At 44.0% G+C, this 115,343-nt stretch carries 92 protein-coding genes and 1 tRNA gene (2 of these 93 cut by a window edge); 46 read left to right on the top strand and 47 right to left on the bottom strand.

Translation table 11 applies throughout. The features are described 5' to 3' along the window. Window positions 1–1,430 carry the 3' portion of a membrane protein insertase YidC gene (gene yidC, locus FAZ19_RS07890; protein ID WP_136820171.1) on the top strand. The gene continues 367 nt to the left of window position 1, outside the view, so only the last 1,430 of its 1,797 coding nucleotides appear in the window; its start codon lies off the left edge, out of view; it ends in the stop codon at window positions 1,428–1,430. Window positions 1,431–1,488: 58 nt separating this feature from the next. Here the strand turns inward: yidC and FAZ19_RS07885 are convergent, their stop codons facing one another. From FAZ19_RS07885 to FAZ19_RS07875, 3 genes are all read right to left on the bottom strand, one after another. Then, window positions 1,489–2,433: a pectinesterase family protein gene (locus tag FAZ19_RS07885; protein ID WP_229707388.1), complete on the bottom strand. Its 945-nt coding sequence runs from the start codon at window positions 2,431–2,433 to the stop codon at window positions 1,489–1,491. A gap of 101 nt (window positions 2,434–2,534) precedes the next feature. Next, window positions 2,535–4,157, bottom strand: coding sequence for a glycoside hydrolase family 43 protein (locus FAZ19_RS07880; protein ID WP_136820170.1), 1,623 nt, complete (start codon window positions 4,155–4,157; stop codon window positions 2,535–2,537). Between the two features lie 272 nt (window positions 4,158–4,429). Further along, the gene (locus tag FAZ19_RS07875; RefSeq protein ID WP_136820169.1) at window positions 4,430–5,782 is read right to left on the bottom strand and encodes an acyl-CoA dehydrogenase family protein; all 1,353 of its coding nucleotides are present in this window, start codon (window positions 5,780–5,782) and stop codon (window positions 4,430–4,432) included. Window positions 5,783–6,015: 233 nt separating this feature from the next. On the opposite strand from FAZ19_RS07875, the gene FAZ19_RS07870 reads away from it, so the two are divergent. From FAZ19_RS07870 to FAZ19_RS07855, 4 genes are all read left to right on the top strand, one after another. Continuing rightward, complete coding sequence (locus FAZ19_RS07870; RefSeq protein ID WP_136820168.1) at window positions 6,016–6,228, top strand: hypothetical protein; 213 nt, start codon at window positions 6,016–6,018, stop codon at window positions 6,226–6,228. Window positions 6,229–6,356: 128 nt separating this feature from the next. After that, window positions 6,357–7,706, top strand: coding sequence for an adenylosuccinate lyase (gene purB / locus FAZ19_RS07865; RefSeq protein ID WP_136820167.1), 1,350 nt, complete (start codon window positions 6,357–6,359; stop codon window positions 7,704–7,706). Window positions 7,707–7,772: 66 nt separating this feature from the next. Continuing rightward, entirely contained in the window at window positions 7,773–8,327 is a 555-nt protein-coding gene (locus FAZ19_RS07860) for a NifU family protein (RefSeq protein WP_136820166.1), read from the top strand. 138 nt (window positions 8,328–8,465) lie between these two features. After that, the gene (locus tag FAZ19_RS07855) at window positions 8,466–10,109 is read left to right on the top strand and encodes an amidohydrolase (protein ID WP_136820165.1); all 1,644 of its coding nucleotides are present in this window, start codon (window positions 8,466–8,468) and stop codon (window positions 10,107–10,109) included. Window positions 10,110–10,186: 77 nt separating this feature from the next. Here FAZ19_RS07855 and lipA read toward each other — a convergent pair whose 3' ends face one another. Together lipA and FAZ19_RS07845 are read right to left on the bottom strand one after the other, a co-directional pair. Then, window positions 10,187–11,068: a lipoyl synthase gene (lipA, locus tag FAZ19_RS07850; protein ID WP_136820164.1), complete on the bottom strand. Its 882-nt coding sequence runs from the start codon at window positions 11,066–11,068 to the stop codon at window positions 10,187–10,189. A gap of 128 nt (window positions 11,069–11,196) precedes the next feature. Beyond that, a complete protein-coding gene (locus FAZ19_RS07845) occupies window positions 11,197–11,823 on the bottom strand; it encodes a porin family protein (RefSeq protein WP_136820163.1) in 627 nt (208 codons plus the stop codon). A gap of 289 nt (window positions 11,824–12,112) precedes the next feature. On the opposite strand from FAZ19_RS07845, the gene FAZ19_RS07840 reads away from it, so the two are divergent. Both FAZ19_RS07840 and FAZ19_RS07835 read left to right on the top strand, forming a co-directional pair. Further along, window positions 12,113–12,183: transfer RNA gene (locus FAZ19_RS07840), tRNA-Cys, on the top strand. 35 nt (window positions 12,184–12,218) lie between these two features. After that, on the top strand, window positions 12,219–12,398 hold the full coding sequence (locus tag FAZ19_RS07835) for a spore protein (protein ID WP_136820162.1): 180 nt from the start codon (window positions 12,219–12,221) through the stop codon (window positions 12,396–12,398). Between the two features lie 129 nt (window positions 12,399–12,527). On the opposite strand, the gene FAZ19_RS07830 is transcribed toward FAZ19_RS07835, so the two are convergent. After that, entirely contained in the window at window positions 12,528–13,718 is a 1,191-nt protein-coding gene (locus FAZ19_RS07830) for a phosphoglycerate kinase (RefSeq protein WP_136820161.1), read from the bottom strand. Between the two features lie 106 nt (window positions 13,719–13,824). Further along, window positions 13,825–15,588 (bottom strand): signal peptide peptidase SppA, encoded by a 1,764-nt coding sequence (sppA, locus tag FAZ19_RS07825; protein ID WP_136820160.1) that lies wholly within the window; start codon window positions 15,586–15,588, stop codon window positions 13,825–13,827. Window positions 15,589–15,672: 84 nt separating this feature from the next. On the opposite strand from sppA, the gene folK reads away from it, so the two are divergent. After that, a complete protein-coding gene (folK, locus tag FAZ19_RS07820; RefSeq protein WP_136820159.1) occupies window positions 15,673–16,155 on the top strand; it encodes a 2-amino-4-hydroxy-6-hydroxymethyldihydropteridine diphosphokinase in 483 nt (160 codons plus the stop codon). Continuing rightward, window positions 16,152–16,505, top strand: coding sequence for an Hpt domain-containing protein (locus tag FAZ19_RS07815; protein WP_136820158.1), 354 nt, complete (start codon window positions 16,152–16,154; stop codon window positions 16,503–16,505). The genes folK and FAZ19_RS07815 overlap by 4 nt, the downstream gene beginning before the upstream one ends. Before the next feature lie 61 nt (window positions 16,506–16,566). On the opposite strand, the gene FAZ19_RS07810 is transcribed toward FAZ19_RS07815, so the two are convergent. The 3 genes from FAZ19_RS07810 to FAZ19_RS07800 all read right to left on the bottom strand — a co-directional run bounded on the left by FAZ19_RS07810 (window position 16,567) and on the right by FAZ19_RS07800 (window position 19,058). Continuing rightward, window positions 16,567–16,803, bottom strand: a complete 237-nt coding sequence (locus tag FAZ19_RS07810; RefSeq protein ID WP_136820157.1) for a hypothetical protein — start codon at window positions 16,801–16,803, stop codon at window positions 16,567–16,569. 140 nt (window positions 16,804–16,943) lie between these two features. Continuing rightward, on the bottom strand, window positions 16,944–17,639 hold the full coding sequence (locus FAZ19_RS07805; protein WP_136820156.1) for a response regulator transcription factor: 696 nt from the start codon (window positions 17,637–17,639) through the stop codon (window positions 16,944–16,946). A 9-nt stretch (window positions 17,640–17,648) separates the two neighbouring features. Further along, complete coding sequence (locus tag FAZ19_RS07800; protein ID WP_136820155.1) at window positions 17,649–19,058, bottom strand: sensor histidine kinase; 1,410 nt, start codon at window positions 19,056–19,058, stop codon at window positions 17,649–17,651. A gap of 117 nt (window positions 19,059–19,175) precedes the next feature. On the opposite strand from FAZ19_RS07800, the gene FAZ19_RS07795 reads away from it, so the two are divergent. From FAZ19_RS07795 to FAZ19_RS07750, 10 genes are all read left to right on the top strand, one after another. After that, a complete protein-coding gene (locus FAZ19_RS07795) occupies window positions 19,176–20,585 on the top strand; it encodes an alpha-L-fucosidase (protein WP_211245460.1) in 1,410 nt (469 codons plus the stop codon). A gap of 301 nt (window positions 20,586–20,886) precedes the next feature. Continuing rightward, window positions 20,887–21,468 (top strand): RNA polymerase sigma factor, encoded by a 582-nt coding sequence (locus FAZ19_RS07790; protein ID WP_136820154.1) that lies wholly within the window; start codon window positions 20,887–20,889, stop codon window positions 21,466–21,468. A 50-nt stretch (window positions 21,469–21,518) separates the two neighbouring features. Further along, the gene (locus FAZ19_RS07785; RefSeq protein ID WP_136820153.1) at window positions 21,519–22,664 is read left to right on the top strand and encodes a FecR family protein; all 1,146 of its coding nucleotides are present in this window, start codon (window positions 21,519–21,521) and stop codon (window positions 22,662–22,664) included. A 94-nt stretch (window positions 22,665–22,758) separates the two neighbouring features. Next, window positions 22,759–26,028: a SusC/RagA family TonB-linked outer membrane protein gene (locus tag FAZ19_RS07780; protein WP_136820152.1), complete on the top strand. Its 3,270-nt coding sequence runs from the start codon at window positions 22,759–22,761 to the stop codon at window positions 26,026–26,028. A gap of 10 nt (window positions 26,029–26,038) precedes the next feature. Continuing rightward, window positions 26,039–27,625: a RagB/SusD family nutrient uptake outer membrane protein gene (locus FAZ19_RS07775; RefSeq protein WP_136820151.1), complete on the top strand. Its 1,587-nt coding sequence runs from the start codon at window positions 26,039–26,041 to the stop codon at window positions 27,623–27,625. 18 nt (window positions 27,626–27,643) lie between these two features. Beyond that, entirely contained in the window at window positions 27,644–29,284 is a 1,641-nt protein-coding gene (locus FAZ19_RS07770) for an FAD-dependent oxidoreductase (RefSeq protein ID WP_136820150.1), read from the top strand. A 2-nt stretch (window positions 29,285–29,286) separates the two neighbouring features. Then, window positions 29,287–30,636: a glycoside hydrolase family 2 TIM barrel-domain containing protein gene (locus FAZ19_RS07765; RefSeq protein WP_136820149.1), complete on the top strand. Its 1,350-nt coding sequence runs from the start codon at window positions 29,287–29,289 to the stop codon at window positions 30,634–30,636. A gap of 10 nt (window positions 30,637–30,646) precedes the next feature. Further along, the gene (locus tag FAZ19_RS07760; protein ID WP_136820148.1) at window positions 30,647–31,867 is read left to right on the top strand and encodes a hypothetical protein; all 1,221 of its coding nucleotides are present in this window, start codon (window positions 30,647–30,649) and stop codon (window positions 31,865–31,867) included. 93 nt (window positions 31,868–31,960) lie between these two features. Further along, window positions 31,961–34,285: a glycoside hydrolase family 3 N-terminal domain-containing protein gene (locus tag FAZ19_RS07755; RefSeq protein WP_169305604.1), complete on the top strand. Its 2,325-nt coding sequence runs from the start codon at window positions 31,961–31,963 to the stop codon at window positions 34,283–34,285. 92 nt (window positions 34,286–34,377) lie between these two features. Beyond that, complete coding sequence (locus tag FAZ19_RS07750) at window positions 34,378–36,222, top strand: carbon starvation CstA family protein (protein WP_229707391.1); 1,845 nt, start codon at window positions 34,378–34,380, stop codon at window positions 36,220–36,222. A gap of 173 nt (window positions 36,223–36,395) precedes the next feature. Here FAZ19_RS07750 and FAZ19_RS07745 read toward each other — a convergent pair whose 3' ends face one another. Continuing rightward, complete coding sequence (locus FAZ19_RS07745; RefSeq protein ID WP_136820147.1) at window positions 36,396–37,403, bottom strand: SDR family oxidoreductase; 1,008 nt, start codon at window positions 37,401–37,403, stop codon at window positions 36,396–36,398. A 348-nt stretch (window positions 37,404–37,751) separates the two neighbouring features. Here FAZ19_RS07745 and FAZ19_RS07740 point away from each other — a divergent pair, with 348 nt between their 5' ends. From FAZ19_RS07740 to FAZ19_RS07700, 9 genes are all read left to right on the top strand, one after another. Further along, a complete protein-coding gene (locus tag FAZ19_RS07740) occupies window positions 37,752–38,342 on the top strand; it encodes an RNA polymerase sigma factor (RefSeq protein ID WP_136820146.1) in 591 nt (196 codons plus the stop codon). 113 nt (window positions 38,343–38,455) lie between these two features. Next, the gene (locus FAZ19_RS07735; protein ID WP_136820145.1) at window positions 38,456–39,685 is read left to right on the top strand and encodes a FecR family protein; all 1,230 of its coding nucleotides are present in this window, start codon (window positions 38,456–38,458) and stop codon (window positions 39,683–39,685) included. A gap of 286 nt (window positions 39,686–39,971) precedes the next feature. Beyond that, a complete protein-coding gene (locus FAZ19_RS07730) occupies window positions 39,972–43,481 on the top strand; it encodes a SusC/RagA family TonB-linked outer membrane protein (RefSeq protein WP_169305603.1) in 3,510 nt (1,169 codons plus the stop codon). Window positions 43,482–43,493: 12 nt separating this feature from the next. Further along, window positions 43,494–44,870: a RagB/SusD family nutrient uptake outer membrane protein gene (locus FAZ19_RS07725; RefSeq protein ID WP_136820143.1), complete on the top strand. Its 1,377-nt coding sequence runs from the start codon at window positions 43,494–43,496 to the stop codon at window positions 44,868–44,870. 127 nt (window positions 44,871–44,997) lie between these two features. Continuing rightward, window positions 44,998–45,942 (top strand): ABC transporter ATP-binding protein, encoded by a 945-nt coding sequence (locus tag FAZ19_RS07720; protein ID WP_136820142.1) that lies wholly within the window; start codon window positions 44,998–45,000, stop codon window positions 45,940–45,942. 16 nt (window positions 45,943–45,958) lie between these two features. After that, entirely contained in the window at window positions 45,959–48,256 is a 2,298-nt protein-coding gene (locus FAZ19_RS07715) for a Gldg family protein (RefSeq protein WP_136820141.1), read from the top strand. A gap of 2 nt (window positions 48,257–48,258) precedes the next feature. Then, window positions 48,259–49,599, top strand: a complete 1,341-nt coding sequence (locus FAZ19_RS07710; protein ID WP_136820140.1) for a MutS-related protein — start codon at window positions 48,259–48,261, stop codon at window positions 49,597–49,599. Then, a complete protein-coding gene (locus tag FAZ19_RS07705; protein ID WP_136820139.1) occupies window positions 49,596–50,942 on the top strand; it encodes a MutS-related protein in 1,347 nt (448 codons plus the stop codon). Before FAZ19_RS07710 ends, FAZ19_RS07705 begins: the two co-directional genes overlap by 4 nt. 3 nt (window positions 50,943–50,945) lie before the next feature. Continuing rightward, window positions 50,946–53,777, top strand: coding sequence for a M16 family metallopeptidase (locus tag FAZ19_RS07700; RefSeq protein ID WP_136820138.1), 2,832 nt, complete (start codon window positions 50,946–50,948; stop codon window positions 53,775–53,777). A 57-nt stretch (window positions 53,778–53,834) separates the two neighbouring features. Here FAZ19_RS07700 and FAZ19_RS07695 read toward each other — a convergent pair whose 3' ends face one another. The 3 genes from FAZ19_RS07695 to FAZ19_RS07685 are packed head-to-tail and all read right to left on the bottom strand — an operon-like array spanning window position 53,835 to window position 56,674. Continuing rightward, on the bottom strand, window positions 53,835–54,839 hold the full coding sequence (locus tag FAZ19_RS07695; protein WP_136820137.1) for an ABC transporter permease: 1,005 nt from the start codon (window positions 54,837–54,839) through the stop codon (window positions 53,835–53,837). An 18-nt stretch (window positions 54,840–54,857) separates the two neighbouring features. Next, window positions 54,858–55,805: an ABC transporter ATP-binding protein gene (locus FAZ19_RS07690; RefSeq protein ID WP_136820500.1), complete on the bottom strand. Its 948-nt coding sequence runs from the start codon at window positions 55,803–55,805 to the stop codon at window positions 54,858–54,860. 11 nt (window positions 55,806–55,816) lie between these two features. Continuing rightward, the gene (locus FAZ19_RS07685) at window positions 55,817–56,674 is read right to left on the bottom strand and encodes a COG1470 family protein (RefSeq protein ID WP_136820136.1); all 858 of its coding nucleotides are present in this window, start codon (window positions 56,672–56,674) and stop codon (window positions 55,817–55,819) included. A 249-nt stretch (window positions 56,675–56,923) separates the two neighbouring features. On the opposite strand from FAZ19_RS07685, the gene FAZ19_RS07680 reads away from it, so the two are divergent. Both FAZ19_RS07680 and FAZ19_RS07675 read left to right on the top strand, forming a co-directional pair. Next, entirely contained in the window at window positions 56,924–58,153 is a 1,230-nt protein-coding gene (locus FAZ19_RS07680) for an ATP-binding protein (protein ID WP_229707395.1), read from the top strand. A gap of 96 nt (window positions 58,154–58,249) precedes the next feature. Then, complete coding sequence (locus tag FAZ19_RS07675; RefSeq protein WP_136820135.1) at window positions 58,250–58,717, top strand: DUF1572 family protein; 468 nt, start codon at window positions 58,250–58,252, stop codon at window positions 58,715–58,717. A 93-nt stretch (window positions 58,718–58,810) separates the two neighbouring features. On the opposite strand, the gene FAZ19_RS07670 is transcribed toward FAZ19_RS07675, so the two are convergent. Next, window positions 58,811–59,761, bottom strand: coding sequence for an alpha/beta fold hydrolase (locus tag FAZ19_RS07670; RefSeq protein WP_136820134.1), 951 nt, complete (start codon window positions 59,759–59,761; stop codon window positions 58,811–58,813). Window positions 59,762–59,807: 46 nt separating this feature from the next. Next, window positions 59,808–60,713, bottom strand: coding sequence for an alpha/beta hydrolase family protein (locus FAZ19_RS07665; RefSeq protein ID WP_136820133.1), 906 nt, complete (start codon window positions 60,711–60,713; stop codon window positions 59,808–59,810). 296 nt (window positions 60,714–61,009) lie between these two features. Between FAZ19_RS07665 and FAZ19_RS07660 the strand changes: the two genes are divergently transcribed. Further along, window positions 61,010–61,777: a hypothetical protein gene (locus FAZ19_RS07660; RefSeq protein ID WP_136820132.1), complete on the top strand. Its 768-nt coding sequence runs from the start codon at window positions 61,010–61,012 to the stop codon at window positions 61,775–61,777. 73 nt (window positions 61,778–61,850) lie between these two features. After that, window positions 61,851–62,606 (top strand): MBL fold metallo-hydrolase, encoded by a 756-nt coding sequence (locus tag FAZ19_RS07655; RefSeq protein ID WP_136820131.1) that lies wholly within the window; start codon window positions 61,851–61,853, stop codon window positions 62,604–62,606. Between the two features lie 2 nt (window positions 62,607–62,608). On the opposite strand, the gene FAZ19_RS07650 is transcribed toward FAZ19_RS07655, so the two are convergent. After that, window positions 62,609–63,010 carry a winged helix-turn-helix transcriptional regulator gene (locus FAZ19_RS07650; RefSeq protein ID WP_136820130.1) on the bottom strand — a complete coding sequence of 134 codons (402 nt, stop codon included), beginning with the start codon at window positions 63,008–63,010 and terminating at the stop codon, window positions 62,609–62,611. Between the two features lie 108 nt (window positions 63,011–63,118). Here FAZ19_RS07650 and FAZ19_RS07645 point away from each other — a divergent pair, with 108 nt between their 5' ends. Continuing rightward, window positions 63,119–63,748: an NAD(P)H-dependent oxidoreductase gene (locus FAZ19_RS07645; RefSeq protein ID WP_136820129.1), complete on the top strand. Its 630-nt coding sequence runs from the start codon at window positions 63,119–63,121 to the stop codon at window positions 63,746–63,748. Window positions 63,749–63,813: 65 nt separating this feature from the next. Here FAZ19_RS07645 and FAZ19_RS07640 read toward each other — a convergent pair whose 3' ends face one another. Continuing rightward, the gene (locus FAZ19_RS07640; protein WP_136820128.1) at window positions 63,814–64,395 is read right to left on the bottom strand and encodes a helix-turn-helix domain-containing protein; all 582 of its coding nucleotides are present in this window, start codon (window positions 64,393–64,395) and stop codon (window positions 63,814–63,816) included. 259 nt (window positions 64,396–64,654) lie between these two features. Here FAZ19_RS07640 and FAZ19_RS07635 point away from each other — a divergent pair, with 259 nt between their 5' ends. Further along, window positions 64,655–65,353 (top strand): phosphonatase-like hydrolase, encoded by a 699-nt coding sequence (locus FAZ19_RS07635; protein ID WP_211245459.1) that lies wholly within the window; start codon window positions 64,655–64,657, stop codon window positions 65,351–65,353. Window positions 65,354–65,387: 34 nt separating this feature from the next. Further along, complete coding sequence (locus FAZ19_RS07630; protein ID WP_136820127.1) at window positions 65,388–66,548, top strand: TIGR03364 family FAD-dependent oxidoreductase; 1,161 nt, start codon at window positions 65,388–65,390, stop codon at window positions 66,546–66,548. Window positions 66,549–66,637: 89 nt separating this feature from the next. Here FAZ19_RS07630 and FAZ19_RS07625 read toward each other — a convergent pair whose 3' ends face one another. The 22 genes from FAZ19_RS07625 to FAZ19_RS07520 form a co-directional block, all read right to left on the bottom strand. Further along, window positions 66,638–67,948, bottom strand: a complete 1,311-nt coding sequence (locus FAZ19_RS07625) for a DUF5690 family protein (protein WP_136820126.1) — start codon at window positions 67,946–67,948, stop codon at window positions 66,638–66,640. Window positions 67,949–67,950: 2 nt separating this feature from the next. Beyond that, window positions 67,951–69,324 (bottom strand): (R)-1-hydroxy-2-aminoethylphosphonate ammonia-lyase, encoded by a 1,374-nt coding sequence (gene pbfA / locus FAZ19_RS07620; protein ID WP_136820125.1) that lies wholly within the window; start codon window positions 69,322–69,324, stop codon window positions 67,951–67,953. A gap of 158 nt (window positions 69,325–69,482) precedes the next feature. Further along, window positions 69,483–70,652 (bottom strand): purple acid phosphatase family protein, encoded by a 1,170-nt coding sequence (locus FAZ19_RS07615; protein ID WP_136820124.1) that lies wholly within the window; start codon window positions 70,650–70,652, stop codon window positions 69,483–69,485. 19 nt (window positions 70,653–70,671) lie between these two features. After that, entirely contained in the window at window positions 70,672–71,142 is a 471-nt protein-coding gene (locus FAZ19_RS07610) for a hypothetical protein (protein WP_136820123.1), read from the bottom strand. 28 nt (window positions 71,143–71,170) lie between these two features. Next, complete coding sequence (locus tag FAZ19_RS07605; RefSeq protein WP_136820122.1) at window positions 71,171–72,799, bottom strand: LamG-like jellyroll fold domain-containing protein; 1,629 nt, start codon at window positions 72,797–72,799, stop codon at window positions 71,171–71,173. Window positions 72,800–72,804: 5 nt separating this feature from the next. After that, entirely contained in the window at window positions 72,805–73,656 is an 852-nt protein-coding gene (locus FAZ19_RS07600; RefSeq protein ID WP_136820121.1) for a DUF5007 domain-containing protein, read from the bottom strand. 69 nt (window positions 73,657–73,725) lie between these two features. Beyond that, on the bottom strand, window positions 73,726–74,358 hold the full coding sequence (locus FAZ19_RS07595) for a fasciclin domain-containing protein (RefSeq protein ID WP_136820120.1): 633 nt from the start codon (window positions 74,356–74,358) through the stop codon (window positions 73,726–73,728). Between the two features lie 17 nt (window positions 74,359–74,375). Beyond that, window positions 74,376–75,905 carry a RagB/SusD family nutrient uptake outer membrane protein gene (locus tag FAZ19_RS07590; protein WP_169305602.1) on the bottom strand — a complete coding sequence of 510 codons (1,530 nt, stop codon included), beginning with the start codon at window positions 75,903–75,905 and terminating at the stop codon, window positions 74,376–74,378. 38 nt (window positions 75,906–75,943) lie between these two features. After that, complete coding sequence (locus FAZ19_RS07585; RefSeq protein ID WP_169305601.1) at window positions 75,944–79,057, bottom strand: SusC/RagA family TonB-linked outer membrane protein; 3,114 nt, start codon at window positions 79,055–79,057, stop codon at window positions 75,944–75,946. A gap of 43 nt (window positions 79,058–79,100) precedes the next feature. Further along, window positions 79,101–80,480 (bottom strand): RagB/SusD family nutrient uptake outer membrane protein, encoded by a 1,380-nt coding sequence (locus FAZ19_RS07580; protein WP_136820117.1) that lies wholly within the window; start codon window positions 80,478–80,480, stop codon window positions 79,101–79,103. Between the two features lie 8 nt (window positions 80,481–80,488). Beyond that, on the bottom strand, window positions 80,489–82,897 hold the full coding sequence (locus tag FAZ19_RS07575; RefSeq protein WP_136820116.1) for a TonB-dependent receptor plug domain-containing protein: 2,409 nt from the start codon (window positions 82,895–82,897) through the stop codon (window positions 80,489–80,491). 334 nt (window positions 82,898–83,231) lie between these two features. After that, the gene (locus FAZ19_RS07570) at window positions 83,232–84,128 is read right to left on the bottom strand and encodes a F0F1 ATP synthase subunit gamma (protein WP_136820115.1); all 897 of its coding nucleotides are present in this window, start codon (window positions 84,126–84,128) and stop codon (window positions 83,232–83,234) included. Further along, a complete protein-coding gene (locus FAZ19_RS07565; protein ID WP_136820114.1) occupies window positions 84,128–85,678 on the bottom strand; it encodes an alternate F1F0 ATPase, F1 subunit alpha in 1,551 nt (516 codons plus the stop codon). The genes FAZ19_RS07570 and FAZ19_RS07565 overlap by 1 nt, the downstream gene beginning before the upstream one ends. Window positions 85,679–85,682: 4 nt before the next feature. After that, window positions 85,683–86,492 (bottom strand): F0F1 ATP synthase subunit B family protein, encoded by an 810-nt coding sequence (locus FAZ19_RS07560; protein ID WP_136820113.1) that lies wholly within the window; start codon window positions 86,490–86,492, stop codon window positions 85,683–85,685. Window positions 86,493–86,498: 6 nt separating this feature from the next. Next, entirely contained in the window at window positions 86,499–86,768 is a 270-nt protein-coding gene (locus FAZ19_RS07555) for a F0F1 ATP synthase subunit C (RefSeq protein WP_136820112.1), read from the bottom strand. A gap of 30 nt (window positions 86,769–86,798) precedes the next feature. Next, window positions 86,799–87,479 carry a F0F1 ATP synthase subunit A gene (locus FAZ19_RS07550; protein WP_136820111.1) on the bottom strand — a complete coding sequence of 227 codons (681 nt, stop codon included), beginning with the start codon at window positions 87,477–87,479 and terminating at the stop codon, window positions 86,799–86,801. Further along, window positions 87,469–87,780 (bottom strand): ATP synthase subunit I, encoded by a 312-nt coding sequence (locus tag FAZ19_RS07545; RefSeq protein WP_136820110.1) that lies wholly within the window; start codon window positions 87,778–87,780, stop codon window positions 87,469–87,471. Before FAZ19_RS07545 ends, FAZ19_RS07550 begins: the two co-directional genes overlap by 11 nt. Then, complete coding sequence (locus FAZ19_RS07540) at window positions 87,770–88,093, bottom strand: AtpZ/AtpI family protein (protein WP_229707397.1); 324 nt, start codon at window positions 88,091–88,093, stop codon at window positions 87,770–87,772. Before FAZ19_RS07540 ends, FAZ19_RS07545 begins: the two co-directional genes overlap by 11 nt. A 13-nt stretch (window positions 88,094–88,106) precedes the next feature. Further along, entirely contained in the window at window positions 88,107–88,508 is a 402-nt protein-coding gene (locus FAZ19_RS07535; RefSeq protein WP_244927453.1) for a F0F1 ATP synthase subunit epsilon, read from the bottom strand. A gap of 78 nt (window positions 88,509–88,586) precedes the next feature. Continuing rightward, entirely contained in the window at window positions 88,587–89,987 is a 1,401-nt protein-coding gene (gene atpD, locus FAZ19_RS07530) for a F0F1 ATP synthase subunit beta (RefSeq protein WP_136820108.1), read from the bottom strand. 201 nt (window positions 89,988–90,188) lie between these two features. Then, window positions 90,189–90,749, bottom strand: coding sequence for an AraC family transcriptional regulator (locus tag FAZ19_RS07525; RefSeq protein ID WP_136820107.1), 561 nt, complete (start codon window positions 90,747–90,749; stop codon window positions 90,189–90,191). Between the two features lie 81 nt (window positions 90,750–90,830). Beyond that, the gene (locus tag FAZ19_RS07520) at window positions 90,831–91,895 is read right to left on the bottom strand and encodes a response regulator (RefSeq protein WP_211245458.1); all 1,065 of its coding nucleotides are present in this window, start codon (window positions 91,893–91,895) and stop codon (window positions 90,831–90,833) included. Window positions 91,896–92,131: 236 nt separating this feature from the next. Here FAZ19_RS07520 and FAZ19_RS07515 point away from each other — a divergent pair, with 236 nt between their 5' ends. The 6 genes from FAZ19_RS07515 to FAZ19_RS07490 all read left to right on the top strand — a co-directional run bounded on the left by FAZ19_RS07515 (window position 92,132) and on the right by FAZ19_RS07490 (window position 101,800). Then, on the top strand, window positions 92,132–95,689 hold the full coding sequence (locus FAZ19_RS07515; protein WP_136820106.1) for a chemotaxis protein CheB: 3,558 nt from the start codon (window positions 92,132–92,134) through the stop codon (window positions 95,687–95,689). Window positions 95,690–95,841: 152 nt separating this feature from the next. Then, window positions 95,842–96,993: a porin gene (locus tag FAZ19_RS07510; protein ID WP_169305600.1), complete on the top strand. Its 1,152-nt coding sequence runs from the start codon at window positions 95,842–95,844 to the stop codon at window positions 96,991–96,993. Between the two features lie 9 nt (window positions 96,994–97,002). Beyond that, on the top strand, window positions 97,003–98,433 hold the full coding sequence (locus FAZ19_RS07505) for an anion permease (protein ID WP_136820104.1): 1,431 nt from the start codon (window positions 97,003–97,005) through the stop codon (window positions 98,431–98,433). A gap of 7 nt (window positions 98,434–98,440) precedes the next feature. Next, window positions 98,441–99,106 (top strand): succinate dehydrogenase cytochrome b subunit, encoded by a 666-nt coding sequence (locus tag FAZ19_RS07500; RefSeq protein WP_136820103.1) that lies wholly within the window; start codon window positions 98,441–98,443, stop codon window positions 99,104–99,106. Beyond that, the gene (locus tag FAZ19_RS07495; protein ID WP_136820102.1) at window positions 99,103–101,016 is read left to right on the top strand and encodes a fumarate reductase/succinate dehydrogenase flavoprotein subunit; all 1,914 of its coding nucleotides are present in this window, start codon (window positions 99,103–99,105) and stop codon (window positions 101,014–101,016) included. The genes FAZ19_RS07500 and FAZ19_RS07495 overlap by 4 nt, the downstream gene beginning before the upstream one ends. A 22-nt stretch (window positions 101,017–101,038) precedes the next feature. Further along, window positions 101,039–101,800 carry a succinate dehydrogenase/fumarate reductase iron-sulfur subunit gene (locus tag FAZ19_RS07490; protein WP_136820101.1) on the top strand — a complete coding sequence of 254 codons (762 nt, stop codon included), beginning with the start codon at window positions 101,039–101,041 and terminating at the stop codon, window positions 101,798–101,800. Here the strand turns inward: FAZ19_RS07490 and FAZ19_RS24445 are convergent. Genes FAZ19_RS24445 through FAZ19_RS07455 form a run of 7 tightly spaced genes read right to left on the bottom strand, consistent with a single transcriptional unit; the run spans window position 101,774 to window position 110,129 of the window. After that, window positions 101,774–102,001 (bottom strand): glycoside hydrolase family 130 protein, encoded by a 228-nt coding sequence (locus FAZ19_RS24445; RefSeq protein WP_136820100.1) that lies wholly within the window; start codon window positions 101,999–102,001, stop codon window positions 101,774–101,776. The genes FAZ19_RS07490 and FAZ19_RS24445 overlap by 27 nt on opposite strands. Window positions 102,002–102,013: 12 nt before the next feature. After that, window positions 102,014–103,150: a cytochrome-c peroxidase gene (locus FAZ19_RS07480; RefSeq protein ID WP_136820099.1), complete on the bottom strand. Its 1,137-nt coding sequence runs from the start codon at window positions 103,148–103,150 to the stop codon at window positions 102,014–102,016. Window positions 103,151–103,161: 11 nt separating this feature from the next. Then, the gene (locus tag FAZ19_RS07475) at window positions 103,162–103,809 is read right to left on the bottom strand and encodes a hypothetical protein (protein WP_136820098.1); all 648 of its coding nucleotides are present in this window, start codon (window positions 103,807–103,809) and stop codon (window positions 103,162–103,164) included. A 48-nt stretch (window positions 103,810–103,857) separates the two neighbouring features. Next, window positions 103,858–105,237 carry a RagB/SusD family nutrient uptake outer membrane protein gene (locus FAZ19_RS07470; protein ID WP_136820097.1) on the bottom strand — a complete coding sequence of 460 codons (1,380 nt, stop codon included), beginning with the start codon at window positions 105,235–105,237 and terminating at the stop codon, window positions 103,858–103,860. Between the two features lie 18 nt (window positions 105,238–105,255). Next, entirely contained in the window at window positions 105,256–108,516 is a 3,261-nt protein-coding gene (locus tag FAZ19_RS07465; protein WP_136820096.1) for a SusC/RagA family TonB-linked outer membrane protein, read from the bottom strand. Between the two features lies 1 nt (window position 108,517). Further along, window positions 108,518–109,534 carry a FecR family protein gene (locus tag FAZ19_RS07460; protein WP_136820095.1) on the bottom strand — a complete coding sequence of 339 codons (1,017 nt, stop codon included), beginning with the start codon at window positions 109,532–109,534 and terminating at the stop codon, window positions 108,518–108,520. A 40-nt stretch (window positions 109,535–109,574) separates the two neighbouring features. Further along, entirely contained in the window at window positions 109,575–110,129 is a 555-nt protein-coding gene (locus tag FAZ19_RS07455; RefSeq protein WP_136820094.1) for an RNA polymerase sigma factor, read from the bottom strand. Between the two features lie 197 nt (window positions 110,130–110,326). Here FAZ19_RS07455 and FAZ19_RS07450 point away from each other — a divergent pair, with 197 nt between their 5' ends. From FAZ19_RS07450 to FAZ19_RS07430, 5 genes are all read left to right on the top strand, one after another. Next, window positions 110,327–111,298: a PD40 domain-containing protein gene (locus FAZ19_RS07450; RefSeq protein WP_169305599.1), complete on the top strand. Its 972-nt coding sequence runs from the start codon at window positions 110,327–110,329 to the stop codon at window positions 111,296–111,298. A 102-nt stretch (window positions 111,299–111,400) separates the two neighbouring features. Beyond that, window positions 111,401–112,051, top strand: coding sequence for a hypothetical protein (locus FAZ19_RS07445; protein WP_136820092.1), 651 nt, complete (start codon window positions 111,401–111,403; stop codon window positions 112,049–112,051). 27 nt (window positions 112,052–112,078) lie between these two features. After that, window positions 112,079–113,050: a TolB family protein gene (locus tag FAZ19_RS07440; protein ID WP_136820091.1), complete on the top strand. Its 972-nt coding sequence runs from the start codon at window positions 112,079–112,081 to the stop codon at window positions 113,048–113,050. Between the two features lie 21 nt (window positions 113,051–113,071). Beyond that, window positions 113,072–113,683: a hypothetical protein gene (locus tag FAZ19_RS07435; protein WP_136820090.1), complete on the top strand. Its 612-nt coding sequence runs from the start codon at window positions 113,072–113,074 to the stop codon at window positions 113,681–113,683. Window positions 113,684–113,729: 46 nt separating this feature from the next. Then, on the top strand, window positions 113,730–115,343 hold the 5' portion of the coding sequence (locus FAZ19_RS07430; protein WP_136820089.1) for a tetratricopeptide repeat-containing sensor histidine kinase. It continues 378 nt past the right edge of the window; the window shows 1,614 of its 1,992 coding nt (coding positions 1–1,614); the start codon lies at window positions 113,730–113,732; its stop codon lies off the right edge, out of view.

Raw genomic sequence — 115,343 nt, 5'->3', positions numbered from 1 at the left:
ATAAGTTTGGATTTATCTTTAAAGCTGATGGAGAGAACATCAATACAAATGATTTATACTTTACGATAAGCAATCCATCCTCGAATGCCGTAACTCTTCGTTTGAATTACAACGAGAATCAATATATTGACTACACTTACACCTTACAACCAGATGCATACAATGTAGGACTTCAGATTAATGCTGTAGGGATTCAAAATTTAGTTGATATCAAGCAAAAATCGATTACATTAAACTGGGAAGCTTCCCTTCTACAAAAGGAACTGAATGTAAAATCGGAGAGAGAAAAATCAACAATCTTCTATAAGGATTCCGAAGGTTCAGTAGACCATCTTTCCGAATCTGGAGACGATGAGGAAAAAATAGAAGAAAAAGTAGAATGGGTAGCATTCAAACAACATTTCTTCTCTGCTATTCTCTCATCAGCGCAATCCTTTGAAAATACGGAATTGAATGTAACGTTTAACACTGCTGATACCGTGGTAAAAACATACAGAACTTCGGTTGATTTACCGTTCAACACACAGGGAAATAACCAATATGATTTAAATTTCTTCTTTGGTCCCAACCAGTATAAAACGTTAAAAGCCGAAGGAAACGATTACCAGCATATTATCAATATGGGATGGGGACCTATGTCATGGATCAATAGGTTTCTGACAGTCCCTCTTTTTGACTTTCTAGACGGATTTAAGATGAGTTATGGTATTGTCATCTTAATTCTAACATTGCTACTAAAAGGTTTGATGTTTCCGCTTACGTATAAATCTTATCTTTCGATGGCCAAAATGCGTGTTCTTAAACCGCAACTTGATGAAATTAAAGAAAAAGTAGGCGATGATAATCCCATGCTTTTACAGCAAGAGCAAATGAAACTCTACAAGCAAGCCGGTGTGAATCCGCTTGGAGGTTGTCTGCCAATGCTTCTTCAGATGCCATTTACATTAGCATTCTTCTTTTTCTTTCCTAATCTCTTTGAATTGAGAGGTGAAAGCTTCTTATGGATGAAAGATTTGTCAACCTACGATGCGCCAATTACATTTTCGCCGATTTTTGGAGTCAATCACATCTCCCTAATGTGTATATTGATGACATTGACAACATTATTAACTACTTGGTACAACAATGCCACTTCAGGAGCAGCTGCCAATGCCCAAATGAAATATATTGGTTATATCATGCCGTTGCTATTCTTCTTCATGTTAAACAGTTTTCCATCTGGATTGAACTACTACTACTTCTTAGGAGCGGTGTTTACTTTCCTGACACAAGTTATCATTCGGTCTTTCATTGATGATGATAAAATCTTGGCGAAATTAGAAACTAATAAGAAGAATCCGAAAGTTCAAAAGAAATCATCATTTCAACAGCGGATGGAAGATATGATGAGGCAGCAACAAGCTAATCAACAAAAAAAGGTAAATAAGTAAAATTATCATAAAAAGAAAGAGGCTTTTGAGCCTCTTTCTTTTTATGATATATCCTCAATTACTTTTGAGGTAACCAGTCACCGAAAACCTTAGGGATAGCATAATGATCTTGTTCTGACTGTGGCAATTGATACGACCAAGTAACCCTTTTCGACAAATCATTTCCTCCAGGCCCTACAGATCCAAGTTCTGCATAGTAGACCGTCGGTACTTTATCCGGGAACATCTTATCTCCTGTCCACGGATCCCAACCTGCGGGAACAATATGTTCACCCATAAAACAATCTATAAATACTGTTTTTGCATGGGGTCTCCAAGGTCTTCCAAGATAGACTTTATTCACGTCTACCCCTACAGCCGTTAATCGACATTTATAAAATATAAAACCGTAAGCACTTTCTTTCGTAGTTGATGCTGCAGTAATATACGAGTTGCGCAGACTTTCGATTTCACACTCCTCAAAAAAAGCAGTACTGGAGCCAAAAATAAAATCTGTTGTACCCGCTATTTTACATCGATAGAAATAATTCCGGTGTCGATCTTTTCCAAGGTACAATGTATCCTGATTTCCCAAAATCGTACAATTGATAACCGAAACACGATCCGCCTCGACATGAAGTGCAACAGCCTGCCCTACCGGCCCAGAAGAATTGACGATCGTCATATTTTTGATCGTTACATCATTGGCCAACACAAGAAAACTGTATGAATTAAATGTTCCAAATTTCGTTAATCCACATTCATCCGGAGCAGATCTGACCTTACCAGAATAATCATCAAACGTGATTATAGTATTCGTCCGGCTCTCCCCTTCCAGAATAATATGGCGTAGATGCGACGGGATCACAATCTTTTCTTTATAGGTCCCCTCTTTAATCCATATTTTAATTGGTTCTTCACGAAAAGAGCGGACAGCATTAATGGCTTCCTGCACTGTTTTAAAATCTCCATTACCTGTTTGATCGACCACTATCTGATCTGTTGATGCAAATGCTAAACTCACATAACTTATCAGAAAAAAAACTGACAAACTTCGTATTTTAATCATAATCATGTATTCCAATATTTATATTTCATATCAAGGAAACCCTCAATAATGCTACGCTACAATTTTTCTATCCGAAACCAATCCACTTCGGCAAAGCCCGAATCATTTATAGTTTGCTCGCGCGTCGCATACAATCCCAATGTAGCACCGATCCATTTACCGGGTTTTGCCGAGAACGTTTCCCCTACTTTCTTAAACTCTTCATTATCTAAGCTATAGTACCAATTGCAATTTGTACCATCTGTTACCCTTACCTGTAGGTAGATGAAATCCGAATCTATAGCAGCAACTTGACTCACCTCTTCCGTCTTTCCGCTCAAACCTCTCTTACATATACCTTGAAAAAGAGCGTATTGGTCAGCAGTCCCTGCAATATATAATTGGCTATAATCCTCTCCTACCACTATAAATCCCGCCTTTTCCTTTAAATCCTTCTCATTGGCCACTAATCTAATCTTAGTAGTAGCCTTAAAGTTCTCGGCAGGCATTTTCTGTGTTAATATATTGGGTACATCCAGCATATTTTTAAAATCAGCAGGAATCTCCTGTGTATAAAGCCTTAGATGCCCATTGTGGCTAGGAATCAACCATGTACCATCAGGATTCGCTTGCCATTGCCATTGTAATCCCAACAGGGAAGTTTCAAATTCATCTGACTCCATTGGGTTAACGATTGGATAGCTCTTCCCTACATTCGGCTTTTTGTATTCCAAAACAGGATTTCCTGTGCCGTCACCATCTTTATCCTCTCCTATTACCGGCCAGTCGTTGATCCATTTCATGGGCTGTAGATGCACGACTCTACCCATAGCCTCTTTATCTTGAAAATGGAAAAACCAGTCTTCCCCTGAGGGAGTATCCACCCATGCACCTTGATGTGGCCCATTGATGGCAGTATTTCCTTGCTCCATAACGACTTTTCGCTCATAAGGCCCGTATACATGCTTAGATCGTAATACCAGTTGCCATCCTGTAGCAACACCACCAGACGGCGCAAATAAATAATAGTATCCATTTCTCTTATGTATTTTAGGACCTTCAATCGTCGGATCGATCACATGTCCATCGTACACAATCACCCCCCTGTCCAATACCTTATCACCCATCTCGTTTAACTTCGCTATAGCTAGTACACTTTTAAGACCTGCTCGGCTTCCAGCATACGCAAAAGCAAGGTAATTTTTACCGTCGTCATCCCAAAAAGGACAGGGATCAATCAGGCCTTTCCCTTCAAACACCAGAATCGGATCCGACCAGGCTCCAGCCGGATCTTTAGTCCTCGTCATATATATACCATAGTCCGGATCTGGATAATAAATATAAAATTCGCCTTTATGAAAACGTATCGCCGGAGCCCATACCCCATTACCATGCTGTACCTTATTGAATACACCTTCCGGCACTTGTCTTTGCAAAGCATGGCCAATAATCTTCCAATTGATCATATCCTTGGAATGCAGTACCGGTAAACCGGGAGTATGATTAAAACTAGAAGAAATCATGTAATAATCATCGCCGACTCGAGTCACATCGGGATCCGAATAGTCAGCATCTATGATTGGATTTTTATACTTGCCGTTGCCCAAATCAGGGGACCATACCGATGAAACATAGTTTTGCGAAAACACAGTACCGGTTACAAGTAGGAAAATGGAACTTAATAATAAATTTATCTTCATGACAAAATTGGTTTACAATTCAACGCTATCGGTTGCATAACAAACCTAATGTATTCCGTTTTATTTTACAACAGTATTTTACGCAATCGTTACCATTTTAAACATAAAAAAGCCACACCCTTCCGTATGGCTTCAAAAAAAATCGTAACACATTTTTCTGATTTCGGCATTCATCCCAAACCACTATACCGTCCCATTTCTACAACTTTCTATTTCTTTTATGTATTGGCCATGCACAAACAGTCCTTCAGCATGGGCCTTGTAGCAGCACGTTAAACAAAAGCGCTAAAACCAGTAATACTACGACCTACAATCAATGAATTTATTTCTTTAGTTCCTTCGTACGAATAAATAGCTTCCGCATCAGCCAGAAAACGGGCAACATTATATTCTAATAATATACCATTCCCTCCCATTACCTCTCTTGCTCTGGAAACAATATCACGTGTCCGCAAAGTACAAAAGACTTTAGCCAGCGAAGCATGCTCATCACGGAGCTTGTCCTCATCCTGTAGCTCGGACAATCTAAATACTAATGTCTGCATTGACGTTAAATTGGATAACATCTCTACCAGGTGATTCTGGATCAGTTGGAATGAAGCAATAGGTTTACCAAACTGTTTTCTTTTCAGCGTATACTCGAGTGCGTTTTCATAGGCCCCGCGCGCGCAGCCCACTGCCATCCATGCGACGCCGGCTCGTGTCATCTGCAACACTTTAGCCGTATCTTTGAAAGAATTTGCATGCGGCAAACGATCATGTTCAGGTACAACGCAGTCCGTCAATGTGATTAATCCATTTTGTACGATTCGCAAGGCCATTTTACCTTTGATCTTTTCCACATGGAATCCGGGATTTTCTTTCCTCACGATAAATCCTTTAACTTCTCCATCTGCTAAATCCCTAGCCCATATTATAGTAATATCAGAAAAGGTCGCATTTCCAATCCATTTTTTTTGCCCATTTAGTACCCATCCTTCAGCCGTTTGCCGACAGGTAGTCGTCAACCCTCCCGCCGCACCCGATCCCACCTCAGGCTCCGTAAGTCCGAAAGCACCAATCTTTTTAAACTGTTGCATTTGCGGCAGCCATTCATCCTTTTGTTCTTCAGAGCCACAGGTATAAATGGATCCCATGGCCAGACCGCTTTGCACGCCTAAAAAAGTAGCAATAGAAGGATCTATCCGTCCAAACTCCGCCGCTATTATTCCGTCCATCAGAGATTTGCCACCGGCACAACCATATCCTTCATAAGTGTAACCACATATATTCAGCGCAGCCAATTTTGGAATAATTTCAAAGGGAAACTCGTCGTGCAACCAATAATTATTTACCAAAGGTTTTATTTCAGTTTCGAGAAACGTGCGGATTCTCAGCAGTAAAGCCTGATCTTCTGCAGATAGCTTATATTCCATACCGTAGAAATCCGCGTTAATCGGGGGAAGCTCCTTTTTCCTGTTACTTCCACCAGTAAGCATTTTCATTGCCATCTGCAGTTGCTTTTCATCCATTTTGGACACAGCGTTTAACACCGTTCCCAGGTCTACTTTTTGTGAAATCTTACTAAGCTGCTCAAAATCAATCGATTTCATGAGTTTTACAATATTTCTAATCTTACCTATCATAACTATGACTTATAAAGTGAAAACATTTTTTTATCAATTTAGTTTTTTATTGTTTCAAATCAATAAAACTATCTTATATTTGCGGCAGAATAATCTTATATTTTTTTAAACAACTGTTATTCAGTGTTTTAAAAATAAATAAAAAAAGAGTTATTTTTCGGGTTACCTTTTTGGAATTCCGGTATTAAAGGATATAAAACAACATTTGTTTCAATTAAATAGAAAATTAAAAGATGAAAAATTTATTCGCATTCGGATTTTTAGCATTAGCTTTAACAGTAGTATCATGTGGTGGTGCAGAAACTAAAACTGACGCTACTACTGATTCATTAGCAAACGAAGTAGAAAACACTACTGAAAACGTTGCTGATTCATTAGAAAACGTTGCTGATTCAGTACGTTCAACTGGTGATTCAATCGCTGATTCATTGAATAACGTTCAATAATCCGAACAAGAGTTTAAAATACTCCATAAAAAGCCTGTGTTCATGAACACAGGCTTTTTTGTTTTTTAATATCTGCTTTTTTGCTTATCGCAGTAGGTTTTCTTATTTTTGGACAAATTACGTACGACATGACATTATCTTCATTAACAGCCGTTACTCCAGTAGACGGACGATACCATAATAGCACAAAAGAATTATCCGCTTATTTTTCAGAATTTGCCCTAATAAAATACCGTGTACTTGTAGAAGTAGAATATTTTATTGCCCTTACAGCCTCAGGCATTCCACAACTTGCTCATTTTGACGGATCATTAAATGAGAAATTAAGGAATATTTATCAGAATTTTTCATTAACAGATGCGGAGTGGATTAAAGACACAGAAAAAGTAACCAATCATGATGTCAAAGCGGTGGAGTATTTCTTAAAAGACCAATTCGAAAAGTTAGGATTACATGATTCACTCGAATTTATACATTTTGGATTAACATCGCAGGATATTAATAACACGGCCATCCCGTATTCATGGAAAGAAGCGATACAAAATAGTTATACACCTGCTATCAATGAACTGCTACTACAACTTAAAGGCTTTGCTGCCGAATGGAAAGAGATTCCGATGTTGGCCCGCACCCATGGACAACCAGCGTCTCCTACGCGATTAGGAAAAGAAATCCAGGTATTCGTAGAACGTATCGAGAAGCAATTAGAATTATTGGCCCAGATACCGCATTCTGCAAAATTTGGCGGTGCTACAGGTAACTTTAATGCGCATCAAGTCGCTTATCCTGCAAACGATTGGGTAGATTTTGGAAATAGATTTGTCAATGATTTACTTGGCTTGAGTCGTTCACAGACAACTACCCAAATTGAACATTACGATAATTTTGCTGCAAGTTGCGATGCCTTGAAGCGTATTAACAACATTATCATTGATCTCTGTCGGGATATATGGACGTATATTTCGATGGAATATTTCAAGCAAAAAATAACTGCAGGACAGGTCGGCTCTTCGGCTATGCCACACAAGGTAAATCCAATCGACTTCGAAAATGCCGAAGGAAACTTGGGATTGGCAAATGCAATATTTGAGCATTTATCAGCAAAGCTGCCGATTTCACGTTTACAACGCGACCTTACAGATTCGACCGTATTGCGTAATATTGGTGTTCCATTTGCCCATACATTGATTGCTATAAAATCAACATTAAGAGGTCTTCGTAAATTAATTCTAAATGAATCTGCTCTAGCAAAGGATCTAGAAAATAACTGGGCAGTGGTAGCAGAAGCAATCCAGACCATTTTGCGTAGAGAGGGATACCCTAAACCATATGAGACATTAAAAGACCTAACCCGTACAAATTCACACATCACCAAGGAAACCATAGCCATATTTGTAGATGGACTCAATGTTTCAGAGGATATAAAAAAAGAAATCAAAGCAATATCTCCGGCCAATTATACAGGCGTTTCTTTCTAAGCTTTGACGAAAGAATGACGTGTGTGAGTGGCATATCTGCTATCTTTGAACATTAAATTTAAGAAAATGGCTACAATTAACGTATATACAGAATCAACACCCAATCCTTCTACCATGAAATTCTTGGTAAATAAGCTTCTTATCAATGGTAGCGCGGATTATCCAGATAGAGAGAAAGCACTCTCGTCTCCTTTTGCCAAAGAGTTGTTCAAATTCAATTTTGTTAATGGGGTATTTTTTGCAAGCAATTTTGTAACAATCACTAAGAGTGACGAAGCGGAATGGGAAGATATTGAAGCTCTTTTAAAAGACTTTGTAAAAGGAGCCGTAGAGTCCGAACTGAAAGTTCAGGAAGTCGTTTCTGATGAGAACGTATCGTTTGAAGGCACGGAAACGGAGGTGAAAATACAGCAAGTACTGCACGACTATGTTCGCCCTGCGGTAGAACAGGATGGAGGGGCGATAGCCTATAAATCATTTGAAAACGGCACCGTAACAGTAGAGTTGAGAGGTTCTTGCAGCGGATGTCCTTCTTCTACCATTACCCTTAAAGCTGGCATTGAAGGCCTGTTGAAAAGAATGGTACCGGAAGTGGAAGAAGTTGTAGCTGAGGCATTATAGCATATAGGTATATTAGAAACACAAGCGGGTCGAAAATTTTCGACCCGCTTGTGTTTCTAATATACCTATTTTAATGCGACTCCGTATGTGTGTAGATCAGAAAAATATTTCTTAACTTGAACAAATTATGATTTTATAATGGCTTTTATCAATCGCATTTTTCCAATTCTGCTCTTTATAGCTTTTCTTTCAAGCTGTACTACGAATACACAAGTTGATCTTATTGTTTTTAACGCCAAAATTTATACTGTTGATTCGACTTTTACCACTGCAGAAGCATTTGCCGTAAAAAATGGGATTTTTATAGATATAGGCACTTCGGAATCGATACTTCAACGATATAAAGCAAAGGAAACAATCGACGCAAAAGGAAATCCAATTTACCCGGGCTTTTATGATGCGCACGCCCATTTTTTTATGTTTTCAGAACTGCTTGATCAGGCTGACCTAACCGGCGCTACTTCCGTCGCGGAAGTTATTAAGAGATTAAAGACCTACCGCCTTTCAAACCCAGAAAAAAAATGGATTGTGGGTGCAGGTTGGGATCAAAACCTGTGGCCTGAAAAAACATTTCCTACTAAGGATAGCCTCGATAAGTATTTTCCGGATATTCCCATCTATCTCTCCCGAATCGATTACCATGCCGCTTGGGTAAATTCCAAAGCATTAGAGATAGCGAGATTAGATAGTACAGCGATGGTAGAGGGCGGATTGGTTATCGCAGATAGTATAGGTCAGCCAGCAGGCATACTAATCGACAATGCCACTTCACTCGTGTCCATATATATTCCAGAAGCGGCGGAAATCGACTTATTAAAGAGCTTACGTCGCGCACAAGACTCTTTATTTTCTGTGGGCCTCACCACTATTGTCGATGCGGGCCTTGATCCGGATCAACTAGAAATACTAACAAAATTCTATTCGCAGGATTCTTTAAAAATTCGAGATTATGCGATGATATTGGCCAAACCTAATGATATCGAAAATTATATCCGAAAGGGCATATATGATTCTGAGCGTCTGAGCATTAAATCAGTAAAACTAATGGCGGACGGCGCTTTAGGCTCGCGCGGCGCCTGCCTCCTAGAACATTATCATGATCATCCTTCAAACGGCTTCTTACTTCGCAGTCCTGCCGAATTTGACCAAACAATTCAGCTATTGGCCAACAGTCCCTTTCAGGTAAATACGCATGCGATTGGCGATTCTGCTAACCGGCTGATTCTCGATGCATATGGCAGGCATTTGAAGGATGGAAAAAGCCGGAGGTGGCGGATTGAGCATGCCCAAGTAATTGCTCCTGAAGATTTCAAAAAGTTCAGCGAATTTTATATCATCCCCTCTATCCAACCAACTCATGCTACATCGGATATGTATTGGGCAGAAGAACGTTTGGGAACTGAACGCATCAAAGGAGCGTATGCCTACAAACAATTACTACAGCAATACGGTCTTGTTGCATTAGGAAGTGACTTCCCCGTAGAACACTTTAATCCTTTATACGGCTTTCATGCAGCTGTTGCGCGGGTGGATAAAACCGGCTTTCCCCATGGAGGTTTTCAAATGGAAAACTCCCTTACACGCGAAGAAGCCTTGCGCGGTATGACAATCTGGGCGGCATTTTCATGTTTTCAGGAACAAAAAAGAGGATCCATTGAAAAAGGTAAAGATGCAGATTTCGTGATTTTGGAAGATGATATTATGACATTACCAGATAATCGACTAAGAGATGTCAAAACGAAAAGAACAGTGATTGCCGGAGAGACAGTATTTTTAAGGTAAAATAAAAGCCTCTGCATATCAGAGGCTTTCATATATTTTTAAGGCGGAGCAGACCTATTTCCATCATTGCCTTCCAACTACTGCATGTCGAACAAATGTTTTTCAGCATGGTAAGACGAGCGTACGAGAGGTCCTGATTCAACATATTTGAATCCCATGTCGAGACCGATCTGCTTGTATTTATCAAATTGAGCTGGCGAGATCCAGTCCAACACCGGATGATGTGCCTTTGTTGGCTGCAGATATTGTCCCAACGTAAGGATATGTACACCTACATCATACAAATCTTGCATTGCTTCGATCACATCCTCTTCCGTTTCACCTAGTCCCAGCATGATTCCCGATTTGGTGCGCAGACCCGCCTCAGAGATCCGACGCAAACATTCTAATGAACGATCGTATTTAGCCTGAATACGCACTTCACGGGTCAATCGACGTACAGTTTCTAGATTATGTGACACCACTTCCGGACGTACCGCTAATACACGGTCCAAATTATCCCATTGTCCTTTAAAATCAGGAATTAGTGTTTCAAGAGTCGTTTCCGGACTTTCGCGACGAATCGTGTTAATTGTTTCAGCCCATATCGTAGATCCACCATCTTTTAAGTCATCGCGATCTACAGAAGTAATTACACAATGTTTTACCTGCATCAATTTAACAGATTGGGCAACGCGATTTGGCTCATCCATATCTACAGCCAGTGGCCTACCCGTTGCTACAGCACAGAAAGAACAAGAGCGTGTACATATATTACCGAGTATCATAAAAGTAGCTGTACCTGCACCCCAACACTCTCCCATATTAGGACAATTACCACTTTCACATATCGTATGCAATTTATGCTCGTCTACCAAACTACGAACATGGCGGTACTCTTTACCGACCGGTAATTTAACACGTAACCAATCTGGTTTTCGCTGCGTTTCAGTAACAGGTATTACAGGTAGTTCTATCATGCTACAAAGTTAACGATAATTCGTATATACTCTACTAGAATTATTGTTAATCCATTATCATAATTCCATAAAATGCATAAAGCCCCTTGCATAAGCAAGAGGCTTCATATAACATCTAAATTCTCAAACTAGAATTGGAAACCGACTCCGAATGACCAAACCCTGTTGGACACTGTTTCATCAGCGTTAGGAGCAAGTTGAGTAAGACCAAGATTATAACCAGCGTTCAGTAAAAAACCATTTGCTAATTTATAACCGGCCATAAAATTTGCACCAGCATCAATCACATTCATATCTTTATCATCTCCTGAAAATTCTAAATCCCAGTCTGTCTCGCCGGCATAGTCTCCTAAATTCCCTTTTAACTTATCTTTTCCACTGACGTTAAACCCAATATAAGGTCCAGCTCCGAGGAAAACACTGCCAGATCCCGCAGGAATCCAATACACCGCATTAACAGGGATTTCCACAGACATCACGTTACGAGCAAACTCCGCTTCTGCCATACCTTCATAATTCTCATAATATTTAGTACCTTTTCCCTGCAACGATACACCTGGTTGAATAGAAAAATTCGTTGCTACTGGAAGATCAGCAAAACCCGTAACGTGAAACGACGTATTATTCTTTTGATCATCTCCTAAATTACTGTATTTACCTAAGTTCACACCAGCTTTTAAACCGTAACTTACTTGAGCTTGTGCCCCTGCAGCTAACAATACTACTGCACCAAAAGAAAGTAATAATTTTTTCATAATAATTCTTTTTAAATTTTAAAACTGTTTTCTACTTACACTACGTAAGACAAGTACTTTATATCAAGTATTAGACCAAAAACTTCAAAAAGCCCAATCATCGAAATAAAAAACTGATAATAAGCAAATTAAAAGAAGAAATGAAAAACTAACGGCGGCGGTAATTCACATTCCTCAAGTTAAACAAAAGTCCCCAATCTTTAGATATATCAAAAACCCAAATAATTTCCAATTAATACTTGTCATTTAAAAAATTAAGCGTTACTTTTGCATGCCCACGAAGGGAAAAGGTCGGATGGCCGAGTGGCTAGGCAGAGGTCTGCAAAACCTCGTACAGCGGTTCGAATCCGCTTCCGACCTCGTTTAGATTTTGTACAAAAAAAATATTAAATAAAATGGGAGTTACACGTTTAAAGAGAAAAGATAGAAGAAACAAAACAGTTTCACGTGTTGAAGTTCAGTTTCTAAGTCTAGGTCGTAATATCGAATTGGGAAGTCGTTCGAAAATGCCTAAGCACAGTCAAATTGTTAAAAACAACGCTGTATTAGATAAATTAGCTTCTGAAGCGAAATAAGCTAATAAAACAATATAAAAAAGAGATCTATTTAAATAGGTCTCTTTTTTTTGTCTATTAACATCAGTTAAAATTAATAGGTAGCCGACAAGCTACCTATTAATTTTAACCGATTAGAGTTAGAGTGGTTTAGCCTTTAATAGCTTTCACACCCGGCAAGGCCTTACCTTCCATGTATTCCAACAATGCTCCGCCACCGGTACTCACGTAACTCACATGTTCTGTCATTCCAAATTTAGAGACCGCAGCTGCAGAATCTCCTCCCCCTATTAACGAAAAAGCACCCCGTTCCGTCGCTGCTACGATCGCATCCGCCACGGCACGTGTTCCTTTCGCGAAAGTATCAAATTCAAACACCCCCATTGGCCCGTTCCATAATATGGTATTAGATGCGCTGATTACCTCTGCAAAATGAGCACCTGATTCAGTTCCAATATCCAAGCCCTGTCTATCCGCAGGAATCTGATCATTAGGCCCGTCGTATACTTCAGCATCATTCGCAAAGCGATCTGCGATCTGCGCATCGGTAGGGAGCACCAAATTAACACCTTTTTGTTCTGCCTTTTTTACCAACTCATTTGCAAGATCTAATTTATCCAGCTCCACCAATGACTTTCCGATCTCCCCACCTTTCGCTTTTATAAAGGTGTAAGCCATGCCGCCACCTATAATCAAGTTATCTACTTTATCTAGCAAAGCTTCAATTAATTCTAATTTATCAGACACTTTTGCTCCGCCCATAATAGCTGTAAACGGACGCTGAGGATCATTAAGCACTTTCTCTGCATTATTAATTTCCGCAGCCATCAAATAGCCAAAATACTTCGCCTCAGGAAAAAATTGAGCAATTACCGCAGTAGATGCATGTGCTCTATGCGCAGTTCCAAATGCATCATTTACATATACATCACCCAATTGAGCTAATTTCTCCGCAAAATCTTTATCTCCTTTTTCTTCCTCTTTATAAAAACGAAGATTTTCCAATAGCAAAACCTCACCTGACCTCAAGTTTCCGGCCTTGTCAGTCGCTTCCTGTCCAATACAATCATCAGCAAATTTCACATCCACGCCGATCACCTCAGAGAGGTAGGACACGATGTGCTTTAAAGAATATTTATCCGTAGGCCCATCTTTCGGACGTCCCAGGTGCGACATCAAAATGACTGACCCACCATCATTCAACACTTTCTTTATCGTCGGTAACGCACCTTGAATACGGTTATCATCCGTGATATTAAAATTATCATCCAAAGGAACATTAAAGTCCACACGAATTAAGGCCTTTTTTCCAGAGAAGTTCAAACTATCTATTGTTTTCATATACATATAATTGTTTCATGAGCTTACAGCTCTATTGTCTTTAATGTGATCCTTCTTTATTATCTCTTGTTTCAAATTAATTGAAACCCTAAATATATAAAAAAGATTAATATATTTCTATTGTATAGGGTATCCTTGCCTGCATACCAGTATGCTGCAACGCATTTCGAATATCATATATATATTTTTGATAATCGCCAAGTTCTTCGGCAAACAACCATGTTTTTATTTTTTCCTTCGAGGTTGAAAGGATACTGCTAAATGGATCCTCTTTTTCTGGAAGTTCAACAATGGCGTAATCCGCCAATTTAGCTTTGTACGCAGCAGCCTGCACCGCCCGCTGCACATTGCCGATCTTATCTACCAGTCCCAATTCCAACGCCTGATTTCCCGTCCACACCCTTCCTTGACCAATGCTGTCTACGCGCTGTACCGAAATCTTCCGTCCGTCGGCTACCCGTTTCATAAAAGTATTATATATACGATCCACCTCCAACTGTACGATTGATCTTTCTTCAGCTGTCATCGGTCTGTCCATATCAGACATTAAGTTTGAAAATTTACCAGTCGACACTTCATCTATATGTATACCTAGCTTATCATTTAGTAAACCTTTAAAATTTGGGATCATACCAAATACGCCTATAGAGCCTGTGAGTGTCCCCTTCTCGGCAAAAATAGAATCCGCCGCGGCTGCTATATAATACCCCCCTGAGGCAGCATAATCTCCCATAGAAACCATCACAGGTTTTACTTTCCGGGTTAGTTCCACCTCTCTCCAAATAATATCTGAAGCCAATGCCGACCCTCCAGGTGAATTTACCCGCAATACTACGGCCTTAATATCATCGTCCTTTCTTAATTTACGCAATTGTCTAGACAATTTATCGCCCCCTATATCCCCAGTAGTACCTTCCCCGTCCACGATATTTCCATACGCATATAATACCGCTATTTTGTTTTTGGAACTATTTTCTTTTTCCTTTGGCGAATAAGTCAACAGGGACACCGCCGAAATATCCTTATCTTTTTCAACCTTCAAACGGTCTTTAATTTCATCTAGTAATTCATCTTTATATAGTTTTGCATCAACAAACTTATACTTCACGGCATCTTCTGCATTACGCACTAAAAACGCATCAGCGATACGATCCAAAGAATCTGTCGAAATCTTTCTTCCCTCAGCTATGTCTGTCAAAAAAGAAGCATAAATACTGTTTAGGTATGAAGTTACCTGTTCACGATTAGCTGAACTCATTTCGTTCAGCAAAAACGGTTCTACCGCAGATTTATACGTACCTACTTTTACAACCTGCATCTCCACCCCCAATTTATCCAGCGCGTCTTTCATAAATACGACAGATGAACTCAACCCTCTGAAATCTATTGCCCCTTCCGGGTTGACATAAATTTTATCCGCTACCGAAGCCAGGTAATACGCCTTTTGTGAATACATCTCGCTATAAGCTACGATAAATTTCTTTGACGTCTTAAAATCAACCAACGCATCGCGTATTTCTTTCAGGCTTGCAAACCCTACATTGATCGTAGAAGGATTAAGATATATCCCTTTAATATTATCATCTTCCTTTGCCGCCTGAATCCGTTTCAGTATATCGTTGAGCCCAATAGATTTAGACGCTCCATAGCCTGGGATATTCAGATCACCGAATGGGTTAGATTCGGTTTTTTCCACTATTTCATGATCCAAGCTCATGTACAACACCGAATTATCCGGCACTATCGCAGCCGATTGGGAAGTCGACTGTTGTACCAACGCCCCAATAAATACCAGAAAAACAACGAAAATAATTACAAAGGTCACGAGCACACCAATTATGGTGGCAAATATGTGTTTTACAAAATCCATTTAAAAAAATATTTTAATCCTATAAATTAAAGAAATATATTTGAATTTTGCAGCATTTAGCGATATATAATCAAACAATATTCTATGAACGTCGTATTCCTTCTATTAGGGGCCAATCTAGGATCTCCTTTAAAACAACTCGAATTAGCACAAAAACTATTGGTAGAAAACGTAGGGGTCCTACAATCCGAATCCGCAGTATATGAATCAGAAGCATGGGGTGTAGAAGAACAACCAAAATTTCTCAATAAGGTTATCAGTTTACTTACCCGCTTCGATCCACATGAAACACTCGCTATCTGCCAAAATGTGGAAGATACATTAGGTCGTGTCAGAAAAGAAAAATGGGGTGCACGTATTATTGATATTGATATACTTTATTATAATTCAGAAGTTCTCAACGAGCCCTTTTTAAAAATTCCTCATCCTTATTTGCATTTACGTAAGTTCACGATGGTGCCTTTGGTAGAGATTGCGCCCCAGGAAGTACACCCCCTATTAAAACACACGAATGAAGAATTGTTGCGTCTTTGCATCGATCCGTTACAGGTTATCAAAATAAAATGATATATCAAATCATAAAACCAGAGATTATACAATCCGCTATGATGAACAATGTGGAAATGATTAAGCAATTTTTGGAACTCTATCTTCTTCATACCCCCCTTGATTTTGAAAAACTGACGCAAGCCGTGTCGAAAAAAAACAAGGTAGACATCGCACACTACGCACACCATATAAAACCCACTATGGAATACATCGGCGCTTCCGAGATGCGAATCAATTTTCAAGAGCTAGAAACATTGGCAAAGTCCGATGTTCTCGTAGAAGAACTAGAAGATACGTTTACCACAATTGGCAAGCAGTTTGATCTTTTAATGACTGAGCTACAATCCTATTTAGAGAGTTTGCCATAATTACGAAACGCAATCTAAAATACCGAAGGTCCATTATAAAGGATGAAGAGCTTCCGTCAAATTATACAAAATGGCCGAAGCTCTTTTGTACTAAAATAGCGAGTTCGCCGACCGGAATTTGCGATTGCGGTCCATTTTCTGTACGCCATTCACGGGTATTCATATCAAATTTAAGAAGATATCCTTCCTGTAGTCCCGATTCAAGTACCGTAAAAAAGTGAGTCTTCGGATCGTAGGTCACATCGAATGTAATTGTTCTTCCATCTACATTGTGCTGAAATTTTCTATTGAAATCCATATTTCTTCATTAGCTTAGTTATCTACTAGCTAATTAACAAAAATAAAACGGAATCGTTCAAGAAAATACATCCTTGCGGCAAGCATCTCCTTCTATCCATGGGGCATCCTTTCCAAATCCATTTCCGAACAGCCGAACAGTTAGCTAGTTCCTACATTCAAGATATAGCCTGCACCATAAATACTTTCAATTCCGATCGTCGGATCCGCACTAAGCAGCTTTCTTATTCTCGAGATAAACACCTCTAGACTTTTTCCATTAAAATAATCGGTATTACCCCAAAACTGTAGCAAGAGATCCTTCTTTGGGACCAGCTCATTTTTACGCTCCAATAAATATAGGATAATTTGTGTCTCGCGCAGGGTCATACTCTTTTTCTCCCCATTAGGATACGTTAGCAACAATCGCTTCCCATCCATCAAAATCGTCCCTATGTATATATTATGCTTCGTTTGTGTTGTCGTGCCCGTTACCGTCGAAAAACGGATAACATTCACAATCTTAAGCATCAGCTCATCCATCTCAAACGGTTTTTCGATATAGTCAAATGCCCCCATTTCCAATCCCTTCTTTCTATTCTCCTTGCCACCTACCGCCGTTAAAAAGAACATGGGTTGAAGTGGAACATCTGCTTTTATCCGCTGCGCTAAGGAAAAACCATCCCCATCCGGAAGCTGAATATCAATAATTACCAAACGGTATGAGGCCGCAGCAAATTCCTGAAGGGCACTTTCTACTGTTTGCTTCCACGAAACCTGAAAACCCTTATTCTGCAGATATCGTGTCAAGAGTGTTCCCAAATCAGGTTCGTCCTCTATTAATAATATATCTATCATACGTTTAGATTACTTTTTTAGCGGGATATCTATTTCAAAACAGGCGCCTATTCTTGTCGTATTGTCTAAACGAACAATCCAACCCATTTTCTCCGCGCTGATCTTTACATAATAAAGTCCCAATCCCAGTCCTGCCACAGTCTGTTTGGTAGCCGATCGATAAAATTTATCAAATATCCTCGATCTATCCACTTCACGGATACCCATTCCGTTATCCCAGATGTATAAGCGTATCCAATCTCCATCTAGCTTTTCCCACCTCAAGTTAATATTTTTATCCTCGGAAAAGTTAAACTTATTCGCATTCTCCACCAGATTATTCAATATCGGAAAATAAAGCATCGGATCGACATCCACATAAATAGGTTGCTTGTACGGATCATAGTTTATCGCTATCTGGCTGGTCATACTCAGGGCAATATCGCTCAGATAGGTTATTGTCAACTGATTAATATCCAGCAATTCGAAATCCGGATTCTGATCCTCCAGCATCACCGAGTCAATACTTTGTTTCACATAGGTTTTGAGTCGCTTCGCATGCCGCTCAATAATATGCCCCATCTCCCTAACATCTTTTATAGCCAACTTCTCGCCTTCCTTTAGATTACTTGCAGAAACTAAAATTGTTGTAATGGGTGTATTAAATTCATGCCGAATATGTTGCAAAAAATCGGTTTTAAGTTTTCCTTCTTTCCGTTCATTTATCCAGTTACGAAAGGTAGCATAACTGATCACAATAATGATCAGTACGCAGATCAAGGATGCGAAAAAAACAGGTGCCATTGCGGATAGCACTTTCCAAACCCGATTAGGAGAATCCACATATAGGCTATAGGTGAACCGATAATCTTCTCCCTGATGATCATTGATGGAAAGCTCCAGTATTCTGTTATTGGTGTTTACCTGGAGAAGATTACCAGAAATGACTGCCGTCGCACCATTATCTTTCGAATCAAAAATCGTGTTCCATTCGTTTCCAGATCCCTTAGCCACCTCGAACCGATCCAGAGAAAGCCGGTACAGTAAATTACGCTCAAGACCGTTATCGACAACAATCTGATAGAATAGGCTGTCCATCGGACTACTTTCACGCAGCCGCCCCAGCAAACGCCGCACTAGCGCATCCCCATTCCGATAAAACGCAGTGCTGTCACCGATAGCAATCAAATCCGGTAAACTATATTCAAAGACTTCCCGAAATATAACATCGCCACCGGGAAACAATTTATCATTTTTCACATAGTTTCCATAAGCAGCAACAATTTTTTGTTTGTGCACAAATAGCAGGTTATCATCCTTCAACTTATAGGTATTGTAAACCAGCACCGTTAATAAGGCAATTAGCGCCAGCATACTACCTATTAAAACTCCTTTATAAAAAATCGGATTCGCTTTGATTTGCATGGTTAAAGCTACCATTAATTTCGTTTCATTTCCTTCCCATTAGGCATTTGTTAAGCTTTATTTAGGTTTCTGTTAGGCTTCAGATCCACGCTTTCGAAGTATCTTTATACCTTTATCTTATCTAAACAAATTATGAATAAAACGTATTTTCTATTTTGTCTCGCTTTTCTGTATACGGCCTTCTCCATGGATAGTGTTTATGGTCAACAACAGACACGGGAAGTCGCACTTCGGAAAAATCAGCTCGACTTTGTCAACCTCGGTTTTGGTATGTTTATCCACTATGGCATGCCTACTTTCATGGATCAGGATTGGTCCGATCCCGATGCACCCTTATCCTTGTTCAATTCACCTAAGCTCGATCCCAACCAGTGGGCAGTAGCTGCAAAATCAGCGCATATGACCTATGGTTGTCTCACCACGAAACACCATAGCGGGTTTCCGATCTGGGCTACCAAGACAACGGATCACAATGTCATGAATACACCACTGGGGCGTGATGTAGTAAAAGAATTTACAGAAGCCTTCCGAAAAAGCGATTTGCGCGTGATGCTATACTATTCGATACTTGACACCTATCAAGGTATCCGGCCAAACCAGATCACAAAAGCACACGTCGAACTGATTAAAGAGCAGCTGCGTGAGCTATTGACCCAGTATGGAACGATTGATGCCTTGGTGATCGACGGGTGGGATGCACCATGGTCTAGGATATCGTATGATGACATTCCATTCGATGATATTTACTTTTTGGTAAAATCGCTCCAACCAAATTGTTTGGTCATGGAGCTTAATTCGGCTAAATATCCGGGAGACGCATTATTCTATACAGATATCAAATCGTACGAGCAGGGAGCTGGTCAATTTATCTCCAAAGAACACAATAAATTGCCTGCGATGGCCTGTCTACCATTACAGCAGAATTGGTTCTGGAAAAGCTCTTTTCCCACTACGCCGGTCAAAGATCCCAAGCAGCTTATCCACGATTTTGTCATTCCTTACAACCAGGCCTATTGCAATTTCATGTTAAATGTAGCACCCAATAAAGACGGTCTTATAGATCAAAATGCCTTAGCCGCCCTAGAGGAAATGGGGAAAGTGTATACTGCATCGGCCTCTTATCAGGAATTGCCAGACTACGCCTACCCTATCCTCGCCAGTAACCTGGCAAAAGATGTAGAGAGTAATAGCAGCTGGAGCGACGACATGAACATAATGGATTTTGCTAACGACGATAATTTTGGTTCGGCCTGGGTATCCAATTCATCCACTAGCAAACCATGGTATGAATTAAGCTTTGCACGATCCATATCCTTCAACACTGTTGTCGTTACCGAAGGCAGAGATCGACCGTCCAGCTATCAACTAACTTATCTGAAAGACGGAAAGTGGGAAGCCATTTCCGCTACCCCCACCATACAGGGACGAATTAAAATCTTCCGATTTGACAGCGTTATCGGACAAAAAATACGTCTGACGATCACACCCAGCAACAGACAAGCCGTCCTATCGGAAGTAGGTGTTTACCAAGAAAGAAGGTGACCTACACCATATTAGACAACACCTTACTATAACGATCAAGATCCCGAGTGTATTTCTCGGGATTTTACATCAGAACATCTAACCATTATCCATCTTCGTTACAAATGGGCCCATTCAGCCAACGATATCAAAAGCTCTAACACATTTGTACTCGGCACTTCTTATCTTAAAGAGACCTTAACCGGTCTTACCACAATTGTGCTCGAGCCGAAGCCGTTACTCGTTTTTATGATTTATTTTGAATTACAATTTAGATTTTCTAATATTGTCGATACTCATTATACACCGAAGTTTCCAAAATATGGCCATCAATTATACCATACTTTCGTTTCCCCACCTGATGCTTGCTATAAAACAATCAGACAGAAAGGCATTTGATGAGCTGTATGGTAGAACATGGAAATCGTTATACAAGCAAGCCGTTAACAAACTGAATAACGAAGACCTGGCAAAAGATATCATCCAAGATATCTTTATAGACTTGTGGACCAAAAGAGAAAGCAGCAATATTGATCATATAGAGCACTATCTAAGCCGAGCAGTCAAATTTAAAGTAATTGACCAATTCCGGAAGAAAGATTTTCACCTAAAGGAAATCGAAGAGTTTGTAGATATCCTGGAAGATAGTGAATATGCCGATAGCAAGTTGCTCGATAACGAACTAAGAGACATTATCAGTACACTTGCCGACCGCTTACCCCAAAAGCGGAGAGAAATTTTTAAACTAAAATTTGAACAGGAACTTAGTACCAAAGAAATTAGTGACCTATTGAACATATCTCCAAAAACAGTTCAAAACCAAACACTTAACTCGATATCCATACTAAAAAACATATTTCAGAAAATTCTTTTTATATTTTTTATACTTTTTTTTGGGAGTTAGCCCCTGTTTTTACGACATAGAAGAAAGCAACCATTATAAACATTTCTTCCATGCACAAGAAACGTCATCAGATAAAAGATAGGTTATTTAAGATTTTTCGTTTATATACCTCCGGAAAAGCTTCTACAGAGCAGGAGAAATTTGTTGACACGTTCTACGATTCTGTTGGCACCGAAGAAAATGTCCAAGAGAGCGATATGGAATCCATATCAAAGGAGATCAAATCCAACATCGACAAAATAATAAACACCAACCCCAAAGTCATTTCGTTCCCTTGGGCAGCAGTCAAGGTCGCAGCAGCGGTTGTCTTGATTGGCGCAGCATCAATACTTCTTTTTAATCTTCGTCAGGAACAAGCCGAACAGCCACAATACGGACAAGTAAGTTCTCATGAAGAAACTCCAATCCTTTTAGTCGGTAGTGACAGTGTTTATGCCTTGGGCGAAGAACCGCCAGAAGGCACTTCCTATAAAATTATTGACGATCAGAAAGTATTGGTATTTGCTGCACGTGCAGAGGAGAATGAAAGCAAACTTCCAAAAGTGGTTAAAAATCCGACTAAAAACGTTTTTACATTTCTGTTAGAAGATGGCACCCAGATCTGGCTCAATTCGGGAGCAGAAGTAGAAATATCACCTCAGTTTGGCTTGATCCATCGGGACATAGTCGCTACGGGCGAAGTGTATTTTGACGTAGCCAAACAGCAAATAAATGGCCGGGCTATACCATTCACAGTGCATACTCCTTTACAACGAATAGAGGTTTTAGGCACCCAGTTCAGCATCAACAGAAGTGATAGCGATGAAGAAAGCATCCATCTCGTAGAAGGCAAGGTAAAGCTTACACATAATCTATATAAAACAAGCACCCTGCTCAAACCAGATCAAAAAGCTATACTTAATGGAAGCAGCTCGAATATATTAGTCGTCCGCGCAGAAGACTCCAACAAAGTAAATGCGTGGAGAAAGAACCTGTTCTATTTCGAAGATCAAACATTAGCCTCCGTCATGGAAGAGCTTTCACAATGGTATAGTGTAGAAATTCATGTGGACAAATCCATCGCACAAATTCCTATTACCGGTATCATCACACGATATAAGAATATTCAAGATGCCTTACAAATAATCGAAATGACCAATAATATAAACACGGTAAAAGAAGGAGGAAAAATATATGTAAAAGAAAGCCAGCGATAAACCAAAAATTAGGGATGCTGCAAACACCCCTAATTCGTTGCCTAAAGAGTTTAGGCGCGATTGTTCAGATTGCTATAAACTAATCAATATTCAAATGTATAAATTACTACTGATAATTAATAACCATTTAAGCCGTAGTAGTATAAGAATCTTTTGTTCCACCCTATTTTTTCTGTTATGGTTAACTACCGGCGGAATCTGCTTCGGGCAACAGAATACTATTACTGCTACGTTTAAACAGACATCCATCAAAGAAGTCTTTCGTGAACTCAACGAAACGATGGGTCTCAAATTCATGTACTCCACAAAAGATCTCAATGAAAAAAGGACGATCACGGCTACCTTTACCAATGCCAGTGTCCAAAGCGTGCTCAACCGGGTGCTGCAAGATCTAGACGTTTCCTACACCCTCAAAGATAATACAGTAATTATCAAAAGGAAAAGTAGAACGGAAAATATAAAATCTCAGGACCGCGTTATACGCGGACAAGTTCTCGACGAAAATGCACAGGCTTTGCCGAATGTGACCGTATCGACCAACTTAGGAAAGGTTCAGGTCTCAACCGATAGCCAAGGCAATTTTTCATTGCCGGTGACCGGGTCCGCTACGTCCTTATCCTTTCGCACATTAGGCTACGAATCAAAGGAAGTTGCGCTCGGCGATCAAGAAGATTACACCGTAAAATTGAGCAAAACCTATATGGATCTCAACGAAGTCGTTGTCGTAGGCTATGGTGTTCAAAAACGAAAGGATATGACCGGGGCAGTTTCTTCCGTAAGCGGCACGCAACTCAATAAAGTTCCGTCCACCAGTCTAAATGAAATGCTTCGAGGAGCGGCCCCAGGTATCCAGGTCACGACGGCCAACGCATCGCCTGGTGGGAGTTCAAGCATATTGATTCGTGGCCGCAGATCATTATCGGCAGGAAACGATCCACTATATATTGTAGATGGTATCCCTACGGCCAGTATCGACGACATCAACCCCAACGAGATTGAATCTGTAGAAATCTTGAAAGACGCCTCATCTCAGTCTATTTATGGAGCTCGTGCAGCGAATGGCGTTATTTTGGTAACCACCAAAAGAGGTTTGAGCAACACGACAAAGATCAATGTCAACTCCTATGTCGGTAATCAGTCGCTAGATCGCAATTTCGAATTTTACGATGGCGAGCAGTGGGCAGCATACCGTAAAGAGGCTTTCTACAATGCCAATGGATACTACGAAGAAGATGAAGTATTTAGGGGCCTAATGGGACAAGTGTACCAATCGAAAGACTACGTCAACTGGGAAGAAGTGATGCTAAATTCCGCCGTACAAAACAAGAATGACGTGCTGATACAGTCGGGTAGTGATAAAACAAAATACGCTCTCAGTGTCGGGCATCTGTTTCAAGATGGTATGGTACCGGGCTCTGATTTCACCCGGTTTACTGGCAGGTTAAATGTAGATCAAAAGCTGTTCGACAAGGTAACATTGGGTTCTAACATCGCCTACACCAAATCCTTCCGCAACATAGCAGATGGTAGTTTCAACTCCTATATCACCATGCCTCCTTTGGCGCAGATTTATAATACCGATGGTAGCCTCAGACAAGATGTAACCGAAGCCGGCGAGTCACATTTCAACCCACTTTGGAACATTGATCACTCCGAGAACATTAGCGTCACCGATCGGTTTAACCTCAACCTATTTGCAGACTGGAATATCAGCGAATCCCTATCATTTCGGGTTAATGGAAGTCTGAATAACCGTAAGGTACAAGATAATGTGTACCGTGGAATCCTGCACAGCACCGGGCGTAACAATCAAGGAGAAGCCGAAGTATCCGAAAGCACATACAACGACTACCTAGTCGAAAACATCCTGAACTACAACAAGGATATCGACAAGCACCATATCGATGCCACCGCGATGCAAAGTATCAATGTCATTCAATGGAAACGCCTTGCCAATACAGGGTTCGGCTTTGCCAATGATGACCTCTCCTATCAAGCCATCGCCTCTGCCAGCACACATGGCATCCCGGTGTACGAGCTTTCCGACAGGAGACTACTCTCCTACATGGGACGCGTACGGTACAATTACGACAGCCGGTACATCCTATCGCTAGCTATGCGTATCGACGGTTCGTCTGTTTTTGGGGCAAATAACAAATACGGTTACTTCCCATCTGCCGCGTTTGCCTGGCGGATAAAAGACGAAACGTTTCTAAAAGACGTCAGCGCAGTGTCTGATTTGAAATTAAGACTCAGCTATGGCCAGGTCGGAAACCAGGGCATCAGCCCCTACACCACATTAGGACTAGCGGATAAATACCTTACGGAATTTGGGAATGTAACGCAGATTGGCTACCTGCCCAATGCCCAGTTACAGAATCCCAACCTAAAATGGGAAACCTCTACTTCAGTCAATCTCGGGTTAGATTACGGATTTCTGCGAGGGCGCATCAATGGTACCCTCGAGTTTTATGATACGCAGACAACCGATCTACTTGTAGAACGATCCCTCTCATCCACATTGGGATATACCAGTCAGCTGGTCAACTTAGGACACGTTCAGAATCGAGGCGTAGAAATCGGATTAAATACCATCCCGGTAGAAACGACGGATTTCAAATGGAATCTGGGCATCAACTTTACGCTCAACCGGAATAAGATCAAGAAAATCGACGGACAGACCAATGCAGATGGCACACAGACTGATGACATCAACAACCGTTGGTTTATTGGCAATTCGATGAACGTGTATTACGATTACGAATTTGACGGCATCTGGCAACTCGACGATGATATCGCCAATTCAGCGATGAAAGATGCCAAGCCGGGGGCTGTCCGCGTAAAAGACAATAATGCAGACAATGTCATCTCCGTTGACGATCGTATTATAATCAATCGCGATCCGAAATGGATCGGATCGCTGATCACCGGATTTGAATACAAAGGCTTCAATCTTACGGCAGATCTGTATTACGTTCGTGGCGGTTATCTATACAACTCCTACTTAACCAGCTTTGAAAGCGGAGGAGATCTTACCGGCAAGCGCAACGGAATCCGTCGCAATTATTGGACAATACATAATCCATCCCAGGAAGCTCCTGCCCCCAATATGAACCAGACACCAGCGTTTCTTTCGGCTGCAGCCTATCAAAAAGCGACCTACATCAGGTTGAGAAACTTGGGTCTTTCCTATAATATTCCAAAGAAATACCTTGAAAAGATCAAGTTGGATAATCTTAGGGTATTTGGAACCATGACAAACGTATGGACCTCGACCGAGGTGATGGCTTATGGCCCAGAACAAAATCCAGGACAGTATCCCGAACCCAAGACCATGCTTTTCGGACTGAACTTTTCCTTTTAATTAGAATATCATGAAAAGATTTATCATATATAGCATCATTAGCGTTGGAATCCTCGCCGGATCATGTACGAAATGGCTTGACGAAGAAAACCAGACAAAGTATTCCGCAGCATACATTTATAGTACCGAAGAGGGACTACACCTTGCTGTAAACGCTCTGTATGCGTTATTGCGAAATTACGCCAACGATACTGAGAATGCGACTATTTTCGCACATGAACGTGGCACGGATCTCGCCGTAAGCAATGGTGGAACCGGAAACTTCTTTGGTATCTACGATCCAAACAACCTACGCTCCTCCGCCTCGCAGGTAACCCATATGTGGCGTACCATGTATCAAATCATTGGGAAAGCCAATGAGATCATTGCAGCAGGTGAAAATTTGGAGCAAACGGACCGGTTAAATACGATTCTTTCTGAAGCACGGTGTTTTCGTGCACAGGCCTATTTTCAACTCTATCGGACCTATGACAGGCTCTGGTTAAATACCAGTCCCACCACTTGGGAAAACGTAGACTCGCCGAAAGATTATCACGTAGCAAACAATGCAGAGGTTTTTGCCTTGATACACGACGACCTTGACTTTGCCATTACCCATCTGGACTGGAAATCGATAGAACCGGGGCGTTTCAACCGCGCTGCTGCCCGTCACATCAAAGCAAAAGCTGCACTGTGGCAAAAAGATTGGGACACTGTACTTGAACAAGTCGAAAGCATCACACAATCTGGCGGTTATCAGCTGATAGCACTAGACAGTATTTTCAATGCGGCCGATCTCAATCACGATGAGGCCTTGATGGTACAGCAATGGAGCAAAAACCCTGGAGGAAATCTATCCAATGAAACACCGCGAGGCAACTACTTTGCAGCCTATTTCATTGGATTGTACCGTACAGAAATTGGAGGAACAGCCGAATTTGCATGTAGCTACGAAAACTGGGGATATACCTATGGACGAGTACTGCCTAGCCCCTATCTCTTCTCGCTCTATGATCAAACCAAGGACAACCGTTTCACCCAATTTTACATCCATCGGTATAGAAATACCACCAACAATACCATAGCTTACGGATCAACACAAGTAGCACCAGGCGCCTATTTTCCGCTCTACAAGAATGGAAATAAAAACCGTAACGTTTATCCCGGATGTACCAAGCATGGCGATATCTGGACCCGTACCCCGTTTGAAACAAGAAGCTACAAGGACTATATTCTCTACCGTCTTGCTGAAACCTATATCATGGGCGCGGAGGCAGCCTTGATGAAAGGCGATCAAAGCTTGGCAAAAGAATATTACAACAAAACATGGCAACGTGCCGGCAACACTGCATTTACAGGCACCTTAACCATTAAAGACATTATCGATGAGCAGGCAAGAGAACTGGCCTTCGAAGGAGATCGTTGGTATTTTCTCAAGCGTCTAGGAATCCTTATTTCACAGGTCACTAACTATGCTGGCGATCCAGAAATAGCGGCTTCCGTTGCTGGAAGGACCAATCTTCCTGCCAATCCGCATTTTATAAGATGGCCCATTCCAGAGGCCGAAGTTATTAATATGGGAGTTGAAAACTTCCCGCAAAATCCAGGATACAATTAATCCCTTAAAAAAATTATCATGAAAAAATATTTGCTATACCTCTTTACGATATTAGTTGTTCACACCGCGACCGCAACGAGCCCTCAAGAAAAATACGACATCTGTGTGTATGGAGAATCCGCTTCAGGCGTAATTGCTGCGATCCAGGCCGGTCGTCTTGGTAAAAAAGTGATCCTGATTTCCAAAACAGCGCACGTAGGCGGACTTGCCACATCAGGTCTTACAGCCACTGATATGAATAGAAATGACAAAGTTGGCGGGATCACACGCGAGTTTTACCAACGTATATTCCAATATTACCAACAACCGGAATCCTGGAAAAACCAGGAACGGGATGCATTCTTTATCAAATCGCTCAAGCGGACTTATAAAGGCAAAAACGACGAGCGCGAAATGCAATGGGTCTATGAATCCCATATTGCCGAAAAAATCATGCTAGACATGCTGCGCGAGGCCGGGGTTGAACTTCTTTTTAACGAACGTATTGACCTTAGAAAAGGTGTAAAAATGAAAAAGAAGCAGATCAATAGCCTATTGCTAGAAAGCGATAAACAAATCCAAGCCAAAGTCTTCATCGATGCATCTTACGAAGGCGATCTATTGGCCCAATCCGGGGTCTCCTATACCGTAGGTCGAGAAAATAACACAGCGTACAACGAAACCTTAAATGGCTACCGAATCAACTACAGTCAGGGAACTGATTTAAGCGCCATCGATCCTTATATCAAAAAGGGCGACAAATCGTCGGGATTGTTACCCCTCGTTGATGCACAACCAACATCCGAAAATGGACAGGCCGATAAAAAAGTGCAAGCCTATTGCTACAGGGTTACCTTAACAGATGACCCCAATAATCGGGTAAAAGTTCAAAAGCCGGCAAATTACAATGCCCTTTGGTACGAGATTCTAGCTCGTCAGTTGGAGTTAAATCCCCAAACCGAACTGCAAAAAATCATCACCCTAACCCCTATGCCAAATCGGAAAACCGACACAAATCATCTCGATTTCTTTGGCGCGAGCTATGATTATGCCGAGGCAAACTACGAAGAACGTGCAAAGATAGAACAAGCCCATAGAGATTATGCACTCGGGATGCTGTGGTTCCTAGAGCACGACGAACGCGTACCTGCTCACATACGAAAAGAGATGAGCGATTGGGGATTAGCAAAAGATGAATTCAACGAAAGTGGGCATTTCCCATATCAAATCTATGTAAGAGAAGCACGGAGAATGATAGGCACCTACGTTATGCATGAAAAAAATGTTAGCAAAGAGAACCGCAAAAATGCTGAACACCCTATCGGTCTGGGATCGTATGCCTTAGACTGCCACTACGTTTCACGGGTAGTAGACAAAGATGGAAAACTACGGAATGAAGGCACTATTTTTCAGCCCGTTACCCCATATCCGATCAGCTATTATGCGATTACGCCAAAACAGGAAGAATGTACCAATTTATTGGTTACTGTATGTATGTCTGCATCACACGTTGCCTATAGCAGCATCCGTATGGAACCCGTATATATGATCCTAGGTCAATCTGCAGCCGTAGCTGCTTCAATGGCAATAGACGGATCCACTACGGTACAAAAAGTATCGTATGAAAAATTAGCCGATCAGTTGATCAAAGATCAGCAAATTATCCACTTAAGCAATTAATCATGAAAATATATCATGCTATAGTATACCTCCTGTTTGCCGTATTGGCAAACAGTTGCGAGAATGCGTTTGATTATCCCATTCCCCCCAATTCCTTTGAAGTGGTCGAAACTGATCCGCCAGCAGTCGTCACCCTGGAGCAGCAAGACGGTGTATGGAAGATGTTTGTCGACGGAGAAGAATTCTATGTCAAAGGTGTTGCCGCCAATAACTTTCACGACAAAGGTATCCAATATGGCGCAAATACGGTGCGTACATATGGCGTAAACGACAGCACCAGAGCCACGCTCGACAAAGCTTATGCCGCTGGGATGTACGTTAATTTCGGTCTCTATATCCGTCGGGAGACCGATGGATTTGATTACAACAATCAAACTGCCGTTGACCAACAATTTCAAGCCATGCGCGAGGCAGTCCTTCAATTTAAAGATCATCCAGCCATCCTGTGCTGGTCGATCGGCAATGAAGCCGAAGCCAGCTACACCAACACCAAATTGTGGACAGCTATCAATGACATAGCCACCATGATACACGAGGAAGATCCCAATCATCCCACAACGACTACATTAGCGAGCTCTAATGTAAGCCATATACAACACATTATCCAGATGGCACCCGAGATCGATATCCTATCGGTGAATACCTATGCCCCCAACCTACCCGGGGTATTGAACAACCTTGCAACAGCTGGCTGGCAGAAGCCTTACATGATCACCGAATATGGCCCACGCGGTACCTGGCAAATGAATCCCGAACCCGATCGCATTCTTAATTGGGGAGCACTCGTTGAGCAGACAAGTACAGAGAAAGCACAGATCTATCTAGATGCTTACCAAAACCATATTGTCGCGAATAGGCAACAAGGCTGTATTGGTTCGTTTGTATTTCTGTGGGGGTATCAACTCCACGGAGAAGTACTCACCTGGTATGGTATGTTTGACAAACAGGGCAATACCTTTGCCGCCGTGGATGCCATGCAATACGCGTGGACCGGCTCCTATCCAACAAATAGAGCACCCGTAATTCAAGATCGCAGCAAAATATTGATGAACGGTAAACGCGCAGAAGAAAACATTACCGTTTCAAAAAACTCGACAAATACAGCGACTGTAGAAGCCTCTGACCCCGACAATGATCCGTTGACTTATGCCTGGCGCATCATTAAGGAAAAAAGCGCAGCAGCAGATGGCAGTCTGCCGAATGGTATTGCTGGACTAATTACGGATGCAACATTGCCCAGTATTAGTTTTAACGCACCTAACGAAACAGGCGGCTACCGATTGATCATTTTTGTAATCGATCAGAACAACAAGAAGGCTGCCAGTGCCGTCATTCCATTTTATGTTGAATAACAAGAAATTTATGAAAACTAGATTCCATATTTTTAGTATTCCACTGTATCTTATCGTGCTTTTGATTTCGTGCAAAAAAACAGCAGACGATATCGCAGTGAAACCCGATCTATCGGTCGACATCGTGCTCCATCAGGCCATCCCCGTATCCGTGACCTCCAAAGATAAGATCGAATTCGATGTTACGGTCACAAGTAGCTCATCAGCAGTGTTAAAAACCGGCATCTTAAGCCTGAATGGAGAAGAGCTACAGCGTGAAGAAGCTACATCGGCATCGGAGATCACGATAAAACACAGCTATCAGGCATTGGACACCGATGTCGGCAAAAGCTTAATCTTCCATTTGCGTGTGGATGATGAAGACGGAAACACCGCAAAGAAAGATTTCACGATCTATGTACAATCCGCCCCAGCAGCGATCACTTTTACCTTGCCCGAAGATAGACCAGAAGAAATTCTGGATAACGAGACGGCCACGTTCAATATAGCAGTTGCTTCCGAGTTGGATCTGAAGTATATTAAGACTTCTTTGGATGGTACAGAGATAACCGCACTCACGCAGGAAAGTTTTGCCGACCCAAAACTGGCAGATTACCGTTTTGATTATACCCCTACAGCAAGCGATATCGGGAAAACATTGACCTTCCAACTCGAGGTAATGGATGTGTTAGGCAATGTCGTGCGTCAAGAATTTCAATTACGTATTGTCCGCAGTAACACTGTAGACTTCAAGAACTTTTTTGATATAAATCTTGGTGCCCAGCGCAGTACCGCCGCAGGCCCATTTTTGAATGCCCATACAGGCGAAGTTCATGTACCTTCTGGTGTAAGCCAACAAGCAGCACAAATTGATCTCGTGACATTTTATAGCGGATCCACATTTAGTTACAATATCACTTCCCCTACATTAGCCTCTGTTGCAGACAATATTTATACTGTCGCGCTATTTGGTGCTGATGCCATGGCCAACTGGAGCGTAAGAAACAGTACACTTATCAAAAAAATCGATCTCAGTAGAACCGAATTTGATGCGATCGAATCAGGCGCGGCCATCGAAAGTCTATACAGCAGTTCGAGTGTAGCGCCATCCGCAACATCAGGAGCTATGGCCAACAATGCCGCTATCGTCTTCATGACGGCACAAGGTAAGTATGGGGTGCTGTATGTTAAATCCAGGACAGCTAATAACAACACCGGTGTATTAACCGTTGACCTTAAAATTCAGGACTAACTGAATAACAACCGAACCGATCCCCTCTAAAATGGGATCGGTTCATTGTACCATTAAAAGCATTAGCTATTCATAGAAAGATAAAAACAAAGGATGAAAACAAGAAGAAAAGGGTTGCTTGTGAGTTTGCTCTTGAGCACCCTTATGAGCATATCCCAATCACTGAGCGGACAGGTAGTTCCCCCCTTATACCTCCGTCCAGATATTCCCATAGAAGAGCGTCTCAATGACCTAATGGGTCGTATGAACTTAGAACAAAAGATTGCGCAGATGTGCCAATACGTTGGGCTCGAACACATGCGCGATGCCGAAAAAAACATCTCCGAAGAAGAGCTTTTGCATGGTCATGCACGCGGATTCTATAAAGGCTTGCATTCCGAAGGTGTAGAGCGCATGGTCAAAAAGGGTGAGATCGGTTCTTTTTTGCATGTGCTGGATGTCAACGAAGCCAATCACCTACAGCAGTTGGCCGCTCAGAGTCCGCTTAAGATCCCGTTATTAATTGGAATTGACGCGATCCACGGCAATGGCCTCGTACGTGGCAGCACCATATACCCATCCCCTATCACGATGGCCTCCTCTTTTGCGCCAGCCTTGGTTCAAGAATCCTATCGGCAAACAGCCAAAGAAATGCGTGCTACCGGATCACACTGGGCCTTTTCTCCAAATATCGAGATCGCTCGCGACCCACGCTGGGGGCGCGTCGGCGAAACATACGGAGAAGACCCCTATCTCGTTACGCAGATGGGAATAGCCGCCGTAACCGGCCTGCAAGGAACCCTATGGCACACGAGTGAAAGTGTGTTGGCCTGTGTCAAACACCTTGTTGCAGGCGGCATTGGAAACAATGGCACCAACGCCTCTCCTGTTGAACTGGGAGAAGGAGAATTGCGAAATGTATTTCTCGAACCTTTCAAGCGGGTCATTCAGCAGGCTCAACCGTACACCCTCATGCCTGCCCACAACGAGCTGAATGGGATGCCGTGCCATGTAAACAGTTGGCTAATAAACGATATTATCCGCAACGAATATGGATTTGAGGGGTTTGTGGTCAGCGATTGGATGGACATGGAAGCAGTTAGTACCAAGCACCGTCTAGCCGAAGATCTCAAAGAAGCCTTCCGGCTAGGTATAGAAGCCGGTGTTGATATGCACATGCATGGTCCCATTTTTATGGATGAAGTAAAATCTTTGGTTCAAGAAGGAAAAATAACCACCGTACGTATTGACAGTGCCTGTGCGAAAATCCTTCGTGCCAAATTTAAGCTCGGTTTGTTTGAAAACCCCTATGTCGATCCAAACACTACCCAAGATGCTCTGTTTACGAATGTTCATCAGCAGACGTCATTGGAGATTGCACGCAAAGGAATTGTACTCTTACATAACCAATCTAATGTATTGCCTTTGACCACACAGAAACGGATACTGGTTGTTGGTCCAAACAGTAACAATCAGGCCATGATGGGCGACTGGGTTTTCGATCAACCACAAGATCAGTTCACCACGCTATTGGCAGGCATACGCAATCAGGCAGCAGGTATAGCAGTAGATTACGTAGATGTCGGGTGGAACCTTCGGGCGTTGGATGCCGATTCCATTGCCAAAGCGATCCAACTAGCTTCAAAAGCAGATATCGTCATCGCTGCCGTTGGCGAAGACTCCTTCAGACAACATTGGAAAGAAAAAACTGGCGGTGAAAACCGAGATCGTATGGATATTAGCCTCTGGGGTATGCAGCAAGACCTACTTGAAGGCCTTAAATCCACAGGAACCCCATTGGTGGCCGTACTCATCAATGGCCGACCTCTCGCCACGCCCTGGATTGCCGAGCAGGCAGATGCCGCCATAGAAGCTTGGGAACCCGGCTCCCACGGAGGTCGTGCTATCGCTGAGATATTGTTCGGCAAGGTCAATCCAAGCGGAAAATTACCCATGAGTATTCCCCGCCACGGTGGCCAAATACCCATTTACTACAATCATAAGCCCTCCCAATTTGCCCATGCATTTATCGATGGTCCGAAAGACCCTCTTTATCCCTTTGGTCATGGCCTGAGCTACACCAACTTCAAGTACCATCGTATCGAATGTGCTTCACACATTACCTTACAAGACAGTCTAAAAGTAGCTATTGAAGTTGAAAATAGCGGCCAGATGGATGGTGAAGACGTTGTTCAACTTTACATCCGTGACGACTATGCAAAGACAACCCGTCCAGTGAAAAGCCTATGTGGCTTTCAACGTATAGCGTTGAAGAAAGGAGAAAAGAAAACAGTATATTTTACCTTACACAATGAGGTATTTCACTATTATGATGGCCGTGGCCAATACACATTTGAACCGGGAAGTTTTACCCTGATGGCAGGTGGAAGTTCAGCACAAAAAGATCTTTTACACCGCAAACTCATGGTTTCACATTAAAATACACCAAGATGAAATATTACATTATTCTTTCCACGATAGCATGCAATAAATCTAATAAAATAGTATCTTAACACCATTAAATACAAAATATGATGGAATTTCTTAATGGCATCAATGCCTTAACGCTGGTCTTTGTTGCGCTACTCCTATTTGCGATAGCCTATCGATTCTACGGTATATTCATCGCCAGCAAAGTTCTTCGCCTCAATGACAAAAACACAACACCTGCGGTGGAGTTTGCCGATGGGCACGATTATGTCAAAACGAATAAGCACGTTCTGTTTGGCCATCATTTTGCTGCCATAGCCGCAGCCGGACCGTTGGTAGGTCCTGTTTTAGCTGCCCAGTTCGGTTATCTACCTGGCGCCATATGGATTTTGATCGGTTGCGTACTTGGAGGTGGAGTACACGATATGGTCGTGCTGTTTGCCTCCGTTAGGCACAAAGGTGAAAGCTTGGCCTCGATTGCGTCCAAAGAGATAGGCCCAGCAACGGGTACCATCGCCGGTGTTGCCGTGCTTTTTATCTTGATACTTACGCTGGCTGGATTATCGCTTGCCTGCATCAGTGCCATGCATGAAGCCTCCTGGTCACTGTTTACCGTCATTATCACCATGCCCATTGCAATAATCATGGGACTGATCATGCGATATCGGCAAAACAGCATCACCTTTGCCAGTATTCTCGGTGGTGTGCTATTGTTGATCGGGATCTTTGCCGGGCATGATCTGATGGGCTACGAACACATCAACAACCTATTCCACTGGGATGTGCATACAATATCTATCGCTATTGCCGTTTATGGATTTGTAGCCTCTGTATTACCGATCTGGCTGCTGTTGGTACCGCGAGATTACCTTTCCACTTACCTGAAAATAGGCACCATATTAATGCTGGCCGTCGGTATTCTATTTGTGCATCCCACATTGGAAATGCCTGCGCTAACCTCCTTTATCCATGGCGGAGGTCCCGTTATTGGAGGTCCAGTGCTACCCTTTATCTTTATAGTCATTGCCTGTGGAGCCATTTCAGGATTCCATGCCGTTATCGCTACCGGCACCACACCAAAAATGCTAGCCAATGAAAAAGAGATCCTTTTTGTCGGTTACGGCGCGATGCTTGTCGAAGGTTTTGTTGCGCTAATGGCACTTATTGCCGCCTGCACCCTGATGCCCGGAGACTATTTTGCCATCAATACACCTATCCATAATTATGCGGACTTCTTAGCGGCGCATCCAGATCTCCATACAGTAGACCTCCAACATTTTATAGAAAAGATTGGGATTGATCTTCATGGACGTACAGGTGGAGCAGTATCCCTTGCTGTAGGTATGGCCCATATATTTGACAATATACCATTTATGGATGAGCTGACGGCCTATTGGTACAATTTTGCCATTATGTTTGAGGCTGTCTTTATCTTGACAGCCATAGATGCTGGCACACGTGTAGGAAGGTTCTTTCTACAAGAAATGCTTGCAGGCGTTATCCCTCAATTTAAAAACAAAAATTGGGTCCCGGGCATACTGATCAGTAGCTCCTTATTCACTTTCTCATGGGGATATTTGGTTTACACTGGCAATGTAAGTAGCATATGGCCACTTTTTGGCATCAGCAATCAGCTTTTGGCCGCCTGCGGTCTCATTGTATGTACCACGATGCTTATACGGATGAACCGCGGAAAATATGCGTTATTTTCTGCCATTCCCGGTGTATTTATGGCTCTCATCACCTTTTGGGCAGGTTACATCCAGGTGAAAGACATGTATTTACCCAATCAGCAATACCTATTGGCATCCTTAGCCGCTATTGCTATGTTACTCATGCTCATCGTATTTATTGGTGCTTTCCGCAAGTGGTACGGGCTGCTTAAAACCAAAACACTACACATTGATATGTACGGGGAAGAGGTAAAAGAACTAGTCGAACGGTAATTCATAATATCTCCTTCCTTTCAACCGTGAAGGGATTAACGCAAAGACAGGGGTTTATTAACAAAATCGTCCATATTAAAGATCAAAATCCCGAGAAATATACTCGGGATTTTGCAGTAATCTGTTGTCAACTCCAAACATATACCTCCGTTAACTCCGCATGTTCGGATTAGCTAAGGATGCCCTCCGCCGCCCGCTGCACCATAGATTTGTCCGGTTGAATAGCTGCCACTGTTATCGGCCAACTGTACAAATATAGAAGCAAGTTCAGCAGGTTGTCCAGCGCGTCCCAGCGGTGTGTCACCACCAAACTCTATCAGCTTGTCTTGCTCCTGCCCTCCACATACCTGAAGAGGGGTCCATACAGGACCAGGCGACACACCATTAACGCGGATCCCTTTAGGTCCAAGCTGCTTCGCTAGCGATTTTACATAAGCTACATTTGCCGCTTTCGTTTGTGCGTAATCAAAAAGATTTTCCGAAGGATCATACGCCTGTACAGAGGTAGTAGCAATAATGGAGGATCCCGGTGGGAGATGTGGCAGTGCCGCTCTGGTAATCCAGAAAGGTGCATAAATATTCGTTTTCATGGTGGCATCAAAACTTTCGTCGCTGATGTCCATGATTGATAAATTGCTTTTCTGATACCCAGCATTGTTCACCAGTATATCCAAGCCACCAAGTTGTGATACAGCATCTTCAACTAGCTTTTTGCAAAAATCGTCGCTGGTAATATCGCCTGGTATTGCCACAGCTTTTCGCCCTGCATCACGAATCAATGCGATCACCTGCTTAGCATCTTCTTCCTCTGCGGGAAGGTAATTTATTGCTACATCCGCACCCTCCCTTGCATATGCTATGGCGGCCGCCCGGCCTATACCAGAGTCTCCCCCTGTAATAAGCGCTTTACGACCTTTCAGTCGGCCGCTACCTTTATATGATTTTTCACCATGATCGGGTACTGGATCCATCTTTGATGCTAAACCTGGATGAGGCTGAATCTGTTTTTTATAAGGCGGTTTCGGGTGCTTATTAAGGGGGTTTTCCAATATAGGATTATCCGTAGAGCCGGTATATTTGCCAGCGGTACCCGCTAGGGAACTCCCGACTGCAATAGTCGCCATACTCGCTCCCAGACCTTTCAATGCTTTCCTTCGTGTCATACTATTTTCCGTTTTCATGCGATAGCAATTTATACTTTATCAATTAATGAAACTTACAGGCATTACCGCCTGTAAAGGTATCAACGGCTAACGCAGCATAAGGTTTTTGTGGGTATAAAAATTAAAAAAATATGCCTGAGCGCGCCTATTACTACGCAGTAACGGCTATTGCATCCGAATATTTGCAGGTGTAGTGATAGAACGAGGTGTTTTTTCGCTCATAGCATCTATAAAAAGTAAAAACATAGCAACATATAGGTTACTTTTTTATAAAAAATTTATATTTGTCGAAGAAATCTTAGTGAATCAGTTAAAATCCCGACAAGATGGCAATCCACGGCACCAGGATTATGAATAATAAACAGCATGCGTTACAGCGATTACAGCATATTATCTGACGAAATATTAGTTGACCTTATTCGACAACATGACGAAAAGGCCTTTGCTGTAATTTATCAACGGTACAGTGCACCACTCTATGCCCACGCGTATGGATTTGTCCACGATCGCGAAGAAATCAAAGATATCCTTCAGAAAGTATTTGTTAAAATTTGGGATTTGAGAACCCAGCTTCCCGATCAAGTCAAGCTCTCCTCCTACCTCTATCAAACGGTTAAAAACGCGATCATTAATCATATTGCACACAGTAAAGTGGTAGACAACTACCTTGCAAACATTTCCCATTATTCCAAAAATTATATTGCCGACACCGACCATCATATTCGCGAGAAGCAGCTTCAGGAAATAATTGATTATGAAATTAGCCAACTCCCCAAAAAAATGAGGGAGGTTTTTGAGCTAAGCCGATCTCAACACCTCACGCATAAACAAATCGCCGAAAAATTAGGCATTACGGAAAAAACAGTGAAGAATCAGATTACAAATGCATTAAAGCTCTTGCGATCAAAACTGCCTCTATTGCTATTTATTCTTGCAATAATACCCAATGAGTCCTAGTTTTCAAGATACGAAATGAATTTTTTAATTTTTCTTTTAAAAAAGCACATTTTTTATGGGACTAAGACACGAGGTAACTGTCTTACCCATTAGAACAACACAATGAAAACAACGTGGAAGAACCGAATCATCGTATAGATAGCTATTTACTGAAACGATATGCCGCAGGACAGTGTACCGAGGAAGAAGAGGCCTTTATCGATTCCTGGTATATCACCCACAAGCGTAGCTCATCCGTACACGATATTCCACAACAACAACTAGAACACGATTTGGCAACCGTATGGAATCATTTGGAGGCCCACATACAAGAAGAACGTCCTACCACGAGTTGGAAAAAATGGGTGTCTGCAGCCGCAGCTGTTTTGATCCTTGGCGCATCAACCTACCTATACTGGTCATCGGCTAATCAGCCGACATCCGTCACACATTCCGATACCGTCTACGAACCTGTCGACATTGATCAGGCACATTCGGTCAAATACGCTAAAGTAGACGTTGCCCCAGCACAAAGCCAGGCCATTTTAGTGTTGTCCAACGGAGAGAAGGTGCATATCAACAAAAATATGTCCAGAAATAGCCGTACAGATCATGCTGTTGGCATAGATTTAAGCCGCAGTGATCAAATCGTTTATCAGCCGAAACAAAGCGAAACCGGCTCGATCCAGGTATTAACCAATACACTTATCGTACCCAAGGGAAGCGTTTATACGATCATACTTGCGGACGGAACTAAAGTATCCCTGAATGCAGACAGCAAACTCGTATTTCCGATACAATTTAGCGGGAAGAAACGCGAAGTATATCTCGAAGGCGAAGCCTACTTTGAGGTGAGTAAAAAATCGGTAACCGACGGCGATATAGCCTTAAAGCAGGAATTTATTGTGCACGCCGGTCCATCCAGCATACAAGTATTGGGCACCAAGTTTAATGTTAAGGCCTATAAAGAAGAGAACACCAGTAGCATTACACTCGAAGAGGGTGCTATTTCCCTTACAACACCCCGTACATCGAGCCCGTTAGTCTTAAAACCCGGACAGCGCGCTACCAATCACCTCAACGAATTGGTTGTGGAAGAAATAGCATTACATAAGGAGCTTTCCTGGAAGAATGGCGATTTCTATTTCGAAGCAGCTACCATACAAGACATCATGCGTCAGATCTCACGCTGGTATAATGTGGAGATACAATATTTAGGTGAAACCGGCCAACAGCAGTATATCAGTACAATTTCGCGTACCAAAACACTTAAGGAAGTCCTCGAAATACTGGAAACAACCACCGGACTTAGATTCGATATTCAACAAAAAGGAAACGAAAGGAGGGTGATGGTAATACCTTAAACACAATATAAATAAGTGTTTTCGGGAAAAACTAGGAGCGCAGCCACGCCCCTAGCGCCAATTTCCGGAATCACGATCAGTAGTTACGACAAATTATGAATAACATGACATACCTCTTCGTTAGATGGGATGCTTATGTCCAAAAATCGGTAAACAAATGTATCAATATTTTTCAGTTAATGAAAAGCAAAACACGTTTCAATCAACCTCAGAAACCACTGTCTTTTCAACATTATTTTTTAAATTGCTTATGCGGTTTCACCTTTTCTGCATTTTGTTTTTGGTTTTGTTTTTACAAACAGCAACAGCGCTGCATGGCCAAAATAAAATCAATTTACATGTAAAAGCTGCTACACTCGAAGAAGTATTGCAGCAGGTCAGGGCACAAAGCGGGTATGACTACGTTATCCGTCCCGAGCACAACAAAAAATTCACTCCGGTTACCTTCCGTCTTTCGGATATGGAGCTGTCTACTATGTTGCAGCTTTGTTTTCAAGGACAACCTTTGGGGTTCGTCATTCAAAACAAGACTATCATTGTTACCGACACCCAGCAAGAAAGGACCATTACCGGTGTAGTTACTGACTCCCGGCAAATCCCGCTCGCGGGTGCATCCGTAAGAATAAAAAACACAACCCTCGAAACGAGAACGGACGACAAAGGTGTATTTACATTAGATAATGTACCATCCAGAGCCATTTTAGAAATTAGCTATGTAGGTTACGAAGTTCGTCAAATCGACCTTAGTGCTACCGACGCCAAAAATCTGGGGCCACTTTTTATACTCAAGCAACAAATCGCATCACTCCATGAAATCACGGTGCTTGCCAATACTGGATACCAGAAATTAGATCCAAGCAAAGCAACGGGGTCGATGATCGTCATCGACGCAAAGAAAATCCAAGAAAGTCCGGCTTTGAGCTTAATGCAGCGCCTTGAAGGGCAGATATCGGGTGTACAGTTTAACATGAAGGACAATAGACTGATGGTACGCTCGCCAAACAATTTTTCTTCTGGCTCTTATGATCAACGTAGTTACAGCAGTCCCCTGATTATCATTGACGGCTTTCCCGCAATGGAACAGCAACTCAGTGCCAACCCCACCGGAGCGGGTCGCTTATACGCAACCAATAGCAGTGCCAGCATTTTAAATAATTTCAATCCGGATGATATCGCCAGTATCACCGTATTGAAAGATGCTGCTGCAGCCTCTATCTGGGGATCCAGAGCAGCCAATGGAGTCATCGTTATCGAAACGAAGGCGGGGCGAGGCGGAAGGAATACAATCAATTTTTCATCCACCTTCGGCACCACGGCCCCACCCAATCTGAACAATCTGCGCACCATGAATGCCGCAGAATATATTGAATTTGAGAAAGAACTTTACGACAACAAGTTCTATCCCGATCCAGCTACAGGCTGGCGCTATGGTAACCTTACCGACGCCCTGAACACCATGTTTCAAGCCGAACGCGGCGAAATAAGCATGGCAGAGCGTGATGCTGTATTGACAGAGATGGGCACACGAAACAACCGAAATCAAATCCGGGATAACCTTTTACAACATGCTCAGACACAGCAATACAACCTGTCCTTCAACGGTTCGGTTGGAGGCGCACAATATTACGCCTCTGTCGTGCATGCCAAAGACCGCCCTATTTATAAAGAGAACAGTGCAAGCAATACTTCGCTTACGTTCAATATCAACAATGCATATTTCAATAACAAGCTAAAGGTATCACTTGGATTAAACCAGACCATCCAAAAAAGCACCGTCAATGATGCTGCTATAAACGCCATCAAGCCAGGCACTTACGGATTGAGACCCTACGATATGCTATTCGATGCCAACGGCGATAGCAAAGCACGTTACTACATGTTTACGCCGGCAGTTACACAAGAGCGTTTCGAAAGCCAGGGCTACCTACCCTGGACCTACAATCACATTGAGGAGCTGCAGTACAATAACGACCAGTACGATAATAACCTAACACGTATCACCGGTAGTTTAAACTACAAAGCACTTTCTTGGCTTAATGCATCACTTTCTGGCTCTTATCAACGTGGATTACGCAACATGGAAAGCCTACGCGATAAAGAAAGTCATGAAATGCGGAGCCTGATCAACACCGGAACCACTATAAAAGATGGAAAGCTCGTTTACGGCGTTCCGATGGGTGGCAAATTTGTAACTTCCAACAACAAATCAGACGAGTACTCGATACGTTTTCAGTTGGATGCCGCAAAAACATTTAACGAAATCCATCATCTCGATTTATTTGCCGGTAGTGAAATCCGTCACATGGAAGGAATGGGCTATTTGCAGACCCGCTATGGCTTTGACAAGGATACGTATCAATCCGTAGCGCTCAATCCAATTGGCGAATACCTTACGATATACGGGTACAACCAGCGCTTCAATATACAAGACGCACCTATTAATATCTCGCGTCAGCGCTTTCTAAGCTATTATGCCAATGGAGGTTACACCTTAATGAACCGGTATTACCTTACCGGAAGTGTACGTTTTGATGATGCAACCCTCATTGGGGTCGATCGGGCTAAGCGGGCCAAGCCTTTCTGGTCGACGGGTATACGCTGGGATATCCATCAAGAAGCTTTTATGTCTGATCTGACCTGGCTGGATCAATTGTCTATCCGCTCCAGTATCGGAACAGGTGGCTCGGTACCGACACAGGGTACATCGTTCACGATTTATCAATCCGCTACCCCCGATCCATATACACAACTTCCAAATGGATACTTCACCGTACCTGCAAATCAGATGTTAGGCTGGGAAACCACCCGGTCATTCAATACCGGACTCGACTTTTCCCTATTCAAGAGCCGGTTCGGTGCCAGTGTAGATGTATATAGCAAACGTTCCTATGGCATTGTTGCCAATGTCCCTTACAATTCCACCTACGGCTGGTCGTCGCTTAGCTTTAATACGTCCAATATGAAGAGTAGCGGTATCGACGTACAAGTACAGGGAGATGTCGTACGCAATAATCAGTGGAAATGGCACAGCAGCATCAATTTTGCATACACTACCAACGAAGTGACCGATAACCGCTTTCCAAATACGTCGAATACGCCAAGTACAGCATCGTCTGCCATTGAAGGCTACCCCATAGACCAGATGTTTGCGTACAGGTGGGCCGGGCTCGACGACAAAGGACGCTCGCAAATTCAAGACTTGAATGGTAATATCATCGATGCGGATGGTTCGACATTTAATTTCACGCCCGAAGACTTACGTTATATGGGACGTTTAACCGCTCCGTATTTTGGTGGATGGAGCAACAATCTTTCATACAAAAATTTCACTTTTACCGCACGTGTTACAGCTAATTTTGGACACAAAGTGCGCTGGAGAGAAGTTAATTCTTCACAGTACCCCAATAATACAGCAGGATTCAGTGGTTTCCTTTCCAACAGCAAAGCGCTCGTAGACCGGTGGCGTCAGCCCGGTGACGAAGCCACAACCAATATACCGGGTGTTGTCAACACCAATTTCAATAGTATCGACCGATTTGCGTATGCAGACATCAATGTCATCGATGCGAGTCACATCCGGTTACAGCAGCTTTCTTTGAATTACGATTTCCCAGCGCAGCTCCTTAACCAGAATAGAGTAATCAAGTCGATGTCTATTGGCGTGACCGCCGCTAACCTGGGTATATTATGGAAAAAATCCGATCTGGATATCGATCCCGAGTATATGTTTGATGGGCAGTATCAGAGCATGCCGCCCGTAGCGAGCTATTTATTCCGTCTCAATGTTGGATTTTAATTTGTCAAAATCATGAAAAAAACCTTAAGAACCCTAAGTTTTGTTGTTCTTGTCCTCGCTACTGCAAGTTGTAGAGATTATGTAGAGATCGACCTTGTCGGACAACGTGAACTAAAATATACCGACGACTACCAAAGTATACTCAACACCAGCTTACAAGTGGAGCAATCCTTTTATTACCCTATTTTAGCGAGCGACGATATCTACTCTGCAGATGAAACCTACCTAAACCGGCTGTTCGTAGCAGATGCGAATGCCTATACCTGGCGTAGCGATATCGTTGGAGACAATGCCGAGGATACGGACTGGTCAAAGCTGTACAACCAGATTTATAAATTCAATTTGATAGCAGCAGAGGTAACCGATAGCCAAAATGGTACTGAAAGCCAAAAGAAAAACATTCTGGCACAAGCAAAAGTACATCGTGCCCTTAACTATTTCTACCTCGTCAATATCTATGCGAAACAGTATGATCCGAACACAGCTGCTAGCGACCTAGGTGTACCGCTATTGACCACCCCAGATCTATATGCCCGTCTTGATAGAAAGTCGGTGCAGGCGATCTATGAACAAATCATCAGCGACCTCACCAGTGCTATGCCCGATTTATCTGTAAAAGCGAATGTTAATATTTTAGCTTCCCAGGTTGCTGCCAAAGCCATATTAGCCCGGGTATACCTACAGATGCGGAATTACGACATGGCCTTACAGTATGCGGAAGAAACACTAGGCATTCAAAGTGGACTCGTTAACCTTAATCAGTACATTGCAGCACCCAACACGTATCCGGCAACCCTAAATGATCCTGAGGAAATATTTATCAAGACACCGGGCAACAGTTACCCTACACTAGCCCTTAATCCTGAACTATTAGCTTTGTTTGAAGAAGGCGATTTGCGTAATGAACTATTTACTGCAGAGGGGTCAGCCTTCGGCACGTGGAATGCATTTGCCGGGAAGGGTTATTGGAAACACCGTATTATCAGTCAGAATGGAAAAGTTACCAACGGACCAAACGTTCCAGAAATGATGCTGATCAAAGCCGAAGCCCTAGCACGTAGTGCTAACCGATCTGCCGAAGCCATTACGGTACTTGATGATCTACGCCGCACGCGCTTCCGGCCTGAAGACTTTACCGAATTGTCGTCAAGCGATCCCACCGAAATTCTGCATCAAGTTATTGCGGAGCGTCGGAAGGAGCTTATGGCCAAAGGACTTCGTTGGTTCGACCAAAAACGCTTGGCAAGAGAAGCAGGCTTTATTACCACGCAGACACGTACGTACAAAGGAGAAACCTACACATTGGAACCCAATAGCAATAGATATGTTTTTCCTATTGCAAGCAAGTATATCGTACTTAATCCAGAAATCGAACAAAATCCGAGGTAGTCAACGCCCATGTAAATCAAGTCAGAACGGTGCTTCTTAATGTGCACCGTTCTTTCCTAGACAATGCATCTATCTAACGAATAGAATCATTGTCCTTGGATGCCTTATCTCATAAAATATAGAACGAATGACAACAAATGAAGATACCCCTATCGTACAGGTAGTCAATCTGTCCCACCGGTACAATGTTCAATGGGCCATCAGAGACATCAATTTCGAATTGCGCAAAAATGGCATCTATGGATTGCTGGGTGCCAATGGCGCCGGCAAGTCGACCACGATGAATATCATGTGCGGTGTACTGAACCAGTCTGGAGGTGAGGTGCTCATCCGTGGGATCAATATGGCCGAGCATCCCGTTGAAGCAAAAAAACATATCGGCTTTCTTCCCCAACAACCACCCTTACTTCCAGAACTCACTGTAGAAGAATACCTGATTCATACCGCCAACCTCCGGCTTATGCCTGCCGCCCAGATTCCCGCAGCGCTAGACAAGGTATTGGTGAAATGTAATATTGCCCACTTTCGAAAACGGCTCTTAAAAAATCTTTCTGGAGGCTATCAACAGCGTGTCGGTATTGCGCAGGCGATTATTCACGAACCTGATTTTGTGGTGCTCGATGAACCCACCAACGGACTCGATCCCAATCAGATACTTGATGTACGGCATTTGATCAGGGAAATTGCGCAAGAACGTACAGTCGTTCTTTCCACACACATCCTGCAGGAAGTGCAGGCACTTTGCGACCACATCTGGATGATACACGAAGGGCGCATGGTTTTCTCTGGATCGCTCGAAGAATTCGACAGTCAGGTCGCGCCAAACAGCGTAGTGGTGAGTATGATCTCTCCACCATTAACCGAAGAACTCCAAAATCTGCCCGGAGTAGTTGATGTAGAGCCCTTGGGCACCGTCAAATTCCGTATACGTTCAACCAATACACAAGAACTCGTTCAACAGCTCGTCGAACGCAGCGTACAAGAGAAATGGAATCTGATTGAAATCTATTCCGAGAAAAGCTCGTTGGAAACCGTATTTGCCGAGATGACAAAAAAGAAGAGAAAAGCATAAAATCCTTGTTCCAAACATGAAAACAACATTAAAAATCGCAAAAACTGAACTGCAGGTTCTTTTTTATTCCCCTGTTGCCTGGCTCATCTTAATGATATTTACCTTCCAGATTGGATTCTTATTTACCCAATCGTTTGAAGGTATGGTGCGTATACAGTCCATGAAAATAGACCTCAGCAATGCTACACAAAGTCTATTCTCTTCCGCCTGGGGAGGCATTTATCCCAAGGTACAAAGTTACCTTTACCTATACATGCCCCTGTTGACCATGAGTATTATGAGCCGCGAGTACAGCAGTGGTTCGATCAAGCTCCTGTATTCATCTCCCGTTACCAACAGCCAGATCATTCTGGGCAAATACATTGCCCTACTCCTATTCGGGCTTACCCTCACCTTATCGGTTGCACTACTCGCTGTTTTCACCATGTCTACCCTGGTCAATACAGATATAGCTCCTTTATTAACGGGATTACTCGGACTATTCCTACTGCTATCTGCCTATGCTGCCGTCGGCCTCTTTATGTCGTCGCTCACCAGCTATAATATCGTGGCCGCCATCGGTACACTCTGCGTATTTGCCATGATGAACTTTGCGCGCGGTCTATGGCAAGATATCCCTTTTGTACGCGAAATCACGTACTGGCTGGCTATCAATGGCCGAGCAGATACCTTCATCGCTGGTTTGGTCACGACCGAAGATATATTTTATTTCCTATTGGTCGATCTGCTGTTTATATGCTTTACCATATTTAGGTTGCAATCCGTACGTAAAAAGCAATCGGGTGTACAGAATTTTATTAAATTCGGTGGTGTTACATTGGTCGTGTTCATTTTAGGATACTTCACTACCCTACCTGCGTTCAAAGGTTATTACGACAGCACCTATCAAAAACGCAATACACTCACACCGAGTAGCCAGGCAATTATGGCGAAACTCGACGGCGACTTTACCATTACGACCTATGTTAATATGTTAGAAGGCAACAATTTTATTGGCCTTCCATCTTCGTACAAATCCGATGTAGGTTCATTTGAAAAGTACATCCGTTTTAAGCCGGAGACCAAGATGAAATACGTATATTACTATCATGATGCCGAGAACCCTATGCTCGACCGTCAGTTTCCAAACCTGAATACCGAGCAGCGTCTAGATACCCTTAAGAAGTTCAACAAATGGAATTTTGACATTCTTCCGTACACCGCCATTAAAGATCAGGTCGATCTATCCACAGAAGACTACCGTTTTGTACGCGTATTAGAACGTGAAAATGGTCAGAAAACATTCTTACGTGTGTACAACGATATGGTCAGGGTACCCTCCGAATCCGAAATCAGTGCAGCCATCAAACGTTTGGTGATGGATGAACTTCCTGTTGTCGGCTTCGTTACCGGCCATGGTGAGCGCGACAGCAGATCCACACAAGATCGTGGTTACAAAACCATAACGCAGGAAAAAACGTTCCGTTATTCGATGATCAATCAAGGATTTGATTTCAAGGAGATCGATCTATCCACCGAGATTCCCCACGATATCAATATCCTTATCATCGCCGAAGCGCGACAAAAATATGGCGCAGAAGAGCTGGCTATCCTACACCAATACATTGCACGAGGAGGCAACATGATGTTGGCTACCGAGCCTGGACAGGAAGAAATATTTAACCCTCTGGCCCAACCACTCGGTGTACAACTGGATCCCGGTGTACTGGTCAAAAATCAAGAAGCCCTACAACCCGATTTATTAACACTTAGTCCCACGGCTGCAGGATCAGATTTTTCGTATTACCTAAAACCAATGAACCGTCGAGAAGAAGTGATCACCATGCCAACTGCTGCGGGACTTTCCATTGTTGACAGCTCTTCGTTCACAGCCACCGTGCTATTTGCAACAGACAGTACCGGTACATGGAATGAATTAGAAAGCACAAACTTTATCGACGACAAGCCCGTGCTAAAGCAAGAAGCCGGAGAAAAAGAAGGGGCACGCCCAACAGCACTTGCCCTATCGCGCAAAGTTGCCAACAAAGAGCAAAAAATACTAATTACTGGAGATGCCGACTGGATCAGCAACAGTGAGCTTTTTATTTCCCGAAATCAGGTCAATGCAACCAATTTCGCGCTTGTAAGTGCAGCATTTTCATGGCTCAGCGATGGCGAAGTTCCCGTAGACATGCGTCTCCCAGATCCCATCGATACCAGTTTACGCATAGGAGAAGGCTCCTGGAAATATTTTGAAATCCTATTTAAGTTAATCATTCCATTGATGATGCTCAGCACGGGTCTCGTCATCTGGATCAGAAGAAGAGGACGGTAACCATGAGTTTATTAATCGACAAGCAAACACTGGATGATCTTGGCATCTTTGCCCAACGTGGCAAAGAATCCATCTTCAGTATCTTTAACAAAACAGCTACTTCTGGTGGATCCGAATTATTAGAAGAGTGGTTTACCTATCCGCTATCCGACGGCATACAGATTCAGGAGCGGATCGACACGATCCAGTATTTTATGACCACACCGTTTCCATTTCCGTTTCAATCCACCTGGTTTGATCAGGCACTTTTCTATCTCGATATGGCCGATGAAAGAAGCAGGCTGCAGCAGGGCGAACGATCTCTCAAACAGCGGGTGCAGTCCTTATTAGGCGCTGACACGGAATATAAAAAAATCGTCGCAGGTATCATTGCCTGTAGTGCCATCATCCATAGTTGGAAAGAAGTGCTACAGCAGTCGAATGCTGCTGCAAATAGCAGCTATGCCAGACAATTGCACAAGCTTGCAAAAAAAATGAAAGGCAGCGCGATAGATTCCTTTCCTCTATTGGGCGAAAAACAGAAGCTAACACGCGAACAAGTGGTTCAGTTTGATACCGTTCTTCGTTTTGAGGAAAAAGATCTTTTTATGCGTATGCTGCGTGATATCTACACTTTGGATGTCTACCTGTGTGCAGCTGGGATTGCCCGCGAACGGAATTTTAATCTACCCAAAGTCAACACATCCGGTGATGAAAAGTTAGCCTACGAAAATGTATGGCATCCCCTGGTACCAGAAGCCCGGGGCAACGATCTCCAGATGGACAAATCAAAAAATATTACGTTCCTAACCGGTGCAAATATGGCAGGTAAATCCACTTTTATGAAATCATTAGGCATTTCCCTCTTTTTGGCACATATTGGATTTCCGGTACCGGCCCAAAAATTAGTTTTCACGCCGCGCGACGCCATTTACACCTCTATCAATCTGCCGGATAATATACAGATGGGCTATAGCCATTTCTACGCAGAAGTGTTACGCATCAAGAAAGTCGCCCAGCAGTTGGCAGAAGGTAAGAGATTATTTGTCGTGTTTGATGAAATGTTTAGGGGAACCAATGTCAAAGATGCTTTCGAGGGCACTGTGGCGGTTGTGTCGCAGTTGTATCAGCATCCCGGATGCCAGTTTGTAATCTCCACCCATATCCTCGAGGCAGGCGAACAACTGGCGAGCCAGTTTACCGATATCCAGTTCGTCTATCTGCCCACAGTTATGCGGAGTGGTATACCGAGCTACACCTACGTCCTTCAACGAGGTATTACTGCCGATCGCCACGGCATGATCATCATCGAAAACGAGGGTATAATCGATTTGTTAAACCGTCAAAAATCTACGCACGTATGAGTTTCATTACGGATATCCAAACCTTAAAGGACCTCAATATCCTTGGAAAATATCGGCGGGATTCCATATTTTCCCTTTACAACCAAACCAGTACATTCGGCGGTGAGCGGCTACTTGAAGATATGTTCCAAAATCCGCTGACCAAACTTGCAGACATACAGCAGCGAGGTGCTGTTATTGCTTTTTTTCGTCAACAAAAAAAGCCTTTCGCGATCGATCTCGATGACCTAGAACTCGCTCAAAGTTTTGCAAATAGCTATGCGCGCAATTCGTACCTAGCTAGTATGTTTACAGTAAGCCGGCACACTGTGTTGGCAAAATTGGGCCTCGATGAAGAGCGAAAACACTTCGAATCCGGTGTACGGGCGTTACTCCGTCTGTTGGCGTCCCTCCGCGACTATCTTTCCGCGCTTTACGCGGCAGATCAGGATCAGGTCTTACCATACACCCCCCTTAACCATTCTTGGTTGGGCAATACCGCAGAGCTTACCCAGTTGCAGCAGGAAGTAGCGCAAAACGAACGCCTCATTCCACTTAAAGTCGCGGCCAAATGCGACTATTACCTACGTCACAAATGGGCTGCCGCAATACAGGATGCCCTCGCAATGGTCTACTATATTGACGCATACCAAGCGATAGCCGCTGTAGCCAATGAACGTAATTTTGTTCCTGCAATTCCATGTGAAACCGATCTGCAGGTCCTCGAGGTTAAGAATGTCTATCACCCCACCGTTCCTCATGCAGTGGGTAATGATCTTTACTACCGCAACGAAGAAAACCTGATCTTTCTTACCGGGGCCAATATGGCCGGAAAATCGACCTATATGAAAAGTTTGGGTATAGCCGTTTACCTTGCCCACATGGGATTTCCCGTCGCTGCAGACGCGATGCGTTTTTCTGTAAAAGATGGGTTATATTCTTCAATCAACGTGGAAGACAATATTGATCTAGGGCATAGCCATTATTACGCAGAAGTATTACGCGTTAAGAAAATAGCCACTGCCGTCCACAAAGGCAATAGCCTACTCATTATCTTCGACGAACTTTTTAAAGGCACAAACGTCAAAGATGCTTTCGAAGCCACGCTTGCAGTCACCAGTGCATTTCAGCGACATACAAACTGTCAGTACCTGATTTCTACCCATATTGTAGAAGTAGGTGAAAAATTGCAGGAAGATATACCTCAGGTGCAATTCATCTATATGCCTACTGTTATGAAGGCACAAGTACCCACCTACACCTATAAATCGGAAAAAGGAATCAGCAGTGATAAGCACGGCATGGTATTGATCCAGAAAGAAAACGTGCTTGAATTATTAGAAAAAAGTAGAACAAAATTTTAGAACATGCGATATACCCCTTTATTTTTTATGCTGCTGGCCCTGTTGCCTACAACAGCAAATTATACCTACGCTACCGCAGCGGCACCAAGCCAACAGGTGGCCAATCATCACAGCGAGGAAATACCGTTAAATCCCAAGGTCAAAGTTGGAAAACTCGCCAATGGTTTCCAGTATTTCATTATGCAAAATGCCGAGCCAAAAGAACGTGTGCTATTCTATCTGGCCAACAAGATCGGCTCCTTGCAGGAAACAGACAAGCAGCAGGGATTGGCCCACTTTCTGGAACACATGAATTTCAACGGTACCGAACATTTCCCCAAGAATGCGCTCGTGGATTACCTACAAAAGGCAGGTATACGCTTCGGCGCAGATCTCAATGCCTACACCGGTTTTGAAGAAACCGTGTACCAACTTCCGCTTCCTACTAAAGATCCTGAGCTCTTAAAGCAAGGCTTACTAATCATGCGCGATTGGGCCGCAGGAGCTTTGTTAGAAAGTGAAGAAATCGATCAGGAGCGCGGTGTTATCCTAGAAGAGAAGAGACAACGCGACGGACTGTCCAATCGCCTGCAAGAAAAAACCTTTCCGATGCTGACAAATAATTCGCGCTATGCACATCGCATGCCTATCGGTACGGAAGAAGTACTTAACAATTTCAAACACCAAGAGATTCGCAAATTCCACGAAGACTGGTATCGCCCCGAGCTGCAGGCACTTATCGTCGTCGGCGATATCCAGCCCGACGAGATCGAGAAAGCCATCATTGCGCAGTTTTCGACACTAAAAAATCCGCGTAACGCACCGAAATTAAAAGACTATCCGATCGCGCTGACTCATAAAAATCAATTTTTAGCGTTTACAGACGAAGAAGTTACGCAAACATCGCTGCAGATCCTGTATAAACGGGAGGCCGAGAAGACCGTCAGCGTAAAAAATTACAAAACCTCTTTGGCAAAGAATCTTTTTATTCAACTCACGAATACACGATTGGCGGAGCAGACACGTCGGGCATCGACACCCTATTTAAATGCCGCACTCAGCAACAGTGAAATGGTCGGCAACCTAGAAACCAATGGTATACAGATTATGCCCAAACCAGGGGAGCTTCAAGCAAGCATCGATTCGGTATATTATACATTAGCACAAATAAAGCAATACGGATTCACCCAAACCGAACTGGATCGACTCAAAGTAGGCTATCATTCCAGTTTAGATCAGAGTCTCAAAGAATATGACAAAACTGATTCCAAATCCTTTATGGACCAGATTCTGGCGTATTATCTCAAAAACGAACCTGCGCCATCCTTTGACTACCTCTATCCAATCTTGAAAGATGCCGTTAAGGAGGTGACGCTTCAAGAGATACAGCAGTATGCAACAGATTTCGAGGGATCCAAAAATCGGGATATGATTCTCGTTCATACCAAAGACATGGAAAAAGTTCCCGTCGAACAAGAAATCAACAACTGGATGGCCGCTGCACAACAGCAACAGGTACATGCCTATGAGGAAGAGCAGCTGGCTAGCACGCTGTTGTCAAACTTGCCGACACCAGGGAGCATCTTAAGCGAAAGCCGGGATACAACGGTACACACACAGACATTACTTCTGAGCAACGGCGTCAAGGTAATTTTGAAGCCTACTTCGTATAAGAATGATGAGATACAAATTACTTCTTTCAGTCCCGGGGGATATTCCCTTTATGACTTAGCAGATTATCAATCGGCAGTAAATGCAGCAAACATTGTCTCCAATAGCGGATTGGGGCCATTTAATTCCCTCCAGCTTTCGCGTTACCTCACCGGCAAAAACGCATCAGTGTCTCCATTTATCAATGAGATCGGTGAAGGGATAAAAGGTTACGCTACAAAAGAAGACCTTGAAACCGCTTTCGAGCTAATTTATGGCTACTTTAACGCTGCACGTTTAGATAAAGAGCTCAACGAATCCAATCTCGAAAAGACCAAGCTTTCGCTTAAGAATAGACACTTGCAGCCCAGCACTGTCTTTTCCGATTCAATAGCGACGATTCTGTTCGACCGCGATCCACGCAAAACCGCACTTACTCCAGCAAAGATCGATCAGATCGATTTAGAAAGATCGTTGCAGATTTTTCAGGAGCGATTTGCCGATGCCTCTGATTTTACATTTGTTATTGTTGGAAACTTTGACCGCGAACTCATCGATCCATATATCCAGCAGTATCTCGCCACGTTGCCCGACCTACAGCGCAACGAACAATTTCGGGATAATGGAGCCTATCCACCGGAAAAAGGGATGTCAGTGGATATCCATAAAGGGCATGATGACAAATCCACAGTAGCTATGGCGTATTTAGGCACATACGAAGGATACAGTGAATACAACAACCTTTTAATGGAGGCCTTATCCAGCTGTTTAACGATCAAGCTAACCGAGCGTCTACGCGAAAAAGAAGGCGGAGTGTATACGATCAGCGTATCTCCTTCCTTAGCAAAAAATCCGCGTAAGCGATTTGGTATGAACATCTCATTTACAACCGGTCCCGAGCAGGTCGAAAAACTCACCTCGGCTGTCGTTGAAGAGATCGAGCTGATCCGTAAAAATGGTCCGACCCAAGAAGACATCGATAAGTACATTGCGGAAAAACTACTGAGCAGTGATCAACAATTAGAGGCAAACGGATTCTGGCTTTCCTATTTATTGAGCAGTGCAGTCGATCAGCTTGATCCGGCACGCATCTTTACCGAAAAGGAATCGATCAAATCCATCACGCCAAAAAAGGTGCAGCAAATTGCAAAGCGCTACCTTGATACTTCTAACTTATTTAAGTTTGTATTGTATCCGGAGAAATAATCGTGGAAAAATAACCTGAAAAGTACGGGGTACAACGTATACCCCGTACTTTACCAATTAACTCCGTATTTCCTTGCGCATAAAGATGTAATATGAAAGGGCAAAGCATACCACCGTTGCCGCAATCAGTCCGCTTAGCTGCGGCCACACGATCAGGAGGCTGTCTTTCACACCGAGTGGCGATGGTATTGCGCCAATCATCTGTTCCATCGATACCGGGCCAAGACTACGTACAGAGGGGATCAACAGCGTAGTGGTTGCATCGGTATAGAGCTGCCCCGGTGAAAGGCGGAGCAAATTCAAAATCAATTCGTTGTATTTAATCAATTGCGCTTCCGACAGATAGTTGGGATTAGGTAGCAGCGCATGTACAAGCAGGTTAATCACAATCGGAAAAAATACCGTGAAAAACAACCAAATACCTATGGCCGTAAGTGCAGACGTGGCAGCCTGTTTAAACCGGATAGAGAGTAAGATAGAAAGACTCAGCCAGAAACCGATGTAGATCACGCTCAGGATAACGAATCCGACGATCCGCAGCAGCTCCTGTGGCTCCATCCGCACACCCGTTGCGATGAGTCCACCGCCAATTAAAAACAAAATAAGTGCACTCAATAACGTACCCACGATAATTAAAGGTCCCAGAAATTTCGCGATCAAGAGATTGTCCCGATAGATCGGCTGTGCCATTAAACGGGTAAGCGTGCCACCGTTACGCTCGGAGTTAATGGCATCAAAACCTAGCGCGATACCAAGCAACGGCGCTAAAAAATTCAGGAACACGTGAAATGCAGGTACAGAATTGTCTGTATTGGTCAATAGCTTCAAATACAAAAAAGCCTGATCCGGATCCTGCGCGTTATTGATAGCACTGCGCAAGTTTGTCGATGAGACATAGGTCGATGCTAAAAAAGTTAATACCACGAGTAAGATCAACACGATAAAACGCCAGCTGCGGATATGTGCACCAACCTCTTTATTAATCAATATCGATAGCGGATCAGAGGCTATTCCTGTCGTTTTTGAAAAAAGACCTTTGAAAGAAGCTGTTAAATTGTTCATATATGTATAATGTGGTTTTTAATGGTCTTCGAAATATTTCTCGTAGATATCGTCTAAGCTATATTCTTTCCGTTGCAAACCGATGATATCCGCTCCATGCTTTACCATTGTGCGCACGATCTCGGGCGTTATATCAGCGGTCGTCTCCAGTTCCAATACGTTTTCGTTAACGGACAAGGTTTGGAAACCCTGCAGCTTTTCCAAATCAGCTTTGATCTGCTGCAGGGAGGTCTCCTCTACGGTCTGCAACACCACCGTAGTTGTATACCCTTCTTTTTTCAGTAAGTCTCTGGCAAGTGTCTGGATATTACCCTCTACCAACAGCTTTCCTCCCACGAATATCCCCACTCGGTCGCATACACGCTGCACCTGATGCAGATGGTGCGACGAAAGCAGCACGGTGAGCCCCTGCTCCCTACTGAGTTGTTTGATCAGCAACAGAAATTCGTTTACGCCGCTCGGATCAATACCCAGAGTAGGTTCATCCAAAATGATTACGTCGGGCTGTTTGATCAACACATCAGCAAGGCCAAGCCGTTGTTTCATCCCGCGCGAATAGGTTGCCGTCTTTTTGTGTGCAGCATGCGCCAGCCCCACGGTTCGTAACATCTCCGTCGATCTCGTTTGCGCCTCCGTTTCAGATAATCCATTCAGGCGGGCAATGAAACGTAAGTTTTCGAGCGCGGTCATGTTATCATAGAAGCCCACACTATCGGGTAAGTAACCTACCCTTTTTTTAACATCTATCGGGTTTCGGATTGCATTGTGTCCGCATACATAGGCTGTACCTTCGTTAGGTTCGGTCAGGCCAAGCATCATCAGGATACTCGTTGTCTTTCCTGCACCGTTTGGCCCCAATAGGCCAAATATTTCGCCCTTCCCTATCGAGAGATTCAGGTTATCGACCGCCGTCAACGACCCGTACCGTTTTGTCAGCCCGGATAATTGTATTATCGAATCATTCATCATTTAACCTCCTATCTACGGCCGTATTTCCGGATGAGATAATAGACCAAACCAATCGCAATTAAAATAATGAGTACACCTATCCAGCCCGACAGCATGGAGGTCGTTACCGCAGCGCGGAATGAAATTTCAGCCGATCCGTTGGGATTTTTGGCCGTAAATTTAGCGACATAGTCACCTGCAATCGTTTTTTCGGGCACTTTAAGGTTGATCTTTACATCTACGGTTTTTCCGGGTTCGAGCTGTTTGATGTTCGCAGGCTCGAAGGTAGCTTCCCATTTGGTCGGGAGCTGTGAGGTAAGCTCTACATCATTGAGCGGTAGTGTACCGGTATTCTTTAAAACAACCTGTATTTCTTTACTGCTTCCGGCCACCACTTCATCACTCAACCGGCCTGTCGGCGTTGTCATCTCGATACTGTAAGAGCCCTTCACCACCGCTTCCAAATTCAGTGTTAGCGTATCCCTCTTAGACACCGCCTTGACTGGTATATTATATTTATTAGGTTTGGAAGAATGTGTCGCGCTAACCTCTATGCTAATGTCCTGCGTCTGGCCCGCTTCGAGGCGGATCGATTTCACAAAACTTCCCTGCACGCGGTAGCTGATCTGCCAGCCCGCAGGCAACTGGGCATCCAAGTCATACAGGACAGCCTCTCCCGCGGTATTTCGAAGGGTTGCATTATACCGAAAAGGTTCGCTCGCGGCCGCTTCGATGTTAACTAATTGTGCTTCAAAAGCAGATTTGGCAGTGGCTTGCGTTGCCGCCTGCTGGGCGTAAGCTGGGCGATTGCAACCAAAGAATAGCGCTAAAAAAAGCGCATAAAAAGTAAAACGTTGTGCGTGTGTAGATTGTAATTGTGTTAACATAATCCAATAACTAAAATTTATATAATTTATAGAATAATAGTCTTAAAAAATGCCTGGTAAATATACCGGTCGCTAAGTTTAAAATTTGAATACAAATTAAAATATCCGATTTCAAAAAGTCAAGTATCTTTTCAAAAAAAATAAAATGTCTCTGCCGTCTGACAACTTCTTTCATTTGATTTGAAAGATATCTTTCAAATCAAATGAAAGATATCTTTTGTTTCATCTGAAAGATTTATTAAATTTGTAATGAAAGCACCTTATATGATACGACAAGAAGAAATTGCGCTGGTTATTGATGCCCAACAGGAAACCTTTCTTAAACAAGATTCTGGTTTTTTGCGTGATGCATTACCTAAAATTCCTATTGCAGATTCATTTGCTTCTATCATTACGGGCATTCGTCGCTGTGGAAAAAGTACGTTACTGCTGCAGTTACTTCGGAAAGATTACCAAGAGGCAGTCTATCTTAACTTTGATGACATACGTCTTGCTGGCTTTGAAGTTACCGATTTGGGCCGGTTACATCGGGAAATCGAGCAACGCGGCGTAAATGTTCTTTTCTTTGATGAAATACAGATCGTGATCGGATGGGAAAGATACGTAAATCAACTTTTACGCGAAGGATATAAAGTGTTCATTACAGGTTCCAATGCATCCATGCTGAGTACCGAGTTAGGTACACACTTAACTGGAAGACATCTTTCTATGGAATTATTTCCATTTTCCTATTCTGAGTTCATACGCTTTAAATCATTAGATAGTGGAGAAGATGCCGTGATGGCGTATCTCAAATCCGGAGGAATAGCTGAATACATCAAAACAGGCATCCCGCTAATCCTAAATACATTGGTTGACGACATATTGATGAAGGACATTGCCGTAAGACATTCTGTCCGTGATATCAACTCGCTCAGGCAGTTGACGGCTTTTTTAATTACCAATATCGGAAATCTGGTATCCGCCAGCAAATTAGTAGGCATGTTCGATATTAAGTCGCCCGCTACATTTTTAGAGTATTTTTCCTTTTTGAAAGATGCCTACCTGCTTGACTTTATTCCGTTGTTCAACCATTCTTTAAAAGTTCAGGCCCGCAATCCGAAAAAGGTATATGTCATGGACATGAGACTCTATACCGAAAATGCAGTATCAACCAGTGATAATACCGGGAGGCGGTTAGAAAATCTCATCTTTTTGCATCTTCGCCAGCAATATAAACATATCTTTTATTACAAAGATCGGGGTGAATGCGATTTTATCGCTATGAAAAAAAACGAAGTAAAGGAAGCCATACAAGTGTGCCTTTCTATAAACGATGAGAATTTTGACCGGGAGTATAATGGACTGCTAGAGGCCATGCAATATCTCGATTTAAAAGAAGGGTACATTATTACCCTAAATCAACAAGACACATTTGAAAAAGACGGACGGGTCATCCGAATGCTGCCAGCGCATGTATACCTCATGTCTCCGGCGTAGACAAACAAACACCCTCTGCACGTGTTTACAATAGCAGACATCGTTGCTACCGGCAATGATCAATCGGCAAGAAGAAAACAATTAAAATGCAAGCTCATGAACTATAGTGTTACCTTGGCGAACAGGTTTCGGGAAGTAATTTTAGATGGAACCTGGATTGCAAATACCAATTACAAAAAAGAACTAACAGCTCTTGACTGGCAAGTAGCGACCACAAAAATAGATTCCTTAAATACGATTTCTGTGCTAGCACAACATGTCCATTATTACATTAGTGGTGTGAAGGATGTAGTGTCAGGAGGGCCATTAGCCATCAGCGATCAGTTCAGTTTTGGTTTCCCACCTATTACATCTCAGGAACAATGGGAGCAGTTCCTGAACACGTTTTGGCGAGATTCGGAAGATTTTGCACACCTAGTAGAAAATACCTCCGAAGAGCAATTACGTCAAATCTTTGTCGAAGAAAAATATAGCACGTATTTAAGAAACATCGAAGCCATGATCGAACACAGTTATTATCATTTAGGTCAGATTATCCTGATCAAAAAAATGATAATGAGATGAAGCCAGTGCGTTACAAACGCTATAAAGTGGTGATCACATCGAAATTTTGTCCTATCGAGCAGCCCTCGACTCGTATAAATGGGCGGCATATCCCTACAGCGTCGATAAAAATTCTTTGATGACCTCTGTAGTTCGCTCCAGCTTATCATGATGCAGGTTATGCCCACCCCCATCAATATGTACGAGCTTACCCTTCTGCATCGCAACTGCAGCATCTTCGTTAATTTTACGAACTTCGGTAGGGGCGTCTGCTTTTAAAATAATAGCTGGTACTTGGATTCTAGACAGCGCATTACCAATATTCATCGTCCCGGTCATAACTTGAGCGGCCTCACTAGTATAAGGACCATGATATTGCTTTTTCGAAAGAGCCCAATATGCAATGTCCATCTCTCCCCATAGCGGGTTTTGTCTACGGCCCAAGGCAATCAGATCTTCGAAACTATAATTGTTTTGTGTCACAAGTATCTCCGGATTGCCAAACATATTAACTTCAATCTTGGACTTAGCTGTAGCAGATTTAGACGAAACATCGGTATTGGGTTTGCTGTTATTTCGGGCAGAACGATTTTGGCCGCCCATACGCCTCAGCAGTGGATCGAGCATGATAATCGCACGAGCTAGATCCGGATAATCAGCTCCTAGCCGCATTACCGTGGCCGCTCCTATAGAATGTCCCATTAAAATAGGGTTATGAAATTCCATAGCGCCTACAAATGCAACGATATCCTTGATCAATGTCTCTCCGTCATCGCCAGCCGTAAAGGGATCAGACAAGCCGTGCCCGCGTGCGTCGAGCATATAAATATCGTACATATCCTGGAGCTTCAGTGCAAGCGTTGCCCAGCACAGTCCGTTATCGGTCACCCCATGAACCATTACCAACACAGGTTTGTCTGGCTGGGGGCTCGCACGGTAATAGTGAATCCGGATACCGTTAGCATACGCGTAGCCATCCGACCAGCCTTCGGGAATACTTGGCTGCCGGGCAAATAACCATGTCGGCAATAATAAGAGGATGCCGATAATCGGAGGAAAATTCATAGTAGATAAGGTTTATTATTAGAGGCAATTATGTATACGGGTAAACTTATGGCATATTTTTCTTCTCCATACGCCAGTGCGTATTCTTGGAGAGCAAAGGCGCATCACCCGAAAACATCTTACCAGCTTCCGAATCTCCCTTAAGCTGCCATTTGTACCAGGCCGTCGCCACTTTGGCAAATTCGCCACCGTGTGGCTGGCTAAACGTACCTCCATGTCCAACATCCATATTTGCCATAAAAACAGGAACATGATTAATACGCTTGTAATCGTCCATTCCATTCGCGTAAGCAATATCCTTCTCTCCCCCTAACATATAGAGTATTGGCGTATGGATTTCGTTTAGGTTTTCCTTTTTTAGATCCGGCATCGCGCTCCGGCCGTTGCCCGGAACATCTAAAATACCGCTATTACATATCACTACTGTGCTCACTCTTGCATCAGAAGCCACTTCAAGCGCCTGTAAACCACCGCACGACATCCCACTCACCGCTATTTTTGAAACATCAAGTCTATTGTTATACGGACTTTTTGGATCCTTATTCTGCGCGATAGCCCAATCAATACCATCTGTTAACTGCTTGGATGTTGATTTTCCATCTCCTTTCTTTCCTTCTTCCGGCATTAAGCCAATCGCCACAATTAAGAACCCATGGGATGAAACTTCAGATAAAAAATTAAGATGTTCCCAGGGAGAGTTGGCACATGCGCCATTTCCCCAAGCAATAACAGGAAGCTTGTGATCTTGATCGAAAACCGTGAGATCTTTAGGCCGGAAAATGGTGTGTGTAGGCAAGGAAGATTCCGCTAGCATTATAGCACTGTAAGCTCCCGATCCGCCGTCCTCAATTACTCTCGACACAAGCTTGTCTGCAGATGTTTCTTGAGCTGACGGCGTACCGCCCGTCCAAAGCATAGCAGCCAATACACACATAAAAAGGAAAATTTTCATCGTATCATACGTTTAAGATTATTATCGTGGTATATGCGAGTTAACCGTCTGTAGGTCTCCATATCGACTTTTAATTATTATAATCGAATGTACAAAAAAAACTATTAATAGCGATAAACCTTGGAAAATGAGAACTATTTCTTGCCATGAAATGCCGCTTTTTAACGATAAAAATAATATCTTTATCTTTTCGCACTCCGCCTAAATCCTTCACTACGACAGATTAGAGGCGCTGACCGAAATCGATACGACAAAAAGATTAGGTCATTCAGATGTTAAATAAAAAATACGTTTCAATGAAAAATTTATTTGTTATAGTACTGCTTGTCCTCATCGCGACAGGACAAAATTTCGCAAAGGAAACCAGAATAGTCGTGCGTGCTAAAGCACGGGATGCTAAATTTATTGGTTCTTCTCTTGGAGGCGCATACATCATTATAAGGGATAAACTAAATAATAAAATTCTTTCGGAAGGAAAAACCGAAGGCACTACCGGCGATACGCGTTTGATTATGATGGAACCTCGTGAGCGCGGAAAGCGTATTGCAGACGAGGCCACCGCTAAATACGAAGCGACTCTCGACCTACAAGAGCCCACATTCGTGCGCATCGAAGTGCAGTCGCCACTTAATAACCGAACAGCTCAGGCCCACGTAAGTACCGAACTGTGGCTTATACCCGGAAAGCATATTTTAGGTGACGGTATTATCTTGGAAATACCAGGCTTCATCGTTGATATCCTAGCTCCGCGAACACATCAATATATCTCACTGAAGAGCCTAGCGAACCAATCGCTTACTTTTGAGGCTAATATCGTGATGATGTGTGGATGTCTGATCGACAGCGACGGACTTTGGGATGCAAACGCCATGGAAGTTGTCGGACTCCTATCGCGAAATGGTGAGCCGCTTAAAGAACTTCCTCTTATCTGTAAAGCTCCCAATTTATTCGGCGCCACCGCAGCCATCGATACGCCCGGAAAATACGAACTGGTAGTATACGCGTACGATGAACTGACAGGAAACACAGGCGTTGATAAGGTCAATTTCGTTATACTCGACTAAATAAAAAACTGAGCCAATAAGCACAGTTGTCAATCTAACGACTATCGTTAATTCCTGAAATAAAATTATTCAAATGCAGCATCAAGAAAACTTCAATACACATATGCTCACCGTGATCGGCTGTGGTGATGCCTTTTCCAGTGGCGGTAACACCCAAACCTGTTTTCATGTCCAATCGCCAGATGGTGCCTTTCTGATCGACTGTGGCACAGGAGCGCTGGCAGGACTTAAAAAAAATGGACTCCCCTTATCCGACGTCGATACCATCATTATTTCCCATTTTCATGGTGACCATTACGGCGGTCTGCCCTATTTGCTGCTCGATGCAGCAAAAGAAAGAAGAGAAAAGCCGCTCACCATCATAAGCCCTCCGGGATGCGAAGAAAAAATCCAACAGTTATTTGAGTTGCTCTACCCAGGAACCGCTGTTTTAGACAAACTAAGCTTGACCTTTGTCTCCTACCAGGCTGAAGAAGAAATTTCGTTGCCCCATCTGAGCGTCGTACCCATACCCGTTGCACACAAACCCGAAAGCCAGCCCCATGGCATCCGGATACGCACAGCAGACAAGATCATTGGCTACTCGGGCGATACCAACTGGACGGAGCGCCTAGTCGATATTGCCGCAGGTGCCGATTTATTTATCTGCGAATGCTGTTTCTACAATACGGAAGTTGATGGCCATCTCAATTACCTGGAATTATCGAAACATATCGATCGCTTTAGCGCAAAAAAGATTCTGCTCACCCATTTTGATGAAGAAATGCTCGCACATATGGATAATATCACAGTGCCACGCGCATATGATGGCTTACGCTTAGTGCTGTAACCCTACCCCATTTCTAATACGGCCTCGCCTTTAATATGCTGTACGATCACCTGCCGGTGCTTCGTCCCCCATTCGGCGAGGCTATGGATAATGGGCAGTAGGTCTACACAATAATCCGTCAAACTATAGGCTACCGCAATGGGCTGATCCGATACGACCGTGCGCTTCACCAGGAGATTCATTTCCATATCCTTGAGCTCGCGGCTTAGCATTTTGCCCGAGATACCTTCTACCTCCTTCAGAATCTCTGAGTAACGCCGCGTTCCAAAACCCAGTAAAGAGATAATGGCAATCTTCCACTTTCCATTTAATACATCCATTGTATCGTGTACCGCTGCAATCCGTTTGCCGCATGCACTAAAATCATGGCCTACGCAAGGCGCATTATCCTGTTGATTTTCCATAAAATGTCACTTAGTTACTCTAATGTTACTATTACTTTTTGTTACCTAATGACAAAAGTAAACTAAATAGTTGGATATTTGTATCGGTTTAACATATATAATTAGCATATGAATTTACAAGACACCTTATCATGGCGTTACGCTGTGAAAAAGTATAGCGACCTACGCGTCGAAGATGACAAAATCCGTCGTATCCTCGAAGCAACTAATTTGAGTGCATCTTCCGTAGGCTTACAACCCTACCGCGTTCTGGTTGTTGAAAACAAAGAGCTGCGCAAACAACTTGGCGAAGGCTCGTTCAACACGCAGATCGCTGAAGCTTCTCACCTCTTGGTTTTCGCCGCGTATGCAAATATCGACCAAGCGATGATCGATGACTATATGGCGCGTACCGCAGCGATACGCTCTACGCCATTGGACCAACTGACGGATTTCAAAAGCAAATTGGAATCTTTTTTACTAGCCCGTCCGGCGGATGAAAACTTCAGTTGGGCAGCGCGGCAGACCTATATTGCTTTAGGTACAGCGCTAATTGCTGCAGCGGCCGAAAAAGTAGATACTACTCCTATGGAAGGCTTCGACGCCGCACAGGTAGACCGCATCCTTGGGCTCACAGAAAAAGGCTTACGCAGTGTAGTTTTACTTGCAGTAGGTTACCGCGACGAGGCAGGCGACTGGCTAGCATCCCTTCCGAAAGTTCGATTAGACGTTGAAGAATTTGCACCAGTGGTTGGATAAATCGCGCTATACAATTTTAACAAGGGCTTTGCTATGTGGATCAAATCATGTGTGCATGGCCCTTTTTATTTTCCCTTACCGTCGAAAAAATAGACGATAAGCATGAGGGCGGGTACGGTGCCCGTATTTTTGGGCGTATGCGAAATCCTGCCGTCAAAGAAGATCGAATCCCCTGCCTCCAGTGCGACGGTACGATCCGGAAAAATATATTCCACTTGTCCAGAAACCATATATTTATATTCAAACGCCTCTGTTTCCACCATAGGTCTCGTCGCATCAGGTGCCAACTCCAATAAGACGATATCTAATGTAGAACTGTCGATAGTTGAAGCAAGAATACGCTGATATTGAAATCCGATCGCATGCTCTTTCTCGAAGTTTTCATAATCCTGTTTTTTACGGACAATGATTGGTCCCCCTTCGTTGTTGGTTTTAAAATCTTGAAAAAATTCATTCAGATCGACATCCAACGCATTCACGATATTGATAAGTACAAAAAGAGAGGGCACCGTACGGTTATTTTCAATCTGCGAAATCAGGCCTTTACTTACTCCCGCTTTATCTGCCAGTTCCTGTATCGTAATGGATTTATCCTTTCGGATTTCCTTTATTTTAGCACTTATTTTAAATACCGTATTATCTTCCATAGCCTTTTGTTTGTAAGTTAGGCAAAAATAGCTATTTGTAAGTAGAAACAGCGCAAATAAACTACAATTGACGTTTAGCGAAAGTAAACAAATTGTTAAATATTATCTTCCCGATTCGCTAACAAGCGCACTGACATACAATCGGCATAGAATTCGTACACATTGAGATATACAATATTTATAAATACTAAACAAATGTTTATATTTGCACCATATATTTTTCACTTATAACAGCGCTAGTCGAACACACATTTAAAACATGATAGCAGTAGAAAAAAACGATAAAATTAAGATGGTGGTATGCGATATGGCGGGTACTACTGTTGATGAAGATAACCTCGTGTACAAAACCTTACACCGGGCAATCAATCGACAGGGTTACGCTGTATCATTAGAAGACGTATTGGCACACGGGGCGGGAAAAGAAAAAAAACAGGCCATTGAGTCGATCTTAACAAGCACCGCCGAAAAAGTTGATCCATCCGTCATCGAGCTGATGTTCCATGATTTCTTGCAGTTACTTGACCAGGCCTACCAAACAGCGGCTATATCCGCACAAGATAATGCCCTGGATTTCTTTCAGGCTTTACAGAAAAAAAACATCCGTATTGTGCTGAATACGGGCTACAACAAACACACCGCCGAAACCCTTCTCCAGCAGTTGGATTGGAAAGTAGGCCGTGATATCGATGCTTTGATTACTGCGGATGATGTGGCTCGTAATCGCCCCCACCCCGACATGATTCTGTTTGCCATGGATCAATTCGGTATTGAATCCGGTCAGGCCGTCGCAAAAATTGGAGACTCGGCCGTTGATATCGCAGAAGGGCAGAATGCCGGCTGCAGATTCAGTATCGGCATCACGACCGGTGCACACACCGTCGCGCAATTAAGCCGTGCAAATCCCAGCCATATCGTGGACAATCTGCTCGAAGTGTTACCACTGTTAGAACAATAAGAAACGGGTATTCGAATAAAAAAACTCACAGCTTATGCATTCAAAAAAATACGATTTAATTGTAGTCGGCGGCGGTATCCTAGGCACCTTTCACGCCTATCATGCCCTGCTACGAGGTCTTGAAGTTCTTCAGCTCGAGAAAGACAACTTTCCAGTCGGGTCTACAGCCCGTAATTTCGGCCAGGTCGTACCCTCCGGGATGTCTGGAGAATGGTTTGATTACGGCGTACGGGGTCTCGAAATTTATCAATCCATACAGCGGGAGTTCGACATCTCCGTCAGAAACAACGGCAGTTACTATATTGCGTCCGATAACGAAGAAACGCAGGTCATGCACGAGCTTGCCGCACACTATGACCGCAAAGGCTATGCCCATGCAGTCTGGAATCAAGCGCAGGTATGCGCCAAATTCCCGGACCTCCGATCCGATTACGTGAAGGAAGCTATTGTGTTCGATCAAGAGCTCAGTGTCGAACCCGAAACCATGATCCGCCGTCTTCACCTCTATTTACAGCACAAATTTGCAAAATATACCCTGCGCTACGACACCACCGTATTAGCCTGTGAGAGCCATACGAACGGTGCCACCATCAGCACGACGAATCAACAGGAATTCCAAGCCGAAAAAGTCGTCATCTGCAACGGCTACGAATTTAAACTGCTTTATAGGGAACTATTCGAAGACAGCGGTTTACAGATCAGCAAGCTGCAAATGTTGCGTACACAGCCCTTGCCGCACATCCAGTTGCCCGGAAACATCTTAACCGGTCTAACCATCCGACGGTACGAAAGCTTTGAAGCCTATTGCCCTTCCTTTCAGCAACTAGGCGTACCCGAGCATTACGAAGAGCTGAAAAAATGGGGTATCCACATCCTGTTCAAACAGGCGCTCGACGGAAGCATCATCATCGGAGATTCGCACGAGTATGCACCGGGTACACAGCTCGAAGAACTTGGATTTTCGATCAATGCGCACATCAACCAATTGATGCTGGAAGAAGCCAATCGGATCTTGCCCATCGATCAGCGGCAGATCGCCACTTCCTGGGCAGGATTCTATGCACAGCATCGAGATCATATCGTAGAGAAGAATATTGATGATCGTATCCATATCCGTACCGGTATCGGGGGCAAGGGGATGACCGCCAGTGCCGGATATGCGGAGCAAAGCATCGCGAACTTATATAATTTCTAATCACGGGCTAACGCCCTTTTATAGGCACACACAAATGGCCTGTCTATTTAGAAGTAGACAGGCCATTTGTGTTCCTATTCGAACCCTTATTATCGCGCGAGTTCCATATCGCCTAGCGGCTCCACCTCCGTCACTTTCTTCCGTCTAAAATAGATGAGGGAGAACACAACCGAAATACAACCCAGCACGGCTGCCAACAGGATGGCCTGCTCAAAAAAGCTACCCCAGCTAGTCTCCACCAAGCCGAGTTCGCGCACCAGCAAGACACAGACGCTTCCCAGGTATCCCACAGAATCGGCGACATACATCAGGAATCCGATATTTCCCTTCACCTTGAAAGACGCCAGAAAGCGCTCGAAAAAAATCGCATTAAACGGTATGTACACCATATACAGTCCCAATCCCGTCATGACCATCCAGGTTACCCCGCTGACCGCCTGTATCCGAAAGAGATAGGTGAATATACCCGCTAAAAAACAACCCGTAAAAAGCATCACATGGATATAGCTGAATGCCTTCATGTTATTTTTAACACAGATTAGTAGACCCATAAGTGCCAACACGACTAATGCGATGAGCGAATCCGTCTGCACATAGATCAGCGTTTCTGTTACGCCAATATCCGCCCAGATCTCAACTTCAAAATTATCGCGTATATCCCGAAGCACACTAAATATCAAGTACACAAATACAACGACAACTAGCCCCGGCAGAAACATTTTCAAAAAAGCAATGCGCTCGCCATGTGTCATGGCTTTCCGTTCGTTGCGCAGCAGTTTGTCTTTGGCATCCGGCGGCGGCATGGCCTCCAGCACCAACGTAAATACAAGCAGCGGAATCGCAAACAGCAGTCCCGTAGCAAATGGCATCCATTGCTCCGTTACATGCAATTCTTCCATCAGGAAGCGTGCCAGCGACTTAACAAATCCAGAAGCAAACACCAGACTCACACTCATGATTGCCGCCAAAAATTCAGTGGCACGCCTACCCTCCAGATACGAAAACACGATACCCCATATCATCCCTAAAGGCAAACCATTAATAAACATACACACGATGTTGTACGGTGCCGGGATAAATGCAAACCCCAATAACGCCAGCCAGGCAACGCCAATAAGCAGGAGCAATTTCGCACCACGCTTTTGCTGTCCAAGCTCGGAGACAAACTTAATCCCATAGAACTTACTTAGCATATAGCCAAATACCTGCGCGATCACGAGCCATACCTTATAATCCACCCCCCAGATCGGTAGCTCCGTAAACAGGGCAGCTGTAAACGCTTTTCGGTACGCGTACATGCTGGTATAGCAGCCAAATGCAGCCAGCGCCAGCAGTATCATCTGTATCGTATACGAAGTACTACCCAGCCGCTGCATCAATAGTTGAAATGGATACTTCATCTTTAATATAATTGATCTGTTGTAACCGCCAATAATACGCTATCCAATATCCTCACAGCCTGATCCAGCTCCACCTTCGAAATGACTAACGGCGGATAGAGCGACAATACATTCCCGTCAGACACTTTTAGACTAAGTCCCCGTTCCAGACAAGCATACAGAACCAGCTCTGCGGCTGCGTTATTTTTTTCCTTCGTCTTTCGGTCCTTTACCAGTTCCACAGCCCACAACAGCCCCACACCCCTTACATCCCCTACAATCGGATAGTTGGCTTTTAACTCTTCCAGCCGGCTTCCGAAATAGTCACCCATGACGTTCACCTGCTCCAAAATGTCGTTTTCGTCCATGAAATCAAGCGCTGCCAACGCAGCTGCAGCACCCAGCGGACTCTTTTCGTGTGTAAAATGACCCAAGGAAATCGAAGAAGCTACATTAAGCTCCTCGCGACAGATCACGGCTGCCAACGGCATGATCCCGGCTCCTAATCCTTTACCCAATACCAGTATATCCGGTTGTATCTCTGCGTGCTGGTAGGCAAACATTTTCCCGGTCCGTCCCATCCCGATCGGGATTTCATCGAGTACCAATAGCACGTTGTACCTATCACAGATTTCGCGCACCCGCTTCCAGTATGCTTTAGAATGCACATGTACAACTGTACTCCGCACCGTCTCCACCACGAGCACACCGATATCTCCCTCCTTCTGGATCACATATTCCAAGTAATCGGCGTAGGCCATATCCCCATCCGCAGCTGCCCGATCATACCACATGCCCCGATAAGCGTCTACCGGTGGCACGTGTACACTTCCCGACATCAACGGCCCCAATCTCTGCTGAAAGACATACTCTCCACCCAGGGCAATACTATCCATCGACGCGCCATGGAACGAGTCGTACATCGCCAGTGTCTTATACTTTCCGGTATAAAATCGCGCGATCTTCAAGGCCATTCCGATGGCCGAGGTTCCACCCGGCGCAAAAAGCACCCGCGTTAGCGCGTGCCCGGTTAAAGCAACCAACCGCTCTGCCAAGGCAATAGCCGGCCGATTGGTAAACCGTCGCGGACAAAAAGCCAAGGTATCCAGTTGCGCTTTTACCCGCTCAATCACGTAGCTATTGTTGTAACCCAGCTGGTGTACATTGTTTCCATGAAAATCCAGATAATGCTTTCCCTGCAGGTTTTGGACATGTACCCCGTCGCTACGCTCCAGTACGTCCAAACAGGGTGAAGACAGCGCCTGGTGCATAAAAACCTGCGCATCGCGATCCAACGCCGATTGCGTTTCTTTATCCGTGATTTTTTCCGACCAACGCTTGCGTGCATCGCTCAGGTTGATATCACCCTCGGTTTGTAAGTGTTTTTGATTGCTCATTCAATTTGATATATGCGTCAAAAAGTTTAACAATACTAAACAAAGTTTATTAACTAAAGATCCTCTCCATGTTAAGAAATTATTAAAAAAGGGCAACTGAAAAACAGCTGCCCTTTACCCAACGAAATGCCGCTGGTATGCGTTAACTTAAAAAGAGATTACTTCTTTAATACAAATTGGTCAAACACATTTCCCCGCACATCAATCCCTTGAAAATGTAACTCGCCATTTACGACCCGTACATATCCGTAGTGGTGGTCGAGGAATAATTTGTTGGTAAACCACGATCTCCATGACGATGGTCTTTCCAATCCGCCGCCACCGCCGCCCAAGGTCATGTAAATTGTTCCATTATCCAGGTCCACCTTATTGTTGCGCAACGGCCAAGTCCGTTCGTAGGTATGCACATGGCCATAGAATACGATATCCACATTGTATTTTTCATACAGGGGTGCCAGATGCGCCAGCTTTGGGCTCCCTAAGGTCGATTTGGCCACACGCGTATTCCCGTAATCGTCATCGTCCGAAGAATAAACCGGATGATGGTGTGACACGATCTTCCATTTGGCGGTCGACTTGGCCAGATCAGCTTCCAGCTTTTTGTAGATTTCGCTACCTACTGAAACGTCCTGATTGGAGTCGAACATAAAAAACTCCGTATTACCGTAGACGAAACTGTAGCAACGTAGTCCATCCGGATGACCCAGGTAGTTATGGTAATTAGGTGCGTCATTTTCATGGTTTCCGGGTACGGCGAACATGGCATATTTACTCATAAATTGTTGGCCCTGCGGGAAGAATTGCCCTACCCAGTTGCTCCTATCGTGTCCATTATCGACCTGATCTCCGCTGTGGATCGCAAAATTTGGTCTTTCCTTTTCCGCTATCTTCGCAATTTCGCCCCATACCGTAGGGTTAGGTACCCCTTGGGTATCCGAGAAAACAGCAAAAGCAAATGGAGAGTCTGCACGTACAGCCGTTTTAAATGGATAAATTGGGCTGCGTAAGGTATCCCCTGCGGTGCTCACGCTCACTGCACGGTAAAAATATTCCGTTTCAGGCTCCAATCCAGCTAAGTTTACAGTCTGTATGAGTACGTTATCCTTACCCTTCACTTTTTGCGAAAGCGCTGGTGACTTTACGTCAAACATCGCCTTACCATACTCCACATAGCCGCTAGTTGCTGCAGAAGTTTCCCATTTTACGGTCATTTGGGTCTGGGTAGACCACTGTAAGTACGGTTTCACGACGAAACTAGGACGTTCGGCCGCAAAAGCAAATTGCTGGCATAAGATGATCAGTCCGATTAAGTTGAATGTGTGTTTCATGTATTTATTTTTATAGTAATTATTGACGTGATAATGTGACCTTAAAGTCACCTTTTCCTGTTTCCCCCGTTTCGGTATTTTCCCATCCCATGTAAAAAGACAGCGTCATGCTGTTTGCATTGACTTTCACATCGAACTCATCCACCGGTGTTGTTCCCTGCAGCGAGACTTTGGCCTGTTCTTCCCTACCCGATACGGACCAGGTACTTTCGGTTGCGCTAAATACAATCGGACAGTCCTTTCCCAAAAAAGCTTTTGGATTACCGGATTCATCCATGGTAAATACCAGACGCATCTCACCGAAAACTTCCGCGGGCACTTCCGGCGGTGTCACGATCTGTACCGGATTGGCCCAGGTACCACTGATGCGGCCCGCTAGCAGCTGTTCGGGATTTCCTACCGTTCCATTCATCACCTCCTTCTCGCAGGAGCTACCCCATAACAGCACCGTAAGTAGCAGTGCGAGGTTGAAAATATACTTTATGTTCATATGCCTAATCGATTAAAAAATTATGTAATCAGTTCACTTTAAATAAACGGAAGGGTACATTGGACTTCAATGCACTTCCGTCGAGGTTCCATGCACCATCGACACGGATACCCATATGGCTCAGCACGTTGACGGCCACATCGGTAAGACCGACCGGATAATATGGCTTGCGCTCCGTTGCCGGACCAACCAGTTCCGCATGGTTATTTTTCCCACTGTAATCCGTCAACACCGTGCCCCTCACCTCATCCAATTTCAGGTACAGGTTTAAAAAGTTCAGATGCGGGTGGTTGCTCTTCTCGATATGCTGCAGGTGCATATAATTTTTTATGGTCTCCTGCGACAAAGCTGTCGTCCATATACGCACCTCATTAAAAGACCCGGCCCAATTCGGTGCTCCCCCGCCGTAGGTACCCGTTCCTTCCTGTGCCATATAGATGTAATTAAATGGTGATGCCATTTGATCGGTCTCCTTATACGTCAACGCTGCTCCGCCCACACGTTCGCCATCTTGGTATACAATACACTCTTTGGTTTTATCAAATGTCACGGCTATATGATGCCATTTGCCATCCTCTATGGGTTTAGACGATCCGATATCGTAGCGCGACCGTTGCGTATTGGCAATGTTGATCTTCCATGACGAGCCACTCCGGCAGATCACGAATCCCGGATTGCCACCCGAGTCCCAGTCTTTATCACCCATAATGGATGGGTCACTGGAATTTGCACCCGCTTTGATCCACATCTCGATCGTAAACTTATCCATTCCCTGCAAACCGGTACCCGCAATAGGAATCCGTCCATAGGTTCGGTCGCCGGTCGGCGCCTTGTTTATTGTCAGAAAATTATCGCTATTCTCTTTAGCGACCATGTTTGTGGTCAGCAGTTCTTTATTATCCAGGTCAGCCCCCGAAAAGATAACGGGCACCTTTAGTTCCTCCACCGTACTATTTGTGGCCAGGCCGCTTTCCGAACCACCATGCGTCGATACGACAAAAATCGCCCAGTTCTCGTCCGCATACGTTGCCCTGCTTTGTATGACATCTAGCAGTTGCGCGATATAGGTATCCACCTGCTGGATGGCCAATACATAATCCGCTTTTCGGAGCTGATAGCCGTGCAACAGGCCAACCTCCTTGGGGCTGCTGAACTGCACAAACACCGCATCCGCGGACTGTCCCCCCAAGACCTCTTTGGCTTGATCAAACACCTGTACATCTGATCCGTGGTTATACTTCAAATCAGCATCACTGTTCAATACCGTATTGATTTCCGGCTCACGTACGATAGATGCGATGCGGATAGCCGGAAGCTGGTTTTTTATACGTTTTACCAGCGAAGGGTATTGATCGAGGTGATTACCGAAAAAGGAATTCGCTTGCCGTACACCATGTTTATCTACGCCGACGCCTGTTAACAAGGTCGACCAGCCCGTTGTCGAGTTAGCGGGTAGCCCGCCATATCCTTCCTTACTGTAGGAAGCATCGGCAATTAGCCTATCCAGTCCCGGCGTTGTAGCATAATCTAGCGCGGTGTAGATCATACCATCCACGCCAATCACCAATATTTTCTTCGTTTTTGCCGTCTGCGCAAACGAAAAGCCCGTTGCGATCATATAGAGCGCTACGGCCCAAAAAATCCATCTATAGTTCATAACGATTATTTAAAAAGCTTGATAACATAACTTCCCGGTCTGCCCAGTACAAAATTCATATTCTCGGTAACGTATGTGGTATTGACCACACCCCCCACTTCTTCCATGATCTGCCAGGAGCAATAGGTATCGGCAGACTTCACTGGAAAATTCACTTTCCAAATTTCTCCTTCGGGGGTATCGTTTACAAACGTACCCTTAAAGCCCGAAGCCCTATTGGTCGTAAAATCAATGCGGTCGCCGGGCAAAGGTGTACCATCTAAGTGCGCCACAAAGCGAATCTGGTTTGGCGCATCCGCCACGCGCTCAATTTCGGGTGCCTTCGTCATTCCAGTAGACCAGCTCGCCACTTCGTACTCCTTAAACTCGATAACAATTGCATCCTGCAACAAGGTGCTACCCGATGTGTTGGATACGCGGATATCAAAGTGGTATTCGCCCGCCGGAATACGATTTCCCTCCAGGATTTCGAGCTTTCCCGTAAATAGGTTTAGCGATACCGCCGGCTTCATGACCGTGTCCGTTTTCAGGCGCAGTTCCTCTTCCGATTCGCCACCTACAATCGGTGCGTTATAGGAAACCACCGCTATCTCCTCATCGAATGACGTTATCTCAAGACCATTGGTCTCCCATACGTTTACGATCTCAAAGTTCAATGGCAGGGTCGAGCTGGAGGAAAGAAAATCACCGATATTCTGCCCCATACCCGATATCGCATACTGTTTTCGGTTCTTATAGCGAACATCGGGTGCTATACTTCCCAAGCTAGGCACCTCCGTACAACCGATTGGCAGTAATGCAGCTCCGATTATAAAAAGGATAAAATTTATTGTCAGCTTTCGCATATCAGTTTTCATTAGACTTTAATTTATTTTTTAACGATTATGATGACCATCATCAAGAGTCCGATCTATCTGCTGTTTATGTTAGTTAAATCCAAAAATATGGGTGTCCGAAATCAGCACATGCACCGTCCCTGTCGTGGTTGCCACATCCGTGACCACAACCTTCGCGGGCGAGTAAAACTCCGGCGTAGCAGGCGGGTTTATGTTCACCGAATAGATCATGTAGGCAGCCCCCATGTTGATATTACCCAGGTAATCTTCCCGCACCAGATTAAAGCGCGCCTTTTTATCACTTAATGTCGTCGAGTAGGAATACACCGTCGAAAGATCCGACCGTACGATCTGTTCGTTTGGAATGATGTAATCGGAAATGTATTCTGCCATCTCTGCCATATCCCCGGCCGGTATCGCTTCCAACGTTTTGGGTCTATTTTCCGGATCAGGATATTTCAGCAGCAGGTAATTGTATATCGAATAATTCTGCGGCGCGAAAAAGGTACTGCCTTTGCGGTTTACCTCTTCCTCCATATTATTCAGTTTAATCAGCGTCGTTAAGGTATCGAATAGCGCCGGTTGGCTTTCGAGGTAGCTCATCGTCGTACCTTCGTATACCCCGATCTGATTGTCCAAAAGTCCGCCATCATTGTAATATGCATCATCGCATCCCGATAACAGGATACCGATACAACAGCATAGTGAGAGTAATAATTTCATAGCCTTATTTTTAGTGGTTATTGATTAAACTGCCAGTAGTAGGTTTGCTCCATATTCGGATTGTTAGCAAAGGCCTCGTCACTCACAGGGAAGAATCCGGCACCGTCTTTCTCGGCCTGTTCGCTGACGAAGGGATTGAATTCATGCAAACGCCCCAGCCGTACCAGGTCGTATACGCGGTGGTATTCGCCAATCAGTTCGCGTCGGCGTTCGGCCAGGATCTCTTCGATCAACAAGGGCTGATCTTCCCGTGTAAAGCGCGGAATATCTGCGCGCTCCCTTACCAGGTTGAGATAGGTAATGGCGTCTCCAAGACGGTTTAAGCGGGCATCTGCTTCCGCTTTGAGTAACAACAGATCCGCATACCGAAAGATCGGCACAGGCGAATCCATCCGGTTGTAGGAGCGATCTTTGACCTTTCTAAATTTGGCAAACATAATCTGGCGTTCCCCATTCTGTAAGGGATCATCAAAGATCGGACGCAGTTCACTTGCGCTACCCGAGAAATCAATGCTTTGGAAAAACTCAGCTACCCGTTTGTCTGATCCATCGCGGGCGTAATCCGGGAATATCTCTAGGATTTTTGACTTCGGCACCGCCAATGAAAGGTTAGAACGATCGGTATACGGATTTGTCAGGTAATACGTTAAAATATGACCGTAATAATCTGAAAACTCACCAAACTGATTATCGTAATACAGCTGAAATACCACCTCGTTTGATTCCCCTTTATCAAAGAGGTTTCTAAATTCCGAAATCGGGGCCAGGTCAAACTTCTCCGATCCAATGATCAGCTGCAATTTATCAGAAGCCAGTTCGTATTCGTTCAGCCACATGTAGGCATGAGCCTGTAAAGCCAGTGCCGCACCCTTAGTACCGCGCGACATAGACAGCTTACGCGTCATATCCTCATATTCCCACGGAAGGTCAGGGAGCGCTATTTCGACTTCATCCACAACCATCTTCATCACCTCCTTAAGCGGCTCGCGCCCCAGTGGCTCTACGTTGCGTGCCTGCAGATTAACCGGTACATCACCCCATATGCGGGCTGCATAAAAGTGCGACATGGCCCTGAGAAAACGAGTTTCTGCGAGCAGTTCCGCCTTTCTATTTTCGGTAAAGCCATCGTTGATCTCCGGTACGCGTTCCAGCACCAGGTTACACTGTTCAATGGCACGGTAAAAAAGGCGCCAGTTCGTCATGGGTTCCAGCTGCGTACGGGCAATCAGGCGATTCTCAAATCCGGCCTGCCAGTCGCCATCGTTATTCGGCGTGATCCAATCGCCCGAACGGGCATCGCCCCAGAAATAATAGTCGCCCCAAGACCCGTTGCGTGTGGTGGATGGGGTATCGTCTTTGGTGAGACCAGACAATCCACGTCGGAAGATAGAGAAAGCTGCCGCAACTGCCCCTTCCGCATCGCTGGCATTTTGCCAGGCCTGATCTTCGGTAACCGTATTAATTGGAAGCTCGTCTAGCCAATCCTTGCAGCTCGAAAGCGTCAGGATCAGAACAGCTAGCGCCGCTAAGAAAATATTGTTTTTCATACCTGTATTGCTATTTGTATACATAAACCATCAATTTTTTAAAGTCCCAGGGAAAGGCCGAATAACACCATCCGCCGCATCGGGTAGCCACCCGAATTATCAAACCCATCGAGTGTAACCAGTTCTGCGTCCGGACCACTGTAGTTTTGGAAAGTCACCAGATTATCTACCGTGCAGTACACGCGTACCCGGTCGAACGGAATCCGCTTGAGCAGCAGTTTCGGTACGGTGTACGCCAAGGTGGCCGATTTGATCTTGAAATAGGATCCATCTTCCACATATTCCGAATCATAATTCACGATCTGCGAAGCGTCATTCCACGGATTTAGTGTTGGATAACGAGCCTGGTCACCGCTTTTTTCCCAGATGGAATAGCGGTCAAAGTCGGGCATCGAAGACTTGCCGGCGAAGTCCTTACCAAATCGTAGCCTATCCAGAAGTTCGGTATTGACAATATCGCGACCAATGACGAAAGTTGACACCACGTTAAATGAGAAGCCCTTATAATAAAAGTCGTTTGTCCATCCGCCCGTCCATTTTGGGTTGGGGTCTCCAGCTAAAACCCGATCGTCCACATCGATGTTAAAATCGTCGTTCTGATCTTTAAAATTCCGGTCTCCTACCGCCAGTTTTTTATTCTGCAGGCCGACTAAGCGTCTTCCGGTCTTTGCATCGATCGGAATTTCATGTTCACTTTGGTAGATCCCCTGGGATTCGTAGAAAAAGAACCCGTTAAGCGGTGCCCCGGAGCGTACGATCGAACCAAAATCCTGACCAGACTTGCCGATCTTGATGATATCCGCATTTCCATCAGGAAGGGCGACCACGCGGTTTTTGTTGTATGCAAAATTAAGTCCCATATTCCAACTGAAATCCCTAGTCGATTTCAGGTTGGTATTTAGCGTAAATTCCACTCCCCGATTCAGCACATCGGCTGCATTGCGATACACTTCATTATACCCCGAAGTTGTCGGCAAAGAAGTTGTTAACAGCAATCCTTTCGTCAACTTCTCGTACACGTCCACCACTACTTCTACCTTGTTATTAAAGAGCGACAGATCTAGACCGATATTGCCCATCTGGCTTTTCACCCAGGTGAGGTCTTCATTTTTAAAACCGTTGTACCAGGTCGGTGTAAAACCCCCAATACCTCCGTATGTAATCTGCAAGAGGGATTGGTACTGATCCAGCGAACCGCCGTTCATGACGCCCAGGGCCAGGTAATTCTCATCCCAGGTAGTACCTGAAAGACCGTAGCTACCCCGTATTTTACCGTTGTTCAACCATTCCCAATCCGCAAATAAGCTTTCTTTGTTGAAGTTCCAACCTGCCGATACCGAAGGGAATAGCCCCCAGCGGTTAGCCTGTCCAAATTTGGAGGATCCATCCGTACGGATAGAAGCCCCCAATAGGTATTTCTGATTAAAGGAATAATCCACACGGCTGAAATAAGACAGTAAGGTATTCGCGCCGTAGTTGCTCGTACCGATATCATTTTCTCCAGGCCATTTCACATTGTTGGATAGCAAGGGCGCACTGGCTACGCTGCTCACATTGGTCACTTTTGATTCCATTTTTTCGGCACTCTGCCCTACCAAAATGCTTAGGTTGTGACCTTCGCCAAAGCGGGGCGTATAATTAAGGGTATTTTGAAACAGCAGGTTGCGGCTTTCCCCCACACCACTTTTATTCGTACCCCATAAGGTACGACGGGATTGGCTGAATTCGTCTTTCATGGCCCGCGTATATTCCAGACTTAAACTCATTTTATAGGTCAGATCTTTCAGAATTTTCAGCGAAGCATCTGAGCTAAAGCGGACACGGTCGTTTACATTAGCAATCCTTCCAAGACCGTATACTTCGGATCCAGCCACCATAGGATCGTTAGGGAGCGGCAACAAGGATGAGTAATTCGTAGAAAGCGCCGTTGGATTCTTCTCTCTCTCGGCTTCATCCTCTGTAGCGAAGGGGTCAGGGTTACGTGTCTGATCCGTACGCGACAGCGCTAAGGTATTGTTGATCACCAGCGCGTTGTTTAACGCGTTAAAGGTGGTATTGGTCATTGTACTATAGCGTTTAAAGCCCGTATTAAATAAGATCCCTTTGTTATCCAAGTATCCCATACTTACGCTATACTGGCCAAAATCACCCGCACCGCGTACCGAGGCATTGTAATCCTGCGTTACGGCCGTATTGTACAGGTAATCCTGCCAATCGGATGAGTTGTTGTAAAATGGATTGGTTACATCGGTGTACATGCTCGGCATGGCCACACCATAAGGCGCATAAAGCTCATATAGGCGGGCCACCTGTTCCCGTTCTTTCTGGCCCCCTGCCACATCCAGCAAGCGGGGTACAAAATTAATACCCGTACGGCTGTTGATATTGATCTGCGGCTTGCCTCTTTTCCCTTTCTTGGTCGTAATTAAGATCACCCCGTTGGCCGCCCGTGAACCATATATGGCCGCAGCATAGGCATCCTTCAATACCGTTACCTCCTCGATGTCGCTTGGGTTAAGATCCGCCAGTACATTGGTGCTGGTCACCGCAAATTCATCACTCGTACGGGAGATAATCGGCACGCCATCCACGACATATAAAGGCTCCGATATGGCCGAACCATCGTCGCGGCTTACCGCAGCCAACCCGCGGATTATCACATTGGGTGTGGCACCCGGTTCGCCGGAATTCAGCTGGATATTCACCCCCGCCACGCGGCCCTGCATCATCGATTCAAACGACTCGGCCACCTGGTTTTCCGTATTCTCTTCCATTTTAAGCGTCGAGACCGCTCCCGTAAGTTCCTTTCTAGTCTGCGAACCGTAGCCGACCACCACGACATCGTCGATCCGGGATTGGTTTTCCTCCAGTTCGATCAGCAGCCTGTCGGTAGCCGAATAAACACGTTCCGTAGCTTTAAAACCCACCGAGCTCGTCACGATGACGTCGCCCTGCTGGAGCATCAGGGTAAATACCCCTGCATCATCCGTTTTTGCACTGCGCGTCGTACCTTTCACCTTGACGGTAGCACCCACAATGGCGTTCCCTTGCTGATCCACGACTTTCCCTGACTTTACCCCCTGCGCCATGAGGAGTACGGGGATTGTCATCATCCAGAACAGAAAATATATACCTTTTACTATTGCCTTCATTTGCATCTATGTTACATTCGTAATTATCACTTTCAGTTATCTCTTAGTTAGACCAGTATTCATTTTGCGCGAGTCCATTCGTTTGTATACTTTGCGCCGACAAGGGCCAATAGGCCGCTCCCTGAGCCAAATCGCCTTCCGTATACGAAGGAAGGAACTGCCCGACCTTATCGAACCGGATCAGGTCAAAAAAACGCTGCCCCGACCCCATCAGTATCCGGTGCCTTTCGCGTAGCAGGGCATCGGCAAACGTACCCGCAGTGAGCAGTGCATAGTTTTCCGTCGCACCCGCAGCCGCCATCGTTAAATACGACTTGGCAGCCTCCAGCTGTCCGGCGAGCCATGCCGCTTCCGCCATTAGCAGATTGATCTCTTTCGTCGAATAGATCATTAACAGGTCCTGTTTGGCAACAATTAAGGAAGCCGTCGTTCCCGTCGCCGGGATGGTAAACATCGATCGCCGCGTATCCCCTACGGGATAGATAGCCTCTAGTTTTTCCTTGGTTATGTGTATGGGGTTGCCGCTGTACGGTTGCTGCGTGATATCAGGGTTACTATCCTTCCCCAACGACAAGCCGAAGTTGGAAAGGCTGTTCGTACCCTGCCCTTCAAAAACAGCGGTCAATCCGTCATACGCTTCCTGGCCTTTACCCAGCCACAGTTGTTCGTGCGCCAGTAATAAACTTACTGCAGTCTTATTAAACCGCACCTCCGTTAGCGCCGTACTGACAATACCATCGTCGTTTAACAAGAGACGTGGCAATAAAGGTTTTGCTTCTGCCGCCCACTGTACACAGCGTGTCAGCACCTCTTGCTGGTTCAGTAACGTACCACGATCCGCTGCCTCCGCAGAAGGCACCGCTCCCCAGATACGGGTGAGGTAGAAGTACGCCATAGACTTCAGCGCCAGTGCTTCGCCACGGTACAGATTATATTGGTAGCTGCTCAACAGCTCCCCTTTTGCGGGGCCTAATTTTTCGAGCAGGTGGTTCGCATCCTGTATGGCATCATAAAAATAGCCCCAGTCTGTGAGCTGTCTCAACGGTAAGGTACCGTTCGTTAATCGCTGTGCTGCCACATCATCCATCATATCCAGCTCCAGGGTAAGATCACCGGCACGGCCTTCGCCGTACATCAACCAGGCATGGTTATGCAGCAGCGCCCGTCGCATATCCACATAGATGCCGATTACGGCCTGCTCGAGTTTCTGTGGCGAGTCGTAATAGTCAGTCGCTATGGTTCTATTCTCCACTTCATCAATGGTGAGGTAATCCTCACAGGAGGAGAATATGAAAGGTAACAAGGCTACGAGCGCGCACCATGTTATAGGCTTTATTTTATTCATCACCGTATTTTTTATGTCGTTTATCTGGAAGGACTCCGTATTTTGGATACCGCAACCTCCTATTGAATTGATTCTCATATCGCGTATTAAAAAGTAAGTTTCATGCCCAGAACGATCGACGCGGGTAAGGCGGTGCCCGTGTAGCCCAGATCGGCTTTACGGATGCCCGTTATATTTTCCTCCGGGTTGAGTCCTGAATAACTGGAAAAGGTCCATAAGTTTTCGCCCGTCAGGATCAGTGCCGCATCTCTAATTTTCCATTTCTGTAGGTCATCGCCAAAGTGGTAGGCAACACCGACTCTGCCCAAGCGGACAAAATCCACCGATTCTATGCGCTCGATGCCCTGATACCGGAAGCTCTCCTTACCGAGGTCATTTTTAAAATAAAACGCAGTCTCACCGGTAGCCATTGGAAATCCGGTCTGTAGCTGCTCTGCCACATACGCACTTTCGTATGATTCCAGCACCGCATCGGCTCCAAAGCTATAGGTCAACGTAAAACCAAGGGCTACCTTTCCAACACGTAAATCATTCGTAAGACCACCAAACAGCTCCGGTTGGCTGTTACCTATGATACGACTTTGGCTGCCTTCGTAAGCTACGAGCGAACTGATCCGATCGCCGGTCGTCAAAGCAGAAAGGTGGGCTAAGCTGGTTTGCTGCAGATCCGCAGGTAGCTCCGTTACGCTATTTCGGTAGGCTGCCACATTCAAATTGCTGGCCCAAGAAAATGCCTTTCGGCGTATCCATTGCCCCTGCACATTCATTTCCAGTCCATGCAACTGCAGCGCAGCACCCGTTTCAAAGGCATAGTCTAACCCCTGTATATTCGGTAGAAAGCGCATGTAGGTAAAATCACGGTACCGCTTATTGAAATAACCCAGTTCCATGCGCAGGTAAGACTGTATATCCACATCAACCTTTGCATCAAATTGATAAATATCCACGCTTTTTGCATCGGTAAAAGGTGCATACAGCTGCGTAATGCCAAGCTTATTGCCGCCGTAATAATCTCCTAGGCCTACGAGCTCCCCGCGATATTGTTCCGGTCCCGATCGTTGTCCGGTCTTACCATATCCGACTTTAAATCGGGCGGGCAGATCCGTATCTTCGCGCAGGTCGTAGACGAGGCTTAGTGCCGGATAAAACGCCCACTTATTTTGATACAACGAGCTGCCATCTGCACGGGCGACCATGTTTAAAAAGAACTTCTGTTTATAATCCCAGTTGAGTGTACCGTAGAACGAAAGCAACTTCTCCCGTTCGCTGTCCGAATAGGCCTTGGCCTGGTTCGCATTGTATCCGGTAACCACTTTCACATAATCCGAACCTCCACTTTCCAAGCCTTTCATGCCTTCCACGGCTGTAATCCGGTAATCGGAATTGACAACCTGATTCCCTACGGTAACCTTGAGGTTCAGTAATTCTGAAAACTGGTGCGTGTAGTTCAGGCTGGTATGTACGCTCAGCATCTGTCGCTTAAAGGCCTCACTACCTGCCAGCACCTCGCCATCCAAGATATTCGATGGAATATACAGGTCCCTTCCGGCAGTTTCGTAGGATAGGCCCGCTACCGAACGGAGATGGAAGTTAGGTGAAAAACGATAGACGAGGTCCATGGATGAAAGAAGACCGACATTTTTATTATCGTCCATAAAAAAGCCTTCATCGGCTACTTCCGTACCGGATAGGTCGCGGTTGTACTGCCCTGCATACCGCCCGTCCCTATCGGCAAGCGCGAGGTTCGTGTAAAACTGTATGGAAAACGGCTCGGCAATTTTATACTTCGCATTCACGAATAAATTCTGCCGCTGGAAACCCGCGTCCTTGATCGCGCCAGAAGCCATATAGTTGTTCATCCCGAACAGGTATGAACCGTAATCGCCACCGCCATCCACCGAAATATGCTGCCGTTGAATGAGCGACTGCTTCGCATAGACTGCCTCGCGCGACGCCGAATGGTAATTATAGAAGGCATCCTTTTCGGCATCGAACCCGGCTACATAATCCACCCCTGCAGCGGCATGGGCATGCACATGAAGTGGCCCCGATGTGCCTTCTTTAATAATGAGGTTGATCGCACCATTCGGTGCTTGTACACCCAGTGCAGCCAACTGATCGATGTCTTTGATGATTTCTACCCGCTCGATCTGTTCGGCGCTGTAATACGTCAGTGGATTGATACCGGTCACCGCAGAGGGATTCGCGATGATGGGCACCCCGTTTACCATAAAAAGAGGCATGGTCGACTCATCGGTCGTGTTAAGATGTAGACCACGCAAATTAATGATCGACTGGCTCCCCGCTGTACCCGTCCAACTTTTAACCTGCAACCCAGCGACCTGACCCTGTAGTAGATTTTCCAAACTGGCCGTATTTGTTGCAGGCAGGCTGTCCAGCACTAAGATTTCCTGCGCCTGGATGCTGGGCAGCCCCGCGAACGAAGCAAATACAGCCACGGTAAATTTCCAAACGTCTTTCGGTAATAATTTCATATGTATATTAATTGACTTTTAGTAGTTATATGGAATATTCATGTGTATTGCTTTTTCGGAGCCATGAACATTTCATATGTGTTAATAATTACTATTTTCCAATAATCAGCAAGACCTAGGTCTGTCCATTTGTCGTGCTGAAATGTTAAGCAATATTAAACATTGTTTATTAATACAATACTATCCCGAAATTAAGTTATCATTAACTTAACGGAGTAAGGGGCTGATTACTACGAATCAGATTTACAAGAAAGGTGTGAGAGGAAGTCTTATTTAGCTACGATGAACCTCGTATACACTAACATTTTCTTAAGGAATTCAGATTTGGCAATCATCATTTTAAAGGTACTTTATTCATGGCTTCAAAACCAGCTACCACATCAAAAAGTTCCTCATCTATGGCACTCTGCCGAAGTCGGTGAAAATTTTGGTTGAGATCGTCTAATAGCTCATCAATATTTTTCTCCGCCCTTTGCATGGCGCTAAGGCGGCTGGTGTTTTCACTGGCAAGTGACTCTGCACAAGCTTTAAATAGGGATACAAAAAGATATTCATGTATCAGAGCTTGTAGAGTCGATTTTGACGATCCCACTATCTCAGGTATTTTTTTCGTTGGCCATTGCATTCTATGGAATGTGTGGCTCCACGCGGCATCTAAAGGCAATAACCTTTGCATGGTAGGCGTATAACCTCCATGCGTCTCAGGTTTGTTGTGAAAGATATAAAGTGATCTTATACCTTCTATTTCCATGCTTTGCTGGGCTTTAACCAACACTTCCCCGACTAGCGATGCGATAGCATGAACGGTATTTGGCACGTTGAAAAGCTTATTACAGTTTAGCCTCTGATCATCTAAAAGCAATTGTATCCGCTCACCAACCGCCCAGATTGCTTTATTTCCTTGCATATCATTCAAAGATTTAACAACAAAATCGGTAAGTGAATCATTAAATCGTCCCACAAGTCCCTGATCGGAGCCGAATACAATAACCGCTATCTTGCCTTCATGCATTTTCTCCAGCAAATCAATATTATAAATCGCTTTGAACTCCATAGCTCTAAAGCAAGCTGCAAGTCCTAGCGTAACCGTATGGTAATATTCTCCTAAAGAATCCACAGCCAATTCGTACTGGTGTATATTGGAAGCTGCCACCGCTTTCATTGTCTTTACAACCGAGTGTATATCTGTTGCACTTTCAAGCTTGCCTAGTATGCTTTCCAACGTATCCATTATGTTGTTTTCGTTATAATTTTTGGGTCGGTCTGGAAAACTGATAGTATATCACTAGCGTTTTTTACGATAGCTACTTTATCTTCCTGGCCAAGGGGGCTATCCGAAAAAACATGCTTCACGAGTTCTTCAGGCAATGAGCTAATGCTATTCATTAATGCTGCTACCGCTTCCTTCATCTTTTCAAGAGGTATATGATCAAATAGGCCTTCTGTAAGCGCAATTAATTGTACGACCTGCTCGGGAACGGACAATGGTTGAAGTTCATCTTGCTTAAGCCAGTTACGAATACGCTTTCCATGAGCTATTGTATGCCTAGTTGCTTCATCTAGCCGAGTGCCAAAACGGGCATAGTTTTCTAATTCCTCAAATTGAGAATAAGCCAGTTTTAGATCACCTGTTACGGAGCGGTAGGCTGGCAATTGTGCCTTCCCTCCAACACGGGAAACGGACTTTCCTACATCCACTGCTGGTAGAATACCTAACTCAAACATTTTGGGTGATAGATAAATCTGACCGTCGGTAATAGAAATAAGATTAGTAGGTATGTAAGCGGAAATATTTTGTGCCTCGGTTTCGATTATTGGTAGTGCCGTTAGCGAACCACCTTTCAGTTCATCACTTAAATGAGTAGATCTTTCCAATAAACGCGAATGGATGTAGAAAATATCGCCAGGGAATGCTTCACGCCCCGGAGGTCTTCGAAGTAAAAGTGAGAGTTCGCGGTATGCCCTCGCATGATTGGTAAGGTCATCGTAAATAATCAGCACATCACGGCCCTGCTCCATAAAATATTCGGCAATACTAGTTGCCGCATATGGAGCAATATATTTTAAACCAGGTGCATTATTACCTTCTGTGACAACAACGGTGGTATACTCCATAGCTCCCTTCTCTTGAAGTGTAGCTACTATTTTTGCAACTGACGATGCCCTTTGGCCAATAGCGCAATACACGCAAATCATATCTTTGTCGTGCTGATTAATAATGGCATCAATTGCAATTGCCGTTTTTCCTGTTTGCCTATCGCCCAATATCAATTCCCGCTGACCTCGTCCTATGGGAATTAATGCATCAATAACTTTCAGACCCGTTTGCATAGGTACGCTGACTGCCTTGCGATCCATGATCGCTGCAGCAGGGCGTTCAATAGGGTACCGTATTTTAGCATATATGGTACCTTTTCCATCCATTGGTTCACCAAGCGGATTAATTACCCTACCGATAAGGTCTCCACCGACGGGAATATCCATTACCCTTCCTGTTCTTAGCACCTCATCCCCAGCATTCAATAGCGAATCTTCGCCTAAAAGAATAGCACCAATTTCATGTTCATCTATATTATAGGCTATGCCAAACAATTTATTCGGAAACTCCAGCAGCTCCTCAAATCCAACGCCCGGCAATCCTGCTATGGTGATTACTCCCGCGGACACACTGGTTACATGACCAACCTCTCGCGGTAAAAATTTGAAAACATGTTCTTCCCTTGATGCCGCTATTCTATCCAGCGTATCATTGACCCTTGTATTTAAAACATCCGCTATCATTTATTTAATTTCCGTTGACATTCACTTTATCTTTTACTGATTTCTGTTCAGATTCCATTTCCCTTTTACTCATTTCTTTGACACTACTGTGTAAAGCATCGAGATAAGCCGAAATATTCCACTCCAGTTTGTAGCCATTTCCCGTTAACTCTATCCCACTGATCATCTCCGGAGAGGTCTTGAATTGAAAAGTTTGCTTTATACCCAAGATTTCATCCACGGCTTGTGTAATGCCTTGCTGCTGACCTCCCGTAAGCTCAAAAGCACTTTGGACCAACAAAGTAGAGGAAGTAGATTTGAATGAGCTTATAAACTGCGACTTTGCTTCTCCCTCCAATTCCTGAATCTGACTTACAAAAAGGCTAGCCACTTGATCTTCCAATCGAACTGAAGCCAGGTCCTTCAATACTCTTCTGGAAATATCAAAAACTTCCTGCTGTGCTTTTTCTGCTATCGATATACTAAACTTTTCTGCTGTTTCCGTTAAGTACTTTTGCCGTTTAGCTTGCAATTTATCGACCGCTATCAAAGCATCCTCTGTCAGCAGTTCTTTCTGCCTATTGGTTTCTAAAACAGCGGACTCCATCAATTCACTTTTTGTTCTATCAAAATCTGCATTCTTTTTTGCAAACTCATCCTTTTCCTTTTTTGCCGCTGTTTTCTGCAATTCTGCCTCCTCTAAACGTTCTACAATCTTTTTCTCCCTATCGTCAATGGCCTTCAGCACAGGCTTATATAAAAACCTTTTTAGTAGCCATACCAATACCAAAAAGTTAATGATCTGCGCTATTACGGTAAACCAACTAATTTGCATGATATGTTATTTGGCGATAATGTGATTCCAGAATGGGTTTGCAAAGATCAAAATCATAGAAACCACAAAACAGTATATTGCAGTAGATTCTATCATCGCCAGACCAACAAACAACGTTCTTGTTATTGTTGATGACGCATCTGGTTGTTGTGCCAATGAACTAAGTGCTGTGGCTACAGCCTTTCCTTCTGCTATGGCTGGAAGCATAGTGCCGATGCCGGTTGTAAAGCCAGCCATAATAATTGATGTAATTGCAATTGCTGATGTATTATCCATTTTATCCTCCTTTGTTTTTCTATAAAATAATTAGTGTTGCTTGATCGCTTCTGCCTGTAAAGCACTAGCTATATAAACTGTTGCCAGAATACTAAAAATGTAGGCCTGTACCATCCCCGTTAGTAAGCCCAGTACATTCATAATAACGGGAAATAAAAACGGTGCAATAGTGAGCAAAATTGCGACAATCATTCCGCCGCTCATTACATTACCAAATAACCTTACTGCCAATGCCAGCGTACGGGTAATTTCGCTGATGAGGTTAAAGGGAAGCATAATCCATGTGGGCTGCAGATAAGTTTTGAGATAGCCACCAATACCTGCCTTTTCAATACCATAGAATGGAACGGCCAGCAATACCGAAATGGACAATGCTGCCGTGGTAGAAAGTGACGCAGTCGGTGGCGTAAATCCCGGAAAAATAATGCACAGGTTAGCAAAAGCTATGAAAAGGAACAAGCTTCCTATAAAGCCAATATATTTTTCCGGCTTATTTAAACCAACCTCCTTAATTTGACTGTTGATGGTAGTTACAATTATTTCTACAACACATTGCCATCGGGAAATCTGTATCCCACTCGTAAGTTTACTGGTAATTGATTTTGCGCCAATCACCAGTATCAGCATTAATGCCCAAGTGGTAACAAGGGTTAGATTTATCGTAACAAAGTCATTCTGCCAAAAAATCGTATCGTCAGGGCTAAATTTCATGATTACCCTCCTTTCGTTGGATATCTGATTGTTTTGCCCTAACAAAATTCGTTATCAAAACGCGGGCGATCATCAGACCCGCAAAAGCGACAAACATTCGCTGCCAACTTTCAGCACCAATAAAATAAAAGCCAACTAGAACAATTACCATCCTGCTCATAAAACTACCCAAAGCCAACAACCCAGGTCTTTTAGATTTACTGGTTTTATTGACCGTAAGCCATAGGCCACCGAAGAACAGCACCCCAAGTAAAAAACCGGCTACCAATGTCCATATTATAATAAAAAGTTCATTCATCATCTTTTATTTCTTTGTCATGATCTCTACCTATTTCCCGCTCTTCTTTATCTACCCAATACCATGCAATTACACTCCCGAAAATCAAACCTGCAAATAACAACGTTAATGTCCATGAAAAAGATTGAGGCACCCTTTTGTCCAACCATAGACCTCCCAATGTACCCAATAAAGCGGGAACCACCACCGACCATCCCACCATGCCCATCATGCCCAAACCAGACCAAATATTACCCTTACTTCGAAGCGCTTTCAGCTTTCTTTTTTCTTTATCGGCCACCAGTTTGCTAAAGGGGTCACGTATTTTGTTATCCACATCCTGTTCCATTTTAGTGCTCTTGGAATCTTAGCAATCGCAGCATAAAACTGCTTTCCATTTTTGCCATTACCTGCTTCACATTCTTTTCATTTTCGCTGAGTAACTTAAATTCTTGATCAACGGCTTCGTGTAATTTCCCTAAGTGCGCTCCGCCTATCGCATTTCTCACGGATACCACAACAATCTCACCTGTTTTAACCATTACACCTTGGTCTATGGCTATATAGACGACATCTGCATCTGTAGTCTCGTAACTAAGGATTCCTGGAACAAGAGCCGCGGTGCAATCCAGCCTTTGTGGCAAAAAACCATATTGACCAGTAGCCGTTTCCGCAACAATTCGCTTCACATGTGTTATTGCTGCAAATATGCGTGACGGCAGTAATATTTTAAGTTGCATCGTTTTTTCCATTAGATCTATATTTTCCTTCAATCCACATTTCACAACCAGCTTTTTTTACTGGCGTCACCATATTAAGCGCATGATGGTCTAAATATTATTTACCGCTACTCTTTCAGCTTCATCTACAGTACCTATCATATAAAAGGCACTTTCCGGCACACCCTTGAATTCGTCTGCAAGAATTCGTTCGCATCCATTCAAGGCATCATCCAAACTGACAAGCTTTCCTTGAATATCACTGAACTGTTCAGTCGTAAAAAATGGCTGGGTAAAAAACCGCTCCAACTGCCTTGCACGGTTAACCAGATCACGGTCTTCGATAGACAATTGTTCCAGTCCAAGCATAGCAATGATATCTTTCAGTTCCTGGTATTTAGCGAGTGTTTGCCTAATCTCTTGGGCAAGGTTGTAGTGCCTCAAGCCAATGGTAGCAGGTGTAGCCATTTTGGAATTGGATTGCAACAAATCGATAGCAGGATACAGTCCTTCTCCAGCTTTTTTACGTGACAGGACAATTGAAGCAGACAGATGTGAAAACGTATGTACTGCCGCAGGATCCGTTAGATCATCGGCGGGAACATATACTGCCTGTATCGAGGTAATGGCTCCCGTATCGGTATTGGCAATACGTTCTTCCAATTTTGAAAGATCAGTTCCCATGGTGGGCTGATAGCCCAACCTTGATGGCATTTGCCCCAGTAGACCACTAACTTCCATTCCAGCCTGTATAAACCTAAAAATATTGTCAATCAGTAGCAATACATCACGTTGCTCATCATCCCTAAAATATTCCGCCATTGTTAAAGCAGCATGACCAACCCGAAACCTTGCACCTGGAGGTTCATTCATCTGTGCAAACAACATCACCATATCATCGAGTACACCCGCTGCCTTCATTTCATGATACAATTCCTGACCTTCACGGCTACGTTCGCCTATGCCACAGAACATGCTCACTCCTTTGCGCTGTCCTACCATATTGTGTATCATTTCGGTCAGCAGCACGGTTTTACCTACTCCTGCTCCCCCAAACAATCCAGCCTTCCCTCCACGCTCCAAGGGCATCAGAACATCTATGGCTTTGATCCCGGTAATAAACACTTCGGATTTGGCATTACGTTTTATCAATGGAGGGGGGAGTTGGTGTATAGTACGTCGTTCTATTCTTTTTAGCGGTTCGCCCTTATCGATTGTGTTCCCAAAAACGTCAAACATTCGTCCCAATATTTCCCCGCCCACTGGAACAGTCAATTCCTTCCCTTTACTTTCCACTAACATACCCCTTGACAACCCCTGGGTCGGTGTCAGTGCAATTCCACGAACTCTTTTTAAATCAAGCTGAATCAACACCTCAATAAGAACATTCTTTTCCTGACCGGTGTGCAACACCGTATACACCGATGGCAAATCGTCCTCAAACAATATATCCACCACACTTCCTCTTATAGAAACTATTTTTCCAAAATTGCTGCTTGCTTCTTTATCCATCCAACTCTTATTCTATCATCAAGGCTGGTAACGCGAATTCCATTTTTGCGCACCTATGTCAATCAAAGATCGGGAATGTAAGAGGCGTATGGGTTACACAACTGCACAAAAAACTTACATAATTCACACATTATTAGAGTGATGCTAATTGATAAGACCGTACCACATAATTTCACAAAAGAGATGGATGGTCAATTATTTTTACAAATCCTCGAGGGCGATAAGCCTCTTGTGCTTCATTTTTCTAAAAAAAGAAGGCGTAAGTCCTGTTATTTTTTTAAACTGGTTTGAAAGGTGTGCGACATTGCTGTAGTGAAGTAGGTCTGCAATTTCGGTTAAAGTAAGTTCGTTATAAAGTAGTAACTCTTTTGCACGTTCAATTTTGTGCGAAATAATATAATGCTCTATTGTGATACCCTTTACCTCGGAGAATAAGTTGGCTAGATAAGTATAATCATAATTCAGCCTATTCGTCAAGTAATTTGAAAAATTCGTTCTGGGAACCTCTTTATCATAATGGATCATCTGGACAATAATATTTTTCACTTTCTCTATCAATATAGTTTTCTTATCATCCATCAGCTCGAGTCCGAAGGATAATAGAGCTTCCCGCAGTTGTCGACGCTTCGGCAGAGTCAATTCTTCTTTAATCTCAACCTCTCCCAGTTCAACGATGAGACAATGCAATTTTAGTTTCTCTAGTTCAGACTTAACGACCATCTTACATCGAAGACTCACCATATGTTTGATAAAAAGCTTCATTAAAATATTGTTTTAACTAGTAGAGAAAGCTAAAAGTTAGATGAAATATATAAAAAGAGTGGCCCAGACATAGACAACCCCCTAGTTTTTTATTTTTAAAAGCCCTTCAAGATCAAGTATCGTAATAATTACGCCCTTACGGTCAATCAATTTTTCGTCTCTAAAGTCAGACAAGGTTCTGCTAACGGTCTCTGTCGCCATACAGGACATAGCTGCTAAATCGTCTCTTGCAATTGAAAGCAGTTCATTTTTAACAGTTTGTTGACGGTACAAGCGAAGAATAGCACTGGCCATTTTTTTTCTTACCGAATTGTATGCCAGTTGAAGAAGTTGTTCTTCCTTTTCTCTATTGTCATTTGAAAGCAGATGAATAAATTTTCTGGCAACCTCGGGGTATAAACCAAGTATATTTTCCATTTCCTCAACCGGAATAATACAAATTTTGCTATCCTCCATAGCCGTTGCCGTATCACGATAAGGTGTATTACTGAAAAAGGTGTTTATCCCAATATAGTCGCCCTCTACATACATACCTGTCATCAATTCACGTCCATCCTCCGACAATTTGATTGTTTTCACCCTACCCTCTATAACCAGATACAAACCACGCCCCAAGTCCGATTCGTAATAAATAACCTGATTTTTCTTAAACTCACGATTTTTATGTCCGTTTATGAGTTGAGCAAATTCAGTCAGTCCATCTGTTTTAGAGAGGAGCTTCTTAAATTCATTGTTTTTTTGTTGAATTTCGTAATAAGCTTTTTTTCTAAGGCGAACATCAATAGCATTGAGCAATTCCATATCGTCAAATGGTTTAGTCAAATAGTCGTCAGCTCCCATTTCCATTCCTTTTCGCAAATCGGCGTGATCTGCTTTTGCTGAAAGAAAAATAAAGGGAGTGGTAGAGGTTTCCACATATTTATTTAGCATGTGCAATACACCATAGCCGTCTAGCCCAGGCATCATAATATCACACAAGATAATATCCGGACGGTGTCTCAAGGCCATTTCGATACCAAGTTTTCCATTGTCGGCTTCGAAAACTTTATAGTTGGCCATTTCGAGCATCTCTATTATGCTTATCCTAACCGGATCGTGATCTTCGATGACCAATACTTTAGCTTTAAGCACAATAGCCTCTTCCATAAATTATTGATTTTAAGATTGTTTAACCTATCCCTTAAAAATAACAATCTAAAACCTATCTTTGTTTCAATAATACTGATCTATTATCGGCAATTAATGACCACGGTCATCAATCGCTTGTGTTATCATCATTTCTTACCGCCTACGAATTACGTATATTTACTAATGAACAAATTTCAAAACCACCTTCTAATTCCCCAACTCATGAAAAAAATAGCTTCTAACTGTATTGGGCTATGAATCAGCCAAAACATATAATCGCGATTGGCGCGTCCGCAGGTGGCTTGGTTGAACTCAATTCATTTTTTGATCATACGCCATTAGATGGTGTGTCTTACGTCATTGTCCAACACCTTTCCGCTTCCTTTAAAAGCAGCATGGTGGAATTGTTGGCTAAACATAGTAAGCTATCCGTAATAGAAGCTACCGAGGGTAAGTTTGTGGAGTGCAATAAAGTTTACCTTATTCCACACGATAAATACATGACTATTCAAGCGAATAGGTTGCATCTAACGGACAAGGGAGGAGCAGAAGGACCGCATCTAACGATCAATATATTTTTTAATTCGTTAGCAACAGATTGGGGTGGTAAAGCAATAGGTGTTATTCTTTCGGGTTTAGGTAAAGATGGCTCTGCGGGTCTCGTGGCGATCAAAGAGGCAGGTGGAATGGTGATTGCCCGCAATCCCGAAACGTCTGAGTTTCCCAGCATGCCATCCAGTGCTATAGCTACCGGATTGGTAGATCTCATATTAGAACCTGCTGCGATGCCGGGCGCGATTGAAGATTATGTAGAATCTGAGGGGCGTTTACAAATTGAAACCGATAAAGAAGCTTTAAGTCTTAAAGCTATCGTCGAATTAATCAGTGAGCAGTCCCCACTTGATTTTTCCGATTATAAACACGCTACGATATTGAGGCGTACCAAACGGCGAGCAGCCTACCATGATTTTAGTAGCCTAGAAAAGTATCTTGAATTTTTAAAGATCTCCCCCACGGAAATCGAAGCGCTGTCCAAAGAATTCATGATCAGTGTGACGTCATTCTTTAGAGACAAGGAAGCTTTTGACTATATCGGGCACAATATTGTGCCCAGTATGCTAAAAAAACTCGCACCCAAAGAAGAACTAAAAATTTGGGTAGCGGGTTGTGCCACAGGAGAAGAGGTGTATTCTTTGGCCATCCTTATTGCCGAACAATTGATAGGAGATCTGGAACATATTGTTGTGAAAATATTTGCCACCGATATTGACAATACTGCTTTGATTCATGCTGGTAAGGGTATTTATACCCAGGATATTGCAAATGATATGTCTGCCGAAAGATTGCAGAAGTATTTTATAAAGGAAGGCCATCATTATAGAATTAAGCCTAGCATTCGTAAAATGGCAATCTTTGCCCAACATGATCTCGTTAAAAATCCCCCCTATTGCAATATGCATTTTATCAGTTGTCGTAATTTACTGATTTATATGACACCTGTATTGCAAAAAAAGATCTTTAGTATGTTGCTTTTTGGACTCAAAATGGATGGTTACTTGTTTCTGGGTTCAAGTGAGAATCCCATGCCCATCATAGAGAATCTAGCGGTAGCCAATAAACAATATAAGTTATACAAGAATATCAAATCAAAGAAAACTGTCAGCTTTGATGCTTTTTCTATGCCAGATTCCATAGAGGTTAGAAACAGGTCTCATTATATCAGTAATGAACGAGTTGTAAATGATTCGCTCTCATCGCTTGGCGAACTAATGCATACCAAACTTGCTTATGAAAAGGACTATTTAGTGATATGTGTCGATGAACACAAGGAAGTGGTAAAGTCTTATGGAGATACGAGCAAATATTTACTACCAAAGCACTTTACATCAAATTTGGAGGAGCTATTGCCTAGAAAATTAGCGATCGCGTTCAGTACGCTGAGTAATACTGTATTGAAGACAAATGAAATAGCGCATTTAAAGGGTATAAAGATCCATATGGCTGGTTCGTTGGTCAACGTAAACCTGGCAATAAGTCCGCTAGTAGCTAAAAACGGCCAACAGAAGTTATTAATGGTAACCTTTACAGCACAGGAACAGCTTGAAGCTTCGCCAGAAGAAATTATGGCTTTTGATGATACTATCTTTCGTGATCAGTATACGGTTAATCTGGAACAGGAATTACGGGACATAAAAGAGAAACTCAGCTCTGCTTACGAACAACTGGATTCTTCCAATGAAAATGTGCAGTCATTTAATGAAGAAATGATTTCTGCCAATGAAGAAATGCAAAGTACCAATGAAGAAATGCAGTCCGTAAACGAAGAATTGGACACCATTAATTCGGAGTATCAATTAAAAAACAAGGAGTTGCTGAATATCAATGATGATCTAAATAATTATTTCCGGAGTAATATCAATGGGCAGTTATTTATAAATGATGATCTGCTCCTGATGAAATTTTCTCCAGGTACAGTAAAACAGATTAATTTGTTAGAATCCGATATTGGCAGGCCACTAAGTAACATCACCACCAATATAAAATTTGAAACCCTTATAGAGGATGTTAAAAATGTCCTGAGCAACGGTGAGGTGATTTCCAAGGAAATTGAAACCAATAACGGAAAATGGTATCAAGTGATGACCATGCCCTATGTTCGGCAGTCGGATGAAAAGAATAGCGGTGCCATTATTACCTTTAATGACATTACCGCACTGAAGACTGCGCAGTTGGCATTGGACATCAGTAGCAAAATGCTTGGTATGAGTATAGATTCTGCCGAACTAGGCACATTTTCCATTCATGCTAAAACACGGGAGTTCCAGACTTCATTCCACTTTAAGGCGATATTCGGATTTCATGCAGAGCAGGCACTTAATTATGAAGACTTCGTTGAATGTATTGACAAAGCGTACAGGGAAAAACTGATTGAAATTATTGAAAAAAGTATTAGCAGGGGTGACAAATGTGATTTGGAATTTCCCTTTCTAAAGTTTAACAATAAACAGCTGCGTTGGGCTAGGATAATAGGAAACATTTCGTATAACAGCGAGAAAATTCCGATGTATTTTACAGGAATTATAAATGATATTACCACTCGTAAACAGGATGAACTTCGAAAAAATGACTTCATCGCAATGGTGAGCCATGACTTAAGATCTCCGCTTACCACTATCCAGGCTTACATACAATTAGTTACGCAGCGACTAAAAAAGGTAGACGAGCCTCTCGTTATGCCTTATCTATCCAAGGTGAGTCTTCTAATGAAGCGGATGAACAGTATGATCAATGGCTTTCTAACAATTACGAGTTTTGAAAATGGAAAAATTCATCTCGATCGAACAGCTTTTCAGATGAACAGTTTAATTGACGACGTTATAGAAGAAACTATCGTGGTAAATAAATCGATTGATATCATCTTCAATCATGGACCGGACTTAATCATCGATGCGGATCGTGATAAAATTGCACAGGTCTTAAACAACTTTTTAAGCAATGCGATCAAATACTCTCCTCAACAGAAAGTTATTGAAATTTCAATGGTAGAGCACGACGGAATGGCGCAAGTTTGCGTAAAAGACAAAGGAGTAGGTATCAGCACAGAGAACCTGAAAAGGCTATTCGACCGCTATTTTAGAGTAGGAAACAGCAAAGCAAAATTTGTTTCAGGTTTTGGATTAGGGCTATATCTGTCTGCTGAAATTATTAAAGTACACTCTGGAAAGGTATGGGTAGAAAGTGAAATTAATAAAGGTTCCTCATTTTTCTTTAGTCTACCTCTTCTTACAAGCGAAGAAAACTCAAAAAAATAACACCTTGGTCGTGGTTTCAACACGCTCTATCAGCTTATCACCTCCTCGCTGATTAGAATCATCAAGCACCTTGATTTGCATCATGGTGATTTGACCAAAACCTTTGCATTTTTGTCGTGCATTAATACCACAAAATTATAAAGCACACTAATGTGAAAGACATAAATCTGTTGCTTATCATCATCCTTTTTGGAGGTTTACTTTCTGCGCAGGGACAGCAAAAGGATCAAACCGGGTTGGTTGATACCCTAAAAAACTATTCGGCCTACAAAAGAAAACTAACATTTGCAGGTGTACTGCAAACCAGATATGTAGTTGCTTTAGATAAAGATGTAGATGTTAACGGAAAGAATTTTGATGCAGGTACGTCTACGGGTATATCCAATACTTTTTTAGTTAAAAGAGCAAGAATAATGGTAAAAGGAGATATTAACGATCGCTTCTCTGCAAATATTCTGGCCAATTTAGCCGATTTCAGTAACAATCCAACCAACAAGGTACTTGAAAATGCATACATCAAATATTCGCTTAACAAATATTTCCATATTCAAGCCGGGCAGTTCCGTCCCTTTTTCGGCATCGAAGATGCGATTGCCGTTGACATCATCCGTACATTGGATTTTTCTAACCAATATTATGCTTTTGGAAAAAATGGTTGGCAGAGCTTTCAAATCGGACTATCTGCTTTTGGGAATGTGATACCTAGCGGAAAACTTCGCTATTTTGCCGGAGCTTACAATGGAAACAATAAGAACCAGACTTCAGATGACAATAATACCAAAAACCTGTATGCCCGACTGGAAGGCGATTTTCTTAAAAGCCTTACCCTTGGCGTCAATGTAGGATCAGGGAGTGTGGCGGCAAGCAGCACAGGTAAGGCCTACGGTGCAGATGTGACGACAAAGATCCCTTTATTACATAAACTGGATCTATTGGTCATGGCCGAATACAAAATGGGATCGAATTTTCTGGCCTATAATGCCGATGAGCAACTTGCACGGCCCGATATAGGCGAATATCAGATGCAGGGATTTTACTTCTTCCCAACACTGCGCTATAACCACCAAAGCAGAAGATTACGCGCATTAGAGTTCTCCTGCCGGTATGAGTATTTCGATGAGAACTATAAGCTTTCGAGTAATCCACGTAAGACTTTAATTCCCAATATATCGCTAATCTTTGCAGATGATTTTTATGCTGCCCTGCAGATCGGTGTAGCGATAGACCGTTTTAAAACCCAAGAGCCTTTAAGCACCCTTTACGACCGCAACCTGGGCTACGTACAGTTACAAATACGGTTTTAATCAAATAGTATGAAAGAGATAAACTTTAAATCGCTTATTATCACCCTCGTCGTTGGGGTGGCCATCTGGATTTCTCCTGTACCCGAGGGTGTAAAGTCTAATGCTTGGCACTTGTTGGCCATCTTTGTGGCGACCATCGTTGGTATCATTTCCAAAGCAGCAACAATGGGTACAATGGCCGTTATTGGCATCACCTTATGCGCTGCTACACAAGTACTTGCTCCAGGTGATCCGGTTAAATCCATTCAAAACGCATTAAGCGGTTTTGGGAACTCCACCATTTGGTTAATTGGCCTGGCCTTTTTCATCGCCAGGGGGTTCATCAAAACAGGCCTTGGAACAAGAATTGCCTATAGCTTTATCAGAATTTTTGGTAAAAGCCCGCTTGGCTTAGCTTACGGGCTGAATACTGCCGATCTTATTTTAGCCCCTGCAATACCTAGTAATACGGCAAGGGCTGGCGGTGTCATCTTTCCGATCATGAAATCCATCGCCATGAACATGGGCTCCGTACCTGAAAAGGCAGAAACCCACCGGAAAATTGGTGCCTTTCTGACCTTAAGCAGTTATAACGCAAATATGATTACTTCGGTCATGTTTTTAACTGCTACTGCGAGTAATCCCATGGCGCAGAAATTTGCACGGGATCTAGGCGTCACGATCACCTGGGGGAGTTGGGCAATTGCCGCACTCGTTCCCGGTCTTGTTTGCTTTTTATTGGTTCCAATATTCCTGTACAAGGTGTTTCCACCCGAGCTTAAGGAAACAAAAGAAGCGCCTGCAATTGCAGCCAAACAACTAAAGGAAATGGGACCGATGACCATCAAAGAATGGCTGATGGTGGCAACATTTTTTATTCTGCTCGTACTTTGGATATTTGGAAATCTTTTTGCCATTGACGCCACCACCGGCGCATTGATCGGACTTTGTATCCTGCTGTTATGCGGTGTACTCACTTGGGAGGACGTAAAATCTGAAAAAGGTGCATGGGATACCATTGTTTGGTTCTCTTCACTGGTCATGATGGGGTCGTTTTTAAACTCACTAGGCTTTATCGGATGGTTCGGTCAATTAGTAGGTGGCCAAATGGCACATTTGAGCTGGCAACTAGCCTTTCCGGTCATCATTTTAGTATATTCTTATTGCCATTACATGTTTGCCAGTGCAACAGCACAGGTTGCAGCCATGTATTCCGTATTTTTGGCCGTAGGTATCGCTGTTGGCGTCCCCGGCACTATGCTTGCCATTTTTCTTGGAGCCTGCGCGTCATTAATGGGATCGCTCACCCATTACGGGCATGGGCCTGCACCCATATTTTTCGGAAGCACTTATGTCGATCTCAAAGATTGGTGGAAACAGGGATTTTTGATGAGTGTACTTTTTTTAACTGTCTGGTTTCTAGTCGGTGGTTTATGGTGGAAGGCCATCGGATTGTGGTAGAGAAAATATGAAACAAACTACTTTAACTTCGAAATTGATTATGGCGGCAACAGGGCTATTCCTGTGCCTCTTTTTGGTGATCCATTTGCTGGGAAATCTGCAGCTGTTATTGCCAGAAAGCGAAGCCAGGGAACAGTTTAATCAGTACTCCCGTCTCCTATCCCAAAATATATTGATTAAAATTATATCTTATGTTCTTTATCTTTCGCTGATCGGGCATGCTGTTTACGCACTCCTTATTACCCGAAAAAACAACAAAGCAAACGGCACCAAGTATATTTACGATAAGCGAAGTGAGGTAAGTTCATGGAGTAGCCGTAATATGGGTATACTGGGAACCATTATTCTGATCTTCCTCATCATCCACTTTAAAGATTACTGGTACATTTATAAGTTTGGGAGCCTGCCACAAGATGCAAATGGAAATAAGGATCTATATTCAATTGTCATTCGCTCCTTTCAGCAAGAATGGTATATTATTCTTTATGAGATTTGCTTTATAGCGCTTGGATTTCATCTACTACATGGCTTTTTTAGCGCGGCACGAACACTCGGTCTTTATCATCCCAAATACGCGCTGTTGGTTCGAATCTTCGGATGGGTTTATTCGATATTGATCACTGCGGGCTTTATGCTGATTCCTCTTTACATTTATTTTAATCTAAATTCATGATGATAGACGCTAAAATTCCGACTGGTGATCTCGCCGATAAATGGAGCAACTATAAAGATAACGCTAAACTTATCAACCCTGCCAATCGAAAGAAGCTCGATATTATCGTTGTCGGAACAGGGCTTGCAGGTTCTTCGTGTGCAGCCACACTGGCAGAACAGGGATACAACGTACTATCTTTTTGCTTCCAGGATTCTGCGCGCAGGGCTCACTCGGTAGCGGCACAAGGCGGGGTTAACGCCGCCAAGAATTATAAAAATGATGGAGACAGCGTTTACCGCATGTTTTATGATACGATAAAGGGAGGCGATTTCCGATCTCGCGAGGCCAACGTTTATCGTCTGGCAGAATGCTCCTTGGCACTCATAGATCAAGCTGTTGCACAGGGCGTTCCCTTCGCAAGAGAGTACGCTGGATATTTGGCTAACCGTTCTTTTGGGGGCGTACAAGTATCTCGTACGTTCTATGCGCGAGGTCAAACCGGACAACAGCTAATGATCGGAGCCTATCAAGCTTTAATGAGGCAGGTGTCATTAGGTAAAGTCAAAATGTATACCCGCCACGAAATGCTTGATTTAGTTGTGGTAGAGGGGAAAGCACGAGGGATCATTACCCGAAATCTCGAAACGGGCGAACTAGAAAGCTACGCAGCCAATGCAGTCGTGTTGGCGACCGGCGGCTATGGAAAGGTTTACTACCTATCTACCCTCGCCATGGGTTGTAATACTTCAGCTATTTGGAGGGCTCACAAAAAAGGTGCTTTTATGTCGGGCGTAAGCTGGATCCAGTTTCATCCAACCTGTCTACCACAGATCGGAGAAACCCAATCCAAACTTACGCTGATGTCCGAATCACTTCGTAACGATGGAAGGATCTGGGTGCCGAAAAAAATGGGAGATGAAAGAGTCTTAAATGACATTCCCGAAGACGAACGCGATTATTATTTAGAACGACGTTATCCTGCTTTTGGCAACCTTTCACCGCGTGACATCTCTTCAAGGGCAGCAAAGGAGAGAATTGATGCCGGCTGTGGTATCGGCCCTATGAAAAATGCCGTATGTCTAGATTTTTCAAAAGCAATTAAAGAGCAAGGCAGAGATAAAATCGAGGAAAAGTATGGCAACCTCTTCCGTATGTACGAGAAGATCAACGGAGTTGATGCCTACAAGGAGCCCATGCTGATTTCGCCGGCTGCTCATTTTACTATGGGGGGCCTTTGGGTAGATTATGAACTGATGACAACTATTCCTGGGCTTTTTGCATTGGGTGAAGCCAACTTTTCGGATCATGGAGCTAACAGGCTTGGCGCAAATTCTTTACTACAGTCTTGCGTGGATGGTTATTTCATTGCACCGTATACTATTCCGAATTATCTTTCAGAAAACCTAAAAAGCGAAAAAATAACGACCGACCATCCCGCTTTTATAGAGGCCACAAATAATGTTAAAGAAAAACTGAATAAACTCTTAAGTTCTTCTGGACATCTATCTGCCGATCATTTCCATAAAACATTGGGTAAGTTGCTTTATGATAAATGCGGACTTTCCAGATCTAAGGCGAGCTTAGAACAGGCCATCCTAGAGATAAGGGCATTAAAAGAATCTTTTGATAACGAACTCAACATAACTGGTGACTACCAAGTAAATTCCGAGCTTGAAAAAGCGGGACGGGTTTCAGATTTCCTAGAACTTGGTGAGCTGATGTGTTATGATGCGCTACAGAGGGAAGAATCCTGTGGCGCACATTTCCGGGAAGAATACCAAACTCCTGACGGTGAAGCAATCCGTAATGACGACGATTTCTGTTATGTATCTGCCTGGAAGTGGAAAGGCGAAAGCGAACAGCCCGAACTACATAAGGAAAACTTGATTTTTGAAACGGTTAAACTTGCAGTTAGAAGTTATAAATAATTACTTATCTAAAGACAATTTTATGAAATTATATCTAAAAATCTGGCGTCAGGAGCACAGGAAAGTGAAAGGAAATATGGTTAGCTACGAGGTCGATGGTATTTCAGTGCATATGTCCTTTCTAGAAATGCTGGATCTATTGAACGAACGGCTCCTCCGGCAGGGAGAGCGGGTTATAGAGTTTGACCATGATTGCCGAGAGGGAATCTGTGGAACCTGTGGGATGATGATCAATGGCCGTGCGCATGGTCCGCTTAGTGGAACAACTACTTGTCAGCTGCACATGAGAAGCTTTAAAGATGGACAAACGGTCTACATAGAACCTTTCCGTGGAGCAGCTTTCCCAATTTTAAGAGACCTGAAAATAGACCGTTCTGCATTTGATCACATTATCCAAGCGGGTGGGTACATCTCCGTCTCTACCGGACAGGCTCCCGAATCTAACAGTATCCCTATTGCCCACGAAGTAACTGAAGCTGCTTTTGATGCTGCAGCCTGCATTGGCTGTGGAGCCTGCGTAGCGGTTTGCAAAAATTCAAGCGCTGCACTCTTTACTTCGGCGAAAATATCTCATTTGGCACTACTGCCTCAAGGCAAAATTGAATCGGCCGAAAGAGTGATACAAATGGTTAATCAAATGGATAAGGAAGGTTTTGGACACTGCTCCAACACAGAGGCCTGCGAGGTGGAATGCCCTCAACAGATATCCGTACTACATATTGCTAGAATGAACTATCAATATAACAAAGCGCTGATTTTAATCGATCGGAACGCTAAAAGTTAATAACTCAGTAATGAGTGCACTTATACTAACAGATGCACAAGCGATCTGTTCGTCTGCTGCTCCGTAGTAAATGTAAAGCGTATCTGCAAACAATGCATGTCCTGATGGAAAACAGACATTATTTACCTCACCAGCTAGCTCCCATTCTGCTTCTGGCTTAAACAGTGGATAGGGTAAACTGTTCGCACAGCAGTTATACACAAGAGCGTACGACTAATCCGGCAGCACGGGCTGCGCGATTCTTCTTTGCACGGGGGAACTCAACGCCTGTAAAAAAGCAATGACCGCATCTACTTCATCTTTTGACAAATTGAGCTTTTTCAACAAAGGCGAATGGATGGGTCTGGTGTTCTCATCCACTTGTACGCGACGTTGTATAGGCGCCGGATTTCCCAAGTTGTACAATTCCACCACATCGCGCAAGGTCGGAAAATTGCCGTGATGCATCCAAGGTCCTGTCAGCGCGACCTCCCTAAGTGAAGGCGTACGAAACGCACCGATATCAACTTGCTTGCCTGATAGGTGATAATGTCCAAAATCTTCCTGACGTGTACCATACAACGTCTGCCCGTCATTATGAAACTTGTTGTCAGAGAATAGCGGTGTGTTGTGGCAATTGATACATCTAGCCTTTGTACGAAAGAGATGCAGCCCCAGCAACTCGGTATCATTAAGCGCTTTTTCGTTACCACTAATAAATCGATCAAATTTACTTGGGTAACTCTTGATACCCCGTTCGAATGTCGCTATGGCATATTGAATACGCTGGGCTGTAACTTCCTCCGTTCCGAATGCCGCGCTAAAGTAGGGCTTATACCCATCGATTTCCTGTATATGCCGTACCATGGTCGACAAGTCGGTATGCATCTCTACTGTATCCTGCACGGGTAATATCGCTTGATCCTCCAGCGTCGCGGCGCGCCCATCCCACATAAACGACGTGTAGTATCCGACATTGTACAAAGTCATCGCATTGCGTTTTCCGACACGCCTACCGTGTCCGTGGGCCAGACTTTTACCGTCGCCAAATCCTAATTGTGCATCATGGCAATTAGAGCAGGAAATCTGCTTCGATGCCGACATACGGGCATCAAAAAACAACAATTTACCTAAGGTTTCCTTTTCCTTGGAATAAGGGTTATACGCCGGATATTGAACCTTGGGCAACACACCGATATCGGCAAAACCAGACCTCACCTGATCATCGATGTGCGGCTTGGGCCACTTGGAAACATCTCCCGAAGCATATAACTTCCGTAATAGCACAATATCAAGCACTTCCTCTTGCTGTATAAAACTTACCAGCAAGAGAAAACTACCTAGCACAAGAAAAACAAACGTTTTCTTCATCAATGCAGTACTTAGAAGGTGATCGCCGTTTTACTAATTTTATACTTACGCGTTACCTTTGCGGATCCGCCGATAGCTGTTTCATCGAAATGTACATTTAAGTCGATAATACCAGTCTCTAAGTCGTACGTACCTTCACCACTGATACCTATTTCGAAAAATTCTACCAGTCCGGCTTTTCGTATCTTCACTTGTTGCGCAAACACCTCAACAGCTCCTTTAGTGTGCATAGTGGGCGCATCAGCCAACTTAGACGATGACTTATTTGGTATAAAGGATAAAAGTTTTTCAACATTAATGCCAGCTGTTTTAATATTGTTGGTTCCGATGTGCTCGGTATACAGTGTCACCATTTGAAAAAGATTGACACCGCTATCCTCTACAGCAAGATTTACAAAGCCTAAATATGCTGGAGAATCTTCCGATACAGCAGAAAAATGTGAAGCAATACGTTTTCCCCAAGACTGTGTTGCCTCGTCAAAACGATACACGAACGGCTGAAAGTAGGCGGTATTCTCGTGGAAATAAGCAATCACCTCTGTTGGTTCGGTATCTTCAACAGGCTCTGGTTCCGGCTCGACAATGGGTTCCACCGTGTCCTTACTACAAGAAGTTATTACTAAGACGAAAAGAGCAAAAATGGTACTTTTAATTTTCATGATGTTGTTTTTACGATATATTAAGATAAATTGTGAATAAACTAGCGATTAGTAACCTTGATTTTGTTCCATATTACCATTCGAATCGACAGATTGTCGCGGGATGGGCAAGACAAACCTATCAGAAGGATAGCTGAGGTTGCAATTATTTCCTTCACAGTCGTTTCGTACGACCGAGAGCCCCCTACGCGTCAAATCAAAGAACCAGATTCCCTCTAAGCAAAGCTCTCTACGTCGTTCGTTCATGATCTCCTCGAGCAGCGCTGTTTTATCGGCATTCGTCCATGCCGATAAAGCTGGATTCCCGCGCAGGCGAATCGTATTTAGATCCGCTAAGGCAGTTTCGTTACGGCCGAGTTCAGCCGCAGATTCTGCACGGATGAGGTACATTTCCGACAAACGAATCAGTTTAACACTGGTGGCAGCCGTACCATAAGTCGGGTATTTAAAAATCCCACCTGAGGCTCGGACGTCGCCAGTCGTAAACATCTCAAGCAAATCCGCTGAAGGCACGAACTGGTAATAGGTATTTGCCGATTCATTGGTATAATAGTTCCCTAACGAATTGCCCGCAAAGGCCGAAGGAACCGCTAGCTCAAAAAGGGTTTCCTTACCTGCAGAAGTGGTCCAGGATGCTATATATTCCATATTACTGTACAACGAAAAATTTTCTACAATCAGGGCTGTGCTGTAATCATAAGCATCCGCCCAATTACCACTATGGAGCGCCACACGCCCTTGCAGTGCTTTAACAGCAGAGCTATTCATATAAATCACCCTGTTTCCAGTAAATACCGACTTACGGTTTGTAAAAAGCTCTTGTGCTCGTTCCAAGTCGGAGGCGATCTGGGTATACACTTGGGCTACAGTAGCCCGCTTTCGCTGTGCATTTCCGATCAATATCGGTTCGGTAGCGATAATAATTCCTGGATGTGAAGCATCCGCAGTATAGCGATAAGGCTGCGCATACAACTGTACCAAATCCAAATGTAGCAACGCGCGCAAGCCGTAGGCCTGCGCCATAATCTCGTTATGCTCGGTTTGTAGACCATCTTCCAACGCCGGCACACGTCCTATAATATTATTGATGTTGTTCAATATTGCATACGCTTCCCTATAGACCACATTCATACTACTGCTATCTGCCTGTGCCGTAAAGCTGTAGATATCAATCAGGGTCTGTCGCAGCGTGTTAAGGGGTTTTACATTTCCACTCACCGCCTCGGGATACACCATCCGTTGCCCATTATAGTAGTTTGAACTCCATAGGCTGGTATACACACCTGTTAGTGCTGCTTTGGCACCCGCCAAATCGGAAAAGAGCACATCGATGGAAACTTTATTCTCAGGCTCCTTTTCCAAAAATTTATCACATCCGGCGAAAAGTATCGGGAGGGCAAACAACCAAACTATTATTTTTTTGTTCATGATCACTTCTTTAAACTTCTAAATACTCATCTGTACGCCAAATGAAAAGTTACGCGTTTCCGGATAGGTGAATCGCAATTCCCGAATACCGTTTCTTCCTTCCGGACTTCTATCCTTATACCAATAGAACAGATTGGTCACATTCAAATTGAAGGAGAGATTCGGGATCTTGTTGCGCTTTGTCCAATCATTGTTTAAGGCATACCCTAGCGACACGTTCGACAATTTAAGATGCGTCAAATCATACAGGTATTGGGAGGAATTTCGTATCGGAATGGCCGTAGTCAATTTCGGGATATCGGTCATATCGCCAAGCTGCTGCCAGCGATCCATCAGATCCACTACTTTGTTAGAATGTGCCAGCGAATTTCCGACTTCAAAGCGGGTGGTCGGCACTAATCTGCTCATACCTATGTTATATTGCAGATTGAATGAAAATAGAAAATTCTGCCAATTAAAGGAGTTTACCATGCCCCCCTGAATCGTCGGCAACGAATTCCCTAATATCTGATAAGCCTCGACGCCCATGGCCCTGATCTGTGCGCGATCTACGATATCGCCCGCTGGCGTATAAAATCTATCCAGACCATCTTCTTGATCAACCCCTGCCCAGCGCACACCCCAGATGGCATTCGTGCTGTGGCCTACACGGAGTGCATTTCCAACATAGTTACCCGTTGTCGATGCATAATCCGCAGCAAGCGGATTATTGAAGGACAGCACTTTATTGCGGTTAAAACCACCGTTAAACATCGTGCGCCAGTTGAAGACCTTATCCTTTACCCAAGCATACGATATGTTAAAGTCCAGTCCGCGATTTCGCATATTTCCCGTATTGATCGGGATCCCAGAAAACCCTGTTTCCAGTGGTACCTCCACACTTGTAATGAGATTATGTATATTATTTTGGTACAGCTCTACCGCGAATTGTAATCGGTCGAATAGCGAAATATCCAGTCCGATGTTCGTCTTGTAATTGGTCTCCCAGCCCAGATCTGGATTCTCCGCCGCTGTCGCCTCAGGGGTGGCACCAATCTCACCACCATAGCTCTCGGTACTGAAGTTGTACATTCCCCGTGAAGCATAGGAACCTATGCGTGAATTGCCCGTACTACCAAAGCTTGCCCGCAGACGTAAAAAATTAATGCTTTCTATGTCACGCATAAAATCCTCACTCGATATATTCCAACCGGCTCCCAACGCAGCATTGATGGCCATCTGTTTATCGCCACCGAAAAGCGAAGACTGATCCGCCCGTCCACTGAGCGTAACATAATATTTCTTTTGCAGGTCGTAATTCATCTGGGTATAGTACGATACCGTTGCATCCGATAGTTTAGACGATGCGGATGCTCGCGTGGCAGCCAAGCTGAGCTCCCTTATCTTATCGTACGAAAAACCTGTCCCTAGGCCGTATAACAAAGCCGTGTATTGGTCACGCAGTTCCATCCCGGCAATGGTCAGGAACCGTTGATTTCCTTTTAACTTAGGACTGTATCCCAGCTGAGCAAAGGAGGTCCAGTTGTAAGTCGAACGATCATAAATCCGTAGGCGTCCTCCAACCGTACTGCCACTCCCATTTTCTTTGGAAAAGTATTGCTCCTGCTTAGACTGGAAAAAATTACCCCCCACAGCTGTGCGCACATACAGTTGCGGCGTGATATCATATTGCAAATCCAGCTGTCCATTGGTTGTAATGGTCTGGCTCTTGTCTTCATTTTGCGCCAGTATCGCCAGGGGATTGTACAAATTCATAAAGGTCGCGAAGCTTCCGTCTGCATTATAGGGCGAAATATTAGGGGGCAGGTAGGCGTTGGCCGAGAAGTTATCCAATCCCTCCCGACGCATCAAGGTGGGTGTGATGGTTGTATTTAGCCTCACTTTATCCGACAGCTTGGTCTGATATTTCAGCGTTGCCGAGTATTGCTGCAAGGCGTTGCCCGGTGTGGCATTTTCCTGATTTCGGTAGCCCATGGACAAGAAATAGTTGCTCCCCTCCCTGCCTCCCGATAGAGAAAAGTTCAAATTGTCGTAGCGGGCATTTCTAAAGGTAAGATCAAACCAATCAGTATCTATTGTACTGCTTCCTGCCAACTGGGTTGCCGCAGCTTCTGTTTTACCATCATTGATGTGAAACTCCTTCAGCAGCTCGTAATACTGGGGGCCTGATAGCAATTTTGTACGGTTGATAAATGTAGATAAGCCAGCCTGGTATGACGCCTGTACCCTTAAGGCACCACTTCGTCCGTTTCGTGTGGTAATGAGGATTACGCCATTTGCCGCATTAGCGCCGTATATCGTAGTAGCTGCAGCATCCTTTAGTACGGTAACGGACTCAATATCCATGGGATTAATGCCGGCCAGCGGATTTAATAACGTCTCCTGATTAAAGACGCCCGCTGCATCCCCACTTTGCTGCTCCTGCATCGGTACCCCGTCAATTACAAATAGGGGCTGTGAAGAGGTCGTCCGTATGTCATTCGTAAGAGACGAAAGCGTTCCCTGCCCACGGATATTGATTTTAACCGGCGTACCTAACGAGGTACTCGGCTCCACATAAAGACCTGGAACCATACCCTCCAACATCTTATCGATACTCTCTATCGGTCTGCTCGTCTGCAGTTCTTTAGCAGATAACGAAAATACACTTCCAACAGTTTCCTCCCTTAATTTCGGACGCTCGTACGTGCTGGCAATAACGACTTCCTCCATATTAACATCCTTTTGCTTCAACAGGATCGGTGGGAAATCGGCACCTATCCTTACGCTGGCACGCTCATATCCGACATAACTTACCGTGAGCATTTCCCCTTTATATTCTGCAGGTACGTCCAACGAAAATATCCCTTCTGCATCTGTTTTGGTCTGTATCCCTTTTTGCCGAAGGTAAAGCGCCGCCCCAGCCAGAGGTTCGTTGGTGACCGAATCCCGTACAATTCCCGAAATTTTCAGGAGCGTTTTCCCCTTTCTTATCAAAATATTACGGCCTGAAACCTCTATATGCAGCACTGCACTAACTTCTAATGCAGATAAAACCTCCCGTAAGTTGCCCGATACAACAAGGTTGATCTTTCTACCTGCATTGATCAATTTTTCATCATAGAGAAAACTATAGCCCGACTGTCTTTCAATATCTTGAAAAATAGTACGAAGCGGCTGATTTTTACTATCGATGCGTATGCGCTGTTGGCCCTGCGTCGTAACATAGCCCATTAAAAGTACAAGGGTTAATAAAAAAGTACATGCATGCTCCGTACATGCACATCGGTATATCTTCATTTTATTTTCTTTTTGCGATAAGGGTATTGGATTTCAAATAGAAATGATAAGCGGTGGTGAAATTCAGTTTTTCAATAACCTCTTCCACAGATTCGTTCGATATCCTGCCCGAAAAAGCCATATCTATATTAGGGTCGGGCATAAATTTAATACCGTATTTATGTGCCAGACGTTGGCCGACCTCTGCGTAAGACGCGTTATTGAAGATGAGCATGCCCTCTATTCGCTTCTGCTCCTCTTCTGGGTCAAACTGCATCGTTTCAAAGCTGCTTTTTTGCTTGTCATACACCAACACCTGCCCTGGTACGATCACGTACGACCTATCCTCCTTTTCTACCTGCACACGCCCTTCAAACAGGGCTACGCGTGCATAGCGGTCAGTCTGAAAAGACTGCACGTGGAAGGTCGTTCCCAGTACCCTAATATCAAGATCAGCTGTTTGGATTACAAAGGGCTTGCTGGTATTATGCGATACCGCAAACTTGGCGTCGCCCTCCAAAGCGACTACCCGCGCCGAATCTTTAAATAATGTAGGATACCTCAAAGTAGATCCTGCAGCTAGGTCTACCAGGGAACCATCCGTTAATCGAATATGCATGATCTTACCCGCTGGGGCAAGCTTTTTAATCCACGATTGTGCAGCCATTGGGATAGGCTTCACCTCGGCTTGCCGAGCGATATATAAACTCGCTATACCGCAGCAAAGGAGTAACGCTGCTGCAGCCATCCATCGGTATACAGCAGATAATTTTGTTTTGCCAACTTTCTGTTTATCAAATCCTAATGTCCGAAACAATCTCTCCCGCGCATCAGTAAGCTCTCCCTCAGACGGTGTATCTCTTAACAGTATGACTAAATTTTTCGCCTCCGCTATAATAGGCCGCTGAGCTGGATTTTCTGCCACCCAGGTTTGCCAAAATGTACAATCGGCCTCGTTTGTTCCAAGGCAATAGTTGACAAATGAACTATCGGATATCAGCTCTTCGACACGAGGTGGTGTATTCCCTTTTTCTTGCATATATAAAGTAGTGCAAGAAAGGTTCTGTTTTTACCTGTTTTTATTTAGAAAAAATAAAAATAAGTAGAAGTTGATAGAGAAAACTACCTTTGAGACTTTTCAACGACTCGTATATTACGTTATAAACCGTACGTACCGAGGCATTTTCCAATTGGCTTATCTCTTCGTAGGATTTATTTTCAAAGAAACGTAATTGTATAAAGCGACGTTGTTTCCTGGTCAATTTGGCGAGTGCCGTCTCCAATTTGCGGTGTGTCTCGATAAGCTGCTCGATTTCAATCTGCTGTGCTTCAATAGAGTCTTCAATCAGCACTTCAGTTATCGATTCGATACCAGACTCTTCCTTTGGTAGGTTTTTGAGGATAATACGCTTTAACCAGGTAAAGAGATAAAACTTAGGATGTTGAATTTCGGCAGGCAGGCTATCGCGCTTCTCCCATAGTTCGCAGAACAGCATGTGCAGACAGTCTTTGATCAGTTCCCTATCCTGGCGGATTTTCAGACCATAGTGAAACAAGGGCTTATAATAAGCATCATACAATCTAACAAAACTATCCTTGTTACCCTGCGTTAATTCCCGCCACTCTTGATTCATATCAAGGGCAAATATAGCTATTATTTAAAACAATTCTAAATAGAGATGCTGAAAAATCCCTGTTTTCGTGGATTGACCTGCAATCTTCTGGCCGTTAACTTTGTTATATCACGATGCATACCTTACCTGTATTTGGCTCACGGGTAAATGCACTGATGCAGATACGGAAACTAAGTCGGCACGTAAATTATAAAAACATGGGAAATCGAAATATAGTATTAATAGCATTGATCGGTCTATCGTTGACTTTCGGCACGAGCTGTTCAAAAGATGACACCCCGCCAGGCTCTTCCTCAGGATCACATGTCGGGACGATCTATTATGAAAATTACGAAGGGTTCTCGAAAGTTAGTCTCGCGACCAAACAGAAAACTATAATCAAGCATACAGGAAACCACTACAACTGGCATATTACCGGCGATGGTACCACCATATTGGAAATGACCGACGGTCGATCGTCTGGTCGACCCGACCATATCCACTTTACGATACGGAACCTGGGCACGGGTGAACACATTAAAGACTTCTTCTATCGGCCAGTAAAAGGCGGATCAATTTTTCAGGAGGCTGATCTCTCGCCCGATAAAAGTATGATCTGTATTTTTCCTTCCTTTGATGAAGGATTTGTCTTCCTCAACGCGGCAACAGGAGCCGTCATGGCACATATAGAAGATATCAACGGTGAGCCGATCCCCCGAAATCAAAGTTTCGCGTGGCTACCCGACAACTCGTTGCTGATCAAATGGAAGCAGCATATCCTGAAGACTAAATATCCATTTGACGACATCACTATTGTTGCTGAGTTTGATACCGAAGCCTTTCACTCTTTTTCGGTCAATGCCCAAGGAACCCGGATTGCGATGAAGTACCAAAAACACATCGCCGTGATGAATACGGATGGTTCGGGATTTTATATGGCCACCTCAGGAAGCGAAGAAGAAAGTAGTGCGAGCTTCTCACCAGATGGCAAATACTTGGTAGTAGGTACCGATGTAAGAAGCATTGGCGTTCCGGGAAGTGTACCCAGCCAGCAGAGTTTTATGAAAATAATTCCGGCTGACGGCAAGACGTATGCAGTAGACCAGGATGGGGCAGATATTGTACCCGTAATACCTCAGGGCGAAACCTCGGCAGAGCCACAAAAAGGATTAATGGTATGGACGCCGTAACGGAGATCGCCGTGGTTTGCTCTTTAAAAATCCCTGTTTTCGTGGATTGACCTGCAACCATGCATCGGTTAACTTTGTTATAGTAAAGATAAATATGCACGTATGAAGAGACTATTGATTCATTTATCTCGCGCAAACCTACTGCTGATCGCGCTATGTTTGCATCTAAGCTGCGGCAAGGACACGGCTAATAACGCAGACCAACATGATTTTATCAGCGTCATGAAAGACGAAGCTTACCTGGGCGATGCCAAATCTACCCTATACGTTGGGGGCCTCGATCCCTTGCCTTCCCTATCCGGCACCTCGTCCTTAAGTGTAGATAAGATACGTGGCGACAGCGTTACGGTATCGCTACTCGTCAATCTACCCGGCGGCGATGGCTTTACCTTAGGTATACCCGGAAAACAGCAAGGGAAAAATTGGAACGCAACCTTTGCTGGCGGCTCATTTTACATCAAAGAAAACGGCGCTATGGAAGGAACGGTTGTTGCAGGAAACAAGGAATTTACCTGGGACGGGTATCTTGCTGATGATGGCGCCATCCTAACCGTGCGGACTAAGTATCTGGCCGCCGACGGCGACATACCGGCTGAATCGATCCTCACTACCGAAATGACGTTGAATCGGTCGGGAAGCGATGCACCCGGGAATGCGAATGGATGTACCAACGTGGTATGGGAGACACGACCGGTATTCAACCTCTATAGCGGCGGTGTGGATTTAATCCGTGTGCCGGTATGCCACCCCTAAGTAACCAAACACATAAAATCAGAAACGATGAAAAAGACAAACTTATCACTGGTAGTGGTATTTCTTATGCTACTATCCGCCTGCTCAAAAGACAATGACGGCGGGCCAGATGGTGGCGACAATGGCTACCCATCCGCTGTAAAAGGAACCATCTATTACGATTGGGCAACCGAGGGAATCCTTAAAGTGAGTTTGCCCGAGGGGGTGGGTTCGGCTTTTATTCCCGACGATTCAAAACTCAATAATTTCGATATCTCCCGGGATGGGAAATACAAACTCACTGTGGTGAACGAGCAGACCTTGGGCGATTATCCCATCCGCTTTACGCTGAGCGATATTTCGAACGGCAGTATTGTGGAGGAATTCATCTACCGTAGCCCGGCGTTAAGCGCCTATTCCAAAGGCTATCTATCGCATGACAACAGCCATATTTTGGTGCTTTCAAATGATCAAGAAGATGGCATTACGATCTTGAAGCGAAATGGAGAGTTTGTCGGTCGCATCCACGACATCAACGGAGAAGAGCTGGGTTTCAACGACCAACGCTTATGGCTACCAGGCAATGCACTGCTAATTGTGCACAACAATTATATCATTCGTCTAGATCCACCCTATACCTCGGGAAAATTGTTAAAAGAAATGGAATACGAAGACTGGGGCGATGTAGCTGTCAATCCCGCAGGTACACAACTCGCTGTGCGTATTGCCAACCATGTGTACACCATGGACATGGATGGATCAAACCTGAAACAGGTCACCACCAGTAACTTTAAAGAAGCCGTGCCGGAGTTTTCGCCAGATGGAAAATACCTGCTGGTGGGCACCGAGTACAGGCAAACCGGCCCATTTGGCTGGATGTGGTCCCTAAAGATCATTCCCAACGATGGTAAGGAATATAACGTGGATCCGATTGCGGCCAACTCGCCCGGTGTGATCCCGGTTTTCGTAAAAGGTAAAAACAAGATTGAAACCGCAGGCGGTCAGATGATATGGCGCTAGTTATAATCAAAATTGAGCGATATGAAAACGATACATTTATCACTTGTAATAGCATGCCTTCTACTGCTAACGGGCTGTACGAAAGACAATGATGGACAGGATGCCAACCAAAATTTCAACGAGGTATTTGGAGGCAAACCCTTTAAAGGCACAGCCAAAGGTGTTCTCTCCCAAAATGAGACCCCCATCTATACCTGGGATGGCGAAGGTAGGATCGCACTGATCGAAGCCACGGCAGACTCCGTTTCCATCGTATTTATGGCCGATTTTGGCAACGACGATGAAATGAATATCAAGCTCCGCGGTAAGCTAGACGGCGCCGCTTACCGGATGGAGACAACAGATCCGGACAATTTCTTTCGCATTGTTGACGAAAAGATAACGGGCCAAATCAATAATGCCCAGCAACAGATGACATTCGACGGCAGCCTGCGGAGAGAAACTGCCGCAATGAATATGCGCGTCACTTTCAAAGAAGCCACCGACGTATTTCCGGCGGGATCCGTGCTTGAACTCACTTTTGATACGCGCCGTACCATCGACGATAACGATGATGGCGAAGGCTGTCAGATGCGTTTGGTCCCCATCTGGAGTCCGTCGGGTGTCACCATGGGTATGGTACCGGATTGTTAATTTGCAGATTAATCTGTAATTTGAGCATGAATCAAGAAACGCAATAATGTATAAACTGGTAGTCCTTCTCGCTTACCTACTCTCCGTAACGCAGATCTTCGCCCAATCAAAAGAAGAGCTGAAGCACTATGGCGACAGCCTGTACCAGCAACTGCAGCACATCGACGATCGGGAAGAAAAGGCTTTAGCGCTATTGGACCTGAGCTTCTTTTGGTCAGACTACGACGCGGCAAAAGCACGACAATACGTCGCTGAAAGTGAAAAGCAGCTGGGCGATAAAAGCAAAACAAACTATTATCAAGGCCTACTGCATTTCTATCGGGCAGCGATTCATTTCGATATCGACCCCATAAAGTCAAAGCAACAGTATATGCAGGCCGACAGCTTTCTCCGCCAAGATATACCCAAAAAAAATAGCCTAGCGGCCATCCGGTACCGTGCCCGCCTTTGGGGAAGCTACGGTGCGCTATTGCAAAGGGAAGGCAACCCCTCCGAATATGTGCAGGTACTTCTGGAGAAGGTCATCCCCATGGCCAAACAGATCGGAGATTCAACACTCATGGGCAATAATTACCAGAATGTGGCAATGGCGCTCATGAACCTGGAAGAGTACGATAAAGCAACCACCTACTACCAAGATGCTTTGGCGCTGCTGAAAGGAAGAGCCGGTGCCGACGAACAACGGCTTACCCTTTTTGTCAATGCCGCCCGCAACGCCTTGTTCAGCAAGCAGCACAGCTATGCGCTTACCCTGCTCGACAGCGCCGCCAACACGGCGAAATCCATACCCACTTCTTCTTACCTCCCGATTTATCATAACGTAGCAGGAAGCTATTGGGAAACGCAGCGAAATTTCGATCGGGCAAACTTCCATTTTGAAAAAGCACTGGCCGGTGCGAAAGAGCAGCACAATAACGATATGGTGGCCTCCATCCTTTTCAGCCAATTTGAGGCCTTTCAGACACGTAACCAGCCCGCAAGGGCCATGGCCAAACTGCGTGAAGTACTGCCCTATGTTCAGGAAAAAGCTTCGCTGAAGAACAAGCAGATGGTGTACTACAATCTTGCCCATACCGCCTCCCAATTGGGTAAACACGAAGAGGCTACCACCTGGTATGAACAGTATAAACAGCTCGTGGATACCATCCTAACCGATAAGGGCGACGCGATCACGCTCGAGCTGGAGAAAAAATACCAGACCGCCGAAAAGGAAAACGAGCTGCTACGGGTAAAAGCGGCCAATCAACAGCAGCAGCTCGCGATCCAGCGCACACGTATGGTCGCCGGTATTTTTCTGCTTACCACAATCGTACTCGGCATGCTCAGTTACATGTGGTATACAGCCTTAAAAAACAGAAAACGACTGGCGGCACAAAAGGAGCAACTCAACCTCTTCAATGCCATGTTGCAAGGACAAGAACGGGAGCGCAGCCGTATTGCCCGCGACCTGCACGACGGTCTAGGCGGTATGCTTGCCAGCGTGAAGCTCAGATTATCGGCTGTTGCCAACAGAGAATCGAAGACGCAGCCACAAACCGCATCATCTACGGATTTATATACGATCATCAACCAAATGGACCACTCGGTCAACGAACTACGGCGAATAGCCCGCAATATGATGCCCGAGTCGTTGTTGTACATGGGGCTGGAAGCCTCCCTA

Source organism: Sphingobacterium alkalisoli (genome assembly GCF_005049105.1).
GTDB classification, from domain to species: Bacteria; Bacteroidota; Bacteroidia; order Sphingobacteriales; family Sphingobacteriaceae; genus Sphingobacterium; species Sphingobacterium alkalisoli.
This window is presented reverse-complemented; position numbering and strand designations above follow the sequence as displayed.

Bases quoted from the DNA above. Each gene is read 5' to 3' on its own strand.
- FAZ19_RS07880 (WP_136820170.1), bottom strand. From the start codon at position 4,157: ATGAAGATAAATTTATTATTAAGTTCCATTTTCCTACTTGTAACCGGT.
- FAZ19_RS07875 (WP_136820169.1), bottom strand. From the start codon at position 5,782: ATGATAGGTAAGATTAGAAATATTGTAAAACTCATGAAATCGATTGAT.
- FAZ19_RS07870 (WP_136820168.1), top strand. From the start codon at position 6,016: ATGAAAAATTTATTCGCATTCGGATTTTTAGCATTAGCTTTAACAGTA.
- purB (WP_136820167.1), top strand. From the start codon at position 6,357: ATGACATTATCTTCATTAACAGCCGTTACTCCAGTAGACGGACGATAC.
- FAZ19_RS07860 (WP_136820166.1), top strand. From the start codon at position 7,773: ATGGCTACAATTAACGTATATACAGAATCAACACCCAATCCTTCTACC.
- FAZ19_RS07855 (WP_136820165.1), top strand. From the start codon at position 8,466: ATGGCTTTTATCAATCGCATTTTTCCAATTCTGCTCTTTATAGCTTTT.
- lipA (WP_136820164.1), bottom strand. From the start codon at position 11,068: ATGATAGAACTACCTGTAATACCTGTTACTGAAACGCAGCGAAAACCA.
- FAZ19_RS07845 (WP_136820163.1), bottom strand. From the start codon at position 11,823: ATGAAAAAATTATTACTTTCTTTTGGTGCAGTAGTATTGTTAGCTGCA.
- FAZ19_RS07835 (WP_136820162.1), top strand. From the start codon at position 12,219: ATGGGAGTTACACGTTTAAAGAGAAAAGATAGAAGAAACAAAACAGTT.
- FAZ19_RS07830 (WP_136820161.1), bottom strand. From the start codon at position 13,718: ATGAAAACAATAGATAGTTTGAACTTCTCTGGAAAAAAGGCCTTAATT.
- sppA (WP_136820160.1), bottom strand. From the start codon at position 15,588: ATGGATTTTGTAAAACACATATTTGCCACCATAATTGGTGTGCTCGTG.
- folK (WP_136820159.1), top strand. From the start codon at position 15,673: ATGAACGTCGTATTCCTTCTATTAGGGGCCAATCTAGGATCTCCTTTA.
- FAZ19_RS07815 (WP_136820158.1), top strand. From the start codon at position 16,152: ATGATATATCAAATCATAAAACCAGAGATTATACAATCCGCTATGATG.
- FAZ19_RS07810 (WP_136820157.1), bottom strand. From the start codon at position 16,803: ATGGATTTCAATAGAAAATTTCAGCACAATGTAGATGGAAGAACAATT.
- FAZ19_RS07805 (WP_136820156.1), bottom strand. From the start codon at position 17,639: ATGATAGATATATTATTAATAGAGGACGAACCTGATTTGGGAACACTC.
- FAZ19_RS07800 (WP_136820155.1), bottom strand. From the start codon at position 19,058: ATGGTAGCTTTAACCATGCAAATCAAAGCGAATCCGATTTTTTATAAA.
- FAZ19_RS07795 (WP_211245460.1), top strand. From the start codon at position 19,176: ATGAATAAAACGTATTTTCTATTTTGTCTCGCTTTTCTGTATACGGCC.
- FAZ19_RS07790 (WP_136820154.1), top strand. From the start codon at position 20,887: ATGGCCATCAATTATACCATACTTTCGTTTCCCCACCTGATGCTTGCT.
- FAZ19_RS07785 (WP_136820153.1), top strand. From the start codon at position 21,519: ATGCACAAGAAACGTCATCAGATAAAAGATAGGTTATTTAAGATTTTT.
- FAZ19_RS07780 (WP_136820152.1), top strand. From the start codon at position 22,759: ATGTATAAATTACTACTGATAATTAATAACCATTTAAGCCGTAGTAGT.
- FAZ19_RS07775 (WP_136820151.1), top strand. From the start codon at position 26,039: ATGAAAAGATTTATCATATATAGCATCATTAGCGTTGGAATCCTCGCC.
- FAZ19_RS07770 (WP_136820150.1), top strand. From the start codon at position 27,644: ATGAAAAAATATTTGCTATACCTCTTTACGATATTAGTTGTTCACACC.
- FAZ19_RS07765 (WP_136820149.1), top strand. From the start codon at position 29,287: ATGAAAATATATCATGCTATAGTATACCTCCTGTTTGCCGTATTGGCA.
- FAZ19_RS07760 (WP_136820148.1), top strand. From the start codon at position 30,647: ATGAAAACTAGATTCCATATTTTTAGTATTCCACTGTATCTTATCGTG.
- FAZ19_RS07755 (WP_169305604.1), top strand. From the start codon at position 31,961: ATGAAAACAAGAAGAAAAGGGTTGCTTGTGAGTTTGCTCTTGAGCACC.
- FAZ19_RS07750 (WP_229707391.1), top strand. From the start codon at position 34,378: ATGATGGAATTTCTTAATGGCATCAATGCCTTAACGCTGGTCTTTGTT.
- FAZ19_RS07745 (WP_136820147.1), bottom strand. From the start codon at position 37,403: ATGAAAACGGAAAATAGTATGACACGAAGGAAAGCATTGAAAGGTCTG.
- FAZ19_RS07740 (WP_136820146.1), top strand. From the start codon at position 37,752: ATGCGTTACAGCGATTACAGCATATTATCTGACGAAATATTAGTTGAC.
- FAZ19_RS07725 (WP_136820143.1), top strand. From the start codon at position 43,494: ATGAAAAAAACCTTAAGAACCCTAAGTTTTGTTGTTCTTGTCCTCGCT.
- FAZ19_RS07720 (WP_136820142.1), top strand. From the start codon at position 44,998: ATGACAACAAATGAAGATACCCCTATCGTACAGGTAGTCAATCTGTCC.
- FAZ19_RS07715 (WP_136820141.1), top strand. From the start codon at position 45,959: ATGAAAACAACATTAAAAATCGCAAAAACTGAACTGCAGGTTCTTTTT.
- FAZ19_RS07710 (WP_136820140.1), top strand. From the start codon at position 48,259: ATGAGTTTATTAATCGACAAGCAAACACTGGATGATCTTGGCATCTTT.
- FAZ19_RS07705 (WP_136820139.1), top strand. From the start codon at position 49,596: ATGAGTTTCATTACGGATATCCAAACCTTAAAGGACCTCAATATCCTT.
- FAZ19_RS07700 (WP_136820138.1), top strand. From the start codon at position 50,946: ATGCGATATACCCCTTTATTTTTTATGCTGCTGGCCCTGTTGCCTACA.
- FAZ19_RS07695 (WP_136820137.1), bottom strand. From the start codon at position 54,839: ATGAACAATTTAACAGCTTCTTTCAAAGGTCTTTTTTCAAAAACGACA.
- FAZ19_RS07690 (WP_136820500.1), bottom strand. From the start codon at position 55,805: ATGAATGATTCGATAATACAATTATCCGGGCTGACAAAACGGTACGGG.
- FAZ19_RS07685 (WP_136820136.1), bottom strand. From the start codon at position 56,674: ATGTTAACACAATTACAATCTACACACGCACAACGTTTTACTTTTTAT.
- FAZ19_RS07680 (WP_229707395.1), top strand. From the start codon at position 56,924: ATGAAAGCACCTTATATGATACGACAAGAAGAAATTGCGCTGGTTATT.
- FAZ19_RS07675 (WP_136820135.1), top strand. From the start codon at position 58,250: ATGAACTATAGTGTTACCTTGGCGAACAGGTTTCGGGAAGTAATTTTA.
- FAZ19_RS07670 (WP_136820134.1), bottom strand. From the start codon at position 59,761: ATGAATTTTCCTCCGATTATCGGCATCCTCTTATTATTGCCGACATGG.
- FAZ19_RS07665 (WP_136820133.1), bottom strand. From the start codon at position 60,713: ATGAAAATTTTCCTTTTTATGTGTGTATTGGCTGCTATGCTTTGGACG.
- FAZ19_RS07660 (WP_136820132.1), top strand. From the start codon at position 61,010: ATGAAAAATTTATTTGTTATAGTACTGCTTGTCCTCATCGCGACAGGA.
- FAZ19_RS07655 (WP_136820131.1), top strand. From the start codon at position 61,851: ATGCAGCATCAAGAAAACTTCAATACACATATGCTCACCGTGATCGGC.
- FAZ19_RS07650 (WP_136820130.1), bottom strand. From the start codon at position 63,010: ATGGAAAATCAACAGGATAATGCGCCTTGCGTAGGCCATGATTTTAGT.
- FAZ19_RS07645 (WP_136820129.1), top strand. From the start codon at position 63,119: ATGAATTTACAAGACACCTTATCATGGCGTTACGCTGTGAAAAAGTAT.
- FAZ19_RS07640 (WP_136820128.1), bottom strand. From the start codon at position 64,395: ATGGAAGATAATACGGTATTTAAAATAAGTGCTAAAATAAAGGAAATC.
- FAZ19_RS07635 (WP_211245459.1), top strand. From the start codon at position 64,655: ATGATAGCAGTAGAAAAAAACGATAAAATTAAGATGGTGGTATGCGAT.
- FAZ19_RS07630 (WP_136820127.1), top strand. From the start codon at position 65,388: ATGCATTCAAAAAAATACGATTTAATTGTAGTCGGCGGCGGTATCCTA.
- FAZ19_RS07625 (WP_136820126.1), bottom strand. From the start codon at position 67,948: ATGAAGTATCCATTTCAACTATTGATGCAGCGGCTGGGTAGTACTTCG.
- pbfA (WP_136820125.1), bottom strand. From the start codon at position 69,324: ATGAGCAATCAAAAACACTTACAAACCGAGGGTGATATCAACCTGAGC.
- FAZ19_RS07615 (WP_136820124.1), bottom strand. From the start codon at position 70,652: ATGAAACACACATTCAACTTAATCGGACTGATCATCTTATGCCAGCAA.
- FAZ19_RS07610 (WP_136820123.1), bottom strand. From the start codon at position 71,142: ATGAACATAAAGTATATTTTCAACCTCGCACTGCTACTTACGGTGCTG.
- FAZ19_RS07605 (WP_136820122.1), bottom strand. From the start codon at position 72,799: ATGAACTATAGATGGATTTTTTGGGCCGTAGCGCTCTATATGATCGCA.
- FAZ19_RS07600 (WP_136820121.1), bottom strand. From the start codon at position 73,656: ATGAAAACTGATATGCGAAAGCTGACAATAAATTTTATCCTTTTTATA.
- FAZ19_RS07595 (WP_136820120.1), bottom strand. From the start codon at position 74,358: ATGAAATTATTACTCTCACTATGCTGTTGTATCGGTATCCTGTTATCG.
- FAZ19_RS07590 (WP_169305602.1), bottom strand. From the start codon at position 75,905: ATGAAAAACAATATTTTCTTAGCGGCGCTAGCTGTTCTGATCCTGACG.
- FAZ19_RS07585 (WP_169305601.1), bottom strand. From the start codon at position 79,057: ATGAAGGCAATAGTAAAAGGTATATATTTTCTGTTCTGGATGATGACA.
- FAZ19_RS07580 (WP_136820117.1), bottom strand. From the start codon at position 80,480: ATGAGAATCAATTCAATAGGAGGTTGCGGTATCCAAAATACGGAGTCC.
- FAZ19_RS07575 (WP_136820116.1), bottom strand. From the start codon at position 82,897: ATGAAATTATTACCGAAAGACGTTTGGAAATTTACCGTGGCTGTATTT.
- FAZ19_RS07570 (WP_136820115.1), bottom strand. From the start codon at position 84,128: ATGGATACGTTGGAAAGCATACTAGGCAAGCTTGAAAGTGCAACAGAT.
- FAZ19_RS07565 (WP_136820114.1), bottom strand. From the start codon at position 85,678: ATGATAGCGGATGTTTTAAATACAAGGGTCAATGATACGCTGGATAGA.
- FAZ19_RS07560 (WP_136820113.1), bottom strand. From the start codon at position 86,492: ATGCAAATTAGTTGGTTTACCGTAATAGCGCAGATCATTAACTTTTTG.
- FAZ19_RS07555 (WP_136820112.1), bottom strand. From the start codon at position 86,768: ATGGATAATACATCAGCAATTGCAATTACATCAATTATTATGGCTGGC.
- FAZ19_RS07550 (WP_136820111.1), bottom strand. From the start codon at position 87,479: ATGAAATTTAGCCCTGACGATACGATTTTTTGGCAGAATGACTTTGTT.
- FAZ19_RS07545 (WP_136820110.1), bottom strand. From the start codon at position 87,780: ATGATGAATGAACTTTTTATTATAATATGGACATTGGTAGCCGGTTTT.
- FAZ19_RS07535 (WP_244927453.1), bottom strand. From the start codon at position 88,508: ATGGAAAAAACGATGCAACTTAAAATATTACTGCCGTCACGCATATTT.
- atpD (WP_136820108.1), bottom strand. From the start codon at position 89,987: ATGGATAAAGAAGCAAGCAGCAATTTTGGAAAAATAGTTTCTATAAGA.
- FAZ19_RS07525 (WP_136820107.1), bottom strand. From the start codon at position 90,749: ATGAAGCTTTTTATCAAACATATGGTGAGTCTTCGATGTAAGATGGTC.
- FAZ19_RS07520 (WP_211245458.1), bottom strand. From the start codon at position 91,895: ATGGAAGAGGCTATTGTGCTTAAAGCTAAAGTATTGGTCATCGAAGAT.
- FAZ19_RS07515 (WP_136820106.1), top strand. From the start codon at position 92,132: ATGAATCAGCCAAAACATATAATCGCGATTGGCGCGTCCGCAGGTGGC.
- FAZ19_RS07505 (WP_136820104.1), top strand. From the start codon at position 97,003: ATGAAAGAGATAAACTTTAAATCGCTTATTATCACCCTCGTCGTTGGG.
- FAZ19_RS07500 (WP_136820103.1), top strand. From the start codon at position 98,441: ATGAAACAAACTACTTTAACTTCGAAATTGATTATGGCGGCAACAGGG.
- FAZ19_RS07495 (WP_136820102.1), top strand. From the start codon at position 99,103: ATGATGATAGACGCTAAAATTCCGACTGGTGATCTCGCCGATAAATGG.
- FAZ19_RS07490 (WP_136820101.1), top strand. From the start codon at position 101,039: ATGAAATTATATCTAAAAATCTGGCGTCAGGAGCACAGGAAAGTGAAA.
- FAZ19_RS07480 (WP_136820099.1), bottom strand. From the start codon at position 103,150: ATGAAGAAAACGTTTGTTTTTCTTGTGCTAGGTAGTTTTCTCTTGCTG.
- FAZ19_RS07475 (WP_136820098.1), bottom strand. From the start codon at position 103,809: ATGAAAATTAAAAGTACCATTTTTGCTCTTTTCGTCTTAGTAATAACT.
- FAZ19_RS07470 (WP_136820097.1), bottom strand. From the start codon at position 105,237: ATGAACAAAAAAATAATAGTTTGGTTGTTTGCCCTCCCGATACTTTTC.
- FAZ19_RS07465 (WP_136820096.1), bottom strand. From the start codon at position 108,516: ATGAAGATATACCGATGTGCATGTACGGAGCATGCATGTACTTTTTTA.
- FAZ19_RS07460 (WP_136820095.1), bottom strand. From the start codon at position 109,534: ATGCAAGAAAAAGGGAATACACCACCTCGTGTCGAAGAGCTGATATCC.
- FAZ19_RS07455 (WP_136820094.1), bottom strand. From the start codon at position 110,129: ATGAATCAAGAGTGGCGGGAATTAACGCAGGGTAACAAGGATAGTTTT.
- FAZ19_RS07450 (WP_169305599.1), top strand. From the start codon at position 110,327: ATGGGAAATCGAAATATAGTATTAATAGCATTGATCGGTCTATCGTTG.
- FAZ19_RS07445 (WP_136820092.1), top strand. From the start codon at position 111,401: ATGAAGAGACTATTGATTCATTTATCTCGCGCAAACCTACTGCTGATC.
- FAZ19_RS07440 (WP_136820091.1), top strand. From the start codon at position 112,079: ATGAAAAAGACAAACTTATCACTGGTAGTGGTATTTCTTATGCTACTA.
- FAZ19_RS07435 (WP_136820090.1), top strand. From the start codon at position 113,072: ATGAAAACGATACATTTATCACTTGTAATAGCATGCCTTCTACTGCTA.